The organism is Nonomuraea sp. SYSU D8015 (genome assembly GCF_008065375.1).
Lineage (GTDB): Bacteria > Actinomycetota > Actinomycetes > Streptosporangiales > Streptosporangiaceae > Nonomuraea.
Genome location: NZ_MU084032.1, coordinates 3,156 through 118,137, shown reverse-complemented (window position 1 = coordinate 118,137; position 114,982 = coordinate 3,156). Strand labels below are relative to the sequence as shown.

Below are 114,982 nucleotides of genomic sequence, written 5' to 3'. Positions count from 1 at the left end.
GCCGGGCTGCTGAGCCGCGCCGCGGACGGCGTCACCAGCCCCGTCGTCCTCACGCCTCTGAAGGAGGACGGCAAGGTGGCGCTCACGGTGGAGCCCGCCGGCGGCTCCGAGAAACCCACCACCCAGCCGATCATGCTCGCCGAGCTCCCTGCCGCCTGACCGGGGCGGGGGAGGGGGAGGGCGCCCGCCGTGGCCGGCACGCTGCACGAGGGCGGAGCTGCGGCCGCCACCGCCGCGTCCGCTGCGCGGGCGCCCTCCGCAACACCGGGTGTTGATCGCGGACCCCGGGCGTTGATCGCCGGACCGGAGGAGGTGATCGCGGGTCCCTGGCGTTGATCGCCCGACCTGGGCACTGATCGCGCACCCCAGGCGACGATCGCCGACCCCGGGCAATGATCGCGGCCTGCGAGATAGTGCGGGCATGCGTACCCTCGCGGTCCTGGTGCTGGCCGCCACCGTGTCCTTCGCGCCCTCCGCGTTATCCACGCCCCCGGCGCACGCCGCCGCCGAGCCGGGGGCGGCCACCGTCGTGCCCGTGCAGGTCACCGGCGCCCCGGCCAAGCGGTTCAACCTGATCCTCATGGGCGACGGCTACACCGGGGCCGAGCAGGCCAGATTCCGGGCCGACGCCGACCGTCACCTCAACGTCATGTGGTCGATCGAGCCGTTCAAGTCGTACCGGAACTACATCAACGTCTACCGGGTCGACATCGTCTCCGGGGAGTCCGGCATCAGCTGCGACCCGGGCCTGGACTCGCCCAGGAGGACGACACCGCTCGGCATGGGCTTCTGGGGCCGCTGCAACCCCGCCAGCGTGCAGCGCCTCATCACCATGGACAACGCCGCCGCCACCCGCTACGCCAACCTGGTGGCCGGCACCACGCCGGGCAACCGGCAGATCCTCGCGCTCGCCAACAGCGGCACGTACGGCGGCGCCGGCGGCACGTACGCCACCGCCTCCGGCAGCAACAGCATGTCCGCCCTGATCAGCCCGCACGAGCTGGGCCACTCGCTGGGCGGCCTGCAGGACGAGTACGACTACTACCAGCGCGGCGTCCCCGGCGGCGCCTACACCGGGCCCGAGCCGTCGAGCGCCCACCACACGCTGCTGACCGAGCAGCAGATGCGCGACCAGCGGCGCAAGTGGTGGCGCTGGCTCGGCGAGCCGAGCGAGTCCGGCGGGCCGATCGGCCGCTACGAGGGCGGCCTCTACTTCACGACCGGCGTGTGGCGGCCGAGCGCGCACTCGATGATGAAGACCCTCGGCTACTACTTCGATCAGGTCGGCCGCGAGGTGATGACCCAGCGCATCACCGCCAAGACCATGGTGATCCAGGACGCGGCGCCGGCGGACGCGCCGGTCGGCGCCGACCGCGTCCTGTGGGTGGAGCCGATGCGCCCGGTCAGCCACTCGCTGACGACCACCTGGACCGTGGACGGCCGCGAACTGCCCGGCGACCGGGACGCCCTCGACCTGCGCACGCTCGACCTCTCGCCCGGCACGCACACGGTCACGGCCACCGTCTCGGACCCGACCGGGTTCGTCAGGGACCCGGCGATCAGGCAGGCCATGACGGGGTCCCGCACCTGGACGGTGGACACCTCACTGACCACCCCGCCGGACGGCGTCGAGCCCGCCATCGTCTCCTCCACCCCGGCCGACCGGCCGCTCGGCCGTGACGACGTGGTGTATGTCGAGACCAACCACCCGGCCGCCGCCGTCCCCGAGGTCACGTGGACGCTCGACGGCGAGCGGGTGAAGGGCGCCGCCGCCGACCTCGATCTGGGCGGGCTCGACCTCGGCCCGGGCGCGCACACGCTCACCGCGGCGCTCGGCGGCCGGACCGTCACCTGGTCGATCGACGCCGAGCCGCCCGCCACCGCGTACGAGCTGTCCGAGCCGCTGGCCGGGTCCGGCCACACCTACGTCTACAACGGCCCGTTCACCATGCGGCTCACCGGCGCCGACGACCGCGGCGGACACGTGGTCTCGGAGTCCAGAATGGACGGCGACGGCTGGTTCAACTACTTCGGCTGGCCCACGTCGTCGGAGCTGCCGTGGACGTTCTCGGAGCAGGGCACGGTGATCGACTCGCTCGTGTACGGCAAGCTGCCGCGCGGCCGCCACACGATCGAATACCGCTCCATCGACGCCGCCGGCAACTACGGCAAGCCGGGGAGCTTCACCGTCACCACGATCGCGCCGCCCCCCGCCTGCACCCGTACGATCACCCGCGACCACCGGGGCGCCCTCGTCGTCGCCGACGGCGTCACCTGCCTCGACCGCGCCCAGGTGACCGGCCCCGTCACGGTGCGGCCCGGCGCCTCGCTGGTGGTCACCGGCGGCCGGATCACCGGCGCGCTGGCGGCCTCCAAGCCGGCCGCCGTCCACCTGCTCGGCGCCCGCGTCCAGGGCGTGCTGACCGTCGACGGCGCCGCGGAACTGATCATCGTGGGCGCGGACCTGCGGGGCGCCGCGCTGCTGACCCGCAACACCGCGCCGATCCTGTCCGGCAGCACCGTCAAGGGCGCCCTGGCCTGCACGGGCAACACGCCCAAGCCGGCCGACCTGGGCGTGCCGAACACGACGGCCGGGGCCGGCGCCGGTCAGTGCGCCAAGCTAGCCAAGGGCGCCGAGGGAGGCGCGTACGAGGCGGTCCAGCACCTCGGTCAGTGACTTCCACGCCCGATCGCGGAGCCCGGCGTACTCCTCCTCGGGGTATTGCCGGGGTCCGTTCTCCACCAGCAGGATCAGCGAGAGGTAGGCCCGGTAGAGGTCGAGCCGCGTGAGCGCCGCGGGGGTGAGCTCCAGCGGCGTCACCGCGCGGTAGCCCGCGAGCAGCGGATCGTCCTCGCGCAGCTCCCCGAAGATCGTCGGCGTGACGAACTCGGCGAGCGGATCGCCCCAGAACGCCCGCTCGTGATCGATGATGGCCTGGATCCGCGGCGTGCCGCGCAGGTCCAAGAAGACGTTGCCGACCCACACGTCGAAGTGCACCAGGTGCGGCGTCGTCACCTCGTCGAGCACGGGCGCGGCGCCCTCGAACACGGCCAGGATCTCCTCGACCGGCCGGGGCAGCGGCGTCGGATAGCGCTCGGTGTCGCCGAGCAGCGCCCCCACCATGGCCAGGAACGCCTCCCGCCAGGTCGTGGCCACGATCCCGGCGTGGGGATAGCCGAACACCTCGCCGGTCACCGTGTTGAACCTGGCCAGGTGGCCGCCCAGCTCCCGGCGCAGCACGTCGCCGTCGATCGTATGGGGGCCGCCGGGCTTGACGTCGTTCCACGACACCCCGTCCAGGGCGGCCAGCATGAGAAAGTCGCCGCCCAGCACCGGGTCGTCGAAGCAGGCGTGCACCAGCGGGGCCACCGGGACGCCCGCCCCGGCCGCCAGCTCGATGGCGGCCGCCTCCATGCGCAGCAGGTTGCGCTCGTAGCTGAGCTGGTCGAGCTCGGGCGGCGGGGACAGCTTCAGCACCACCTGGCGCCCGTCCTCGAGCGCGAGCCGCCAGACGGCGTTGGCGTAGCCGTCGGTCAGCTCGGTCGAGGCCGTCACGCCCGTGCCCAGCGCCCGCCGGGCCAGAGCGTCGAGCTCGGCGGGGGCTAAGCGGCGTTTGGTCCTGCTGTCCACAGGGCTCCTCTCAGGCGGACTGCCTGCGTACGAGATGGGTGTCGAGGATCACGACAGGCTGGCGCAGCTCCTCGCCGTTGATGCGGGCCACCAGCAGCTGCGCCATCTGCCGGCCCATCGCCTCGGTCGGCTGGTGGACCGTCGTCAGCGGCGGGTCGGCGCTCTGCGCGGCCTTGGAGTCGTCGAACCCGATCACGGCTACGTCCTCCGGGATCGCCCGGCCCGCGGCCTTGAGCACGCGCATCGCGCCCAGCGCCATCGGGTCGGACGCGGCGAACACCGCGTCGAGATCGGGATGCCGCTCCAGCAGCTCGGCCATCGCCGTCGCGCCGCTCTGCTCGGAGAAGTCGCCGTACGCCACCAGCTCCGGCAGCCCCGAGGGCAGAAGCGCGTCACGGTAGCCGGCGAGCCGGTCGACGCCCACGCCCATGTCCTGGGCGCCGGCGATCGCCGCGATCCTGCGGCGGCCGAGGCCCAGCAGGTATTTGACCGCCTGCCGGGCCCCTGCCCTGTTGTCCATGTCGACGTAGCTGTAGGGGTTGAGGCCGACGGGGAGGCCGCCCAGGACGGTCGGCACGCCCATCGCCTCCAGCCGCCCCGGCAGCGGGTCGGCGCCGTGCAGCGACAGCAGCAGCACGCCGTCGACGTGCTGCCCCGTCAAATAGTGCTCCAGCCGCGCATGCTCCTCCGGAGTGCGCGCCATCGCCAGGATGAGCTGCAGCCCGGTCTCGGCCAGCGCCGAGCCGATGCCCCGGATGGTGCCGGCGAAGTAGGGCTCGTCGAAGACCCGGAACTGCGACTCGGACACCACCAGCGCCACCGTGTCCGTGCGGCGGGTCACCAGGGCGCGCGCCGCACGGTTGGGGACGTAGCCCAGCTCGCGGATGGCCAGCTCGACGGCCTCGCGGGCCTTGGCGCTGACGTTCGGCGAGCCGTTGATGACTCTCGACACCGTGCCCCGGCCCACACCTGCCCGGGCCGCGACAGCCTCAAGAGTCGGTCGGTTCATGACGCCTATTCTGCCGGATGATCTCCGAGTACCAGAGCGCGCTGTCCTTGAGCCTCCGCTCCTGGGTCTCGAAGTCCACGTGGACCAGTCCGAACCGCTTGCCGTAGCCCCACGCCCACTCGAAGTTGTCCATCAGCGACCAGGCGAAATAGCCCTCGAGGGGCACGCCTTGGTCGATGGCCTCCTTGCACGCGCCGAGGTGCGCCTCCACGTACGCCTGCCGCTCCCGGTCGTGGATCCGGCCGTCCACGAGCACGTCGTCGAAGGCGGCGCCGTTCTCGGAGACCACCATCGGGATCGGCGGGTACTCCCGCGCCACCCTCGTCAGGATCTCGACCAGCCCGCCCTCGTCGATCTCCCAGCCCATCGCCGTCACCGGACGCCCGCCGTTGACGAACGACACGTGCTCACTGCCGACCCACGGCGAACCCGTCTCCGTGGGGGCCGCAGCCGCCGACTGCCTGCCGCCTGGTGCTCCCGAGACCGTGAAGCGGCTGTAGTAGTTGACGAGCAGCACGTCGATGGGCGCGTTGATGATCTTCAGGTCGCCCGGCTCGATGAAGTCCTTCTCGCCGGGCAGGTCGTTCAGCACGTCCTCCGGGTAGCGGCCGAGCAGCAGCGCGTCCAGGAAGAACCGGTTCTGCAGGCCGTCGATGCGCCGGGCCGCGTCCAGGTCGGCCACGCTGTCGGTGGCGGGGGTGATCGCGTACAGGTTGACGCAGCCGCCGACCCGGCGGGCGTTCATCGCCTGGACGGCCAGCCCGTGGGCCAGGTTGAGGTGGTGCGCGCCCCTGATCGCGTTCTCCGGCTCCCGCCGGCCCGGGGCGTGCTCGCCCGAGGCGTAGCCGAGGAACGCTGCGCACCATGGCTCGTTGACGGTGCTGAAGGTGTGCACGTGGTCCTTCAGGGCCTCGTGCACGGCGGCCGCGTACTCGGCGAAGCGGTAGGCCGTGTCGCGGTTGGGCCAGCCGCCCTGGTCCTCCAGCGCCTGGGGGAGGTCCCAGTGGTAGAGGGTCAGCCAGGGATCGATGCCGCGCTCACGCAGCTCGTCGGTGAGGCGCCGGTAGAAGTCCAGCCCCTTCTGGTTGATCGGGCCGGAGCCGGCCGGCTGCACGCGGGGCCAGGAGACCGAGAAGCGGTAGGCCGACAGGCCCAGCTCCGCCATGATGGCGACGTCGTCCCTGAACCGATGGTAGTGGTCGATGGCCACGTCCGCGTGATGCCCGTTGAGCACCCGGCCCGGGGTCTTGGCGAACGTGTCCCAGATGGAGGTGCCCCGCCCGTCCTCGGTGACGGCGCCTTCGATCTGGTACGCCGAGGTCGCCGCGCCCCACGCGAAGCCCGCAGGGAAGCGCAGCCCGGCACGCGTCTGTTCCTCTTGTGTCGTCACGCCTTGACCGCACCTTCCATGAGTCCGCCGACGATCTGGCGGCCGAATGCGACGAATACCGCGATGAGCGGGATGATGGACAACGCCGTCCCCGCGAAGATCAACGAGTACTCCGTGGAGTACCGCTGATTGAGCGAGGTGATCGCGATCTGCACGGTGGGGTTGTCCGGGGTCAGCACGATCAGCGGCCACATGAAGTCGTTCCACATGAGCATGAACGTGTTGATGCCGAGCACCGCCATGCCCGGGCGGACGGCGGGGAGCACGACATTCCACCAGATCCGCAGCGTGGCGGCGCCGTCCACCCTGGCCGCCTCGACCAGCTCCATCGGCACGGCCTGCCGGGTGTACTGCGTCATGAGGAACACGCCGAACCCGTTGAGCAGGTACGGCAGGATGACCGCCTTGAGCGTGCCCGTCCACTCCAGGGTCACCATCAGCCGGTAGAGCGGCACCACGCCCATCTGCTGCAGCGGCACCGCCATGGTCAGCAGCACGAGCACCAGCAGCAGGTTCCTGCCCTTGAAGGTCAGGTTGGCGAAGGAGAAGCCGGCCAGCGTCGAGATGATGACGACGGAGACGGTGACCGTGGCCGCCACGATGAACGAGTTCGTCAGGCCCAGCAGGAACTTGGCGTCCTCGTGGGTGAGCACGGCCATGATGTTCTGACCCAGGTTCCCGCCCGGCAGGAGCGGCGGCGGCACCGCCACGGCGTCGGAGTTGGTGCGCGAGGCGATCACCAGCATCCAGTACAGCGGGAACGCCGACAGGAAGACGGCCAGGCCCAGCATGACCCTGGTGAGGATGGTCGGAGACCAGTTGGTCATTTCGTGCCTCCGATCCTGCGCACGAACAGGAAGTTGATGGCCGCACCGATGAGGATGAGCAGGAACAGCAGCCAGGCGGCCGCGGCGGCGTAGCCGTAGTCGAACTCGCGGAAGCCCTGCTTGACGATGAACATGGCGACCGTCTGGAACTGGCCCTGCGAGCCGCCGTCGACGTTGCCGTTGTAGAACGTGGTCGGCTCTGAGAACAGCGTCAGCCCGCCGATCGTGGAGTTGAGCACCACGAAGATCAGGGTGGGGCGCAGCATCGGCAGCGTGATCTGCCAGAACTGCCTGCGCCGCGAGGCTCCGTCGATCGCGGCGGCCTCGTACAGGTCGCGTGGGATCGTCTGCATGCCGGCCAGGAAGATGATCGCGTTGTAGCCCGTCCAGCGCCAGTCGACCATGGTGGCGATGGCGATCCAGGACGGGATGCGCTCGGCCCGCCAGTTCAGCGCGTCCACGCCGAACCAGCTCAGGATCCAGTTGACCAGGCCCCAGTCGCGGGCGAACAGCTGCGTGAACACCACGGCGACCGCGACCACCGAGGTCACCAGCGGCATCAGCACGCTCATGCGGATCGCCAGGCGGAACCTGAAGCGTTTGTTGAGCGCGTTGGCCAGGAACAGCGCCAGGATCATCTGCGGGACGGTGGCGAGGACGAACATGCCGATCGTGTTGACCACGGCCCGCCAGAAGTCCTCGTCGCCGAGCAGCGCGGTGTAGTTGTCCAGCCCGGCCCACTCGATGGTCCCGGCCAGGTCGTAGTCGTAGAGCGAGTAGTACAGCGTGAAGGCCAACGGGAAGAGCCCGAAGGCGGCGAACAGGATGAAGTACGGGGACACCAGGGCGTACGGCATCGCCTTGACGTCCAGTCGGGAGCGCCAGCGGCGGCCGGGCGGGCGGTCACGGCGGTGGGCGCTGCGCGTCGCCCGCGGAAGGGTGTCGAGGCTCATAGCAGACCTTTCGGCGGCAACATGCCCGGCCCGCTTCTGGCGGGCCGGGCGGGGAGATCAGCCCGCGGCCTTGACCGCGTCGTCGACCAGCTGCTGCCAGGCCTTGTCGTGCGGAACGGAGCCGTCGTCCATGCCCTGGATGACCGACTCGATGGCGTTCTTCACCTGGGCGTGCTTCACGCCGAGGAAGACCGGCTGGAGGCTGGAGGCGGACTTGGCGAAGATCTCACCGATGGGGGCGTCGTTGAAGAACTCGTTCTTGGCGCCCTGCACCGCCGGGTCCTGCTGAGCCTTGGTGTTGCTCGGCATGTTGCCGAAGTCGGTGAAGATGCTCGCCTGGGTCGTCGCCTGCGTCAGGTAGTCGGCCACCATGGCCGCTTCCTTCGGGTGCTTCGTCTGCTTGGGCACGGCCAGCCACGAGCCGCCCCAGTTGCCGCCGCCGCCCGGCACCGCGGCCACGTCCCACTTGCCCGCGCCGCCCTCGCCGGCGTTGCCGCTGACCACGCCGAGCATCCAGGACGGGCAGCCGAGCGTGGCGAACGCGCCCTTCTGGGTGCCCGCCGCCCACTCGTCGGTGAAGTTGCGCAGCTTGGCGGTCAGGCCCTGCTGGGTCATCTTCTGGGCGAAGTCGAAGGCCGTCTTCACCGCCGGGTTCGAGTCGACGATCAGCTTGTTGCTCTGGTCGAAGTAGGAGACGTTGCCGTTCTTGGCCGCCTCCTGGTACAGGACCACCTGGTAGAGGGTGTTGGTGCCGTCAGCCCACTTGGTGTCCTTGACCTTCGACTGGAACTGCTGGCCGACCTTCATGAAGTCGTCCCACGTCGGCCACAGGGCGCTGACCTTGTCCCGCTCGGTCGGCAGGCCGGCCTTCTTGAACAGGTCCGAGCGGTAACAGATGCTCATGCCGCCGATGTCGGTGCCCAGGCCGAAGACCTTGCCGTCGGTGGCGACGCCGTTCTCCCACTTCCAGGCGGGGAAGTCGGCCTTGCGGGACTCCAGGCCGTGCTCCTTCAGGTCGACCCACCAGTTGGGGTTGGCCTTGGCCAGGCCCATGCCTCCCTCATCGATGCCGACCACGTCGCCCGCGCCGTTGCCGGCCTGCAGCCACTGGATCATCTGCGGCCAGTACTGCTGCTCGAACTGGTCGGTGAGGTTCTCGTGCTTGATCTGGATGTCCTTGTGCTCGGCGTTCCACTTGGCGACGGCCTTCTCGTAGCCGAAGTTGGAGCCGCCGCCGAAGGTCTGCACGCGGATCGTGACCGGCTGGGCCGCCGCGGAAGAGGCCGGAGCACCGCTGGACTGGGGCGTGCTGCCGGAGCTGCAGGACGCGACGGTCAGCGCCGCCGCGGCGAGCACAGAGGCCGCGGCCAGACCGCCGCGACGCTTGCTGATCATCATGGTGGACCCCTTCTCGGGTGAATGTTGGGGGAGTGCACCGCGGCACGCGCTCCGCCGCGGTGGGAGTCTTTGGGAGCGCTCCCACAAAGGGTGCACTTACGGGGTCTGCACGTCAATGCGCCGAAACGCAACCGTTACCAATGGTGCGTTTTGTAAGAGTGGAACCGCATTTACAGGGACAAACGACGCAAAGAGCTGTTTGGGAGCGCTCCCACCACAAGAGACATCTTTCGTGTCGCTTCAGGGCATGTCACTCGTACGGGCAGGGCTTGCTCATGGTCAGCGACCCAGTCACAACCAGGGGCGCGAAGCGTTCCGGGCGTACGGGCGAGGCCGGGGCTTGGTGGTACGACCCCGGTAGGACGTGGATGTCTGACCGTGGGCGGATGCCGGGCGATCTGGTGGGGCGATAACGTCCCGTCATGGAGTGGGCTGGGCGGCGGCTCGATGGGCGGGGCGTCGCCGACGCGGCGACGGCGGTCATCGTGGCGCTGATCATCAGATACGCCATCGTCGATCCGCCGGGGCCGTCCTCGTGGTGGCCCGCCTGGTCGGCCTGGCCGGCCGCCATCCGCGTCGTCGCCGCCGGCGAAGCACTGCTCGCGCCCACCGTCACCCGCCGGCTCATCGCCGAGTTCCTGCGACGTCCCCACCCCGCTCCGGCCGTGCGAGACCTCGGCGACATCACCCAGCGCGGGCGCGAGGTGCTCTGATCGGGCGACCGGCCGACGGGATCTGACCTCGGCCCGCATCGCGTGGATTTGCTCGGCGCATTCCTGGATGCCTAATATCCAGGATTATGCGCATGAGCGAGGGCGTCGAGTGGGTGCTGCACACGTGCGTGAACCTCTCCTGGATCGGGCGGCCGGTGCGCTCGGCCCGGCTGGCGGCCTTCTACGACCTGCCTCCCGCCTACTTGAACAAGCAGCTCCAGGCCCTCGTCCGGGCCGGGATCCTGACCTCCGTCTCCGGCCCGAAGGGAGGGTTCGCACTGGCGCGCGAGCCGGCCTCGATCACCCTGCTGGAGGTGGTCACCGCGATCGAGGGCGCCGATCCCGCCTTCCGCTGCGCCGGGATCCTGGGCGACAGCCCATGGGGCGACACGAGCACCGACTACGTGGCCACCTGCGTCATCTCCACGGCCATGCGCAAGGCTGAGCTCGCCTGGCGCGAGGAGCTGGCGGGGCAGACCGTCGCCGACGTCTGCGCCTCCGTGGAGAGGCGGGCCCCCGGGGAGCCCGAGCGCACCCGCCGCTGGTTCGGCTGAGACCTGATTGCCGATGAAGGCCCCTTCGGGGGCCTGTTTTCGAAGGAGAACCTGGACGTTGAGTATCCAGAATTTAGAGGTACGTCGGCCCGCGCTCCGGGGCTGGCTCGCCGTCTCCGCCGTCACGCTGGGCATCTTCGCGCTGATGACCTCTGAACTGCTCCCTGTCGGCCTGCTGACACCCGTCAGCACCGACCTGGAGGTCTCCGAGGGAGACGCCGGACTGATGGTGACCGCGCCCGGTTTGGTGGCCGCCCTGGCCGCTCCCACGCTGGCCGTGGCAGCGGGGCGGCTGGACCGCAGGGTCATGCTGGCAGGGCTGATCGGCCTGATGGCGCTGGCCAATCTCATCAGCGCCGTGGCCCCGGTCTTCGCCGTCGTGCTCGCGGCCCGACTGGCGGTCGGCGCGAGCGTCGGCGGCTTCTGGGCCATCGCCGGCGGGCTCGCCCTGCGCCTGGTGCCCGAGCAGCACGTCGGCCGGGCCACGGCCGTGATCTTCGGCGGCGTGTCCACCGCATCGGTCATCGGCGTGCCCGCCGGCACCTTCGCCGGACAGCTCGGCGGCTGGCGGCTCGGGTTCGCTCTCGTCGGGCTTCTGGGGCTGGTGGCCCTGGCATGCCTGCTCGTGTTCGTGCCCGCCCTGCCCGCCACGCGTACGATCTCGTTCCCCGAGCTGCCCGGCCTGTGGCGGATGTCCTCCGTACGGGCGGGCATCGTGCTCACGCTGCTGCTGATCACCGGGCATTTCGCCGCGTACACCTTCGTCCGCCCGATCCTCCAGGAGGTTTCGGGCATCCCAGCAGACTTCATCAGCCTGCTGCTGCTCGCCTACGGCCTGGCCGGCGTCGCCGGCAATTTCGTCGCCGGCGGTCTGGTCACGCGCCACCTGCGGGGCACGCTGCTCGGCATCACCCTGGCACTCACCGCCGTCACCGCCCTGCCGGCCGCGTACGGAGCGGGCGCCGCCACCGGAGCCGCCGCCCTGATCGCGTGGGGGCTGGCCTACGGAGGCGTCTCGGTCAGCCTTCAAACGTGGATGCTCAAGGCCGCGCCCCAGGCCACCGAGGCCGCCTCCGCACTCTTCGTCGCCGCCTTCAATCTGTCCATCGCGCTCGGCGCGCTGCTCGGCGGCCTCGTCGTGGACGGGCTCGCCACGATCGCCGCGCTCTGGCTCGCCGCCGCCCTCCTCCTGCTGTCCACCCTCGTCGTCGTCACCACCCGCACGAAGTGAAGGAGCTCACGACCATGTCGCTCACCATCACCAACGCGCCCGCCCTCCACGACCCGGTCCCGTTCGGCTACAGCCACGTCGCCACGGTGACCTCCGGCCGTCTGGTGCTCATCGCCGGGCAATACGCCTCCGACGGCCACGGCCACGTGGTCTCGCCGGACTTCGCCGAGCAGGTCGAGCGATCGCTGGCCAACCTGCGCACGGCCCTGCGGACCGCCGGGCTGGACTACCCGGACGTCGCCCAGATCCGGACCTTCGTCGTGGATCACGGACCGGACAGGCTGACGGTGATCGCCGAGGCGATCGGCCGCATCTGGGGCGACAAGCCACCCACGCAAACTTTGATCGGCGTGGCCGCCCTCGCCCTGCCCGGCATGCTCTTCGAGATCGATGCCGTCGCCGTCTCGAAGCACTAGGAAGGGGAGCGGTACGGGTCGAGGACGCGGTCGAGGCGCTCGGCCAGCCACTCCGGCAGCGGCCCGGTGCCGTCGATCGCCCACGTGACCAGGGCGCCGCAATAGGTGGCGTAGAGCGTGTCGGCGAGGATCTCCGGCTGGGCGGAGGTCAGGTCGCCGCCTTCTGCCGCTTCGGCGAGCAGGGCGGCGACCTCGGCGCGCAGCGCCCGGCTCTGGGCCACGGAATGGGCGCGCAGTTCGGGGTCCGTGAGATCCATCTGGAGGAACGCGAGGTTGTTGGCCAGGCCTTCGGGGGTCTTGATCGGTCCGGCCAGGCTCACCAGCGCGTCGCGTACCGCTCGGACCGGGTCCGGTGCGGCCCGGCGTGCGGCCTGGAACACGGCGGCGACGCCGCCGGCCTCGTTGGTCGCGAAGGCCACGAGCAGGGCGCGCTTGGAGCCGAAGCGTTGGGCCAGGGCCGGCGCGGACAGGCCGACGCGCCGGGCCACCGCGGCGAGGGTCAGGCCGGCCGGTCCGCTCTCGGTCACCACGTCGGCCACGGCGTCGAAGATCGCCTCGTCGGTCACCGATCGCGGACGTCCCGTCATGCGGCCAACTCTAGCGGTGCTGACCATTGCTTAATTAATGCTCATTAAGTAACGTCGCGAGCATGACCGCAGAGTCGCCTTCCCTGGGGATCCCCGCCCGTACGCCGCCGCTCCAGCGCGTCCCGACACTCGTGCTTCTGTGCGCGGCGCAGGCCATGCTCATCGTCGACGTCGTCATCGTCAACGTCGCCCTGCCCTCGATCCGCGCCGGCCTCGGCGTCCCCGACGCCCGCGTCCAGCTCGTCTCGGTCGCGTACACGCTCCCTTCGGCAGCCTGCTGATCGTCTTCGGGCGAGCCGGAGACCTGATCGGGCGGCGTCGGCTCTTCCTGATCGGCCTCGGGTCGTTCACCGCCGCCTCGCTGGCCACCGGCCTGGCATACCAGGAGTGGCAACTGATCGCCGCCCGCGCGGCGCAAGGCGTCGGCGCCGCGATGATCGCGCCCACCGCCTTGGCGCTCCTGACGACGACCTTCGCCGAAGGGGCCGCCCGCAACCGCGCCCTCGGCTACTGGGCAGCGGTCGGCTCCGCCGGCGCCATCGGCGGACAGCTGCTCGGCGGGCTGGTCACCGACACCCTCGGGTGGCGGTGGGTCTTCCTCATCAACGTCCCCGTCGGTGTGATCGTCATTCTCGCGGCCCTGCGCCATCTCGGTGATGACCGTGCGAACCGGGACAAGACTCCCGCCGAACGTCCCCCGGCACCGGGCATCCCCGCCGCAATCCTGCTGTCCACCGGGCTGGCCTGCGCCATCATGGCTCTCACGTGGCTCGCCGACGGCGGGAACGCCGGTTACGGCGGGCTGCTCGCCGTCGCCGCCGTGCTCGCGCTGGGGGCGTTCGCCGGCGTCGAGCGGCGCCATCCGGCCCCGATGCTCGACAGGCGGCTGCTCAGGATCGGCACGGTGGCGCGGGCCAACGCGCTGCTCGCCCTCAACGCCGGAACGCTGTCGGCGACGCTGCTGTTCACCACGCTCTACCTGCAGGTGGTCCTCGGCTATTCGCCGCTCTTCGTCGGGCTCGCGTTCGCCCCCGTCACACTGCTCATCCTGCTGATCTCGCCCAGGGCGGGGGCGCTCACCACGCGGTACGGCGTCCGGGCGCCGCTGCTGGCCGGGTTCACCCTGCTCGCCGTGGGCATGGCGCTTTTGGCCCGCATCCCGGTCGACGGCACGTACCTGCGGGACGTGCTGCCCGCCCTCCTCCTGCTCGCCGCCGGCAGCGGCCTGGCCTATGCCCCCACGTTCGTCGCCGGGACCACCGGCGTGGCCGACCGCGACCAGGGCCTGGCGTCCGGGCTGCTCAACTCCGCGCAGGAACTCGGCACCGCCGTCGGCGTCGCCTGCCTCGGCGCACTCGCCGCGACGGCCACCAAGGGGCCCGGCTCCGCCGCCCTGGCCGCCGGGTATCGCGTCGGCCTTCTCGCCGCGGCCGTCGCCGTCGGCGTCGGCCTCCTCCTCGTCATACGCCTCCCAGGCAAGCAGGACGACGCCACGACCACCTGAACCTCACAGTCCCGGAAGCTCGGTGCCGTCCATCGCGGGCCCGGCGCCGTACGGCTCCAGCCACCGGTACCTGCGACGACCGTCGCCGATCCGCCAGTCGCGCGGGCTGTTGGTATACAGCCAGTCCAGAGGCTCCACACCGTCCGGCTCGCCGCCGTCCAGCGCGATCCGCACGGCGGCCCGCAGGGCGGCGTCCACGTCGCCGGTGCGGGAGCGCGGGTCCACCGACACGAACAACGCGGTCCCCGACCGGGCCACCAGGTCCAGGAACTCCCGGTTGCGCTTCCACGGGGTGGCCGGGGTGCAGGGCACGCAGTCGGCGTCCACGGCGAAGAAGGTCCGGTGCTGGGCCAGCCGGAAGGCCAGGGTGTTGACCCCCATGCGACGGGTCCGCTCCCAGAACCGGCCGGAGGTGTCGTCGCCGGTCCGCTGAACGTGCACCAGGCCGGCGGCCAGGTGGCCGACCGTGTTGCAGCCCAGCACCAGAGCGTCGCCGGCCGCCTCCCGGATGGTCCGGTACAGGCCCACCAGCACCTCGGCGTTGGTGAGGGTGCGGTCGGCCGGTGCCCAGCCGGGCTCGGTGAGCTCCCGGCCCATCTGGAAGCCCCACCGGGCGAAGTGGTCGTACGTCGAGAAGTCGTGTTTGATCAGCTCGAACCCCCAGCCGACCAGACGGCGGACGTCGTCGCCGATGGCGTTCAGGTTGTCCGGGCGGCTCAGGTCCAGCGGCTGCTCGGGCACCGGTCGCCGGCCCGGCCGCAGCCGGGCCGGGTCGTCGACGACGGACAGGGCGGCCGGCCGGAGCCAGATGCCGGGCCGGGCGCCCAGGGCGGCGATGTCGCCGGCGAGGCCGGGCATGTCGTCGAAGAGGCCGGGGATTCCGGCCGTCCACGGCCCGCCGGGGGCCTCTCCGCCCGGGCTCCACCCGGCGTCCACCACGCAGAAGGGGCGGACGGGGTGGCCGTCGGCCAGCTCGACGACGGTCTGCGCGTCCCGCAGGACCTCGGCCGGGCCGAAGTCGCGGCCATAGGCGTAGTACCAGTTGTTGCAGCCGACGACCGGCTCGGCGGGGAGCACCGGGTCGTCGCACATGGCCCGGCACAGCTCGGTGAGCGCCGCGAACGGCGAGACGTCCGCCCGCGGTCCGAGCCGGACCACCGTGGCCGCGTGCAGCCGGCGCGGGCCCGGCTCGACCGGTGCGCCGCCGCTGCGCACGTCCAGCCAGAGCGTGACGCCGTCCTCGTCGAGGCTCCAGGAGCAGAAGGCGGCGGGCCGGACCCGCACGCCCATGCCCTCGGTGCGGCCGGTGGCGGGGTCGTGACCCAGCCAGTACCAGGGCATGACCCTGTCCGGCTGCCGGTGGCGCCATTGCAGGTCGCCGTAGGACCGTTCCCAGGCGTCGCCGAGGATCAGGGCCCGGTCCGGCTGCGGATCGCGCCACCGCAGGGCCACCCGGGACAGGCCGCGCCGCGGGGAGCTCAGGTGAATCGCGAGTCCTGCGCCCGCGGGGCTCAGATCGACCGCGGCGTCGGCGGTGGCGAAGCCGGCGCTGCCACGAGGGGCCGGGATCGGCCCGTCGCCGTCGTGGTGCAGGACGAACACCTCATCGGGCACACGCACCTCGGTCATGGCGCTCCAAGAGGAAGGGGGGTGGGGGATCACGGGGTCGCGGAGGAGTGTGTGGGATCCGCGTAACGGACTCGTAACGGGGGATTGACATGCGGTTCAGGCGGAGGCACCTTAAAGGCCAGCTTACCAACTAAAAGCAATTAGTAAATCGAAATGGTCCTGTCGGCCATGGCCTCCCTCCTCTTGATTGCCATGGGAGGTCAGCATGCCTAAATCGATTTACTAAGTATTTAGCCATCTTGAGCGGGAGGTGCCGCAGTGCCGGAAGAGACCAGCACGCGAGCCGGGGAGGCTGCGACGCCGCACGGTGCCGCAGCGAGCCGGCCGGAGCCGATCCACCTACGGGCGGGAGGCGTCAGCCTGGTCCTGGACGTGGGCGGGCCACGACTGCCGAGCGTGCTGCACTGGGGCTGCGACCTCGGAGAGCTCCCGCCTGAGCAGCTGCGCGAGCTGGCGCTCGCCACCGTTCCCGCTGTCGTCTCCGGCGGCACCGACGCCCCCGGAACCCTCTCGGTGCTCGCCGAGCACGGGACCGGCTGGCCCGGGCTGCCGGGACTGCGCGGGCATCGCGCCGGCACGGCCTGGTCGCCGCTGTTCACGATGACGTCCGCGCGCGCCGACGGCGAACAGGTCCGCGTCGAGGCCGTGGACGAGGCCGCGGGCCTGGAGCTGACGCTGTGGATCGCGCTCGACGTCACCGGCCTGGTCACGATGCGGGCAGCGGTACGCAACCGGCATCCGGCCGAGCCGTACGTGCTGGACGGCCTCGTGCTCAACCTGCCGGTGCCCGCCGAGGCCGCCGAGCTGCTCGACCTGACCGGGCGGCACCTGCGCGAGCGGTCACCGCAGCGGCAGCCGTTCACCCAGGGCTCCCGGGTCAGGGAGAACCGCCGCGGCCGCACCGGGTCGGACGCGTCGCTGCTGCTGGCGGCGGGCGCTCCCGGCTTCGGATTCCGCTCGGGCGAGGTGTGGGCCGTCCACGTGGGCTGGAGCGGCAACCACGTCACCTATGCCGAGCGCCTGCCGGACGGCCGGGCCGTCATCGGCGGCGGCGAGCTGCTCCTGCCCGGCGAGGTGCGCCTGGAACCGGGGACGGAGTACACGACCCCGTGGCTGTACGCGGCGTACGGCCAAGGGCTGGACACCATCTCCGAACGTTTCCACCGGCACCTGCGCGCCCGCCCCGGCCACCCGGCGGCCCCGCGTCCCGTGGTCATGAACACCTGGGAGGCCGTCTACTTCGACCACGACCTGCCCAAGCTGTGCGCACTGGCCGACCGGGCGGCCAAGGTGGGGGCCGAGCGGTTCGTCCTGGACGACGGCTGGTTCCGCCACCGCCGCGACGACCACGCCGGCCTCGGCGACTGGTACGTCGACGAGGCCGTCTGGCCGCAGGGCCTGCACCCCTTGGTCGACCACGTGCGGGCGCTCGGGATGCAGTTCGGCCTCTGGGTCGAGCCCGAGATGATCAACCCCGACTCCGACCTGGCCAGGGCCCACCCAGAGTGGATCATGTCGACCGGCGGGCGGATGCCGCCGGAGCAGCGGTACCAGCAGGTGCTGGACCTGGTCCACCCCGAGGCGTACGCCTACGTGCTGGAGCGCCTGGACCGGCTGATCGGCGAGTACGGCATCGACTACCTGAAGTGGGACCACAACCGCGACCTGGTGGACGCCGGCCACAGCCCGCACGGCGAGGCGGCGGTCCACCGCCAGACGCTCGCCGTCTACCGGATGCTGGACGAGCTGCGCCGGCGCCATCCCGGCCTGGAGATCGAGTCGTGCTCCTCGGGCGGAGCGCGGGTGGATCTCGGCATCCTCCAGCGGACCGACCGGGTGTGGGGCAGCGACTGCATCGACGCCCTGGAGCGCCAGTCGATCCAGCGCTGGACCCAGCTGCTCCTCCCGCCCGAGCTGATCGGCTCGCACGTCGGAGCCGCGCACGCGCACACCACCGGACGCCGGCACGATCTGGCCTTCCGCGCGGGAACGGCGCTGTTCGGCCACTTCGGCATCGAGTGGGACCTCATCTCGGCCTCGGCGGCCGAGCAGGAGGAGCTCGCGCGCTGGATCACGCTCTACAAGGACGTCCGCGGCCTGCTGCACACCGGGCGGATCGTCCGCGCCGACCACCCCGACCCCGCGCTGTGGCTGCACGGCGTGGTGGCGGAGGACGGCTCGGAAGCCGTCTTCGCCCTGGTCGCGGTCGCGACCTCGGCCACCGCGCCGCCTGGCCGGGTGCGCCTGCCCGGGCTGGACCCCGACGCGGTGTACCGGGTCCGGCCGCTGCCGCCGGGCGACGTGGCCGCGGGGGTCAACCACGTGCCGCCGGCCTGGCTGCTCGGCGGCGAGCTCGTGCTTCCCGGCTCGGTGCTGGACCGGGTCGGCATCCAGGTTCCGGATCTTTTCCCCGAACACCTACTGCTGCTCCGGCTGACCAGGGAGTGATCGATGGCCGACACCGTCTCCGTTCCCACACCAAGACCTGGGGCGCCTGCTGGGCGCCGCAGATCGCCGCAGGCCCGGCCGCACGTGAGGCGGGACCATCGGGCGGCGCTGTTCTTCATCCTGCCCGCGCTGCTGGGGTTCGGGGTCTTCTACCTGTGGCCCACGATCCGCGGCGTGTACCTGAGCTTCACCGACTACAGCCTGCTGACCCCGCCCGCGTGGTCCGGGGTGGCGAACTACACCAAGCTCATCGGCGACGCCTCCTTCTGGCGCTCCCTCGCGGTGACGCTGGAGTACGTCGTCATCAACATCGGGGTGCAGACGATCGTCGCGATCGCCCTGGCGGTCCTGATGCACCGGCTGACCAGGTCGAGCTTCCTGCGGGGAGTGCTGCTGCTGCCGTACCTGGTCGCGAACGTGGTCGTCGCCCTCGTGTGGTACTGGATGGCCGACTACACCCTCGGTGTGGTCAACCAGTTCCTCGGCTGGATCGGGTTCGGTCCTCTCGGGTTCTTCGGTGAAGAGCACCTGGTGATCCCGACGATCGCGCTGGTGAACGTCTGGCGGCACATGGGATACACCGCGCTGCTGATCTTCGCCGGCCTGCAGGCGATCCCGAGGTCGCTCTACGAGGCCGCGGCGGTGGACGGATCGACGGAGTGGCGCTCGTTCTGGCGGATCACCCTGCCCCTGCTGCGGCCGGTGCTGGCGATGGTGCTGGTCATCACGGTCATCGGGTCGTTCCAGATCTTCGACACCGTGGCCGTCACCACCCAGGGCGGCCCGGCGGACGCCTCCAAGGTCGTCTACTACTACATCTTCGAGAAGGCCTTCAGCCAGTTCGACTTCGGCTACGCCTCCGCGATGGGCGTCGCCCTGATCGTCATCCTCGCCGGTGTCTCGCTGTTCCAGCTGCGCTTGCTGCGCGCGGGCGAGTCGGACCTGTCCTAGAGGAGTGCTGCCATGACCGCTGTCAGTATGCCCGCGACCAAGACCAGGGCGGCCGCGCCGGCCGAGCGCCGTGGACGTCGTGTCCGCATCGGACGGATCGCCGCCTGGGCAGTGCTCTGGCTCTTCGTCCTGATCACGCTGTTCCCGTTCTACTGGATGCTGCGAACCTCGCTGTCCAACAACCGGATGCTGTTCTCCGACCCCTCCTCCTGGCTGCCGGTGGCCCCGACCCTCGGCGGGTACGAGCGGGTGTTCGGGCTGGCCACTCTTCAGGAGGCCCAAGCGCAGGGCGGCTCCGGCGCCTCCATCAGGTTCTGGCTGTATCTGCGCAACTCGGTCATCGTCGCCGCGGTCATCACGGTCGGCCAGGTGTTCTTCAGCGCCATGGCGGCCTACGCGTTCGCGCGGCTGCGCTGGCCCGGCCGGGACAAGGTGTTCTTCCTGTTCCTCACCGCGCTGATGGTCCCGCCGATCTTCATTCACCTGCCCAACTTCGAGCTGATGAAGAACCTGGGGCTGCTCAACACCTTCGCGGGGATCGTGCTGCCGTACCTGTTCATGACCCCGTTCGCGGTCTTCTTCCTGCGCCAGTTCTTCCTGAACGTGAGCCGCGAGGTGGAGGAGGCCGCGATGATCGACGGCGCCGGCTATCCGCGCATCTTCTTCCGGCTCATCCTGCCCATGAGCGCCGCGCCGATCGCCACGCTGGCCATCCTCACCTACATCAACTCCTGGAACGAGTACTTCTGGCCGCTGCTGGTCACCGATCCCACCAACGACGACGTCCGCGTGCTCACCGTGGCGCTCGGCCTGTTCAAGTCCCAGACGCCGCAGGGCAGCCCCGACTGGGCCGGGCTGATGGCCGCCACGCTCGTCGCGGCGCTGCCGGTGCTCCTGCTGTTCGCGGCGTTCGGCAAGCGCATCGTCAACTCCATCCAGTTCTCCGGTCTGAAGTGACCCCCCGATCCTCTCGCCAAGCTCCACCGGAAAGGACACATTGATGATCAAGAAGTTGCCGGCGGCCGCCGGCGTCGCCCTGCTGTCCCTGGCCCTCGCCGCGTGCGGCGGTAGCAGCGGAGGGACCGCCTCCTCCGGCGGGAAGACGACCCTCTCCTACTGGCTCTGGGACGCCAACCAGCAGCCGGCCTACCAGCAGTGCGCCACCGACTTCCAGAAGGCCAACCCGAACATCTCCGTCAAGATCACCCAGCTCGGCTGGGACGACTACTGGACCAAGCTCACCACGGGCTTCGTCTCCGGGTCCGCGCCGGACGTCTTCACCAACCACCTGGCCAAATACCCCGAGTTCGTCACCAAGCGCACCATCCTGCCGATCGACGACCTCGTCAAGCAGGACAAGGTGGACACCGGCATCTACGCGGAGGGCCTGGCCGACCTGTGGGTCGGCGCCGACGGCAAGCGGTACGGCCTGCCCAAGGACTGGGACACCATCGCCGTCTTCTACAACAAGAAGCTGACCGAGAAGGCCGGGATCACCGATGCGCAGCTGAAGGAGATGGCCTGGAACCCCACCGACGGCGGCACCTACGAGAAGATCATCGCCAAGCTGACCGTGGACAAGAACGGCAAGCGCGGTGACGAGCCCGGCTTCGACAAGAGCAAGGTCGAGACCTACGGCCTGTGGCTGGAGAGCTCCGGCAACGGCCTGGGCCAGACCCAGTGGAGCATGTACGCCGTCAGCAACGGCTGGAAGTTCACCGACAAGAACCCGTGGGGCAGCCGCTACAACTACGACGACCCCAAGTTCCAGGAGACCATCACCTGGTGGAAGAGCCTGATCGACAAGGGCTACATGCCGCCGCTGAAGGCGACCGAGGGCGTGGCCTGGAACGACATGCTCTCCGCGGGCAAGGCCGCCATGGCGACCAACGGCAGCTGGATGATCGGTTCGGTGGCCGGCGCCAAGTCCGACAAGTTCGAGCCGGCGTTCGCCCCGCTGCCCACCGGCCCGAGCGGCACGCGGATGAGCATGTTCAACGGTCTGGCCGACTCGATCTACGCCGGCACCAAGAACAAGGACGCCGCGTGGAAGTGGGTGAAGTATCTCGCCTCCCCGGCCTGCCAGAACGTCGTCGGCCAGCACGCGGTCGTCTTCCCCGCCATCCCCGCCGCGGTGGAGGTCGCCCAGAAGAAGTTCGGGGAGAAGGGCGTCGACGTCGAGGCGTTCACCGTGAACGTCAAGGACAAGACGACCTTCCTCTTCCCGATCACCGACCACGCCGCGCAGATCGAGTCCATCATGAAGCCGGCCATGGACGCCGTGATCGGCGGCACCGCCCCGGCGAGCTCGCTGAGCAAGGCCAACGAGCAGGTCAATGCCCTGTTCAAGTGAGCGGGCCCCGCTGGAAAGCGGGGGCGCGCGGCGTGCCCGGCCCGGTCGGCGGCCGGTGCCGGGCACACCGGGTGAACGGACGTCCGCCCGGCCGGAGGAGGGCCGGGCGCGCGGCCGCGTACCAACGCAAGAGTCACGATCGGGGTGCGCGACGGCCGGAGCGCCTGCGCTACGCTGATCATGCCCAGCCGAGGGGGAGGGCGCCATGCAATCGCACGAGAGGGCCGGCAGACAGGGGGCCAGGGTACGCAGGAGGCGGCCCACCATGGCCGACGTGGCCCGGCTCGCCGGCGTCTCGCCGACCACGGTCTCGTTCGTCATCAACGAGCGGCCGGGCAGCGGCATCCCGGAGGAGACCCGCCTGCGGGTGCTGGCCGCCGTCGAGGACCTCGGCTATCAGCCCAACCGGCAGGCGCGCAACCTGCGCCTGCAGCGCACCCGTCAGCTCGGCTACCACGTCTCGGGCAAGCAGCTCGACGTCTACCAGGTCTTCACGGTCTCGTTCGTGCAGCCCTTACTGCGTGAGGCCGATCGGCACGGCTACCAGCTCCTCGTCTTCACCTCCGGCGACGACGCGACCGGCCGGCTGCGCGAGCTCGTCGCCGCCCATGGCGTCGACGGATTCGTGATCAACGACTCCAGCATCGACGATCCGCGGGCGCGCTATCTCGCGGGGGTCGGGATGCCCTTCGCCTCGTTCGGGCGCACCGAGGCCGACCTGCCGCAGTCGTGGGTCGACGTCGACAACGCCGTCGGCGTCGCCTCCATGGTCGACTACCTGGTCGAGAAGGGGCACGGCGACATCGCCTACATCGGGGCCCGCCAGCCGGGCTACTGGTTCCACGAGCGGCTGGAGGGCTTCCGCACCCGGATGCGTCACCACGGGCTCTCCGTGCCCGCCTCGTGGGTGGTTCATGAGACGACGGAAGGCGTCGAGGCCGCGGTGGGCCGCCTCCTGCGCGGCCGGCGGCGTCCCACCGCGGTGGTCACCGCGGCCGACTGGCTGGCCGTGGAGGTGATCCGCGCCGTGCGGCTGGCCGGGTTGCGGGTCGGGCAGGACGTCGCCGTGACCGGGTTCGACGGCGGTCCGCTGCAATGGCTCACGGATCCGCCGCTGACGACCGTGCGGCTGCCGTTCGAACGGGCGGCGGCCGCGCTGGTGGAGCGCTGCCTGCGGGAGATCGACGAGGGCCCCACGGGCGAGCCCGGCGTCTACCTGCCGACCGACATCATCGTGGGCGGCTCGGCCTAGCGCTCAGGTCAGGTCCACCACGAGCCGGGCCGACGCCCTTGCCGTGGTCGGGTCGCCGCCCCTGATGTGCACGGAATGCCCGGTGACGCGGCTGTCCCGGCCGAGGGGTCAGCAGGCGGCGGCGCGTTCCTCCAGGAGGGCGCGTTCGCGGGCGTTGCGGGTCATGCCGGCCGCGCGCCCGAACTCCGCCCGCGCCTCCTCCCGCCGGCCCAGCTTGAACAGGAAGTCCCCGCGCACGCTGGGCAGCAGGTGGTAGTCCTTCAGCGACGGCTCGTCCATGATCTGGTCCAGCAGCTCCAGGCCCGCCGCGGGGCCGTACGCCATCGACAGCGCCACCGCGCGGTTCAGCTCGACGACGGGGGAGCGGGACAGCTTGGCCAGCTCCTCGTACAGGTCGGCGATGCGGACCCAGTCGGTGTCCTCGGGGTCGACGGCGCGGGCGTGGCAGGCGGCGATGGCGGCCTGCAGCGTGTACGGGCCGCGGGCGCCGCCGAGCTCCTCGGCACGCTGCAGGGCGGCCAGGCCGCGGCCGATGAGGAGCCGGTCCCAGCGGGCGCGGTTCTGCTCCAGCAGGAGGATCGGCTCGCCGGAGGGGCCCACGCGGGCGGCCGAACGCGACGCCTGGATCTCCATCAGCGCCACCAGCCCGTGGACCTCCGGCTCCTTCGGCATCAGGCCCGCGAGCACCCGGCCCAGGCGCAACGCGTCCTCGCACAGGGCGGGGCGCATCCAGTCGTCGCCGGCCGTGGCCGAGTAGCCCTCGTTGAAGATGAGGTAGATGACCTCCAGGACGGCGGCCAGGCGGCCGGCCAGCTCGGCGCCCTGCGGGACCTCGAAGGGGATCTGCCTGTCGGCCAGGGTGCGCTTGGCGCGGACGATGCGCTGCGCCGCCGTCGGCTCCGAGATCAGGAACGCGCGGGCGATCTCGTCGGTGGTCAGGCCGCCGAGCACGCGCAGCGTCAGCGCCACCCGGGCCTCCACCGACAGGGCGGGGTGGCAGGCCGTGAACACCAGGCGCAGCAGGTCGTCCTCGATCTCGTCGACCTCGGGCGGCTCCTCCTCACCCTGCTCCAGACGGTGGCCGAGCTCGGCCAGGTTGCGCTCCATGCGCTCGTTCCTGCGGATCAGGTCGATGGCGCGGCGTTTGGCGACCGTCATCAGCCAGGCGCCGGGGTTGCGCGGCACGCCGGACTCGGGCCACTGCTCCAGGGCGGCGACCAGCGCGTCCTGGGCCAGCTCCTCGGCGAGGCCGACGTCGCGCACCAGCCTGGCGAGCCCGGCGATGAGCCGGGCCGCCTCGATCCGCCAGACCGCCTCGATCGCCCGGTGTGTGTCGGAAGCCGTCACGGGGCCATGAGATCAGGGCTCGCAGTTCATCGCAACCCGGGTGCGCCGCGCCGCCTCGCGGGAGGGCGTGCGGATCAGACGCCGGGCTCGTCGGCGCCGAGGACCTCGCGCAGGGCCTTCTCGTGCTCGCGCTGCTCGGCCGGCATCGATTCGTCCGGCACGTCCGAGGCGTCGAACACCTGCCACACGTCGAGCGCCACCCCCTCCGCCCCGGGCGGCATCGGCAGGCGCAGCGCCCACTCGACGGCCTCCTCCTTGGACTTCACCTGGATCAGCCAGAAGCCGGCGATGAGCTCCTTGGCCTCGGTGAACGGCCCGTCGATCACGGTCGCCTTGCCGCCGGTGTAGGCGATCTGGGCGCCGCGCGAGCTCGGGTAGAGCCCCTCGGCGGCCAGCAGCACCCCGGCCTTGGCCAGCGACTCGTTGTAGGCGTGCATCTGGTCGACGTACTCCTTGCTGGGCAGCGCCCCGGCCTCGATCTCCGCGTTGCCCTTGCCCACGATCATGAACTTCATCGGATGTCCTCTCTCTGTCGCGTGTGCCCGCCAACGCGTCGAACGGCGGTGGGAGGGATCGACACTACTGCGGGCGTATTCTGTCGGCGATGCCGTCGAGCACGTAGTCGAGCCCCGTCTCGAACTGCCAGCCCGGATCGTGCTTGCGCCTGCCCTCGTAGATGTAGCCCTTGTACGCCGGATAGCGGCCGGTCCCCAGCAGGTACGTCATCTGCGGCGCGAGGCTTTGGTACATCTGCTGCTCGTCCGACCACCCCTGCCCGGCCATGAACTGCCGCATCGCGATCTCGGCGCTGACCACGCCGTGCGTGTAGGAGCTCACCGTGTTGGCCACGGCCATCATCGTGTCGGGGTCGAGGCCGAGGCCGCTCAACGAGCGCAGGGAGCATTCCGAGACGGCCAGGCGGTTCGGGGTGAGGGCGAGCAGCGCGCTCGGCGGGAGCTGGGCGAACCAGAGATGGCGGAGCATCAGCTCGCGCGTCCTGACGGCGATCGCGCGCAGCGTCTCGCGCCAGCCCTCCGTGTCGGCGGGCAGTTCGAGCTCGCCGTAGACGTGGTCGACCATGAGCTGGAGCAGGTCGTCCTTGCCCGACACGTATCGGTAGGTGGCCATCGGCGCGACCCCCAGCTCGGTGGCCAGCCGGCGCATGGTGATGGCGTCGAGCCCCTCGGCGTCCGCGACGCCGACGGCCACGGTGGCGATCCGGTGCGGCGACAGGGTCTGGCGGGGCGCCGGGGCGGGCCGTTCGAGGCGCTCCCACAGTGTGGCCCCGTCCTCGTGAGCGGCCATGAGACCGCCTCCTCTCCAGGCAGTGATTCGTGTACACCGTATCAGGAGTAGACAACATACACCGGGCTGTGTACGTTGTATTTCCGTCGATACGATGTACACACCCGAAGGAGCGCTCATGGAGAGCCCGCTGCGCGTCGCCGTCCTGATCGGCAGCACGAGGGACGGCCGCTTCGGCCCCGCCGTCGGCACCTGGATCCGCGGCCACCTCGACCGGCGCGAGGACATGACCGCCGACGTCATCGACCTGGTCGAGACGCCGCTGCCCACCGTGTTCCCCGTTCTCGGGCAGCCCCCAGCCGCCCGGGACGCCCTGGAGCAGTTGACCGCCGTGTCGCCGCGGATGGCGGCGGCCGACGCATTCGTGATCGTCACACCCGAGTACAACCGGAGCTTCCCCGCCTCGCTGAAGAACGCCATCGACTGGCACAACAAGGAATGGCATGCCAAGCCGGTCGGGTTCGTCGGCTACGGCGGCTTCTCGGCCGGGCTGCGCGCCGTCGAGCAGCTCCGCCTGGTCCTGGCCGAGCTGCACGCCGTCACCGTGCGCGACGCCGTCGGCCTGCAGGCCCCGTGGTCCCAGATCGGCCCGGACGGCACCGAGTCGAACCCCGGCGCCGACGGGGCCGCCAAGGCGATGCTCGACCAGCTCGCCTGGTGGGGCCGCGCCCTGCGCGAGGCCAGGGCCGCGACCCCGTACGGCGCGTGAGATGTATTTCGGCGTCTTCGGGCTGATGCTGGGCATGTTCCTGGCCATGCTGGACGGCCTGATCGTGGGCACCGCGCTGCCCACGATCACCGGCGAGCTGGGCGGCCTGAACGAGCTGTCGTGGGTGGTGACCGCCTACCTGCTGGCCACCGCGGCCACCACCCCGATCTGGGGCAAGCTGGGCGACCTCTACGGCCGCAAGGGCACGTTCATGACCGCGATCGGGATCTTCCTGGCCGGGTCCATGCTGGCCGGGCTGTCGCAGGACATCGGCCAGCTCATCGCCTTCCGCGCGGTGCAGGGGCTCGGCGCGGGCGGGCTGATGGTCGGCGCGTTGTCGATCATCGGCGTGCTCGTGCCGCCCCGCGACAGCGGCAAGGTCCAGTCGATGGTCGGGGCCATGCTGCCGGTCGCCTTCATCGGCGGGCCGTTGCTCGGCGGCCTGCTCACCGACCACCTGAGCTGGCGGTGGACGTTCTACGTGAACGTGCCCGTCGGGGCCGTCGCCCTGCTCGTCGTGGGCTTCGGGATCCGGCTGGCCGGGGAGGAGCGGGTCAGGGCCAGGATCGACTACCTCGGGGCGGCGCTGCTGACCGCCGGCATCCTGGCGTTGACGCTGCTGGCGAGCTGGGGCGGCGTCACGTACGCGTGGACGTCGCCGCAGATCCTGGCCCTGGGCGCGGCCGCCGTCGCGGCGCTGGCCGCCTTCGTCCGCGTCGAGCGGCGGGCCGCGGAGCCGGTCATCCCGCCCAGGCTCTTCCGCGACCGCAACTTCACCCTCGCCCAGGTGCTGAGCCTGCTGTCCGGCGCGGTCATGATGGCGGTGACCGCCTACCTGCCGCAGTACATGCAGTTCGCCCGGGGCGCCTCGCCGACGGCGAGCGGGATGTCGCTGCTGCCGCTGCTGTTCGGCATGCTCGCGGCGCAGCTCGCCACCGGCCGCCTCATCAGCAGGGACGGCCGGTATCGCGTCTACCCCATCCTCGGCGGCGGTGTACTGGTGGCGGGGACGCTGGTGCTGACCGGGCTCGGCGCGGGCACGGACACCGCGCTCGCCTCGGCGCTCACGGTGGTCGCCGGGGTCGGCATCGGGCTGCTGACGCAGTCCACCATGCTGATCACGCTGAACAGCGCCGACCCGCGCGACATGGGAGCGGCCAGCGGGACCGTCACCCTGCTGCGCACCATCGGGGGCTCGCTCGGGATCGCCCTGCTCGGGGCGGTGTTCGGCGCGCGCATGGAGGCGAGCCTGACCGCCGGGGCGGGTGCCGGGACGGCCGGCCGCCTGGCGGGGGAGGGCGGGCTCACCCCCGAGCTGATGTCCACGTTGCCGGCCGGCGTCCGTGCCGCCGTGGGGGAGGCGGTCAGCGCCGGGCTGCACGGCGTGCTGGCCGGCTCCGCCGTCCTGGCCGTTCTCGCCTTCGCCGCCGCCTGGTTCGTCCGGGAGGTGCCGCTCCGCACCGAAGCTCCCGCAACGGAGAAATCTACACTGTAAAGGCGGCCAGCTGGTCGAGGAACACCCGCACGGCGGGGGAGCAGGCTGGCAGCGAGGGGACGGCCAGGGCCAGCGAGCGGGTCGTCCTCGGCTCCAGCGGACGCGTGACGGCCGCGCCCAGGTCGGCGGGCAGCCCCAGCGTGGGCACGATGCTGACCCCGAGCCCCGCGGCCACCATCTCGAGGATCGCGGCCGGTCCGCTGGCCTCGAAGGCGATGTCGAGGCGCACCTCCGACTCCCGCGCGGCACCCATGATCAGCGGGCGGCAGCCGGCGGTGGTCAGGATGAACGGCTGTTCGGCGAAGTCGGCGACGTGCACGACCTCGCGGTCGGCCAGCGGGTGCCCGGCGGGCAGCACGGCCACCATGTCGTGGGTGCTGAGCGGGACGGTGTCCAGGCCGGGGGCGGGCAGGGTGACGACGCCGACCTCGGCGGCGCCCCGATGCAGCCAGGCGCGGATGTCGTCGTCGACCCCCTCGAACAGCCGCACGCGCACCTGCGGGTAGCGGTCGGTGAACGTGCGCAGCAGCCGGGCGATGAGCGTGCCCGTGGCGCTGGGGAGGCTGGCCAGGCGCAGCTCGCCGGTGATCTCGCCGGCGGCGGCCGCCACGTCGGCGCGGATGAGGTCGAAGTGGCGCAGCGCCTCGCGGGCCCGGTCGACCGCGCGGCGGCCGGCCTCGGTGAGGGCGATGCCGTCGCGGTGGCGGACGAACAGGGCCGCGCCGAGCTCGCGCTCCAAGGCGGCGATGGCGCGGCTGACCGCGGGCTGCGACATGCCGGTGTGGTCGGCGGCGGCGGTGAAGCCGCCGTGTTCGGCCACTGCCAGCAGTGCCCTGAGCTGCGCCAATGTCATACCGGCATACCCTAACTGGTATTTGACCCCTGGTGGATCAGAACACGATGGTTATGCCTATGTCTGAACGAATGACGATCGAGGTCGACGGGCTCCGGGCGAGCTATCTGACGGCGGGCGAGCGGGGTCCGGTGGTGTTGCTGCTGCACGGGACGTACTGGAGCCGGGTCTGGCAGCCGGTGATGGACGGGCTGGCGGCGGCGGGACTGCGGCCCGTGGCGGTGGATCTGCCCGGATTGGGGCGCTCGGAGGGGGAGCTCACGATCGAGACGGCGGCGGTTCCTGCGCTGGCCGGGTGGGTGAGGCGGTTCGCCGCCGCCGTGGGCGCCGGCGAGCCGCTGAACGTCGCCGGGCACGACATCGGTGGCGCCGTGGCGCAGCATCTGCTGGCGGGCGGCGGGGTGCGGCGGCTGGCGCTGGTGAACTCGGTGACGTACGACTCGTGGCCGGTGCCGGGTGTGGCCCGCTTCCGCGATCCGGCGGTGGTGGCCTCCGTGACGGCGGAGGAACTGCTGGGCGCCCGCCGGACGGCGATCACCACGGCGCTGGCCCGTCCGGCGACGGAGGCGGAGCTGGCCGACTACCTGGATCCCTGGAACGACGCGCGGGTGCGCCGGTCGTGGATGGCGCTGGCGGGGGCGGCCGACAGCCGCCACACGCTCGGCCTGGTGCCCGCGCTGACGGCCGATCGTACGCCGAAGCTGCTGGTGTGGGGGGAGGACGACACCTTCCAGGAGGTGCGCCACGCCGAGCGGTTCGCCGCCGAGATCCCGAACACCACCCTGGTCCGCGTACCGGGTGCCGGCCACATCCCGATGGAGAACGACGCTGCCGCGGTCACCGGCGCTCTGGCGCGATTTTTCGTGGAATGAACCCGGGCGGGCCCGGTCCTCGGCGTGAGCGTGCCGAGGACCGGGCTGCCGGTCACCTGAGCCAGAGCTGGTAGTAGCCGGGGCCGTCCGTGCACTTGTACTCGTTGTAGTTCTCGCGCACGTACATCTGCCCCGCGTCGACGCAGGCCCGGTAGCTGCCATATCGGGAGTGGGGCTCCCAGGCGGCCGCCTGGGCGGGGAGCGCGGCTCCGCAGAGGGCGAGGGCGGCGATGCCCATGCTGACCAGCGCTGCTCGTACACGCATGCCTGACTTCCTCTCGATCTTGACAATGCTTCAAAGATCGTTTCAGATCGATCATCGGGAGGCGAGTGGCGAGAGATATCAAGTGATTTGATCAATATGGGCAGGTGTTGCTCTTGTGTCGTGAAACAGCAGCCGCGATCATCGCCTCCGGCGCGGCGCGATTCTCGCCGGAGTGAACCCGGGAGGGCCGGCGATGCTACACACCTGCCGATGAAGAGGACCGATCCTGACGCCCGGGTCCTGGCCCGAATCGCCGACGGCGACACCGGCGCGCTGGCCGAGCTCTATGAGCGCTACGGCGAGCCGCTGTTCGCATTCCTGTTCCGGCTGGCCGGCGACAGGGGGACGGCCGAGGAGATCCTGCAGGACACGCTGCTGGCCGTGTGGCGGTCGGCGGGGACGTTCCAGCGCCGGTCGAGCGCGAGCACCTGGTTGTTCGGCGTGGCGCGCAGGCAGGCGCACAACCGGTTACGTGGGACGCCGCCGCCGGCCGCCGCGGAGCCGTACGAGCAGGCCGACCTGCTGCCGGGGCCCGAGGAGCTGGCCGTGGGCGGCGACTGGCTGCAGGCGGCGCTGGCCCGGTTGCCGCTCGCGCAGCGGGAGGTGGTCGTGCTGCACTTCCTGGCCGATCTCGCGCATCAGGACGTCGCGCGGAGCGCATGGTCCCGGCCGCGCCGCCGGTGGAGCGCGTCATCCCGGCGGTGCTGGCCGCCTCGGCGCTGGAGGGCGGGCTCGGTGACGTGCGGGCGCACGCCGTGTCCGCGCCGCGGCGGGCGTGGCAGCTGCTGGTGATGGAGGCGCGCCTGCTGCATCCGGGGGTTTGGGCGGCGTCGTTCCTGGTCATGGCGGTGTGCGCGGTGTTCTCGCTGGTGTGGCCGGTGCTCCCGGAGGCCACGCTGGGGCTGGGGGCGCCGCTGGTGGCGGGACTCGGGGTGGCGGGGCTCTACGGTCCGGAGCGCGATCGGGCCTTCGAGGTGGTGGCCGTCACGCCGACCTCGCCGCGCGTGGTGCTGCTCGCGCGGGTGACGCTGGTGTTCGGGTACGACCTGGCGCTGGCGTCGCTGGCCTCGGGCGTGCTGGCGGTGGCGGGCAGGTCGCCGGCGGGGATGGTGGAGCTGGTGACGGCCTGGCTGGGGCCGATGGCGCTGCTGGCCGCGGTGAGCCTGCTGCTGTCGGTGTGCTGGAATCCGGGCGGGGCGATCGGGGTGGCGCTGGCGGCGTGGAGCGTGCCGGTGCTGGCGTCCACCGATGTGCCGGTCCCGGAGGGGTATCGGGTGATCTGGAGCAGCGGGCCGTGGACGATCGCGCTGGCCGTGGCGCTGGCGGGTGCGGCCATCGCGCTCGCGGGCCGCGTCGAGCCGCTCCGGCGGGGCGCCGCGTCCGGTTGAGCCCCGCCCGCACGGGTTCCTCATCCATGAGGCGGGTGAACCCGGGCGGCGGGGTGGCGCTACTCACTGATCGTGAAACCTGTCGATCTATGGCGGCACGAGGCGCGCAGGGCGGGGCTTCCCGCCCTGCTCGGTCCTCCGGTCCTGGCCGCCCTCATCCAGCTCCTCGCCGTCTTCGGCGCTTCGCTCGGCTCGGGCGAGGAGAACACCCGCTGGTTCCCCATGAGCGCCCTGGAGATGGGCGTGCCGCTGCTGGCGGGTGTGGTCGCGGCCACGCTGCCGGGCCGCGATCCGGTGGCCGAGCTCCGGCTGGCCATCCCGCACGGTTACCGCCCGTCCCTGCTGCGCCGCCTGGCCGTGACGCTGGGTTGTGCGGCGCTGTGCGCACTGGCGGTGTCCGTCACGCTGATGGCGAGCAACTGGTGGACATTCCCCTACGGCGGCGCGGCGGGGCAGTTGGTGTGGCTGGCGCCGGCGCTGTGGCTGGCGGTGCTCGGGTTCTGCTCCGCGGCGGCGCTGCGCAGCACCGCGGCCGCCACGTCGTTGGTGGCTTTCGTGTGGACCGGGGAGCAGATCTTCGGCGGCGCGCTGGCGGACAACACGGCGTACCGGGCGCTGCACCTGTTCGCCACCACGTCATGGGGGAGCGACGGCTGGCCGCTCAACCGCCTGGTCCTGCTGTCCACCGCCCTGCTCCTGGCCGTCGTGGGCTGGCTGCTGCTCGGGAACGCCGAGCGCGTCCTGCGTGGGGAGCCCGAATGATCGCCACGCTGCGCTACGAGTTCGCCATGCAGGTCCGCCGGCCGTCGCTGTGGATCGTGTACGCGCTGGTCTTCGCCGTGCTCATCGTCGCCCTGCCGTTCGGGTCGCTGGACCTGAACGACTACGAGGGGTCGGTCGGCAGGCAGGCGATGTCGGTCGCGGCCCAGATCCTCGTGAGCCTGCTGCCGATCGTGTACGGCTGCATGCTGGCCGACCGGCCGTCGCGTGACCGGGTGCTGCGCGTGGACGGCATCCTGGACGCCACCCCGTCGGGCCGCACCGCCCGGTTGATCGGGAAGTACGCGGGGGTGTGCGCGGCCACGGCGGTGCCGTTCGCGGTCGCGTACTTCGGGCGGGCCCTGCTGTACGCGGTCGTCGAGGGGCAGCCGTCGGCGCTCGGGTGGGCGGCGTTGACCTTCCTGGCGTCGATCGTGCCGGGGCTGGTGTTCCTCGGGGCGCTGGCGTTCGCCGGGCCGCTGCTGCTGCCGCCGATGGTGTTCCGCGTCCTGTTCGTGGCGTACTGGTTCTGGGGCAATCTGATCCCCGCGGCCATGATGCCGACGCTGTCGCACACGATCTTCTCTGCCACCGGTGAGTACGTCAGATACGGCATCGTCGCCCCGCCCCCCCGGGCGGCTTCGGGCCCGGCCCGGAGGCCGTGTTCGACTTCCTGCGCCCGGAGCCGTCTCCGGTCACCGCCTGGCTGTGGATCGGCGTGATGATCGCGCTGGCCGCCGCCGTGTTGTCCCTGGTCCGTCTCCATGCCTCACGAAGCGAGTCCTGACATGCGCATCGACGTCTCCGGCCTGACCAAGACCTACAAGGGCGGCGCCCGCGCGCTCGACGGCCTGACCCTGACGGTGCCGACCGGCATGTACGGCCTGCTGGGCTCGAACGGCGCGGGCAAGACCACGTTCATGCGCATCCTGGCCGGGCTGCTGCGGCCCACGTCGGGTCGGGTGGCGATCGGCGGCCACGACATGGCGACGGCGGAGGGGCGGCTGGCGGTGCAGCGGACGCTCGGCTACCTGCCGCAGGACCTGGGGGTCTATCCGGATCTGAGCGCCCGGCGGTTCCTGGACTACATCGCGCTGCTCAAGGGCCTGCACTCGCGGTCGGCCCGGCGGCGCAGGATCGGCGAGCTGCTGGAGGTGGTGGCGCTGTCGGACGTGGCCGACCGCAGGCTGAAGGGGTTCTCCGGGGGCATGCTGCGCCGGGTGGGCATCGCGCAGGCGCTGCTGGCCGATCCGCGGCTGCTGATCGTGGACGAGCCGACGACGGGGCTGGACCCGGAGGAGCGCATCCGGTTCCGTACGTTGCTGGCGCAGCTGGCGGGGGACCGTACGGTGCTGCTGAGCACGCACATCGTGGACGACGTGGCGCAGACGTGCCGGTCGCTGGCGGTGCTGGCCAAGGGCCGTCTGGCGTTCCAGGGCACGGTGGGCGACCTCGTCTCGCACGCCTACCACCGGGTGTGGACCGTGAGCACGCCGGGGCCGGCGCCCGTCACCGGACGGGTGGTGTCGGCGCTGCCGGAGGGGACGGGCATGCGGTACCGGGTGGTGGCGGCCGCGCCGCCGGACCCGCGCGCCCGGCCGGCCGAGCCGACGCTGGAGGACGGCTATCTCGCGCTCATGGACGGGTGAGACGCGGCGGGCGCGCGCCCCGTGCGGGGCGCGCGCCCATGCCCTGTCGTGCGGGGGTCAGACGGCGTACTCGGGGTAGCCGTAGCCGACGACCTGCCACTTCGGCCGGACACGCTCCTCGACCTTGCCGTTGCCGGTGTTGCCCTCGATGGTGGAGATGGTGCCGTCTCCGTTGTCCTTGACCACCAGGCCGACGTGGTTGATGTCGTCGAGGTCCTTGCTGCCGCTCCAGGCGAAGAACACGACGGCGCCGGGCTTGGCGGAGGTGCCGAAGCGGCTGTTCGCCCGGAACCACTTGGCGTAGGTGACGGTGTAGGCGTCCCAGCCGAGCTGCGGGCGGGCGCCGGTCTTCTCGCCGATCCAGGAGATGAACATCGCGCACCAGGGGGCGTTCAGGTAGGCGGCGCGGTTGCCGCCGTCGCGGGCGATGGTCTCGGCGGCACGCTGCGAGTAGGCGTACCACTGCTGGTACGGGGTGCCGCCGCCGGCGGCGTTCTCGGCGACGCCGACCTGGGACCTCGCCAGGGCCAGCACCTGGTCGGCGGTGACGTTGATCTTGGTCTCGTTGCTCTTGGGGGCGGTCGCGCCGATCTGGTCGGCTGCGGTGGCGACCGGCTGCCTGTCCGACGCCGCCACGGCGGTGGACGTGGCGTGGGCTGTGAAGGCGGAGGCCAGGATGGTGGCGCCGAGGGCGGCGCGGGCGATGTTGATCTTCGGGGCAGCGGTAATGCGGAACTTGGCCATCGAGGGGGTTTACTCCTTGCTTCCATGCCGCTTACCGGGTTAGCTGACGGGCTCGGGCGTGGAAGCTGCCCTACGGCACCGAAGTGCCGATTCGCCCCAAAGGACATGGGTCCCCGGTTCCGCGCAAGGCGGATTCAGCGGTCACAGGACGTCCTGTGATCTATCTAGCGATGGTCAGACATAGCCGGACAAACCGGACGTATGCCACGAGATGGCTCATAAGGTAATACATGAGGCAAGGGGATTACAAATACATAAATCCCCAGTCAGGAGAGTTGCCCGCGAGCGTCGGCCAGAAGCCCCATCATGGCAAGGGACTCGTCAAGAGGCATGATCGAACTTTCGGTCCTGCCCTCGGCCACGGCGGCGCGGACCTCGCGGAGCTCCCCGGCGTATCCGTTGTCCGCCGGATCGAGCACGTGCTCCTCCGGCTCCATGGAGAACCCGGTGAGGAGGATCCGCTGGGGGGCCCAGAACGGCGCCTGGATGTCCGCCCGCATCCGCGTACCGACAACGGTGGCGCTGTTCGGGTAATTCCCGAGCAATGAGGTCGCCACGAGAGCGTGCCGGCCGCCGGGGTAGCGCAGCATCCCGGCGGCCTCCGCGTCCACCCCGTTGGGCGCCAGCGAGCCGGTGACGTGCAGCTCGGCGGGCATGCCCAGGAGCAGCTGGGCCAGCCCGAACGGGTAGATCCCCAGGTCGAGCAGCGCGCCGCCGCCCAGCTCCGGCGCCCAGAGCCGGTGTGCGGGGTCGTAGGGGTGGGCGAAGCCGAAGGAGGCCTGCACCGAGCGGATCTCGCCGAAGCGCTCGTCGGAGGCGATCTTCTGGATGAGCGGGTTGAAGCGCATCCACATGGCCTCCATCAGGAAGACCCCGGCCTCGCGGGCCAGCCGCACCATCTTCTCGGCGTCGTCCACGGTGGCGGCGAGGGGCTTCTCGCACAGCACGGCCTTGCCGGCGGCGATGGCGGCCTCGGCGACCTGCAGGTGCTGGGCGTGCGGGGTGGCGACGTAGATCGCGTCCACGGCCGGGTCGGCACACAACCGCTCGTAGGAGTCGTAGGCCGACTCCGCGCCCAGCGTCGCGGCCAGGGCCTGGGCACGGCCCAGGCTCCTGGAGCCGACGGCGGCCACCCGCATGCCGGGCTCGGCCGCGATGGCCGCCCCCACAGTCCTCGCGATGCCGCCGGTCGCCGCTATGCCCCACGCAAAATCTCGCACAAGGCGAGATCGTAGAGGTATCAGGTCATGTTGAAGGTGTCGGGGTCGGGTCCGATGCGCTTGCCCTGGTTGAGGGCGCCGATCGCGGCCATGTCCTCGGTGTCGAGGATGAAGTCGAACACCTTGAAGTTCTCGGCGATCCGCGAGGGGGTCGCGGACTTGGGGATGACGACGTTGCCGAGCTGCAGGTGCCAGCGGAGCACGATCTGGGCGGGCGTCTTGCCGTACTTGTCGGACAGCACGCGCAGCGCCGGGTCGTCCAGCAGGCCCTTGCCCTGGCCGAGCGGGCTCCACGCCTCGGTCAGGATGCCGTTGGCCTCGTGGAAGGCCCGCATCTCGCGCTGCTGGAGGTAGGGGTGGAGCTCGATCTGGTTGATGGAGGGCGTGATGTCGGTCTCGTCCATCAGCCGGGTGAGGGTCTGCACGGTGAAGTTGGAGGTCCCGATGGCCTTGGCCCGCCCGTCACGGTAGATCTTCTCGAGGGCCTTCCAGGCCTGCACGTACTTGTCCTGCCTGGGGACCGGCCAGTGGATGAGGAACAGGTCGACGTAGTCGAGCCCGAGCCGGGCCAGGCTCTCGTCGAAGGCCTGCTCGGCGCGGCCGTGGTCGCCGTTCCACAGCTTGGTGGTGACGAACACCTTCTCGCGCGGCAGCCCGGCGGAGCGCACGGCGCGGCCCACGCCCTCCTCGTTGCCGTACGCGGCGGCGGTGTCGATGTGCCGGTAGCCGACCTCGAAGGCGGTCCGCACGGCCTGCTCGGCCTGGTCGTTCGGGATCTGCCAGACGCCGAACCCGAGCTGCGGGATCTGCACGCCGTCGGTGTTGAGCATGAGCGAGTTCATAGCCTCCATTGTTCACGTTGCGTTCCAGGCGGCTTAAGGCGGCAGGGCTAACTTAGAGCGGTCATGAACGGGCCATCACCCGGCTGGGAGGGCAACGAGTGGTCGAACAGGCGTCGGCCTGGGTGGAGTCCCCGCTCCAGATGCTGTGCGCCGTCGAGGCCCACCACGCCGGGCTCCTGGGGCCCGCGACGGCCGTAGTACCGCGAGCGGGCCTGCGGCCGCTGAAGGCCACGCGCAGGGAACTGCGCTCCCTCGGGCTGCCCGACGGCCTGGAGCTGGCCGAGCCGCGCGAGCGCATGCCCCGCCGGGTGCAGGCCGTGGGCGACGCCTTCTCCGGCAAGGTGCAGTTGCGCTGGCTGATCTCCAACCCCGGCCGCATCGTCATCGTCGACGACGGGCTGGCCACGATCCGGCTGCTCGAGCTGCTTGCGGCGGGGCCGTTCCGGCCGCTGCTGCGGGCCCGCGCGCAGCCCACCAAGCTGCGGGCCGCGCTCGGCCTGGCGGCCGCGCTGCGGCTGCGTCTGAGCAACGTCTCCGTCTTCACCGCGCTCGACGTGGACGAGAAGCTGGAGGAGGCCGTCCGCCGCGCCGGCGTCCACCTCGTCCGCCACGACTTCGCCTGGCTGCGCGCCCAGCCGCCCAGCGCCGAGGGCCCCGCCGAGCGCACCGTCGTTCTGGGCACCTCGCTGGTCAGGAACGGCCTGGTCCACCGCGACCGCTACCTGACGTGGCTGACCGACCTGGCCTCGAAGGAGCCGGTCGCCTACTACCCCCACCGCCGCGAGGACCCCGTGGACGTGGCGCTGATCCGGGAGCGCCCCGGCATCACCGTCCACGACGCCGGCGTCCCCGCCGAGCTGACGCTGCGCGGCCTGGACCCGAGCCAGCGCGTGCTCAGCCTCCCCTCGACCGCGATCACCTCGCTGCGGGTGCTGCTCAGCCCGCGCGGCGTCGCCGTCGAACCCGTGGACGTTCCTGATGACTGGTGGACCAGCAGGGCGGCTCCCGCCCTTCGCTCGCATCTGACTGGAGTGTCCGGTTGAAAGTGTTGGCGGTCGCCGACTCCGACTCGTACCTGAAGTGGGCGGCCTGCCTGCTGGCCGATCTGCCCGAGGGCTGCGTGACGGATCTGGTCGTGGTGCGCACGCCGATCGCGCCCTCGCCCGAGCAGATCGCCGCCGCAGTGAGTGGGCGCGTCGGCGGGCGTGAGGCGCCGCCGGTGCTGTCGGCCCGGTCGGTACGGCGCACGGCCGAGCGCATGCAGCCCGACGTGATCCTCGTGGCCTGCACGGGCCCGGTCGTGGACGTGCTGGTGGCCGAGGTGCTGGGCGATCTGCGGCCGCGGCCGGTGTTCGTGAGCGGGCTGCCGGGCATCTCGGTGCCCGCGACCGAGAAGGCGTGGCTGTTCCGCAGCGGCTGTGATCTGTTCGTGGTGCACAGCGAGCGCGAGGTGGAGGAGTTCTCCATGATCGCCCGCCGGCTCGGCGGGGGAGGGGCGGTGGGCCTGGCGAGGCTGCCGTTCCTGCGCTTCGAGGCCGCCTCCCGGGGCGGGAACCGGGTCGTCTTCGCCACCCAGGCCAAGGTGCCGCGCGAGCGGGAGGAGCGCGAGGCGATCCTGCGGGCGCTGGCCGAGCTCGCCGGGCGGCGGCCGGACCTCGACGTGGTGGTCAAGCTGCGGGCGCTGGAGGACGAGCGGCAGACCCACAACGAGCGCCACCACTACCAGCGGCTGTGGCGGGAGATGGGGGAGCCGGGGCGGCTGACGTTCGCGGCGGGGTCGATGCACGACCAGCTGACGCGGGCGGCCGGGTTCGTCACGGTCAGCTCGACGGCGGCGCTGGAGGCCATCGCGCTCGACGTGCCGTCGCTGGTGCTGAGCGACTTCGGCGTGAGCGCCGAGATGATCAACCTGGTGTTCGAGGGCAGCGACCTGCTCGGCACGATCGAGGAGCTGGCCGAGGGCGACTTCCGCACGGCTTCGGCGGTGTGGTGCGCGGCCAACTACTTCCACCCGGTGGAGCGGAACGACTGGGCGGGGCTGCTGACCGGGCTGGTGATCTCCCGGCCCCGGGTGCCCGCCAAGTCGCTGCTCGACGGGCCCGAGCACGCGGCCGCGCGGCGCCGGGCCCGGCTGCGGGTGGAGGTGCCGCCGACGATGCTGCAGGCCGGCTACAGGGCCAAGCGCCGCATGCGCCGCTACCTCAAAGCCCTCACCTGATCCCCGCCCACCCGCACGCCGGCGTGCGGCGGCCGGCCGCCGTGCCGCATTCCGCTCGCCCTCCGTGGAGGTCCCTCCCCGGGAGAGGGGTGAGGCGCGCCCCGGAGACCGTGCGGGACACGGACAGGGGTCGTGGGTTGGGACATCGCGCCGGGCCGGCGGGCGGCGAGGAGACTCGCCTCAGCGAGCCAGACACCGGCCCGGACGAACGAGCCGCGGGCCGGCCCGTCCGAGCGGACAGCCGCGCTGGTCGCCGCCGGGGCACAGCCGTCGGCCCAGGTTCGCGGGTGCGCGTCCGCAGGGTGGGCGGGCCGGCCGCGTGGCTCGTCCGAGCGGCGGGACGTCGTCCGGGTCGAGCGGATGGTCTGACGGCTCACACAGCGGGCGGTGGCGACGCCCATGTGCCCCGCACGCCGATCGGGGCCCTCGGGAGAAGCCGAGAGCCCCGATCGGCGGGTGCGGCTAGATGGCCGACCTGATCTTGCGGCGCAGCCGGGTCAGCGCGGTGGGCTTGGGCACCAGGCCCAGGGTCTCCAGGCGCTTGCGCTTGAAGTAGCGCGCGTCGAACTCGATGCTCGCCGGCCGCAGGTCGGGATAGGTCTCGGCCTGCATGCAGTAGCCGACCGCGCGCACCAGCGCCTGCAGGTCCACGGCCGGCGGCGGGTCGATGCGCCCGTCCGCCGACAACCGGGGCAGCAGCGCGTCCACGATCGTGACCGGGATCCGGTTGCTGTTCTCGTACGGCGCGAGCCGGTCGAGCACCAGCCGCGTGCCGTACGAGGCCACCTGGAGCCCGAAATACCGCTGGGCGGTCATCAGCCCGGTGGAGAAGCATCCGACCACCAGCTCGGGCCGCAGCGCGGCGAAGCACACCTCGGCCGGCACGTTCTCCCCGGCCACCGACAGCCGCACCCCCAGGGGCTCGGCCGCGGCCCGCATGAGCTGGGCGTGACGGCGCCCGGCGGCCGGGTGCGGCTTGAACACGACGTTGGTGTAGCCGCGCGCGACCAGCGCCTTGAGCATGGTCTCGTGCAGCTCCGCCTCCTCCTCGGCCGTGACGATCTCCAACGCCGACAGGTACTGGCCGAGGATGACGGCCTGACCGGCCAGCATGTCGGGGGCGGTGGAGGTCACCTCGGCGACGATCGACAGGAAGCGCTCGCCGGGCAGGATCTCGGGCGCGACGCCGTACTCGCTGAGCAGCAGCGGCGTCAGACCGGGTACCAGGTCGAGGTGGATGAGCCGGCCGATGCGGCGGAAGATCTCGGCCGGCAGCGGGTCGCGGGTCGGGCCGTAGCTCATCAGCCCGTCGGAGTAGACCGTGATCGGGCAGTCGCGCACCAGCCCCGCGATCGTCCGCGCCGGCGCCACCGCGATCGACTCCAGCACCAGCTCCTCGACGCCGTCCAGCCCCCAATGGGAGCGCAGCAGCCGCTCCATCATCGGCACCTCGATGACGCGTGCCTTCCAGTCCGACGGGTGGAGCGGCGCGATGAGGTCGTTCCACGAGTGGATCTCGTCGAAGCGCGAGCGCAGCACCGCGAAGCCGGGCGCCTTGTCGAGCGGCATCGACACCTCGGGGACGGCCGCGTTGTTCGACACGATCAGGACGCGGCGCCCGTCGCCGAAGCGGCCGTCGTCGATCGCGGCGGCCAGCGACATCGCCCCGAACAAGGTCGAGGCGTAGAAGACCTTCATCGAACCTCCTTGAGCGTGCGGGCCCCGCGTCGCGACTCCGGGGACGGAACGAGGCCCGGCTCAGCGCCGCCGACCGGGGAGGTCATGACTCCTCCTTGTCGCGGCGGACCCGGATGTGCGAGCTGGGCGGCAGGTCGGGCACGAGGCCGCGCAGCGTGGTCTCCCGCTCGACGGACATCCGCGCCACCGCCTCCGACACCACCTCCAGCGGCAGCGAGCGCACCATCTGTGCGCCGCGCTCCTCGAAGCGGGCGCGCAGCGCGGGCGTGAACCGGTCGGCGATCTCCAGGTGGTGGGCCAGCAGCGCGCAGAAGTTGCGCACCGCCTTCGGCATGAACTTCGGCTCCAGGTCCTTGAACACCAGCTCGAAGGCGTCGAAGAAGTGCAGCTGGCGCTCGTCGCCGACCTGGGTGAGCGACCCCGACACCTGGCGCCGGTAGAACACCCCGGCCAGCGACACGGCGGCGAACGTGGCGGCCTCGCGGTGCAGCCGCCAGATCCACGGTCGGTCCTCGGCGGTGTGCAGCGAGCCGGGGAAGTGCAGCAGATCCCCCAGCGAGCGCCGGTAGACCCCGGCCCACGCGTACGGGTAGTCCACCATCGTCCGGACGTTGGCCGGCAGGATCGCGTCACGGGGGTCGAGCACCGCGCCCCTCCGCGCCAGAGGGGCTCGGTGCACGACGCGCTTGCGGCCCTCGACCTGTACGTGGTCGACGCGGACGAAGTCGCAGCCGAGCCCGTCGATGGCCGCGACGAGCCGGGCCAGGTAGCCGGGGGCGAGCCAGTCGTCGCCGTCCATGAACGTCACGTACTTGCCGGACGCCGCCGCCAGGCCCGTGTTGCGCGCGTCGGCCAGCCCCACGGGGCTGGCGTTGCGCAACACGGTCAGCCCGGGGAGATCGGCGCGGAAGTCGTCGATGATGTCCCCGGTGGCGTCCACGGACCCGTCGTTGACGACGATGAACTCGAAGTCGTGCCGCGCGTTACGGCAGAGCGAGGTGAGCGCGTCGGCGATGAAGCGCTCGCCGTCCCGAATCGGCACGACGACCGAGAGCGTGATCAATGGTTCGTTCTCCTGGTGGTGACGGTCAGACGGTCACCCGGCGCAGGCGCGCCTTCGGCGCCTCCTCACCGGGGAAGACGCGCTTGACGCCGTCGCCCATGGCCTGCTCGATGATCCGGATGTCGCGCACCAGGTGCTCGAGCCCGGACGGCTCCAGCGAGGCGGCGTGGTCGGAGCCCCACATGGTCCGGTCGAGCGTGATGTGCCGCTCCACGCACACGGCGCCGAGCGTGACGGCGGCCAGCGAGATCTGCAGGCCGCGCTCGTGGCCGGAGTAGCCGACCGGAACGCCGTAGCGCTCCTTGAGCGTGGTGATCGTGCGCAGGTTGGCCTCTTCCGGAGGCAGCGGGTACGTGGACGTCGCGTGCATCATGATCAGCCTATCGGTGCCGAGGATGTCCACGGCCGCGTCGATCTCCGACAGCGTCGACATGCCGGTCGACAGGATGATCGGCTTGCCGGTGGCGGCCAGGGCCCGCAGCAGCTCGTGGTCGGCGACGCTCGCCGAGGCCACCTTGTGCACCAGGACGTCCATCTCCTCCAGGAACTCGATGGAGGGCACGTCCCACGGCGAGGCGAACCAGTGGATGCCGCGCTCGTCGCAGTATTTCGCGATCTGGCGGTACTCGTCGCGGCCGAACTCGGTCCGCTCCTTGTACTCCAGGTACGTCATCTCGCCCCATGGCGTCTGCCGGATCTGGCCCTTCTGCTCCTCGGGCACGCAGATCGCCGGGGTGCGCTTCTGGAACTTGACCGCCTGGCAGCCGGCGTCGGCGGCCACGTCGATGAGCTTGCGGGCGATGTCGAGGTCGCCGTTGTGGTTGATGCCGATCTCGCCGATCACGTAGACGGGCTCGCCGTCGCCGACCAGCACGTCGCCGATCGCCACCGGCCCCAGCCTGGGGCGTACCTTGGCCTCGGTGACCGGCGGCTCGGGCCGGGCGGCCACGACGCGGTCGCACAGCTCGCGCACGGCCCCGGACCCGCCGGGCCGGGTCAGCACCACCCGGGCGGCGGCGCGCGCGCGGGGGTGGGCGTCGGGCGTGGCGATGGGCCAGCCGACCTCCGACATCGGGCCCAGGTCGTTGACGTCGTTGCCGATGTAGGCCACGCGGGCCGGGTCCAGGCCCTCGATGCGCAGCCAGTCGCGCAGCACGGTCCGCTTGTCGGCCAGCCCCTGCAGCACCGGCACGCCCAGCTTGCGGGCGCGGGCGGCGACGACCGGGTTGTGCTCGGTGGACATGATGAGGACCTTGACGCCGGAGCGGCGCAGCAGCGACACGCCCATCCCGTCCGAGCGGCTGACCAGCACCATCTCGCGGCCCTCGGAGTCGACGTAGGCGCGGTCGTCGGTGTGCACGCCGTCGAAGTCGGTGATGACGCAGTCGACGTCGATCGGCTCCGGCCGGTCGATGAAGGGCGCCAGCGCCCGCACCAGCTCCAGGTCCTCGGGGTTGTCGACCTCGATGGCGTGCTGCGGCGGCACCGGCTGCACGGCGGTCTTGCCGAAGAAGCGGTGGCCGTGCTCGCGCAGCCCGGAGGTGCGCATGACGTAGAAGGCGCCGTTCTCGCGGAACTGGGCCTCGCGGTCCTGGCGGCGCTGGCGGACGGCGGGGTCGTGGTTGACGCCGGCGCCGGCGGCCGTCCACAGGAACTCGTGGGTGGGCAGGCCGGAGACCACCGAGTCGGCCTCGCCGTCGAGCACCTTGCGCACGGCGGCCGACAGGTCCTCGGGGTCGATGAACGCGCTGGTGCACTGCACGAGCACGACGACCTCGGGGTCCTCGCCGAGCGTGTCGAGCGCGTGCAGAACCGCCGACTCGCTGGAGGCGGTGGCGCCGCTCAGCTCCTCGGGCCGGTCGACCACGAGCGCGCCGGCCTGCCGGGCGGTCTCGGCGATGTCGGCGTGGTCGGTGCTGACCACGACCTGGTCCACGAGCTCGGCCCGCAGGCAGGCCCGCACCGCGCGGGTGACCAGCGGGACGCCCCCGACCAGGGCGAGGTTCTTCAGGGGTACGCCCGCCGAACCTCCGCGGGCGGGAACAACGGCCAAGACTCGCAAGATGTCTCCTCAAAGCTTCGGAATGCACCCAGAAGCTAGAGGGCTCGATTGAACGGCCAGCGTCACCGTCATTAACTTTCCATGGGGATCCGGTAGAGCAACTCTGGCCGGCCCACTCCGCCGTACTGGGGGATGCGGGCCGCCACACCCAGCTCTACCAGGTGTTCCAGGTAGCGGCGGGCCGTCACACGTGACACTCCGATCGCATCCGCCACGGCCTGTGCCGCCATGCCCTCGGGCCGCTCGCGCAGCTTGGCCGCAACGGCGTCCAGGGTGTCCTGGGACATGCCTTTCGGCAGCTCCGAGCTGCCCCGGAGAGTGCCGAGCACCCGGTCCACGTCGCCCTGGCCGACGGCGACCCCGGCTTCCTCTTTGAACCGGGCGTAACGGGTGAGCTTTTCGAGCAATGTCGCATACGTGAACGGCTTGAGAAGGTACTGGGAGATGCCGAGCGACACCGACGACCGGACCATGGCCAGGTCGCGGGCGGAGGTGACGGCGATGATGTCGCACATCAGGCCGCCGGCGCGGACGGCCCGGCACACCTCCAGGCCGTGCATGTCTGGCAGGTACAGGTCGAGCAGGATGAGGTCCACGGGCCGTTTGCGCAGGAAGCGCAGCGCCTCGCCGCCGGAGCGGACCACGCCGGCCACCTCGAAGCCGGGCACCCGCTCGACGTAGATGCGGTTGGCCTCGGCGGTGATCTCCTCGTCCTCGACGACCAGTACCGAGATCATCGCCCCGCCCCCGTTCCGGAGCCCGGCTCCCCGTCCGCCCCCGGCGCCGGCCGGGCCCCCGCGTCCGGCCCGCGTCCATTCCGGGGCCAGGGGGCGGGGCGGGGGAGCTCCTCCGCGCCCGCTTCCGCGCCTGTCCAGGGCCCCGGCTGCGGCTCCTGGCGGGGTTGGGGGCGGTGGCGCGGGCCGGGTGAGGGCTGCGGGCCTGCGGCGGGCCGCGGGGCCGGCGGGATCGGGAGCCGGACGGTGAACACCGAGTCCGTCACGTCGATGGTGCCGCCCAGCCGCCGCACCGACTGCCCGACCAGCGCCAGCCCCAGGCCGTGCCCGTCGCCCTTCGTCGTCCAGCCCTTGTCGAAGGCCGCCGGGTCGGTCAGGCCGGGACCGTTGTCGGCGACCCTGATCAGGACCTCCTCGTCGTCCGCGCTGAGGTGCACGTCCACGCGGGTGGCCGCGTCGATGGCGTTGTCGATGAGGTTGCCCACGATCGTGACCAGCTCCCGCGGGTCGAGGCCCAGGTCGTCGAGCTCGCTGTCCTGGCTGATCACCAGCTCGCTCCCGCGCTCGGCGGCCTCGGCGCTCTTGCCGAGCAGCAGCGCCGCGAGCACCGGTTCGCGGACCGCGCCCACCACCCGGTCGGTCAGCTCCTGCGCGGCGCGCAGCTCGGCGGTGCCGAGTGCGACGGCCTGCTCGGTGCGGCCCAGCTCCACCAGCGTGATCACGGTGTGCAGCCGGTTGGCGGCCTCGTGCGCGGCCGCGCGCAGCGTGTCGGCGAAGCCGCGCTCGGCGTCGAGCTGGCCGGTCAGCGCCTGCAGCTCGGTGTGGTCGCGCACGGTCACGACCGTGCCGAGCCTGCTGGTGGCGCTGTTGACCGCCAGGACGCGGTCGCCGACCAGGTGCACCCGCTCCTCGCCGCCGGCCAGCACCTCGCTGAGCCCGAGCTCGCCCACGTGCCTCCCCTCGGCGTCGGCGGGAAGGGCGAGCAGCTGGCTGGCGGCGTCGTTACACAGCGTCAGCGTTCCGTCCTTGCCGACCAGCAGCAGCCCCTCCCTGACGGCGTGCAGGACGGCGTCGTGGTGGTCGTGGATGCGGCCCAGCTCCTCCGGACCGAGCCCGTGGGTCTGGCGGCGCAGCCGTGCGGTGACCAGCCACGTGCCGGCCGCGCCCAGGCCGAGGGCGAGCGCCACGATCAGGCCGCCCCACCCCAGCTGGTTGCGTAGCTGGTCGCTGATCCTGTCGACGGTGATGCCCGCGCTGACCAGCGCCACCACCCGGCCGCCCGAGACCACGGGGGTGACAGCCCGCATGGAGGCGCCGAGCGTGCCGGTGTAGGTCTCGGTGAACGTCTCGCCCCGTAGCGCCCGCGCGGTGTTGCCCAGGAACTTCTTGCCGATCTCGGCCGGGTTCCGGTGGGTGTAGCGGGTGCCGTCCGGCTTCATGATCGTGACGAAGTCGACGCCCGTGGCCACCCGGACGCCCTCCGCGTACGGCTGCAGCCGCGCGGTAGGGTTCGGATCGTCCAGGGCCTCCAGGACGTCGGGCGACTTGGCCACCGTCACCGCCACGCCCGTGGCCGTGCTCGCGGCCTCGTGAATGAGCAGGCCGCGCGCCTGCACCAGGGCCAGCACGGCGCCGCCGACGGCCGTCACCGCCACCACGAGCAACTGCAGGACCAACATCTGTCCCGCCAGGCTCAAGCGCCGCATAGCTATCTACTCCGTGAACGTAACTTACTCAATGGTGACCTGTGTCACGTGTGCAGCGCATAGTCGCACAACCGGACGTTCACTCCAACATGGCTGGAGAACCCCCCTATGCGTGATCGCACTCGCTATCTCTACCTCGCCGTCATCGCCGCGGTCCTGCTCGGGATCCTCGTCGGGTTCATCTGGCCGGACGTGGGCAAGGAGCTCAAACCGCTCGGCACCGGATTCGTCGCGCTCATCAAGATGGTGATCGGCCCGATCATCTTCTGCACCATCGTGCTCGGCGTCGGCTCGGTCCGGCAGGCGGCCAAGGTCGGCAAGGTCGGCGGCCTGGCGCTCGGCTACTTCATCGCGATGTCCACGGTCGCGCTGCTCATCGGCCTGGTGGTGGGCAACGTCATCCACCCGGGCGAGGGGCTCCAGCTCACCGACGCCGCCAGGCAGGCGGCCGAGGTGGAGGCGGCCAAGAGCGCCGAGAGCGGCAGCACGGTCGACTTCCTGCTCGGCGTCATCCCCGACACGCTGGTGTCGTCGCTGACGTCGGGATCGGTGCTGCAGGCTCTGCTGGTGGCACTTCTGACCGGGTTCGCGCTGCAGGCCATGGGCGCCAAGGGCGCGCCGATCCTGCGTGGCGTGGAGCACCTGCAGCGGCTCGTGTTCCGGATTCTCGCCATGATCATGTGGGTGACGCCGGTGGGCGCGTTCGGCGCGATCGCCGCCGTCGTGGGATCCACCGGCATCGAGGCGCTCAAGAGCCTGGCGATCATCATGGCCGCCTTCTACATCACCTGCCTGCTCTTCGTCGGCCTGGTGCTCGGCCCGATGCTGTGGCTGGTCGCCCGGATCAACCTGTGGTCGCTGCTGCGCTACCTGGGCCGCGAGTTCCTGCTGATCCTGTCCACCTCGTCGTCGGAGACGGCGCTGCCCCGGCTCATCGCCAAGATGGAGCACCTGGGCGTGAGCCGGACCGTGGCCGGCATCACGGTGCCGACCGGCTACTCCTTCAACCTCGACGGCACCGCGATCTACCTCACCATGGCCACGCTGTTCATCGCCACGGCGACCGGCTCGCCGCTGGAGTTCGGTGAGCAGGTGGCGCTGCTGCTGTTCATGATGGTCGCCTCCAAGGGCGCGGCGGGCGTGACCGGCGCGGGGCTGGCCACGCTGGCCGGCGGCCTGCAGGCGCACCGGCCCGAGCTGGTCGAGGGCGTGGGCTTCATCGTCGGCATCGACCGGTTCATGTCGGAGGCGAGGGCGCTGACGAACTTCGCCGGCAACGCCGTGGCCACCGTGCTCGTCGGCACCTGGACGGGCGAGTTCGACAAGGAGCGCGCCGGTCAGGTGCTGGCCGGGCACACCCCGTTCGACGAGGCCACGCTGCTCGACGAGGACGAGCGCGAGGAGCGCCCCGAGGCCGGGGAGCGGGAGATGGCGCGCGCCTAGGGCTTGCGGCCGACGCCCGCGTACGCCATGCGGGCGAAGTCCTCGTCGATGGGCAACGGGTGGTCGGGATCGAACGGCCACCCGTGCGGCCCCGGACCGTTGACCAGGCCCGGCGGGATGAGCTCGAAGTCGCCGAAGAAGGCGCCGATCTCCCCGCCGGACCTCGGCGTGAACGCCGCGTTGGCCTTGCGGTAGAAGTCGCTGACCTGCATCACGCGCTCGGTGGCCACGTCGTTGGTCACGTGCGAGATCGCCAGGTAGCTGCCGGGCGCGAGCGCGTCGCGATAGGCGGCCACGAACCGCTGCGGATCGTCCTCCTCGGGGACGAGGTGCAGGACGAACATCATGAGGACGGCCACCGGCCGGTCGAAGTCCAGCAGCCCGCGCACCTCCGGATCCGACAGGACCTCCTCCGGACGGCGCATGTCGGCCAGCACCATCGCCACTCGGTCGGGGTCGGCCAGCAGCGCCCGGCCGTGCACGGCCACCACCGGGTCGTTGTCGACGTAGACCACGCGAGCCTCGGGGGCGTGGCGGAGCGCCACCTCGTGCACGTTCTCCTGTGCCGGCAGACCGGAGCCGAGATCGAGGAACTGCGTGATGCCCTGCTCGCACAGGTACCGCACCAGGCGGCCGATCATCGCCCGGTTCTCCCTCGTGCCGTCGCGCACCTCGGGCAGCACACTCAGCACCATGTCGCCCAGGTCCCGGTCGGCCTTGAAGTTGTCCTTGCCGCCGAGGAAGTAGTCGTACATTCGCGCCGCGTTCGGAATGTGGGGATCTACGCCCTGCGGCGCCTCTTCTGTCATGCATCCATGATCCACTATGTAGCGATAAAACGGGACTAAACGGCGGGAAGCCGGAGGACGAATCTCGCGCCGCCCGGGCAGTCCTCCACCGTGATCTGGCCGCGGTGCGCCATCGCCACGTCCCGCGCGATGGCCAGGCCCAGGCCCGTGCCGCCGGCGTCGCGGCTGCGCGAGGCGTCCAGACGGGTGAAGCGCTCGAAGATGCGCTCGCGGTCCTCCGGGGCGATCTCGACCCCGTCGTTCTCGACCGACAGCACGGCGGTGCCGTCCTCCTTGCCCACCGTGACGTCGACGTAGGTCTCGGCGTGACGCTGGGCGTTGTCCAGCAGGTTCGTCAGCACCCTGGCCAGTTGCAGCCGTACGCCGTCGACCACCACGCCCTCGGCCAGTTCGGACCGCACGGGCACCTTGTCACTGCGGACGGACAGCTCCTGGCGCACCAGTTCGGCCAGGTCCACCCGCTCCTTGGCCGCGTCCACCCGGGAGCCGATCCTGGCCAGCAGGAGCAGGTCCGTGATGATGGCCTCCAGCCGGTCGGTGTCGCGCAGGGCGCTGCGCACCAGCGTCTCGACGTCGGTGTCGTCCGGGTAGAGCTGGGCGCTCTCCAGCTGGGCGCGCAGCCCGGCGATCGGCGTGCGCAGCTCGTGGGAGGCGTCGGAGGCGAATTGGCGCTGCTGCTGGGCCGAGCGCTCCAGCCGGGCCAGCGTGCCGTTGATGGACCTGGCCAGCTCCGCGACCTCGTCCTCGCCGGGCGGCTCGGTGACGCGGCTGCTCAGATCGCCGGCATGGACCGCGTCCAGCTCCGTGCGCATGGTCGCCACCGGCCGCAGCGCCTTCCCCGTGACCAGCCACGTCGCCCATGCCGTCAGCCCGATCAGCACGGCGATCTCGGCGAACACGATCACCTCGACGGTGCGCCCTTCCAGCACCTCCGGAGTGCGGCGGCCGGCGTAGACGACGGGAGAGTCGGCGAACATCGTCACCCGGACCGCCGTCAGGTGCACGCACTCGGTGGGCAGGCAGTTCGTGGTGCTGATGACCCGATGCTCCGGAGTGGGGAGCACGTCGCTGAGCGGCGGCAGGTTCCTGGCGGCGTCACTGCTGGCGAGAACCTGCCCGTTGGGGCCGACGACCTGGATCAGATCCACCGAGGGGTTGGGCACGGGGATGGCGGCGCCCATGGGCAGGGCGCCGCCGCGCATCTCGTACGCGATCCGCTCGGCGGTGTCACGGGTGCTCTGGTACACGCTGCCCTCGACCAGCGCCCGCCCCACGATGACGCCGACGATGCCAATGGGGATCAGCACGAGGGCGGCTACGGCCGTCGCGATGAGGGTGACGCGCCCCCGTAGGGACCTCGCCCACAGGGCTGACACCCCCCGACACTACCGAGAGTGACTACAGCCATATGTCGCGTAAAAGGAAAGATTCCCCCAATGTCAGCGTTGGACCCAGACCGCGGTGTCCGGCGGGATCGACCCGTCGGCCGCCAGCGGGCCGCTGGACAGCAGCACCCGGCCCGCGGTGCGCAGGTCGGCGTCCAGGCGCACCGGCTCCTCGCCCGTGTTGAGCACCACCACCAGGCCGGGGTCGCGCTCGATGGCCAGCACGTCCTTGGGGGAGTCGAGCCACGTGAGCGTGCCGCCGCCGAGCGCCGGGTGCTCCCTGCGGATCTTCAGTGCGGCCCGGTAGAGGTTCAGCGTGGAGTCCGGGTCGTCCTCCTGGGCCTCGGCCGACAGCCCCGTCCACTCCGGCGGGATCGGCAGCCACGGATCCCGCCAGCCGCAGCCGGGGGCGGTGGTCCAGGGGAGCGGCACCCGGCAGCCGTCGCGGCTCTCGCCGCGGCGCTTGAAGGCCGGGTCCTGGCGCAGCTCGTCGGGCAGGTCGAGGACCTCGGGCAGTCCCAGCTCCTCGCCGTTGTAGAGGTAGGCCGAGCCGGGGAGGGCCAGCATGAGCAGCGTGGCCGCCCGGGCGCGGGCGAGGCCGCCGTGGCGGGTGACGTGCCGGGGCTTGTCGTGGTTGGACAGCACCCACGTGGTGGGCGCGCCGACCAGCTCGGCCTCCTTCAGCGACTTCTCGATGACCGCGCGGAACGACTTGGCGTGGAAGTCGGCCATCATGAACTCGAAGTTGAACGCCTGGTGCAGCTCGTCCGGCCCCACGTAGCGGGCCAGCCGCTGGGGCGAGGACACCCACGCCTCGGCCACGGCCATCCGCCCGCCGGGGTAGGAGTCGAGGATCGGCCGCCACTCGCGGTAGATGTCGTGCACGCCGTCCTGGTCGAAGTACGGCAGCTGCTCGTCGCCCAGCATCTCGGCCTGCGGGCCCTCCTTCGGCCCCACGTCGGGCAGGCCCGCGGCCTTGATCATGCCGTGCGCCACGTCCACCCGGAAGCCGTCCACGCCCCGGTCCAGCCAGAAGCGCAGGATGTCGCGGAACTCGGCGCGCACCTCCGGGTTCTCCCAGTTGAGGTCCGGCTGCTCCGGCGCGAACAGGTGGAGGTACCACTGCCCGTCCTCGACCTGCGTCCACGCCGGCCCGCCGAAGATCGACTCCCAGTCGTTGGGCCGGTCGCGGAAGATGTAGCGGTCGCGCAGCCCGGCCTTGAACCACGGGTGCTGGTCGGAGGAGTGGTTCGGCACCAGGTCCACGATGACCCTGATGCCCTTGTCGTGGGCCTCGGCGACGAGCGCGTCGAAGTCGGCGAGCGTGCCGAACATGGGGTCCACGTCGCGGTAGTCGGCCACGTCGTAGCCGCCGTCGGCCATCGGGGAGGTGTAGAAGGGGCTCAGCCAGATGGCGTCGACGCCCAGGTCGGCGAGGTAGCCCAGACGGGCGCGCACGCCTTCGAGGTCGCCCATGCCATCGCCGTCGGCGTCGGCGAAGCTCCGCGGGTACACCTGATACACGACGGCGTCGCGCCACCAGTCGTCATTGGCGAGCATGACTGTCCTTCCCCCGGATGGCCCGAGATGTCGGGTGATGTTCCGGTGAAGGATGTCGTGGTCGTCCTTGGCCGGTCAAGTGCAACTTGCGGAAAGTTGCAGATCTCACGTCCCCGTCTTGTCGTCCTGTTTCGCAAGTTCTTCCATTGCTTGCCATGAGCGGTAAAAGGAGTGTGGCGCTACAGCGAGTGAGCAGCTACGGTACCTCTGCTGGTTCCGCTTTCAACTAGATAGTGGTGTGCTCGATGAGGTTGCTGTCCGTAGCCGTCATGGCCTCGCTCCTGCCCGCCGTCCCCGCCACGGCGGCCTCGGCCCAGGCCGGTACGACGTACTACGTCGACTCGAAGGCGGGTGACGACGCAGCGGCCGGCACCAGCGCGAGCGCGGCGTGGAAGTCGCTCGACAAGGTCAACGCCGCCGACCTCAAGCCGGGCGACACCATCGCCGTCAAGCGCGGCAGCGCCTTCACCGGCACCCTCACCCTGGCCGCCAAGGGCACCGCCGCCCGGCCCATCTCCGTCAAGGCGTACGGCACCGGCCCGCTCGCCAGGATCAGCGGCGGCACCGACGCCGACTGCGTGATGATCGCGGGCAACCACTGGCGGGTCAGCGGCCTGCGGGCCTCCGGCTGCCGCTGGGCGGGCTTCCAGATCGACGGCGACGACAACCAGCTGTCGGGCGTGCAGGCCGACCGCAACATCGCCGGTGTCTTCGTCACGGCGTCCGGCTCGCGCAACATCATCCGCGACAGCGTCCTGACCGACAACAACCGGATGAGCGTCAACGACAAGGGCGGCGACGACGACTCCGGCGCCTTCGGCGTGCTGCTCAACGGCGACGACAACGTGGTGACCGGCAACACCATCACCGGCAGCTTCGCCAAGAGCGAGGACTACGGCACCGACGGCGCCGCCGTCGAGATCTTCAACGGCGACCGCAACGTGGTCACCCGCAACGTCTCCAGGGACAACGAGACGTTCACCGAGCTCGGCGCCCAGAAGGGCAAGACCGCCACCGGCAACGTCTTCGCCTTCAACGTCGTGACCTCCTCCCGCAGCCGCGGCTCCTTCCTCATCACCCGCGGCTCCGGCCACATCGTCGGCCCGGTCAAGGGCACGGTGGCCGTGCACAACTCGGTCTACCTGCCCGCCAAGGACACCGTCGGCTGGTCCTGCCACGACGGCTGCGCCCCCTCGATCCTCAAGCTCCGCAACAACGTCATCGCCGTCGGCGGCGAGGCCGGCTGGGAGGACGGGTCGGGCGCCGACGAGGCCGGCAGCGTCTACCAGGGCCGCACGAGCAAGTTCAAGCTCGGGCCGAAGTCGATCATGGCGGACCCGAGGTTCGTCTCCCGCACGGACCTGCGCCTGCGGCCCGGCTCCCCGGCGCTGGGGCGCGGCCTGTCCCTCACCCACAAGTGGTACGGCGGCAAGACCTACGCCAGGGACGCCGCCGGCAAGCTCGTGGCCGGCGCGCCCGACGCGGGCGCGTACCAGCAGTGACGCTCTGAAGCACCGCCCCACGATGCCTCCCGGCGGGCGGACGCGGCGTTCTGACGGTGGCGGTGTCTAAAGTGGGCCCGTGCTTGAACCAGATCTTCGCGGGCCGCTCGTCAGGCAGCTCGCCGAGTCCGACGCCCCCCGCCGCTACTGGCACATGGCCGACGAGGACGGCCGCGCCTGGCTGTTCGAGAGCGTCGAGGGCGACGGCGAGCACTGGGCGATCAGGCAGGTCGAGGTGGGCGCCGATCGCGCCGCCCGGCGCTACTGGTGGCGGCGGCTGCAGGACGAGCAGGGGTTCCTCACCGACCAGCCGCTGGAGATCTGGGAGCTGACCGAGATCACCGAGGCCGCCTTCGAGGCCGTCTGGCAGGCGTCGGCCTGACCCGTTGTCCCGGCTGAGCGTGGCTCCCGCCGCACACCTGCTGGTCCGCCGCGTTCCGGCTGACCGGACTCTGGCGGGGCCGCTCGGCGGTGACGCCGTGCAGCTGCTGCGGCGGCCCGTCGATCCCGGGGTCGCTCGTTCGACGACCTGACGAGAGGCCGCGAGCGAGAGGAGCCTGCGGTGGGGGACATCGACGGCATCGACCACCACCCGCCCGACCAGGACCATGACCCGTCGGAAGACCATGACCTGCCGGAAGACCGGGACCTGCCGGAGGGTCGCGATCCGGGCGAAGGGGAGGTCGGTCGCGGGAACGCGTTCGTCTTCTTCAACGATCTCGACGGCAACGGATGGATCCTGCGGGAGGCGGACGACTAGCCGAGCCCTCCCACACCGTGGATGATCAGGTCGATCGCCGCGTCGAAAGTGCGGTCGACCTCTTCGGGATCGTCCGGGATGTGCCCCTGGACCTCGAACATGATGAGACCGGAGACGAAGGCGTGCAGCACGTCGCTCGTCCTGCGCACGTCCGCCTCCTGCACCCCGGCCAGCCGCAGGATCCGGGCGAGCACCTCCCACAGCTCCATCCCCCGGTCGGCGATGATCTGCGGGTGGTTGTGGACGTAGGTCCACATGGCCGGGTGCGCCCGCGCGTGCCGGTGGTAGGCCAGCCCCAGCGCCCTGAGCTGGTCCTGCCACGGCGTGCCGTCGTCCGGCGGCAGGTCCATCCGCGCCGCCGCCGTGGCGCAGATCAGCTCCAGCAGCCTCTCCTTGCTCTTCACGTGGTGGTAGAGGGACATGGGGTTGACGTCCAGCTCCGCCGCCAGTTTGCGCATGGACAGGCCCTCCACGCCGCCCTCGTCCATCAGCCGCAGGGCGGTGGAGGTGATCTCTTCGAGAGTCAGAGGGGCACCTCTGCGCGCGCTCACTGCCATACACCGTATGGTAGCGTCAGCCATACGGTGTATGGCTGACGTCTAGGGAGCATTCATGTCGCGCATCCCCGCCCCACAGGGCCTGCCCATCCTGGGCAACACGCTGCAGATTCCCTCGCACTCGCCGATCGAGTACTTCGTCCAGGTGGCCTCCGACTACCAGCAGGAGGGCATCTTCCGGATCGAGGTCGCCGGCCGTACGATCGTGCTGGTCTTCGACCCCGACCTGGTGGCCGAGGTGTGCGACGAGAGCAGGTTCGTCAAGCGCATCAAGCCGCCGCTGTCGATCGTGCGCGACTTCGCCGGCGACGGGCTGTTCACCGCGCAGCACGACGAGCCGGTGTGGGGACACGCGCACCGCATCCTCATGCCGGCCTTCAGCCAGCGCTCGATGAAGGCGTACTACCCGCAGTTCCTGGAGGTCGCCGAGCAGCTCGTCGAGTCGTGGGCAGGCCGCCAGGGGGAGGACCTGCCCGTCGCCGACGACATGACCAGGCTCACGCTCGACACGATCTCGCTGACCGGGTTCGGCTACCGGTTCAACTCGTTCGACTCGCCCGAGCTGCACCCGTTCCTGCAGGCCATGGGCGGCGCGCTGACCGAGGCCATGCTCCGCAACCAGCAGCTGCCGCTCGTCAACCGGCTCAGGCGCCGGCAGGAGGCGGCTTACCGGCGCGACATCGCCACCATGCAGGAGCTCGTCGACGACGTGATCAGGCGGCGCCGGGCCGAGGGCGGCGACGGCGCCAAGGACCTGCTCGGCCTCATGCTGGAGGCGTCCGACCCGCAGACCGGCGCCCGCCTGTCGGACGAGAACATCCGCAACCAGGTCCTCACCTTCCTCATCGCCGGCCACGAGACCACCAGCGGCCTGCTCTCCTTCGCTCTGTACAACCTGCTGCGCGAGCCCCACACGCTGGCCCGCGCCTACGACGAGGTCGACCGGCTGCTGCCGGGCGACGAGCCGCCGGCGTACGAGACCGTGATGAAGCTCGACGTGATCCCGCGCATCCTGGAGGAGACGCTGCGGGTCTGGTCGCCGATCCCGGCGTTCAACGTCAGCGCCGTCGAGGACACCACGCTCGCCGGTTACCGCATCCCCGAGGACCAAGCCGTCGTCGTGCTGCTTCCGGCGCTGCACCGCCACCCGAAGGCGTGGGAGCGGCCCGACGAGTTCGACATCGACCGCTGGCTGCCGGAGAACAAGAAGGCCCACCACCCGGCCGCGTACAAGCCGTTCGGCAACGGCGAGCGGGCCTGCATCGGCCGCCAGTTCGCGCTCACCGAGGCCAGACTGGCGCTGGCGATGATCCTGCGCCGCTTCGCGCTGTCCGACCCCGACGCCTACCGCATGAAGATCAAGCAGACGCTCACGCTCAAGCCCGACGGGTTCACGCTCCGGGCGCGCGAGCGCCGCGCCCACGAGCGCACCGTCGCCGTCACCGAGCAGGCCCGGGAGGTCGAGGAGCAGGAGATCGCCGTCACCGGCGTGCCGCTCACCGTCGCGTACGGCTCCAACCTCGGCACCAGCGCCGACATCGCCGAACGGCTGGCCGAGCGGGCCGGGCGGGCCGGGTTCGGCGTCACGCTCACCACCCTCGACGAGCTCCGGCCGCCGGGCGAGGGCCTGCTGATCGTGGTCGCCTCCTCCTACAACGGCAAGGCTCCGGACAACGCCCAGCGCTTCGACGCCCTCGAGGCGCTTCCCGACCTGTCCGGGGTGCGCCTGGCGGTGCTGGGCTGCGGGAACACGCAGTGGCCGACGTACCAGGAGTTCCCGCGGCGGGCGTACGAGAAGCTGACGGCCGCCGGCGCGGCGCCGCTGATCGAGCGGGGCGAGGCCGACACCGACGGCGACTTCGACGGCGACGTGTCGGCCTGGACGGCGCGGTTGTGGGCGGCGCTGGCCGAGGAGTACAGCGCCTCCCCCGACACCGCCGGGCCGCGCTACGAGATGGAGGTGCTCACCGAGGCCGAGGTCAGGCCGGCCGTCGTCTCCGAGCGCGCCTTCCCTCTCACCGTCGTCTCCAACGAGGAGCTGACCGGCGACCCCGCCGGGCTCTGGGATTTCTCGATCGAGGCGCCCCGGCCCGGCGTGCGCTCCATCGTGGCCCGGCTGCCCGAGGGCGTGACGTACGAGGCCGGCGACCACGTGGCCGTCTTCGCCAAGAACGACCCCGAGCTGGTCGAATGGGCGCTGCGCTGCCTGCGCGTCCCCCGGGAGCAGGTGGTGCGGCTGCGCGCCGCCGGGGTCACCCACCTGCCCGTGGACACGCCGGTGACGGCCGGCCTGCTGCTGACCGAGTTCGCCGAGCTGCAGGAGGTCGCCACCCGCGCCGACCTGGAGGCGCTGGCCGCCCACACGGCCTGCCCATGGACCCGCGGCCAGCTGGCCGAGCTGACCGCCGCCTACGCAGACGAGATCCTCGCCAAGCGCGTCTCCCCGCTGACCCTGCTGGAGCGCTTCCCCGCGATCGAGCTGCCTCTGCCGGTGTTCCTGGAGATGGCCGGGCCGATCAAGCCACGCTACTACTCGGTGTCCTCCTCGCCTCTGGCCGACCCGTCGCTGGTGCGGCTCACGGTCGGCCTCGTCGAGGGGCCCGCCTGGTCCGGAGCCGGCACCTACCAGGGCATGTGCTCGGCCTACCTGGCCGGGCTAAAAGAGGGCGAGGTGTTCTACGGCTACGTCCGCGTCCCCGCCCCGCCGTTCCGGCTCCCGGACGACCCCGCCACGCCGGTGATCCTGGTCGGCCCCGGCACCGGGTTCGCGCCGCTGCGCGGCTTCCTCGAAGAGCGCGTCCTCACCGGCGCCGCCGGGCCGGCCGCGGTGTTCACGGGCTGCCGCCACCCCGGGCACGACCTGCTGTACGCGGACGACCTGGCCGCCTGGGGCGTCACCGCGCACACCGCGTTCTCGGCCGTGCCGGGTCACCCGTACCGGTTCGTCCAGGACGCCGTCGCCGCGCACGCCGACGAGGTGTGGGAGCTGCTCGAACAGGGCGCCCATGTGTACGTCTGCGGCGACGGCCTGCGGATGGCGCCCGCCGTGCGTCAGACGCTCCTCGACATCCACCGGGACCGGACCGGCGAGGACGGCGCCGCCTGGCTGGCCGGTCTGGAGGCCGACGGCCGCTACCAGCAGGACGTGTTCGCCTGATCCCGGGGCCCTGGTCAGCAGAAGACGGTGGCCAGGGCCTTCGGCAGGGCGTCGGCCGGGACCTGCCCGGTGTACGGGTTCGCGGAGATCACGACGGTCCGGCCGTCGTCCGAGCGCAGCGCGTACGTGAGGTAGCCGAAGATGCCGCCGCTGTGCCCGTACACGCTCTTGCCGCAGGTCAGCTCGAACTCCTGGAGGCCGAGGCCGTACCCCATGCCCTCGCCCGCCTGGCGCATGGTCCGCATCTGCTTGAGGGCGGACGCGCTGGTCAGCTCGCCGCTCATGAGGGCCTGGAAGAAGCGGGTCAGGTCCGCCGTGGTCGAGATCATCTCGCCCGCCCCGTACTCCAGCGACGGGTTGATCCTGGTGGCGTCCACGATCTTGCCGTTGTGCATGGCGTAGCCGCGGGCGTGCGGCCTCGGCATGGATGTGTTGTGGCCCGGCATACGTGTGGGTCAGGCCGAGCGGGCGCAGGATCCTGGCCTTGATCGCGTCGGCGTACGGGGCGCCCGTCAGCTTCTCGATCAGCATGGCGGCCACCACGTAGTTGGTGTTGGAGTACCGCCACCCCGTGCCCGGCGTCTTGAAGTAGGGCGGCCTGGACCGGCCGACGGCCAGCAGCTCCTGGGGCGTCTGGTCGTACAGGGTCTCGACCGGCCGGTAGTCCCGCGCCGACCAGCCGGGGATGCCGGCGCCCGCGTAGTCGAACAGGCCGCTGGTGTGGTCGAGCACCTGCCGCACGGTGATCGCGCTGCCCTCGGGCAGCGCGCCGGGCAGATGCCGGGCGATCGGGTCGTCGAGGGAGAGCTTGCCCTCGTCGGCGAGCTGGAGCACGACGACGGCCACGAAGGTCTTGGTGACGCTGCCGATCCGGAAATGCCCCGCGGCGTCGGCGGGCTTGCGCGAGATCACGTCGCGGTAGCCGGCCGCGGCCGTCCAGTCCTCGCCGTTCCCGCTCACCCGGACCAGCGCGGCCGAGACGGCCTTGCTCTTCACCAGGGCGTCAAGCTGTTGTTCCAGGGAGTCCTGGGCGGTGGGGGAGAGCGTGGTCACGGTGAGGGCGAGTGAGGCGATGCTGTTGAGAATCATGGGGACGACGTTAGGGATCATGGGGCAGGCCGGACCATGCGGCTGACCGTACGATGACCTGTGGAAAACCGGAGCCGCCGTTTATCGACAATCCGGACTTAAGCCTTCATCTTGGGATATAACCGCAGCATGTACGACATATCCGTGGAACATGCTCGAAACCTTTCCACGGCACTGTGAGAGCTCTGGAAAGGGGGGGCGATGCTGCTGCGACTGAGGGTGTCGCTGCCGGACCGGCCGGGTGGGCTGGGACAGGTGGCCAAGGCGCTGGGCGCGCTGGGAGCCGACATCCTGCAGGTCACCGTGCTCGAACGCGAGGCCGGGCGGGCCGTCGACGATTTCACCGTCTCCTGGCCGGGCCCCGTGACCCCGGCGGAGGCCCGCCAGCGGCTGTCCGCCGTGCCGGGCGTGCGGGTGGAAGGGGTCTGGGCGACCAAGGAGGTGCCGGGCTCGGCGCTGGACTACGACCTGCTCATGCACGTCGTGTCCGAGCCGGCGCGGGGTTTCGCCACGCTCGTCGACGCGTTGCCCGGGTTGTGCGGGGCGGAGTGGTCGCTGGCCGTCGCCGACGGCGCCGTACGGCATGCCTCGCTGGCCGCGCCTACCAGCTTCGACCTGCCCGAGCCGCCGCCCCGCGCCGTCGCGCTGGACGCCCGCGACCTGCGGCTCATGCTGCTGCCCGTGGTGACGCAGGGCATGCACGTGGTCGTGGCCCGCGCCGAGGGTCCGGTGTTCCACCGCGCGGAGCTGGAACGCGCCGCCCGGATCGTGGACGTGGTGGCCAAGCTGGCCGCGCGTGTGTAGAGGTGAGCGGACGATTGACCGGGTAAGTGCCGAGTTATTAACGTGAGCTGCCTGATCAGTCGGCGGACCAGGGATCGAGGCAGATGGATTTCGAGCTGACCGGCGAGCAGAAGGCCTTCCGCGAGACCCTGCGCGCCTTCGTGGAGAAAGAGATCCTCCCGGTCGCCACCGAATGGGAGCACTCCGGCAGATACCCGGCCGAGATCATCGACAAGATGAAGCAGATGGGGCTGTTCGGCCTGTCCGTGCCGGAGGAGTACGGCGGCATGGGGGCCGACATGGTCTCGTTCGCGCTGGTCTTCGAGGAGATCGCGCGGGGCTGGATGGGCGTGGCCGGCACCATCGGGTCCCATTCGCTCGCCTGCTGGATGATCGCCCGCCACGGCACCGAGGAACAGCGGCGGCTCCACCTCGAAGACCTCGCCAGCGGCGCCCGGCGCACCGCGATCGCGCTCACCGAGCCCGGTGCGGGCACCGACCTGCAGGGCATCCGGACGCGGGCGGTACGCGACGGCGACCACTACGTCGTGACCGGCACCAAGACCTGGATCACCAACGCCCGCCACGCCGACCCGCTGCCCGTCCTCGTCAAGACCTCGATCGCCGAGCCCGCGCACAAGGGCATGTCCGTGCTGCTCGTCGACCCGTCCTCGCCGGGCTTCAGCGTCAGCCGCGACCTGCCCAAGCTGGGCTACAAGGGCACGGAGACCTGCGAGGTGGTGCTCGACGAGGTGCGCGTGCCGGTGTCCTGCCTGCTCGGCGGCGTCGAGGGGCGCGGCATGCAACAGGTGCTCGGCGGTTTGGAGCTCGGGCGCATCAACATCGCCGCCCGCGCCGTCGGGGTCGCCCAGGCCGCGTACGACGCCGCCCTCGCCTACGCCAAGGAGCGGACCGCCTTCGGGCAGCCGATCGCCGAGTTCCAGGCCATCCAGCTCAAACTGGCCGACCTGGCCACCGAGATCCAGGCGGCGCGGCTGCTCACGTACTGGGCGGCGTCCCGGGCCGACGGCGGCGAACGGGTGGACATGGAGGCGGGCATGGCCAAATACTTCACCTCCGAAGTGGCGCTCAAGGCGTCACTGGAGTCCATGCGGATCCACGGCGGGTACGGCTATTCGCAGGAGTTCGTGGTCGAGCGGCTCTACCGGGACGCGCCGCTGATGGCGATCGGTGAGGGCACCAACGACATCCAGCGGCTGGTGATCGCCCGGGCGCTCGTCTCCGGCAAGGGGAGGATCGGCTGGTGAGCGTCACCTCTTCCGCCCCGGCCCGCTCGACGCCGCTTATGCCCCCCGCCTGGTGGCCGGCGCCCGGCGGGCGGACCTGTGACTAGTCGTGTCTGGGCAGGCCGGAGACCTCGTGGTCGGCGTGGAACATGGCCTCCGCGATGAGCGCCCTCACGTGTGAGTCCCTGGCCCGGTAGAGCACGCGGCGGCCCTCTCTGCGCGTGTCCACCAGTCCTGCCAGGCGGAGCTTGGCGAGGTGCTGCGACACCGAGGGGCGGGGAACGCCGATGGCCTGGGCCAGCGAGTTCACATCCGATTCGCCGGACGACAACAGCCACATCAACCGGAGCCTGGTGGCGTCGCTGAGCATGCGGAACGCGTCGACGGCCGCGTTGACCTGGGCGGGAGTGGGTTGCTCCTGCGACGCATTGGCACCTGAGGTGTTGTCGCGTGCGTACATGACTACATATCCTGGTCAAAAGGGATGAATAGCGCAAGCGAGGGATGCCATGGCGGACCAGCGGGATTCCGGTACGACACCGCACCATGCCCATCCCGACGGGGCCCATCCCGACGGGGCCCATCCCGATGCCGGCCGTCCCGATGGGGCCCATCGGGATGGGACCCGTCCCGATGGACAAGGACATGGTCACGGACATGGTCACGGCCACGGTCATGGGCACGATCATGGACCTGGTCACGGTGACGGACATGGAGCGCACGGGCACGGCCACGGGCATGGTCACGGGCATTCCGGGCGCGAGGGCGGGCGCGGGGCGCGGCGAGGGCTGAAGGCGGCGCTCGGGCGGGTCGCCCACGCCGTCGCGCCGCACAGTCACGACACCGCCGACAAGACCGACGCCGCCCTGGAGTCCAGCAGTCGCGGGATGCGCGTGCTGGCCATCTCGTTCGCCGTCCTCATGGCCACCGCCGCCGTCCAGGCCGTGATCGTGCTGGCGTCCGGCTCGGTCGCGCTGCTCGGTGACACCTTGCACAACCTCGCCGACGCGCTCACCGCCGTCCCGCTGGCCATCGCGTTCTCGGTCGGCCGCCGCGCCGCCACCCGCCGCTTCACGTACGGGTACGGCCGCGCGGAGGACCTCGCGGGCATCGTCATCGTGCTGCTCATCGCCGGCTCGGCGGCCCTGGCCGGGTACGAGGCCGTCGAGCGGCTGATCGATCCCCAGGACATCCGGGCCGTCTGGTGGGTGGCGGCCGCGGGCGTGGTCGGGTTCCTGGGCAACGAGTGGGTGGCGCGATACCGGATCAAGGTCGGCAGGGAGATCGGGTCGGCCGCGCTGGTCGCCGACGGCCTGCACGCCAGGACCGACGGCTTCACCTCGCTGGCCGTCCTGCTGGGCGCGGGCGGCGCCGGGCTCGGCTTCCCCATCGCCGACCCGATCGTCGGCCTGCTGATCACCGGTGCCATCTGCTTCGTCCTGCGCGACGCGGCCCGCGAGATCTACCACCGGCTCATGGACGCCGTGGACCCCGAGCTCGTCGACGCCGCCGAGCGCATCATCGCCACCGTGGACGGGGTTCAGCGGGTCGGGTCCGTACGGCTGCGATGGATCGGGCATGCGCTCCACGCCGAGGTGGAGATTTTCGTCGATCACGACATGTCGGTCGTGGATGCGCACGCGGTGGCCGTCGAGGCCGAGCACCGGCTCATCCACGAGTTGCCGCGCCTGAGGGCGGCGACCGTTCACACCGACCCCCACGGCCCCGACGGCGCCGACCACCACGCCACCTTGTCCACCCACCGCACCACCTGACCCCGGCGCGGCCGCACGGGCTCCACGCGGCAGGCACCCGTCCGCGATGCGAGCCGACCGTCTCCGGGAGGGCGGCCTTTCACCGAGAGAAGCCCTCTGAGCCTGCTGCCGCCCCGCCGCCGGGGCGCTTCGGCCCGTGGGCGAGCATGCGCCCTGGATACGCCCGTGAGCGGGTTCGCCGCCGCGCCCCGGCGGCGTGAGTGCCGAGTGCTGTGAGCGGCGCGAACGCCGAGGCTGGGCTGGCGTGCGTCTTCGTGGGGCGAGGGCTTCGACCTGCGGCCCGAGCCGCGTATGCCCGGAGAGGGCCGCATCACCCCGTCCCGTACGGGTATGTTGATGCGGGTGTCCGCCGCCGCCCCAGCCCTGCCCGCCGCCTCCACATCTTCACCCACCGTCACCAGGCTGGCCTGGCTCGACGCGTTGCGCGGCATCGGCGCGCTGGCCGTCGTGGCCGAGCACCTGCTCCCCTGGTTCCTGCCCGCGCTCCGGCCGTACTGGTTCAGTCTGGGCGTCTACGGCATCCTGGTGTTCTTCCTGGTCAGCGGCTACATCATCCCCACGTCGCTGGAGCGGCACGGCGACGTGCGGGCGTTCTGGATCAGCCGGATCTTCCGCCTCTACCCGCTCTACCTGAGCGTGATCGCCCTTGTCCTGGCCCTCGCATGGTGGGTGCCGGTGCGCGGGGAGGTGCCGCGGGACGGCAGCGCGGTGGCGGCGCACGCGACCATGCTGCTCGACGTCGTGAGCGTGGGCGGCGTGGCCGACACGATGTGGACGCTGTCGTACGAGATGGTGTTCTACCTCATGGTCACGGCGTTGTTCCTGGTCGGGGCGCAAGGCCGCAGCGGGCTGATGTCGATGCTGTTCGCCGCCGGTGCGGTGGTGGTGGGGCTGGTCGCGTCGGGCGCGGTGCTGGTGGGCGCGTGGCCGGCGTACGTCACGGGCGCGCTGTTCGCGGCCGGGCTGGTGTGCGTGATGTGGGGCCGGGGGCGTACGGCGGCGGCCTGCCTGCTCGGCCTGATGGCGCTCGCGTCGCTGCTGCTGAGCAGCCGGGTGCCGTGGCTGGGGACGGCGGTGCTGGCGGTCATGTTCGCGGGCACGGCCATCCGCCGGTGGGAATGCGGCACGGGCGGCCTCTGGCCGGTGGCGGTCACGACGGGCCTGGTGGCGATCGCGCCCCTGTGGGCCGTCGAGGGCGGCTGGTGGTGGGTGCAGGCGAATGTGTGGTTCACCACGATCGCGCTGGCCGGGGCCACGTTCGCGGGCGCGATGGCGTTGCGCGGACGGCGGCTGCCCCGGGCGATGGTCTGGCTCGGCCTGGTCAGCTACTCGCTCTACCTGGTGCATCATCCGCTGCTGAAGTACTTCGTGGAGATCACCGGTGATCTGCGGCGGGCGGAGCTGCCGTACCAGCTGGGCATGGCCGCGCTGGCCCTGGCGGCGGTGCTGGGCGTGAGCGCGCTGGCCTACCGCTACATCGAGCGGCCCGGCCAGGCGCTGGGCCGCCGGATCTCAGGCCGGAGCGCCCGCGGGCTCCAGGGCGGGACCGATCAGGGGGTGGCGGGACAGTGCCCGCGCCACGACGGGGTCCTCGGCCATGAGGAAGGCCAGGTGCCTGACGGCGTGGGCGACCACGTTGGCCAGGGCGACCCGCTCAGGTGACGGCGTCGCCGGGGCCTCGCCGCGGGCGATCTCCAGCACCGGCGCCTCGATCGCGGGCAGCGAGGGCGACGGATCGGGGCAGACCGCGTACGTCAGCACGATCCCGCCGTCCGGTTCGTAGCGCCAGCTGGTGGAATGCACGACGGTGTCCGGATCGGCGGCCGCCACCCCGCTGAGCCGCCGCGCGGCCTCATCAGGGCTTTCCCCAGGCCATGGCCGGGTCATGGCATGCCGGTATGACCACCGATTGTCGGTGCCCACCCGTAGCATGAGCGTCTCAACCGATACCACGTGTCTTCCCGTCACCGCCAAGAGCTTACTGCCAATCATATGCAACTGCGTGCCGGCCGCATATGTCGCCCGCTCTTGAACCCCGCGGCGAGCCCGGCTGTAGTCGATGGCGTGCGAGAGAGAGGCCGACAGTGATGCCCGGTTTGCTGGTGCTGATGGGGTCGGGCGAGACGAGCCCGACCATGGTCGAGGTCCACCGCGCCGCGACGCGGACGCTGCGCGCGGGTGCGCGGGCCGTGTTGCTCGACACCCCCTACGCCTTTCAGGAAAACCGCGCCGACATCTCGGCCCGCGCCCGCCGATACTTCGCCCACAGCGTCGGCCTGGATGTCGAGGTGGCCACCGGGATCGCCGGCGCCGACTGGGTCTTCTCGGGGCCGGGGAGCCCGACCTACGCGCTCGACCGGTGGTGCGACTCCGGCGTGGCCGGCGACCTGCGGGCCCGGGTCCGCGCCCGGCAGGGGGTGACCGTGCTGGCCTCGGCGGCGGCCTGCACGGCCGGGCTCGCCACGGTGCCCGTCTACGAGATCTACAAGGTGGGCGCGGAGCCGCACTGGCGTGAGGGCCTCGACCTGCTGGAGCCGCTCGGCCTGCAGGCCGTGCTGATCCCGCACTTCGACAACGCCGAGGGCGGCACCCACGACACCCGCTACTGCTACCTGGGCGAGCGCCGGCTGTCCCGCATGGAGCGCGAGCTGCCGCCCGGCACCGCGGTCCTCGGGATCGACGAGCACACCGCCGTCGTCATCGACCTGGAGAGCCAGGCCGTGCAGGTGGCCGGACGGGGCGGGCTGACCGTCCGGCGGCCCGGCTCGGCGACGGTGCTGCCCGCGGGCACCCGCACCGACCTCGCCGAGCTCCGCCGCCTGGCCGAGGGCGTCGCGGGCACGTCCGTGCCGCCGCCCCCGGTGGCGGAGGCCGCGCCCGCCGAGGTGACGCTGGAGGAGACCATCCGCTCGTGCGAGGAGCGGTTCGCGGCCGCGGCGGGCGAGCCGGACCTGGTGGCGGCGGCGCAGATCGTGCTCGACCTCGAAGCGGAGATCGTCAAGTGGGCGGCCGACACCGAGGAGGACGCCGGCGGGGTCGACCAGGCGCGGGAGCTGATGCGGCTGCTGATCGCCCGCCTCGGCGAGCTCGCCTCCACCGGCGGCCTCCGCTCCCTGGTCGAGCCGCTGCTCGCGCTCCGGGCGGAGCTGCGGGAAGAGGGACGGTACGACGTGGCGGACGCGTTGCGCGCGGCGATGCACGCGGGTGGCGTCGTGGTCGAGGACACCCCGGACGGGCCTCGCTGGGCCCCTGCGCCGTGATCGGGGGCGCTAACGGCGCGGGGGGTCGATGCGGGCGCCGTCCAGAGTGAAGATCATGATGCGGGAGAGGTCGACGGCGACCTTGGCGGCGTCGCCGGTGCGCCAGACGGGCCGGTTGCCCAGGCGGACGATCAGGTCGGAGCGGCGGTGGATGCCGCTGTTCGGGTGCTGGCCCACCCGCTCCTGCTCCTGATGCTCCTCCTTCGGCGATGAGAACAGCCGCCGCACCAGCCCCGACAGCTTGCCCGAGCCGTTCTTGTCGCCGTTGACGCGCCCGCGCGGGTCCGGCGGTTCGGGCACCGGCACGGCCGGCATGCCGCACTCGAGATACGCCAGCCATTCGTGCCCGTGATACTCCAGCGCCCGCACCCGCCCGAAGAACGACGGCCCGTCGTACGACTCCGGCACCGGCGCCAGCCCGTCGGGCCGCAGCCCCACCAACACCTGCCCGCCCGTGTGCTGCGAGATGGCGTACGCCCTGGGATCGCTCCACGGGAGCGTGAGCCGGTGCGGGCCGAAATCGAGCAGCACATATTGGTTCTGCGGCGTCCTGACACCCGCCGCCAACAGGTTCAACTGCTGGGAGTTGAGAAAAGCCGCCACGAACGCCGTCGCTGGATCGTTGTAAATCTGCGCCGGAGTTCCCACGTCCTGCAGGACGCCGCGATTCAGAATGGCGATCCTGTCCGCCAGCGTCAGCGCCTCCACCTGGTCGTGCGTCACGTAGATCGTCGTGACCCCGAGCGACCTGACCAGCGCCGAGATCTCCATGCGCAGCTCGGTGCGCATGCCGGCGTCCAGGTTCGACAGCGGCTCGTCCATCAGGAACAGCTTGGGCTGCCGGACGATCGCCCGGCCCATCGCCACGCGCTGGCGCTGGCCGCCGGAGAGCGTGCCCGGCCGGCGGTCGAGCGTCTCGTCGATATGCAACGCCTTCGACAGCTCCGTGACGCGCTCACGCACCATGTTCGGGTCCGACTTGGCGATCTCCAGGGGGAAGGAGATGTTCCCGCGCACGGTCCGGTGCGGGTAGAGCGCGCCGTTCTGGAAGACCATGGCGACGTCGCGGTCGCGCGGCGCCAGGTGGTTGGCGATCTGCCCGTCGAGCCAGAGCTCCCCTTCGGTGATCTCCTCCAAGCCTGCGATCATGCGGAGCAGCGTGGACTTTCCGCAGCCCGAAGGGCCGAGGAGGACGAGGAATTCGCCGGCCTCAGCTCGCAGGCTCAGCCGGTCGACAGCGAGATGGCCGCCCGGATACACCTTGGTCACTTTGTCGAGAACGACGGAGCTCATTGGCCCACACCTTGCACGCGTGTCACCTGTGACAGGGCTGATTGAAGAGGTAGTACATCGCGCCTTAACCGGCCATGTCCACCCTTGACATAAAGAATCTCCTTCTAGGGGGTTTCGGTCGAGAGTTTTGGGTGTCCGTACGCCTAGATTTCCGGATCGAAGGCTCGTGGAAAGAGTTGCGTAAAGTTGCAGAAACCGCTTTCATGGTCGCAACGCCCGGGGGGAGACCATGACCATGTGGTGGCGGAACGCCGCGATTTACCAGGTGTACGTGCGCAGCTTCGCCGACGGTGACCGTGACGGCGTCGGCGACCTGATCGGGGTTCGCGATCGCCTGCCGTACCTGGCCGACCTGGGCGTGGACGCCGTCTGGCTGACGCCCTTCTACACCTCCCCGATGGCCGACTTCGGCTACGACGTGGCCGACCACCGCGACGTCGACCCGCTGTTCGGCACCCTCGCCGACGCCAAGGCGCTCATCGACGAGGCGCATGGGCTGGGGCTGCGGGTCGTCATCGACCTCGTCCCCAACCACACCTCCTCCGCCCACCCCTGGTTCCAGCAGGCGCTGCGCGGCGAGAAACGTGAACGTTACATCTTCAGGGACCAGCCGAACGACTGGGAGTCGATCTTCGGCGGCCCCGCGTGGACGCAGGTGGAGGACGGGCAGTGGTATCTGCACCTGTTCGACTCCTCTCAGCCGGACCTCAACTGGGACAACGAGGAGGTGCGCGGCGAGTTCGAGTCGATCCTGCGGTTCTGGCTCGACCTCGGCGTGGACGGCTTCCGGGTGGACGTGGCGCACGGCATGGTCAAGCCGGCCGGCCTGCCCGACGTCGGCACGGGCAATCAGGCCAGGATGGTCGGCAGGGAGCCGGTGCCGTTCTTCGACGACGACGGCGTCCACGAGATCCACCGCGCCTGGCGGCGCGTGCTCGACTCCTACCCGGGCGAGCGGATCGGCGTGGCCGAGGCGTGGGCGCCCACGCCCGAGCGGCTGGCGATGTACGTGCGGCCCGACGAGCTGCACCAGGCGTTCAACTTCCATTACCTGTTCGCGCCGTGGGACGCCGCCGAGCTCCGCGCGGTGATCGACTCCTCGCTGGCCACGGCCGCCTCCGCGGGCGCGCCGACCACCTGGGTGCTGTCGAACCACGACGTCAAGCGGCACGTCACCCGCTACGGCAGCCTGGCCAGGGCCCGCGCGGCCGCGCTGCTGACGCTCGCGCTGCCCGGCTCGGCGTACGTCTACCAGGGCGAGGAGCTGGGCCTGCCCGAGGTGCTCGACCTGCCCGCCGAGCTGTGCCGGGACCCGCAGCGGCTGCGCGACCCCGACAGCGGCCGCGACGGCTGCCGGGTGCCGCTGCCCTGGACCCGCGACTCCGGCTGGGCGAACCCGTGGCTGCCGATCCCGGCGGACTGGGCCGGGCTCAGCGTGGAGGCCCAGGACGGCGTGCCCGGCTCGACGCTGGAGCTGTACCGGGCGGCGCTGCGCCTGCGGCGTTCCTTCGACGGCGAGCTGACGTGGCACCACTCCCCGGAGGGCACGCTGATGTTCTCCCGGGGCGATCTGCTGTGCGCCGTCAACCTCACGGAAAAGCCCGTGGACTTCGGCGTCGAAGGGGCGCTCCTGCTCGCCTCGGATGTCCCTGGAGCAGGGGATTCGGCGGCCTGGTGGAAAGTAAAGTGTCTGCCATGAACGGTCACGCTCGCCTAGCCGACATCGCCGCCCAGGCCGGGGTGAGTGAGGCCACGGTCAGCCGGGTGCTCAACGGCAAGCCCGGGGTCTCCGCCGCCACCCGCCAGGCGGTGATGGCCGCGCTCGACCTCATGGGCTACGAGCGGCCGCCCCGGCTGCGGCAGCGCAGCAACGGGCTGGTCGGCCTGGTGACGCCCGAGCTGGACAACCCGATCTTCCCGGCGTTCGCGCAGGCCATCGAGAAGGCGCTGACCCAGCACGGCTACACGCCCGTGCTGTGCACCCAGCTGCCCGGCGGCGCGCCGGAGGACGAGTTCACCGAATTGCTGGTCGACCGCGGGGTGAGCGGCATCGTGTTCGTGTCGGGCCTGCACGCCGACACCACCGCGCGGATGGACCGCTACACCCGCCTGATCGACCGCGGGTTGCCGATCGTGCTGGTCGACGGCTACAGCGAGCACATCGACGCGCCGTTCATCTCGCCCGACGACCGCATGGCGGCGCGGCTGTCCGTGCAGCACCTGGTCGACCTCGGCCACGAGCGCATCGGGCTGGCGCTGGGGCCGCGCAGGTTCGTGCCGGTGATCAGGAAGATCGAGGGATACCGGCAGGCGATGGCCCATCTGCTGGGCGCCGCCGACGTGGACGACCTGATCGCGCACTCGCTCTTCTCCGTCGAGGGCGGGCAGGCGGCCGCCGCGCAGCTCCTGTCGCGCGGCTGCACCGGCATCGTGTGCGCGAGCGACCTCATGGCGCTGGGCGCGATCCGGGCCTGCAGGGAGAAAGGGCTGGCGGTGCCGGGGGAGGTGTCCGTGGTCGGGTTCGACGACTCGCCGCTGATCGCGTTCACCGACCCGCCGCTGACCACCGTGCGCAAGCCGATCGGGGCCATGGCCTCGGCGGCCGTGCAGACGTTGCTGGAGGAGGTCAACGGCGCGCCCTCCAAGCACGTCGAGCTGGTCTTCCAGCCGGAGCTGGTCGTCCGCGGCTCCACCGGCTCCGGCCCCCTGGTCAACCGATGACGCGGTCCGCCGGCCGGACCGGGACGCGCGACGTCCTCGTCCTGGGCGGCGCCGGGGTCGACACGACGGTCTACGTGCCGGAGCTGCCGCTGCCGTACCAGGACACCTACCTGGTGCCGCCGGTCGCCGACCGGATCGGGAGCACCGGCGCCGGGGTGGCGCTCGGCTGTCACGCGCTCGGGCTCGACGTCGCGTTCGCCGACCTGATCGGCGACGACGCGCAGGGCGCGCTGGTCCGGCACGCACTGCGCGATCTCGACTGCTCCTGGGGGCGTGCGGAGGCGGGCACGCGCAGGAGCGTGCTGCTCGTGTGCCCCGACGGCCGCCGCACCTCCCTCCACGACACCAAGGCCACGCCCGGCGAGCGCCTGCCCAGAGAGCTGTACGCCGGCGTCCGGGCCAGACACGTCCACGTGACCATCATGGATTTCTGCCGCCACGTCTATCCCGACCTGGACGGCGTGCCGATCTCCACCGACCTGCAGGACTGGGACGGCGCCGACGACTACCACGAGGACTTCGCCTACCGCTCCGACCTGGTGTTCCTGTCGGCGGCCGCGCTGAAGGACCCGGCCGCCACGATGCGCGGCATCCTCGAGCGGGGCCACGCCCACACGGTCGTCTGCACCCGCGGCGCCGACGGCTGCCTCACGCTGACCCGCGCCTCCGGCCTGCGCGCCTTCCCGGCCGCGCCGCTGCCCGGGCCGGTGGCCGACAGCAACGGCGCGGGCGACGCGTTCGTCTCCGGCTTCCTGTACGGCACGCTGCGCGGCCGGCCGCTGGAGGAACGCGTCCGGCTGGGGGCGATCGCCGGGGCGCACGCGTGCACGGTCGCCGGCACCCACGAGTCCCCGATCAGCGAGTCCCTTCTGCTGAGCCGGTTCGCCGGGTAGCGGCGGGGTCGTCCAGCTCCCGCCAGGCCCGGCAGAGGAACGGCGGCAGCGAAGCGAGCAGGTAGACGCAGGTGAACGCGTACAGCGTCGGGGTGAGCCCGGCCAGCTCCGTGAGCGAGCCGGCCACGAGCCCGCCGACCGGCATGCCGGCGTAGGCGGCGGCCGTCATGGCGCCGATCACGCGGGCGCGGAGGCGGGCGGGGATCCGGTCGTACTGGAGCACGCCGAGAATGGGGTTGATCGCGCCCGCGGCGAAGCCGGACAACACGGTGACGCCGAGGGCGACGGGCAGGGGCGCGCCGAGGGCCAGCACCAGCACGCGCGGCACCCCTGCGAGGAGGAAGCACCATCCGTAGGTCAGCCGCGGGGGTAATCGCTCGCCGGCGGCGCCGTACACGACGGTCCCGGCCAGAGCGCCGGCTCCGACCCCGCCCGCGAGCAGGCCGAACGCGCGCGGATCGTGCGCGACGTCCCGGGCGTACAGCGCCAGCAGGACCTGCGTGACACCGGTGTCGAGCATGTTGACGACCACGATCATCGCGGTGGCGCTCATCTGCAGCCGGTCGCGCCAGAGGAACGCCAGCCCGTCACGCAGCCGGCGGCCCGACTCGGGCGCGCTGCCCCCGACGCGCGGGACACCGCCGCCGATCAGGAGCGCCGACAGCAGGAACGTGACCCCGTCCACGACGAGCAACGCGCCCGCTCCGAGCCAGACGATGAGCACGCCGGCCAGCGGCGCGCCCACCATCGCGGCCCCTCGGTAGACGCCGTCGTACGCGGCCGCCGCCCGCTCGATCCGGACGCGCCCGAGCGCCGACAGCTCGGGGAGCATGGCCTTGCGCGCGGTCTCCCCGGGGGTGGCCACCAGCCAGCGCAGGAAGAGCAGTGCCAGCAGCGCCGGATAGGACAACCCGGTCGTCCAGAACAGCACCGGCATGGTCAGCACGACGACCCCGCTGGTCAGGTCGGACAGGACGCTCGCGCCGCGGAGGCCCAGCCGGTCGACCAGCGTCGCGCCGAAGGCGGCGGACACGACGATGGGGAACGTGGTGGCGAACGCCGCCAGCCCCGTGAGCGCGGCGCTCCCCGTGGTCTCCAGCACGAACCACGGCACGGCCAGCATGGAGAGCATGGTGCCGGTGACGGAGAGTGCGTTGGCGGCCAGCAGGGTGATGAATGGACGCCTCACGCGTGATGCCCCCGGCGATGTCTCCCGCTCCAGAGTTGCTCACGGTCGCCGTGTGGTCAAGGGAGCCCCATGAGGTCCCGCCCAGATCGGACAAACGTGATGTGATACTACCATTGGGACGCATGATCCACTCGTTGCCGGGGGAAGGCGTGCGCACCTCGGGAACGCGTCGCTGGAGGGGGAGCCGTGTACCGCTGGGAGATCGTCCAGGCCGTCACCGAGCAGCGCGTGTTCGGGATCGTCAGGACCGCGGGGCCCGACGAGGCGGTGGCCGCCGCGGAGGCCGTGCTGGAGGCCGGGCTGCGGGCCGTGGAGGTGGCGCTCACCACGCCGCGTGCGCTCAGCGCCGTGGCGCGGCTCACCGAGCGGCGGCCGGAGGCGCTCGTGGGCGCCGGGACCGTGCTCGACGCCGCCGCGGCCCGCGCGGCCGTGGAGGCCGGCGCGCGTTTCCTGGTCTCGCCCGGCCTGCATCCCGAGGTGATCCGCGCCGGGCACCGCCACGGCGTGCCCGTCTTCCCCGGCGCGGCCACCCCGACCGAGATCGTGCGCGCCCTGGAGGAGGGCGCGGACGCGGTGAAGATCTTCCCGGCGTCCGCCGTGTCGCCGTCCTGGCTGCGCGACGTACGGGCCGCGCTGCCCCAGCTCCCCGCCATCCCCACGGGAGGTGTCACCCTTGACGACGCGCCGGAGTGGATCGCGGCCGGCGCCGTGGCCTGCGGCATGGGCTCGGCGCTGACCTCCGGCGGGGCCGAGGCCGCCGGGCGGCGCGTCACGGCGCTGCTCGCCAAGCTCGCCGGAGCCCGCTGACCAGCATCCTGCACGACCAGGAGGTATCACGATGACCGCAGCCGTCCACGTCGGACCCGCGCCCGTGCCCGTCCTCATCGACGCGGTACGCCGCGCCGGCGGCGACGTCGTGCCGCTGGAGCAGGCCGAGGCGATCGTCTACTACGGCAGCGACGACCCCGCCGAGCTGCGCTCCATGATCCACGGCCGGATCCGCTGGGTGCAGTTGCCGCACGCGGGCATCGAGCGGTGGGCCGACGCCGGGGTCATCACCGACGACCCGGTCTTCACCGCGGCCGCCGGCTCCTACGGCCCGGCCGTGGCCGAGCACGCGCTCGCCCTGATGCTGGCGGCCGCCCGCAACCTGCACCGGCACGCCAGCGCCACGCAGTGGGGGGTCAACGACTCCAGAGAGCTCGCCGGCTCCACGGTGGCGATCGTGGGCTGCGGCGGCATCGGCCGGGCGCTGATCCGCCTGCTGGAGCCGTTCGGCTGCCCGATCGTCGCCGTCACGGACCGGGGCGAGGCGCCGGGCGCCGCCAGGATCGTCCCGCGCGCCCGTTACCGCGAGGCGCTGCCCGAGGCCGCCTACGTGGTCGTGGCGGCGCCCGCCACGCCGGGCACCCGGGGCATGTTCGGGGCAGGCGAGTTCGACCTCATGCGGTCCGACGCGTGGCTGGTGAACGTCTCCCGCGGCGGCCTCGTCGTGACCGACGACCTGGTGGCCGCGCTGCGCGAGGGCCGCATCGGCGGCGCGGCGCTCGACGTGACCGACCCCGAGCCGCTGCCCGCAGGGCATCCGCTGTGGGAGCTGGAGAACGTGCTGATCACGCCGCACTCCGCGAACCCGCGCCCGGCCTACTGGCGCGGGCTGGCCGAGCGCGTCACCGCCAACGTGCGGCGCTTCGGCGAGGGCGCCCCGCTGGAAGGCCGGGTCTCCCCGGAGCAGGGCTTCTGAGCGGCCGGTACGGCCTCCTCGCTACTCCAGGTTGATCCTGGCGCCCGCGCTCAGCCCGGAGTCGTGCACCTCGAGGCCGATCGGTTCCAGCTCCTTGGGCAGCTCGAACACCAGCGCGCCGGTGAACGCGCCACCCGACTCGATGCGGATCGGCGTGATCTCCTTGCCGCCCTTGTCCAGCAGTTTGGCACCGCCGTGCAGCTCGTCGTCCGCGTCGATCAGCTTCTGCTGGCCGGGGTAGAGGACCCGGGCGTCCGGGCCGACGTTGTCGACCTTCACCCCGATCTGGCAGGTGCGTTTCGTGGCGGCCTTCGAGGGTTTGGGGCACTTCGTGCTCGTCACGGTGAAGATGAGCTTCCCGTCCTGCACGGGGCCGTCGGCGCCGGACGCGGGCGACGACCGGAACACCCAGGTCAGCACGGCCAGCAGCAGCACCAGCAGCACGGCCGCCACCACCAAGGCGGTGACGCAACCCGTGACCAGGCCCCGCTTCTGCCGGGCGGGCGGGAAGCCCGGCAGACGCCCCTGACCGGTGGTCGAGTGGGGTGGGAGCGGCCCTTGGCCCGTCTGGTGGTGGGGGAGCGGCGCCCGGCCGCTCGGCAGCGGGCCGGTCCGCTCCGCATGCGGCGCCTGACCCCGCCCAGGGCCCTGCGGCCCCCGTCCGGCTGCTCCTGGCAGGGGGCCGGGGCCGGTGCGCTCGGCAAGCGGCACCTGCGGACCCGGCCCGGCAGCGCCCGGCGTCGGGCCCGTGCGCTCGGCGTGCGGCACGCCGGGAGCAGGCCCTGTCCGTTCGGCGTGCGGGACCTGCGGCCCCCGGCCGGCACCGGGAGTCGGGCCGGTCCGCTCGGCGGGCGACGGCTGCGGCGCCCGGCCGGCCCCCGGCAGAGGTCCTGGGCCGGTGCGCTCGGCCGGTGGCACGTGGGGGTCGCCATGCGGTGGTTGCGGGCCTCGGCCGGGCACGGGCAGAGGTCCTGGGCCGGTGCGCTCGGCAGGTGACGGGTGCGGCGGCGCCTGGCCTGCACGGGCGTCCGGGTGCGGCGGCGCCTGGCCTGCACGGGCATCGGGATGTGGCGGCGCCTGGCCCGCGCGGGTGTCCGGGTGGGGTGGCAGCTGAGGGCCGTGGCCGCCCGGAGGCTCCTGGTGTGCGGGGCGGGCGTTCGGGTGATGCGGGTGGCCGGTGCGGTCCGGGGGCGGCGCCACGTGCGGGCCCTGGGCCAGCGGTGCGAACTCCGAGGCGTTCCACGCGTTGGTGAGGTGCTTGGTCGCGGCCAGCTGCGCCGCCGGCTCGTCGGCGGCCTCCACCAGCTCCAGCAGCAGCTGCCTGGCCGTGGGCCGGCGCGCGGGGTCGGGGTGGATGGCCGCCGCCACCAGCCGGTCGAGCGGCGTGGGCAGCCCCCGCAGGTCCGGCGGCGCCTGACGGGCCCGGGCAGCCATCACGTACGCGTCCCCTTCGCCGAACGGATGCCCGCCCAGCCCCGCGTACGCGATCAGCGACCCCCACGCGAACACGTCGCCCGCCGGGCTGGTCTTCCCCTCGAAGACCTGCTCGGGAGCGATCCAGCCTGGTGTGCCCATCACCATGCCGGCGTTCGTGTGCCGTGAGTCGACGTGCGTCGAGCGCGCCAGCCCGAAGTCGATCACCCGCGGCCCGGCCAGCGTCAGCATGACGTTCGCCGGCTTGAGGTCGCGGTGCACCAGCCCGGCCGCGTGGATCGCGGTCAGCGCGGCGGCCACGCCGACGGCGGCGGCGTGCAGCACCGACGGCGACAGCGCCCCGTGCTCGATCAGGTGGTCTTCCAGCGAGATGCCGTCGATGTACTCGGTGACGAGGTAGAGGACGCCCCGGTCCTCGCCGTGGTCGAGCACCCGCGCCGTGCAGAACGAGGCCACCTTGCGCGCGTTGGAGACCTCTTCGTGGAAGCGTGCCCGGTAGACCGGGTCGGCGGTGAAGTCCCGGCGGATGGCCTTGAGCGCCACCCTCGACCCGTCGGCGCCCTTGGCGAGGTAGACGACCCCCATGCCGCCGGAGCCGAGACGGCTGAGCAGCTCGTAGGGGCCGATCGCCGGCGGGTCTTCCGGCTTCAGGGGAGAGCCTGCGGAGCGCCCCAATGTCGCCGTCCTCTCGCCGTCGTCATCCCGTCTCAACCCGAACCGTTCCTCCGCCCGGCATGCCGTTTTGTACCCCAGACTCTAACGGAGTAAGGGGTTCAGCGTAGGACACTGGCTCTGAGCCCGCATCGCTCAAGGCCGGGCGGGCTTGAGGCGGACCGGCCGCATCGTCACCCGCAGGCGCGAGACGTTGAGCGTGTGGGGGAGCGGGCGGTGCGGCGAGAGCACCCGGCTCGCCGGCTTCGGGCGGGCGGCCCGCAGGATGCCGCCCAGGAACGCCGTGCCGACCACGAGCGTAAGGTGCACGCCGTCGCAGCCCGGCATGGCCCACCATTCGTGCGCCGCGGTGCCGTCGAGCCAGATCTCGGGGGTGAACGTGTTCGCGTACGGCAGGCGGGTGCCGCGCTGGTGCGCCGCGAGCGGCACGAGCACGGTCGCCCCGGCGGGCAGGACGGCGCCGTACCACTCGGTGTCCCTGGCGGTGACGCGGGACAGCGCAGGCACCGGCGGCCACAGGCGCAGCGCCTCGCGCAGGCAGGCCCGCAGGTAGTCGGGGTCGGCGCGGGCCGCCTTGCGGTGGGTCGGGTGGGCGGCGAGCAGCGCGAGCGTCTGCATCAGCCCCGCCGCGGTGACGCCGAGCCCCATCAGCCAGAACGCGGCCTGCATGAGCTCGCGTGACGTGGCCCTCTCCGAGGTCTCGGCGATCAGCCCGGCCACGCTGCCCGGTTCGGCGCGGCGCAGGTGATCCAACATACGCGTGTCGTAACGTCCGGAGAGGATCTCGTGGCGGCGCCCGGCCCGCCGCCGGCCCGCCCGGGTGATGTCCGCCAGCAGCCGGGTGAGCTCCTCGTCGCCGGCGGCGCCGTCGCCGTAGACGCAGCGTCTGGCCACCCGCTGCCAGCGGGCGTCGAGCCGCCGGTAGTCGACCACGCCGCCGGTCAGCTCCCCGGCCTCCTCGCGGGCGATCTCGATGAACGACGGGCGCAGGACGTCGACCGGCGGGCCGAGCGGGCGCTCCTGGACGGCCGGGGCGTAGTCCTCCCGCTCCTCGCACAGCACGCGCAGGGCGTCGCGCTTGGACAGCACCAGCAGCGCCGGGCCGCGCAGGCCGCGTACCAGCACGGGTCGGCCGCCGTACCGGGATTCGAGCTCGGCCAGCAGGGAGCGGGCGCGCAGCAGGTCGCGGCCGGGGGGCACGTGCGGCGCCCCCCGCGGGTTCAGGGCGGCCGCCAGGCGCAGGCCCTCCAGGGCGGTGGCCCTCGGCAGTCCCCTAGGCACGCCCGGCCTCCCTCGCGGGTCCGGGCCGCTCGACCGGCGCCCGCGAGTCCGGGGCTTTCCGAGCCCGTGCCCAGCGGACCGCGGGCGCCTCCTGGGTGGCCACAGCGGCAAGCAAGTCCATAGCCACGATGTGATCGCCGCCGCCGCGGGCGCTGCAAGAGAGGTTTCGGTCAATGGAACGTTTCCGGTCTCAGAATCGCGCGGCGTTCCAGTGACCGGAACGTCTACACGCCGAGGATGGCCGCGGAGATGGCCTGGGCGGCGCCGCGTACGGAGATGCCCAGCCTGCCCAGCGGCGCCGCGTAGGCGGGCGCGGCCACGCCCAGTGACATGCAGATCCGGCCGCCCGGGCCGAACACCGGGGCCGCCACGCAGGCCACGCCCTCGGTGAACTCCTCCTGCGCGTACGCCACGCCGTGCCGGCGCACCTGGGCCAGCTCGCGTTCGAGCCCGGCCAGGCTGGTGATCGTCCGGCGGGTCATCCGCTCGAACGAGCCGCGGGCCAGCAGCTCCTCGCGCAGGTGCGGATCGAAGGCCAGCAGCGCCTTGCCGGTCGCCGTGCAGTGGAGTGGCGCCCGGTCCAGGCGGTCGGAGCGCGAGTCGACCCGGTTGTGGCCGTACAGCCGCTCGACGTAGCGGGCCTCCAGGCCGGACGGCACCGCCAGGTTCACCGTCTGCCTGGTGGTCTCGTACAGGTAGAGCAGGTAGGGGAGCACCACCCGGCGGGTGCCGGGCACCCGGGCGCGGGTGATGCCCGCCATCGACTCCAGCAGCTCGCCCGGCACGTAGCCGTTGCCCACCCGGCGGGCCAGCTCGCGGGAGCACAGCACGCCCAGGATTCGGTGCGCGGTCGACTTGGGCAGACCCGTGCTGCGGCACAGCTGCGCCAGACTGACCGGTCTGGAGGCCGCACTGAGCGCGAGGAGGATGTCGATCCCCCTCTCCAGGCTCCCCGGCTGCGACACGGGGCGGTCGTCGGTGAGGGTTGGCGCTTGGCCGGCCGTTCGCGTGAGCATCGATGTCCCTTCGCTCTCCGAGAGCAAGAGGGGGGCCTCCCGGGGCTGCGGCTTTACTTTTCCCTTGACAATGCTTGGCGTACCCGGCCGCGGCGCCTTCGAATACCTCTCATCCGCGCAGGCTGGCGAGCTCCGCGTACACTGACACGGCAACCTCACCAGGCGTTCTGGCCCCTATGTCCAGACCCGCCGGAACGTGCACACGTTCACCTCCCTCCACGCGCGCCAGCACCGCCGCGCCGCGCTTGCGGCTGGCGATCAGCCCGATGTACGGCACGCCCTTGGCCAGCGCCTCCCGCAGCACCGGCTCTTCGCTCACCCCGTGGGAGGCGACCAGCACGGCCGCCGTGTCGCCGGCGATCGGCGCCAAGGGGTCCGTGCCCGCCTCCACCTGGTACCCCATCGCCTTGCCCACGGCGGCGAAGGCACGGGCGATGGGGCTGTCGCCGTGCACGTGGACGAGCACGGGCGGCAGCACGGCCTCCAGGAAGATCTCGAGCGTGCCGCCGGACAGGCACGGCTGGCCCACCGCGACCAGGCCCTCCTCCTCGTGCGGCTCATCCGCCGCCGGCGTGATCCGCAGCAGCGTGGCACGCCCGGTGCGCAGCAGTCGCATGCTCTGGGCCCGCACGGTGTCGGTCGCGCACACGCCGCCGACGAACCCCTCGATCGTGCCGTCGGACAGCACCAGCGCCCGGTCGCCCGCCTTCGCGCTGGTCGGCCGCTGCGCCCGCACGACTGTGGCCAGCACGTACGGCTTCCGCCCCGACCGCAGCTCGGCCACCCGCGCCTGGAGGTCGGCGGCGGCCGGCGCCCGCCGCCTGGGCGCCGGCATGCCGATGAACTCACTCACGGAACCCTCTCCTGCCTCATTTCCGGGATTGGGGCCATCCGGCCGGTTCCGCTTTCCGACGTCGCCAGGACCGCCCGCGTCCGAGCCGCAACCCGGCGCCGTGCGGAGGAGACCAGGCAGGCGGCGATGAGAAGCGGTCCGCCGGATCGACGCGGTCGGGAAGGGCGTCGCAGGCCCGCCGGCCAGGAAAGAGCAGCCGGGCCGGCGGGGCGGGAAAGGCGGGCGGGGTCATGGGATGGCCAGGTCCGTGCGGAACGGGTCGCCGTTGATCACGCGCCACACGTTCGCCGGGGTCAGCGGCATGTCCGCGTGCCGCACCCCGTACGGCCTCAGCGCGTCCACCACGGCGTTGACCACGGCGGCCGGGGAGCCGACGGTGGCCGACTCGCCCACGCCCTTCGCCCCGATCGGGTGCGTCGGCGACGGCGTCACGGTCTCGCCCAGCTCCCACGCCGGGCACTCGATCGCGGTCGGCAGCAGGTAGTCCATGAACGACGCCCCCAGGTGGTTGCCGTCCTCGTCGAACGCCATCACCTGCATGAGCGCCATCCCCACCCCGTCGGCCAGCCCGCCGTGGATCTGGCCCTCGACGATCATGGGGTTGATCCGCACCCCGCAGTCGTCCACCGCCACGAACCTGCGCACCTTGACCTGCCCGGTCCCGGGATCGACGTCCACGACGCAGATGTACGCCCCGAACGGGTACGTCAGGTTCGGCGGGTTGTAGACCGTCACCGCGTCCAGGTGCCCCTCGACGCCCTCGGGCAGCTCCAGGTTCGAGTGCGCGGCCAGCGCGATCTCCGCCATGGACTTGCCGGTGGACGGGTCGCCCACGACCGACCACTTGCCGTCGGCCCACTCCAGGTCGTCCGGCGAGGCCTCCAGCATGGCCGCCGCCACGATCTTGGCCCGGTCGCGCACCTTCCTGGCCACGATCGCGGTGGCGGCGCCGGAGACGGGGGTGGAGCGGGAGCCGTACGTGCCCAGGCCGAACGGCGTCTGGTCGGTGTCGCCGTGCACGACCTCCACGTCGTCGGCCGGGATGCCCAGCTCCTGCCCGACGATCTGGGCGAACGTCGTCTCGTGCCCCTGGCCCTGCGTCTGGCACGACACCCGCAGCACCGCCTTGCCCGTCGGGTGCACGCGCAGCTCGGCGCCGTCGGCCATGCCGAGGCCCAGGATGTCCATGTGCTTGCGCGGGCCGGCGCCCACGGCCTCGGTGAAGAAGCTGATGCCGATGCCCATCAGCTCGCCCCTGGCCCGCTTGTCCGCCTGCTCGGCGCGGAGCTTGTCGTAGCCGGCCATGTCCATGGCCAGGCGCAGCGCCTTCGGGTAGTCGCCGGAGTCGTACTCCCAGCCGGTGGGGGAGAGGTACGGGAACTGCTCGGGCTTGAGCAGATTGCGCATCCGCACCTCGGCGGGGTCGATGTTCAGCTCCGCCGCCAGCACGTCGACCATGCGCTCGACCAGGTAGACGGCCTCGGTGACGCGGAAGGAGCAGGCGTAGGCCACGCCGCCGGGGGCCTTGTTGGTGTAGACGCCGGTGACCTCGCAGTGGGCGGCCTCGAGGTCGTACGAGCCGGAGAAGACGTGGAAGAAGCCGGCCGGGAACTTGGTCGGCTGCGCGGTGCCGTTGAAGGCGCCGTGGTCGGCCAGCACCTTCACCCGGATGGCCTGGATCTTGCCGTCGCGGGTGGCGGCGATCTCGCCGCGCATGTGGTAGTCGCGGGCGAAGGCGGTGCTCATCAGGTTCTCGGAGCGGTCCTCCATCCACTTGACCGGGCGGCCGGTGACGATGGAGCCGACGATCGCACAGACATAGCCCGGATAAATCCCGACTTTTCCGCCGAAGCCCCCGCCGATGTCCGGCGAGATCACCCGAATCTTGTGCTCCGGCAGCCCGGCCACCATCGCGTACAGCGTCCGGTGCGCGTGCGGCGCCTGCGTCGGGCACCAGACGGTGAGCTTGCCGGTGACCTTGTCGAAGTCCGCGACCGCGCCGCAGGTCTCCAGCGGCGCCGGGTGCACGCGGGGGTAGAGCATGTCCTGCGCGACCGTCACCTCGGCCTGTTCGAAGATCGCGTCGGTACGCGCCCGATCCCCCGCCTCCCAGTCGAAGATGTGGTTGCCGGCACGGCCCTCCAGATCGTCCCTGATCACCGGCGCGCCCGGGTCCATGGCCTTCCTGGCGTCGATGACCGCGTCGAGGGGGTCGTACTCGACGTCGATCAGCTCCAGCGCGTCCCGGGCCGAGTAGGGGTCCTCGGCCACCGCGAAGGCGACCTCCTGGCCCTGGAAGCGCACCTTGTCCGTGGCCAGCACCGCCTGCGTGTCCTGCGACAGCGTGGGCATCCAGGCCAGGCCGAGCCCGGCCAGGGTCTGGCCGGTGATGACGGCCTTGACCTTCGGGTGCGCCTCGGCGGCGCTCGTGTCGATGGAGACGATCCTGGCGTGGGCGTGCGGGCTGCGCAGGATGGCGCCGTACAGCATGCCGGGCAGCCGCACGTCGTCGGTGTAGTTGCCGCGCCCCCGGATGAAGCGGGCGTCCTCCTTGCGATGCATGCGTCCGTAGCTCATTGCCTGGCCTCCTGAGAATGAGACGCATCCGCAGCCCACCTGATGGATCGGACGATGTTCTCGTAGCCGGTGCACCGGCACAGTTGCCCCGAGATGGCCTCGCGGATCTGGCCCTCGTCGGGGTCGGGGTTGCGGTCGAGCAGCCAGCGCGCGGTCAGCAGCATGCCCGGCGTGCAGAACCCGCACTGCAGCCCGTGGCACTCCACGAAGCCCTTCTGCACCGCGTCCAGCTCGCCGTCCCGCTCCAGGCCCTCCACCGTGGTCACCTCGCGGCCGTCGGCCATGACCGCCAGCACCGTGCACGACTTGACCGGCACGCCGTCCAGCTGGACCGTGCAGACGCCGCAGTTGGAGGTGTCGCAGCCCCAATGAGTGCCGGTCAGGCCCAGCTCGTCGCGCAGGAAGTGCACGAGCAGCAGCCGGGGCTCGACCTCCCGGGTGTACGGCTGCCCGTTCACGGTCACCGTGATCCTCATGTCAGACTTTCCCTTCCATCGCGGACCCGGCGATATTCAGACCGTCGCGGACCCGGGGACATTTCGATTCGCCCTGGCCAGCGCGCGCCGGGTGAGCTCGGCGGCCAGATGGCGTTTGTAGTCGGCGGGCCCGCGCTGGTCGGAGTGCGGTTCGCAGTGCTCGGCCGCGATCCTGCCCGCCTCCGCGAACACCTCCTCGCCGGGCGCCCTGCCGATCAGGTGCTGCTCGGCCTCGGGGGCGCAGAAGTGCTCGGCGCCGACCGCGGTCAGCCCGATGCCCGCCTGGGCGATCACCCCGTCACTGACGGTGATCACCGCTCCGGCCGCGGCCACCGGCCAGTCGCCGACGCGGCGCTCGACCTTCTCGTACGCGCTGCCGGTCCCGGGGGTGATCGGCACGCGGAGCTGGATCAGCAACTCGTTGGGCTCGACGGCGGTCTCGTAAGGACCCTGGTGGAATTGCCTGACGGGGACGGTGCGGGTGCCACCGGGGCCCTGGATGACCGCGGTCGCCCGCAATGCCGCGAACACCGCCGACAAATCCTCCGAAGGGTCGCCTTGGCAGAGCGAACCTCCAACGGTCCCCCGATGTCGCACTATTGGGTCGGCGATAACGCGCTCCGCGTCCCGAAATATCGGGAAAAGGTCGGTTGCGGTCACGTCGTCGAGCAACTCCGCGTGCCGGACCAGCGCCCCGATGGCCAGCTCATCGCCCTCGACCGCGATCCGCCCCAGCTCAGAGGCCAGACCGTTGATGTCGATCAGGGCCTCGGGCTGGGCCAGCCGGAGCTTCATCATGGGGATGAGGCTGTGTCCACCTGCGACGATTCTGGCCTCGGGGCCGTACCGCTCCAGGAGTTGGAGCGCGTGCGGCACGCTGTCGGCTCTCTCGTATTCGAACTTCGCGGGAACCTGCATGAGTGCACATTGCTGTCACCGATTTGTCGCGACAATCCGCAAATAAGGGATTCCTTAATACGGTCCGAGGCTCTATGAAGAGGGGGTGACCCTCAGCCAGCTCGGCGCGTTCGTTTTCGTCGCCCGCCTCGGCTCCGTCAAGGCGGCGGCACGCGCTCTCGGCGTGAGCGAGCCCGCGGTCTCCCAGTCGCTCGCCCAGCTCCGCAAACACCTCGGTGACCCGCTGCTGACCCGGTCGGGAGACCGCATGGTGCTCACGGAGGGTGGCCGCCGCTTCCTCGGCATCGCCTCCCAGATGGTCGCGCTCGGCGCGGAGGCCGTCGCCGCCGTCCAGCCCGGCCGCCCCGCCCCGCTGCACGTGGTCATGGACGCCGGCCTCGCCGAGTACGTCGCCGGGCCGCTGATCTGCCTCTTCACGCAGCGCAAGCCGGTGGACGCCTCGACGGGCGTGGCCGCCACGGCCGAGGTGCCGCTGCTGCTGTCCAGCCGCCTGGCCGACGTGGCCCTCGGCGCCCAGGTGAGCGGCGAGGGAATGGTGACCCGGCCCGTGCTCCGCTGCCGCCTCGTCGTGGTGGGCGCGCCGCGCGGCCGCCGGGACCACTGGCTCGTCGGCCCTTCGGGCACCGACCCGGCCAGCGACACCAGCCGCCTCCTGCGGGCCCTCCGGGTGCCGGAGTCCCAGGTGCGCGTCTTCGCCAACCAGACGGCCGCCTGGAAGGCGGCCGCCGAGGGCGCGGGCGTCGCACCCGCCACCGCCCACCTGGTGACCTCAGAACTGCGCCGCGGAGACCTCGTCATCGTCGAGACGCCCGCCACCCCGCTGCCCGCGTACTGGTACGCCACGACCCTGGACCCGGCCGGCCGCTCGGCCGCCGCCGGCACGTTCCTGGACTTCCTGACGACCCCGGCCGCCACCCAGGTGATGCGCACCCCGGAGGACGGCATCCCCCGCAACCGCTTCCGTCCGCCGATCCATGTTTCCATCTGGAGCTGACGACAATTGGGACAGACCCCTCCATGGGCGAGGCCGGCCTTGGACGGGTTCGAAGGCCGGTGGCGGCCCGCCCGCATGCACGGTGCGGGGCTGCGGCACGTCTTGTGTCAAGTCTTCAGTACGCCCGAGGAAACGGCTGTCCTTGATCGGGAGAGCCGCGGTGTTGACGATGCGCGCCACCGTCCGAGTGGCCTCGACGATCGGCCAGCGCGCCGGCTACCTGAGGCTTGCGGCGTCGGCCGCCAGCTTCTCAACGCGCGCCCAGTCGCCCGAGACGAGGGCGTCGGCGGGGGTTAGCCAGGTGCCGCCGACGCAGCCCACGTTCGGCAGCGCCAGGTAGTCGGGCGCGGTGTTCACGCGGATGCCGCCTGTCGGGCAGAAGCGCACGTCGGGCAGCGGCCCAGCCAGTGCCTTCAGGTACGGGACGCCGCCCGCCGCCTCCGCCGGGAAGAACTTCAGCTCCTTGATCCCCCGCTCGACCAGCGCCATGACCTCGGACACGGTCGCGGCGCCCGGCAGGTACGGCACCCCGCTCGAGTCCATCGCCTCGACCAGCGACAGCGTCGTCCCCGGCGAGACTAGGAACTTCGCCCCCGCCGACACGGACGCCGCGATGTCATCCGTGGTGCGGATCGTCCCCGCGCCCACCGTCGCCTCGGGCACCTCGTCGGCGATCCTGGCGATGGCCTCGCGTGCGGCCGGCGTGCGCAGCGTCACCTCGATGACCGGCAGCCCTCCGGCGACCAGCGCCCGGGCCAGCGGTACGGCGGTCTCCGCGTCCTCGATCACCACGACGGGGATCACTGGGGCGAGATCGAGCAAGCTCATCGGTTTCTTTCTCCTCATCGGCCCCGTCCGGGGCCGTCTAGTGCCGGACACCGCATCCGGTGCCGTTCTCAGCCCACCAGCTCCCTGCGGGCACGCTGGCTCAGCCAGGCGGCCGCGCCCGTCAGCGCCGGCTGGGGCGCGACGATCAGGGCGGTCCCGATGGCCGCCAGGTATGCGGCCATGTCGGGATTGGCGGCGAACCGCGTGCGGAAGCTACTGGTGCGCACGCGTTCCACGATACGTGGCAGGACTCCGCCGCCCAGGTACACCCCACCCCGCGCGCCGAGGGTGAGGGCCACGTTCGCGGCGAAGGTGCCCAGCATGCCGCAGAACACCTCGATGGTCTCCGCGCACAGCGAGTCGTCGAGCCTCGCCACGATGTCGGAGGCGGTCAGTTCGGGCGCGCTGACGCCGTTGACCTGGGCCAGCGCCCGGTGCAGCCGGACCAGCCCGGGCCCGGACAGCACGTGCTCGGCCACCACATGCGGCAGCCCCTGGGACTGCAGCACCTTGACGATCTCCAGCTCCCGCCGGTCCACGACCGGCACCGTGACGTGCCCGCCCTCGCCCGGGATCGGCGTCCAGCCGTGCTCGGACGGCACCAGCCCGCCCACGCCGAGCCCCGTCCCCGGGCCCAGCACGGCCTTGACCCCGTGGCCGGGCTCCGGCCCGCCCAGGGACACCAGGTCGTCACCGTCCAGGTGCGGCAGCGACACGGCCAGCGCCTCGAAGTCGTTGAGCAGCACCGCGTACGGCACGTCGAGATCGCGTACCGACCCGGCCCACGTCGAGTTCGTGAGCCGGTAGTGGTCGCCGTCGATCGGCCCGGCCACGGCCAGGCAGGCCGCCCCCGGCCGCGCTCCGCCCGCGTGTTCGGCGAGATAGGCGGCCACGGCCTCGGGGAGGCTGCCGTAGTCGGCCCCGGGCAGGACCGCGACGTTCGCCGGCCGCTCCCCGAGCGAGGTGACCAGCCCGAAGCGGGCGTTGGTCCCCCCGATGTCGGCCACGAGCCACGGAAGATCAAAGGCACTCACCGCGCACACCTCCGGAAGTCAGGGCGACCCCAAGATCGCTCGCCATGCACGGAAGAATGCCACGGGCGGTCACCGCGCCCGGGACGGGGGTGCGAACGGGCGCGGCGGCGTTCGGCAACGCGCGGGCGAGAGCCGCGAGGATCACCGCGCGAGCCCGGCGGGGCGGGCCCCGACCGGGGTGCCGGTCTCCAGGTGGGAGGCGCCGGCCTCGGCGGGGAAGCCCAGCCCGGGCCCGTGGTGGGGCGACTCGGCGCCGCTCACGCCGAAGATCCCGGCGCCCTGCTCGGCGTGCCCCGCCATCCGGCGGAACGCCGCGAACAGCTCGCGCCCCGTGCCGACCCACTCGGCGTCGCTCAGCGGCCGGCCCTCGGGCGCGCGCCGGGCCAGCTCCTCGGCCGGCACCAGCAGCTCCAGCGTCCCCGCCGCCGAGTCGAGCCTGATCACGTCGCCCTCGCGCACCAGCGCGATCGGCCCGCCGTCGGCCGCCTCGGGCGACAGGTGGATGGCCGCCGGCACCTTGCCGGAGGCGCCGGACATGCGGCCGTCGGTGACGATGGCCACCCGCTGTCCCCGGTCGAGCAGCACGGCCAGCGGCGGCGTGAGCTTGTGCAGCTCCGGCATGCCGTTGGCGCTCGGCCCCTGGTAGCGGATGACGGCCACGAAGTCCTGCCCGTCCAGCTCGCCCGCCTCGAACGCCTTCAGCAGGTCCAGCTGGTCGTCGAAGACCTTGGCCGGCGCCTCGATCACCAGGTGCTCGGGCTTGACGGCCGACACCTTGCTGACCGCGCGGCCGAGGTTGCCCTCGACCATGTGGATGCCGCCGTCGGAGGAGAAGGGGTCCGACACGGGGCGCAGCACGTCCAGGTCGGTGCTGCCGCCGGTGACCGGCGCCCAGACCAGCTCCCCGTCCACCAGCGAGGGCGCCTCGCGGTAGCGGTCGAGGCCCGGCCCGGCCACGGTCATCACGTCGGCGTGCAGCAGCCCTTCGTCGAGCAGGTCGCCGATGAGGACCTGCATGCCGCCGGCGTCGCGGAAGTGGTTCACGTCCGCCTGGCCGTTGGGGTAGATCTTGGTGAGCGACGGGACGACGCGCGACAGGCAGGCGAAGTCATCCCAGGTCAGGACGATCCCGGCGGCCGCCGCCATGGCCACCAGGTGCAGCGTGTGGTTCGTGGAGCCGCCGGTGGCCAGCAGTGCGACGCAGGCGTTGACGAGGGACTTCTCGTCGACCAGCTCGCCGATCGGCGTGTACTCCGCACCGTGCGCCGTGATCTCCACCGCCCGCCGCCCGGCCGCCTCGGTGAGCGCGTGCCGCAGCTCGGTGTGCGGGTTGACGAACGTCGAGCCCGGCAGGTGCAGGCCCATGACCTCCATGAGCGCCTGGTTGGAGTTCGCGGTGCCGTAGAAGGTGCAGGTGCCGGGGGAGTGGTACGACTTCGCCTCGGCGTCGAGCAGCTCGTCCCGGCCCACCTTGCCCTCGGCGAACAGCTGCCGGGTGCGGGCCTTGACCTTGTTCGGCAGCCCGGAGGTCATCGGCCCGGCCGGCACGAAGATCGCCGGCAGGTGCCCGAAGTGCAGCGCCCCGATGAAGAGCCCCGGCACGATCTTGTCGCAGACGCCCAGCAGCAGCGACGCGTCGAACATGTCGTGCGACAGCGCGATCGCGGTCGCCATGGCGATCACGTCGCGGCTGTAGAGGGACAGCTCCATGCCGGGTCGCCCCTGGGTGATGCCGTCGCACATCGCGGGCACGCCGCCCGCCACCTGCGCCACCCCGCCGGCCCGCCGCACGGCCGCCTTCAGCTCCGGCGGGTAGGTCTCGTACGGCGCGTGGGCGGAGAGCATGTCGTTGTAGCTCGTCACGATCGCCACGCCCGGCTTGGCTGCGTTGCCGACGCCCCGCAGGATCAGCTTGTCCTCGGCGTTCGCGGCGGCGAAGCCGTGGGCGAGGTTCGCGCACCCGAGGTGGGCGCGGGCCGGGCCCTTGGCCTTGGCGGCCTCGCCGTCGCGCCGGACGCGCGCCAGGTACGCGGCGCGGCTCGTGGCGCTCCGCTCGGCGATCCGGTCGGTGACGTCCTGGATGACGGGGTTCACATTTCCTCCTCGTGCCACGCGCGACCGCTGCGGCCGAGCAGTTCGTGGGCTCCGGCGGGGCCGGTGGTTCCGGCGGGGTAGGGCTCGGGCAGGGCGGGGTCGGCCTTCCAGGCGTCCAGGATCGGGTCGATCCAGCGCCAGGCCGCCTCGACCTCGTCGCGGCGCATGAACAGCGTCGGGTTCCCGGCCAGCACGTCGGTCAGCAGCCGCTCGTACGCCTCCGGCACCCGCGTCGTGAACGTCTCGCCGAAGCTCAGCGACATCGGCACCGGCTTCAGCGTCACCTCGCCCGCGCCCGGCTCCTTGGCCATGATGTGCAGCTCGATGCCCTCCTCCGGCTGCAGCCGCAGCACCAGGCGGTTCGGCGTGCCGCCGGGGAAGATGGAGTGCGGCACGTCCTTGAACTGCACCACGATCTCCGAGCGCCGGTACGGCATCCGCTTGCCGGTCCGCAGGTAGAACGGCACCCCGGCCCACCGCCAGTTCTTGACCTCGGCCCGGATCGCGGTGAACGTCTCCACCCGCCGCGAGGCCTCGGTCGGCGGCGTGGAGCCGGGCTCGTCGAGGTAGCCGGGCATGTCGCCGGCGCCGACGTACTGGCCGCGCACGGTGAAACGGTCGACCTCGGTGCCCGCGATCGGCCGCAGCGCCTGCAGCACCTTGACCTTCTCGTCGCGGATGGCCTCGCGGTCGTTGCGGGCCGGCGGCTCCATCGCGGTGAGCGTGAGGAGCTGGAGCAGGTGGTTCTGCACCATGTCGCGCAGCGCGCCCGCGTGGTCGTAGTAGCCGCGCCGGCCCGGCGTGCCGACGGTCTCGGCGGCGGTGATCTGGACGTGGTCGATCCAGAGCGAGTTCCAGATCGGCTCCAGGAACGCGTTGGCGAAGCGCAGGACCAGCAGGTTCTGGACGGTCTCCTTGCCCAGGTAGTGGTCGATGCGGAAGATCTGGCGCTCCTCGAAGATGGCGCCGACCTCGTCGTTGATCGCCTGCGCGCTCGGCAGGTCGTGGCCGAGGGGCTTCTCCAGCACGACGCGCGAGCGCGGCGTCACCAGTCCGGCCTCGGCCAGCTCCCGGCAGAAGGGGCCGAACGTGCGCGGCGGGCTAGCCAGGTAGAACACCCGGTCACGTGCCTCGAAACCGCCCAGTATCGCCGACAGGGCATCCCAGCCGGACCGGTCGGCGCCCCCGACGTCGACCGACACGTGGTGCAGACGGCCCAGGAAGCGCTGCCACACGGCGGGGTCGTCCACCGGGACGCGGTCGCGTACCTCGGAGTCCACCTTGCCGCGGAAGTCGGCGTCGGTCAGCCCGCCCCTGGACATGGCGATGATCCGGGTCTCCGGGGAGAGCCGGCCCTCCCTGTCGCTGTGGTACAGCGCCGGGAGCAGCTTGCGCATGGACAGGTCGCCGGTCCCGCCGAAGACCACGAGGTCGGCGGTGTGGGCGGAGGTGGTTGCCGGATGGGTGGACACGGTGAAGGGCTCCGAGTGATCTGCCAAGGAAGGACAGAACGGACACTAACGAGAGTTTGGGTGGTACACAAGCGGAGTTTTGCCATTCGAGATGAAAAAGTACTGACTTTTCATTACCTAACCCCATGTGATTCACTTAGCCGATGCCACGACGTACCGCCGCGACCCTCGCCACGAGCGGCGAGGTGCTCCGCCTGATCCGCACCGGTGAGGCCGTGACGCGGGCCGACCTGGGCCGGGTGACCGGCCTGTCGCGCCCCGCCGTCCAGCTGCGCGTCGCCGAGCTGCTGGAACGCGGCCTGGTCGTGGAGCGCACCGACGCCCCCTCGACGGGCGGGCGGCCGCCGGTCCGGCTCGAGTTCAACGCCGGGGGCGGCGTGGTGCTGGTGGCCGCGCTCGGCGCCAGCCGCACCCGGGTCGCGATCTGCGACCTGTCCGGGGCCGAGCTGGACGGCCGCGAGTTCGCGATGGACGTCGAGCAGGGGCCCGACGTCGTGCTGCCGCTGCTCATGGACACCTGGGACGAGCTGCTCGGCGACCGGCCGCGATCGATGATCAGAGGCGTCGGGATGGGCGTGCCGGCCACCGTCGAGTTCGCGCAGGGCCGCACCGAGAGCGCCCGCGTGATGGCGTCGTGGACCGGCGTGGTGATCCCGCCGATCATCCGCGAGCGCTTCCCCGTCCCCGTGCTCGTGGACAACGACGTGAACGTGCTGGCCATCGGCGAGCACCGCGGCGCCTACCCCGACCTGGACGACCTGATGTTCGTGAAGGTCTCCACGCGCATCGGCGCGGGCGTGATCGCCGGCGGCGGGATCCTGCGCGGCGCGCTGGGCGCGGCCGGCGAGATCGGGCACATCCCTGTGATCGACGGCGGCGGCGTGCTGTGCCGCTGCGGCAACACCGACTGCGTCGACTCGCTGGCCAGCGGCACCGCGTTGCTGCGTGACCTGCGCGCGGCCGGCAAGGACGTCAAGACGATCGCCGACGTGACCGCGCTGGTGCGGGCCGGCGACGCCGAGACCATGGCCATGGTGCGCACCGCCGGACGCCGGATCGGCGAGGTGCTGGCCGGGGCGGTCAACATCCTCAACCCGTCGGTGGTGGTGCTGGGCGGCGACGTGGCGGAGGCGTTCGGACCGCTGGTGTCGAGCATCCGCGAGGTCGTCTACCGCCGCTCCACGGCCCTGGCCACCCGCCGGCTGCGCATCGAGCAGAGCCGGCTGGGCGCGGGCGCGGGCATCAGCGGGTGCGCGGTGATGGTGCTCGACCACGTGCTGTCGCCGGAGGCGGTCGACGAGACCATGACGGTCTCGACCCTGCGCCGGGTCTCCAGCTAGAGACGGCGGCGCTGCCGGGCGTTCCTACTTCACTGCTGTCTGCCTACGCCCTCACTGCCGGTGATCGCCGCGGCCGGGGCGGTCAGCGGCCGGGGTCGGGTGCGGTGACGAGGCCGGTGAGCCGGGCGAAGTCCTCCTGGCCGATCTTGCCGATGACCTCGCGGTTCAGGGCGTCGGCGAGGATGCCGGCGGCTTGCCGGGCGGCCTCCAGGCCTTCCGGGGTGAGGGTGGCGCGGACGACGCGGCGGTCGACCTGGCAGGGGCTGCGCACGATGAGTCCGGCGTGGGTGAGCCGGTCGGTGACCTTGGTGATGCCGGCGGTCGAGAACTCCAGATGACGGGCGAGCTCGGTCATCGTGCGGAGTGGTAGGGCGGGCTGTGCAGGAGGAGCAGCAAGATCTGCACGGAGGAGGCGGGCAGGCCGGTGCGCCGGGTGACCTCCTCGGCCAGCCGGATGGTCAGCCGTCGAGCGCATCGCCGGCACCGGAGGAGTCCTGCTCTACCTACCGCCGCCGCCCAGATGCTCGCCGCGCCCTCGGCATCGACACCCTCGACCTGCTGACCAACAACCCCGACAAGGCCCGCCAGCTGCGCACCCTCGGCCTCACCGTCCGGGCCACCCGCCCCACCGGCGTGCACGTCACCCCCGGCAACCTCCGCTACCTCCACGCCAAGGCCGGCCGCACCCACCACACCATCGCCCTGCCCCAGCTCGCCGACCTCGCCGACCTCGCCGGCTGAGCCCGGGCCCCGCCCGTGTCATGGACGGGCCGACCCTCACCCCCGGCCAGACCATCCGCCCCTCCCGGACAGCAACGGCATAAGGCCGGGTGGATGGTGAAACCAGCGCCGACTTCGTGAAACCAGGGCGAGGGCATCATGAAACCGCCGCCGCCGACTGTGAATGCCATGAGCATCACAGAACATGTCAGCACCGGAGATCGGCTCGCCCTCTCCGGGGGAAGCGACCTCGCCGTCCGTGCCGAGGCGTTGGTGAAGACGTTCGGTGACCAGCGTGCCGTCGACGGGATCGACCTGGCTGTGCGCCCTGGTGAGATTTTCGGCGTCCTCGGGCCGAACGGTGCCGGCAAGACCACCACGCTACGCATGCTGGCGACCCTGCTGAAGATCGACGCCGGCCGTGCCGAGATCTTCGGTGTCGACGTGGCCGGCAACCCGCACGTGATCCGGCAGCTGGTCGGCGTCACCGGACAGTACGCGTCGGTCGACGAGAACCTCACCGCGCGCGAGAACCTCTGGCTCTTCGCCCGGCTGCAAGGGATCGCCTCCGCGCGCGCCCGGCGGATCTCCGCCGAGCTGCTCGGCCGGTTCGGCCTGGAAGAGGCCGCGAACAAGCCGATCGCGCAGTTCTCCGGCGGCATGCGGCGACGCCTCGACCTGGCAGCCAGCTTGATCAGCAAACCACCGCTGATCTTTCTGGACGAGCCGACCACAGGTCTCGATCCGCGTACCCGCGGCCAGATGTGGGAGACCATCCGCGGCCTGGTCGCCGACGGCTGCACGGTGCTGCTGACCACGCAGTACCTCGACGAGGCCGACCAGCTCGCCGATCGGATCGCCGTCATCGACCACGGCCGCAAGGTGGCCGAAGGAACCCCTGACCAGCTGAAGACCGCGGTCGGCGACTCCACCCTTCAACTGCTGCTCGCCGACCCGGGCGAGGTGCCCGCCGCGGTGGAGGTCGTCCGGCGTGTCCTCGGCTGCGAACCGGTGCTCAGCCCGGAGCAGGGCCGGCTCAACGTCGCCCTCGACCAGGCCGACCTGGCAGCAGACGTGCTGATCGCGCTGCGGACCGCCGGGGTCGCGATCACCTCGGTGAGCGTGGCCAAGCCCAGCCTGGACGAGGTGTTCCTCGCCCTCACCGGCCAGGAGACCGGCGGTGACGACGAGACCGGCGGTGACGACGAGACCGAAGCTAAGGAGAACCGATGAGCACCACGATCGCACCTGCCCGCGAAACCGTGCGCGCGGCGGACCGCGTGGCGGCCGCCCGGCGGCATGTCTCCATGGGCGAGACGCTCAGCCAGACCCTGACGATGGCGTGGCGGGCTCTCAAGAAGATGCGCCGCAACCCGGAGCAGTTCTTCGACGTGGCGCTGCAGCCCCTCCTGTTCACCGCGATGTTCGCCTACATCTTCGGCGGCGCCATCGCCGGTGACGTGGAGAGCTACCTGCCGCTGATGATTCCGGGCATCCTCGCCCAGACCGTGCTGACCACGTGCATGGCCACGGGGACGCAACTACGCGAGGACATGGAGAAGGGGGTTTTCGACCGGTTCAAGTCGCTGCCGATCGCCCGGATCGCGCCGCTGGCCGGTCCGATGGTGGCCGACCTGCTGCGGTACGCGATCGCGGCGACCCTGACCTTCGGCATGGGCCTGCTGATGGGCTACCGGCCCGGCGGGGGAGCGGCCGGCGTGCTCGCCGCGATCCTGCTGGCGATCTTCACCGGCTGGTCGCTGGCGTGGGTCTTCACCTGGGTCGGCACGATCGCCCGGAGCGCCCAGGCCGTGCAGGGCATCTCCATGATGATCCTGTTCCCGCTGACGTTCCTGTCCAACGCGTTCGTCCCGGTCGAGACCCTGCCCAACTGGCTTGCCAGTTTTGTCCAGATCAACCCGGTCTCACACCTGGTCACGGCCGCTCGCGACCTGGCCAACAGCGGTCTCGTCAGCGGAGCGGCGGTCTGGACGCTCGTGGCCTGCCTGGTCGTCATCGCGATCTTCGCGCCGCTGTCGGTGCGCAGCTACAAGCGGCACATGTGACACCTTCTCGACGAGCCCGCGGGCCTCGTCGAGAAGGTCCGCGCCCCGCCGATCGCCGTACTCGGCGCGCACGGCGGCGATCATCCCGGGCGCGGCCCTTTCGGCGTACGGTTCGATCCGCTCGAAGGACATGCTGGGCATGTGGTTGTAGGAGAAACGCTCGGCCAGCACCAGCAACCTGACCGCGTCGCCGGGCTCCAGGGCACCGCGCAGCAGCCCCCAGACGCCGAGCGCGAAAAGCATCGATCCCCACACCGGGTAGTCGCGGAAAGGGCTTCCCTCGGACAGCATGTCCTTGGCGCACGAGTGGAACAACGCCTCACCGTACGGGAGGTCCGCCGGCCCGGCGTGGTAGGCGTACGCCGTCAGGGCGAGTGCCTCCGCGGTGACCACCCACGGCTCGAATCCTGTGTACGGCAACCCGGGCAGGCGCAGGTCACGCGCCCGCTCGACGGCCACGCGGTATTCCGCCAGGGCGTCTGCCGTCCGGCCGCGGGCGAGGGCGAGTTCGGCGGCGCACAGGGGCACGATCGCCAGCCCGCCGAGGACCGCATCGCCGTCGTTGATCCGAGAGATCTCCATGAGCTCGGCCTCCGCGGTGGCATGGTCGCCTTCGGCGAGCGCGGCGAACACCAGCACCGACCGCAGCTGAATCGCGTCGTCCGTGGCGCCGAGCCGGCTCAGAGCCGGAAGGGCGGTCCGTGCGTGGCCGACCGCCCGCCGGCGGTCGTCGAGCTGCATGATCAGGTGAGCCAGCACGGCATGCAGGATCGCCGCGAGCCACGGTCCGTCGTCCTCGCGTACCAGTGTCAGACCCCGCTCGGCCGCCGCGACCGCCCCTGCCAGGTCTCCCGCGTTCTCCAGGATGTGGGAGCTCATCTGCGCCGCCATCAGCGCCACTTCACGGTCGGCGCTCCTGGACAGTTCCGAGAGCCGGTGGTGGGAATCGCCGCCTCGCGATGGGTCGGATGCGAGCAACACCATGGCCATCGCCGCGATGCGGGGGTCCGTCGTGTCACGGACGGGCAGCTTGCTGAGCAGGGCGCGCAGTCCCTCATCGCGGCTGTCCGTGATGATCATGATGTTCATGAGAGCGACCAGCAGGGTCAGCCGGGTCACGTCCTCGAGCTCCGGCGGCGGATACCAGTCGGTGACCGCCTGCGTGATCGCGTCCCTGAGGACGATGATCCGGAGGTGGTCGCCGCGGATGGTCCACAGCGCACCGATCCCGGCCAGCAGCTGGACCACCGTGGCCGGGTCGGGCTCACCGAGCGCCTGGCGGAGCAGCTCGGCCAGGTTGCCCTCCTCGGCCCGCAGCGCGTCGGCGGCCGCGAACTGGGAAGGGCCGAACATCACCGCGCCGTTCTCCAGGGCGTAATCCGTTGCCCAAGCCCGTTGCGCCGCCCGTGCCGTCTCTTCCTCGCCGGCCTCCACCAGCCGCATCCGGCCGAACTCCCTGACGGTCTCCAGCATCCGGTAGCGAAGGCCGTACCGGGTCTCCCGGACGCTCATCAGGGACTGCTCGGTCAGCGCCTGCACGGCATGCAGAGCGTGGGCCCCCAGCACGTGCTCGGCGGCGGCCAGCGTGAAGCCGTCACCGAAGAGCGAGAGCCGGCGCAGGGCCCGCCGTTCCGGCTCGTTCAACAGGTTCCACGACCAGTCGATGACCGCGAGGAGCGTCTGGTGCCGGTCGGGAGCGCTGCGATTCCCGCCGCGCAGCAGGGCGAACCGGTCCGCCAAGCGCCGCGCGATCTCCTCCACGGACATCACTCGCACCTTGGCCGCGGCCAGCTCGATCGCGAGCGGCAGCCCGTCGAGCCGGGTGACGATCTCGGCGGCCGCCTCTTCATCGATCCGCACGTCCGGGCGTGTGGCCACGGCGCGCTGCCGGAACAGCTCCACAGCGTCGCCCGGCCTCAGCTCGCCGAGAAGGTAGACCCGCTCGGCGGGGATCGACAAGGGCGCGCGGGAGGTCGTGAGCACCCGCAGGTCACGGGTGGTCGCGGTCAGGAAGGAGACCAGGTCGGCGACGGCCTCGATCACGTGCTCACAGTTGTCCAGGATGAGCAGCGCCGGCGCCTGGTTGAGGTGCTGGGCGATCCGGGCGCGGACGTCGGCGCGTTGTTCGGGGGTGAGGACGCGCCGCCCGCTGACCGAGTCGCGAACCCCGAGCGCCGAGCCGACCTCGCCGACCACGCCCTCGGGCGAGGAGACGCCGACGAGCTCGACGAAGTGGGCGATGGGTTGCGCGGCGTTCCGGCCGGCGACGTGCGCCAGCCGCGTCTTGCCCAGTCCACCCGGACCGACGATGGAGAGCACCCGGTTGTCCTGTAACAAGGCCTGGATCGCGCGGACGTCGTCGTCGCGGCCGAGCAGTGAGGAGCCGTCGAACAGGATGCCCGCGCGCACCGGCCGATCTGCGGCCAGCAGTTCGGCGTGTACGCGGGCGAGCGCGGGCCCGGGATCTGTGCCGAGGCGCTCGGCCAGGCCGGCGCGGTATCGCTCGTAGCGTTCCAGCGCCGCGCCCGCGCCGCGCACCGCGGCCTCGCTGCGCAGCAGGCAGGCGAGCAGTTCTTCGTCGTACGGCCGTGCGGCGGCGGCCTCCTCCAGCAGGGGCAGCGCGCCCGTGTGGTCGCCGCTTCGGCTTCGCGCGAGTGCCATGACGTGGCGCGCCTCGGCCAGGTGCCCGGCGGCGACGGCCACCAGGTCGGCCATCGGGCCGGTGGACGTCGCCGGCCCGTTCGCTGCCAGGCCCATCGCCTCTTCGGCGAGACGCTGGGCGACGGCGGCTTCGCCCTCGCCCAGCGCTCCACGCGCCCGCCGCACCAGATCGCCGAGCAGGAGTGCGTCCACCTGCTCGTCCGCAAGCCCGAGCCGGTAGCCGCGTGCCGTCCGCACCACGGCGTCGGCGCAGGTCGCGGCCCGGGTCCGGGAGACCACCACCTGCAACGCCTTCGTGGGGTTGGCCGGCGGCTCGTCACGCCACAGCTCCTCGATCAACTGCCGGTCACCGGCGCCTGCTCGTCCGTGCAGCGCGAGGACCGCCAGCAGGGTCTGCGCCCGGTCGCCGATCACGCGCGCGCCTCGCCAGCGGACGCCGTCGAGCAGGGTCAGCACTGGAGCCACACACTCCAGCTTACGGGGCGCCTCCCGAAGCCCGATCTTCGGCAGGCGACGCATGCGGACAATCCGTCGAGCGGTGTCGTCGAGCTCACTCTTCGCCGGGACGGACCGCTGGGCGCCGCTGCCGGAGATACGCGAGCAGAGCGTCGATCAGCAGGAACGCGGCCAGCGAGATGCCCATCAGCGGCAGGAAGACCCCCACGGCGATGGCGAGCAGTCCGAGCGGCGCCAGCAGGGCCCAGTGCACCTGCCGCCACCGGCCAGGCGGGTACGGCTTGCCGAAGCCGCGGGTGGGCCGGCGGCGCCACCACATGCGGTAACCGAGCACGATCAAGGTGATCAGACCGACGGCCAGCGCGGCCAGCAGGACCTGGTTGGCCAGGCCGAACAGCAGGCCCATGTGCCCGTCGATGCCCCAGCGGGTCAGCTTGGCGGCAAGCGGGTAGTCGGCGAAGCGCAGCTCGGCGGTCACCTGTCCGGTGGCGGCGTCCACGGCGACCTGGTCCAACCGGGTGGGCGCGGTCTTGTCGATCTCCTTGACCAGGTAGGGCTCGCCGGGCTCGCCGGGCCACACGATCTCCAGCGGACCGGACAGGCCCTTGCCGGCGGCGGCCTGGGCGACGCGGTCCACGCCGACGTCGGCCGTGGCGGCATGGTGCCCTCCCGCGCCCGTGTGCGCGGCGTGGTCGCCGCCCGAAGTAGTGATCGACGGGGTCGTCCAGGCGAGCGCCGAGCGGAGCTCGTCGACGTTCTCACCGGCGTACTTCGACCAGGTCAGGCCGGTCGCGGACAGGAACAGCAGGCCCAGCACCGCCCACAGGCCGACCGAGCCGTGCCAGGACAGCGTGCGGCGGGGCCCGCGGGCGGCGCGGTCGGGCATGACGAGGTGGCGCCGGTTGCGGCGGCGACGGGTGATCCACAGAGCCAGGCCGCCGAGCGCCACGACCCACAGCCAGCTGGCGGCCAGCTCACTGTAGACGCGTCCCGGCTCGCCCAGGTGCAGATGGCGGTGGAGGTGGGAGATCCAGGCTCGGACGGGCAGCGCGCCGGAGCTGCCGTAGCTCTCCAGCGTGCCGCGTACCTGGCCGGTGTGGGGGTCGACGAAGACGGCCAGCTGCGTGCTTTCGGGCAGTCCCGGCTGGTCCATGAGCACGCGCGTGGTCTGGCCCGGCTCGGCGGCGGGCCGTACCGCCATGACCGTGCCCGCGGGCTGTGCCGCGCGGGCCGCCTCGATCTGCCGGCTCAGGGGGAGGGCGGTCCGGCCGGCGGGCGCGGTGAGCTCGTGCTGGTAGATGACCTGCTCGATCTGGAACGAGGCGGCGTACAGCAGGCCGGTGGTGGCGGCGACGAGCAGGAAGGGGGCGATGAGGACGCCTGCGTAGAAGTGCAGTCGCAACACCAGCGGGCGCAGCGCCGCCCAGGAGGCCGGGCGCTCAGGAGACGGTGGGCGGGTTTGCTCGGTGACGTCGACGGTAGAGGTCATGGGGCGTTTCTCCACTCACAAGGGGACTCGGGTCCCGCCGCAGGGCACGGCGGCGGAAGAGGCGGCGGCACGGCAGGCCGCGGCCGGGGAACCAGATCAGATGAGGGAGAAACGCGAGGGTGGGCCCCGCCGGGAGATCACCGCCGCGACCAGGGCTTGCGGGAAGGGCACGCGACCGTCCCACGACGGTCGGCGGCCGTGGAGGTCCACCTCCACCAACCCACCCGCCAGGATCAGCAGGGCGCTCCACCAGCGGCCGATGGAGGCGACGGCCAGATGCAGCAGGGTGGCCAGAGCCGACTCGCCCCGCTCCAGCCACCAGGCCGACAGGAGCGCCGTCATGGCGTGCACCAGCAGCATGCCCAGGCCGGTTCCGTGCTCATGCGCAGGAACCGGGGCCCCCACGCTGAACAGGTGGTGCATGCCGTACTGCGTGGCGAAACACGCCCCGAGCAGCGCGTCCATGCCTCGCTGGCGGCCGCCGAGCAGGAACGCGCCCGTCCAGGCCAGCGCCAGCGCGCCGAGCGACGTGCCCGGGCGGACCGGCTCGCCTCCGGCGAACGCGTGCAATGCAGCCGAGACCAGCACGCACACTGCCGCGAACACCGCGGAACGCATCGCCCGCAACAGGGGCCGACCAGCATGCACGCGGCCATGGTGCCACGTGGTGGGCGCGGTGCCTAGCGGAAGCGGTGAGCTGAACCGAGCACGCGCAGGCTGCGTATCTCCCTCACAAGCGATCTCCAGGCCTCGGCCGTGGTGTGGGAGGATCTTTTCGGTATGGGTCCGTTCTCGGTGGTGCGGTGGGTGCGCGCGGCGAGCTTCGCCGCCACGTGCGCCGCCCTGGCCGTGCTCGGACACCTCGCCGGTGGGGGCTCCTTCGATCCGGCGCAGGCCCTGAAGGGATTTCTGCTTCTCCTGCCGCCCGCGCTGGCGTTGACCGGACGCGAACGCAGCCTGGGCTCCATCCTGCCCGCGACGGCCTTGTCGCAGGTCATCCTGCACGTCCTGCTCACTCCGAACGCCGACCGGCCGACGATGGCGCACCATGTGCACACGCCGGGCATGGACATGAGCCAGCTGGACCAGGCGGGCTCCACGAGCTCGGGGATGCTGCTCATGCACGCGGCGGCCGTGCTGCTGACCTCCGTGTGGTTGCGGTGGGTCGAGGCGGGTCTGTGCACACTGGTGCGGCAGCTGGCCGGCCGGGTGCTGCGCCCGCTGCTGGTCCTGCTGTTCATGGCGGCCGGATGGACCTCCCCCGGGCCGCGGGCGATCGCGCACGTGGGCGAGGACGAGACCGCGTGCATCCGGCTCTTTCTGAGACATGCCCTCGTACGGCGCGGACCTCCTCGCGGGCAGGCCGGAACCGCACTGGCCGTCTGATCCGCTGATCGTGCGCCGGCCGTCCGAGCCGGCCCCCGCGCCACGGCCGCCGGCCGCGCCGCCGGGCCTTTGCCGCATGCCCACGGCCTCGCCGCGCCCTGAGACGCGCTCCCTGGACCGGGCGCCCTCGCGGCATGCGCTGAACACGATCACCGTCGCCCGCTGCGGTTCCACTGACGACAAGCCGGTCGTCGCCGCGCCGGCCATCACCGTGGTCGGCGCAGGCGCGCCTTCAGACTTCGAACCCGTGGAGAACACATTCCGATGAGACCTAGTCGTTTGCGTCGCCCTCTGGCCGCCGCGCTGTCCGCGCTCGCGGCCTTGACCGCCGCCGGTTGCGGTGACGCCGCCGGCTCGTCCCGTGAGCCGTCCGCCACCGCCGCCGCGCCCGCCGGCCGGACCAGCTACCCCCTGACCTTCGACAACTGCGGCACGAACGTCACCTTCCAGCGGCCGCCGCAGCGCGTGCTGATCCTCAACGGCACCAGCGTCGGGGAGGTGGAGAGCTTCGTCCTCCTCGGCCTGGAGAAGCACGTCCTGGCCAACGCCCAGAGCTACGGCGTCTCCGACGACCCATCCATGATCGCCAAGATCAAGGCGCTGCCCACCGGCGGGCTGACCATGAACAAGAACTTCGACGTCCCCGCCGAGCAGGTGCTCAAGCTCAAGCCCGACCTGGTGGTGTCCACGTGGTCGGGCGGGTTCGACGCCAAGAAGGGCTTCGCCACCCGCGAGCAGCTCGCCGCGGCGGGCATCACGTCGCTGGTCAACCCGGTCAACTGCGCCATGGGCAAGCCCGAGGCCACGCCGGAGGAGCAACGCGCCTACCAGAACCAGTCGATCAACTCCTCCCTGGAGTTCCTCCTTCTGCTGGGGCGGATCTTCGACGTCCAGCACCGCGCGGTGGATCTCGTGGGCAAGCTGCGCGCCCGCATCGAGGCCGTGCGGATGCGGGTCGCGGGCCGGCCGGCCAAGAAGGTGCTCATCGCTTATCCCGGCATGGCCATGATGAACGCCAACGGCCTGCCCGCCGTGATGACCGGCGGCATCTACGACGACGTCATCAAGGCCGCGGGCGGCGTCAACGCCTTCGCCGGCCAGACCGCCGACGCCACTCGCACCCTCAACCGGGAGCAACTGGCAACCGCCCAGGTGGACGTGCTGGCGGTCGGCCTGTTCACGCCCGGCGAGAAGGGCGAGGAGGAGGCGGCCAAGCTGTTCGCCGCGTATCCGCACTGGGCCGCCTCGAAGACGAAGACGTACACGGTGGTCTCCGACGGCGTCTATCTCGGCCCGCTCAACGCCTGGGCCGTGGAGAAGATGTCCAAGGTGGTGCACCCCGGTGACTGACACCCTCACCGCGCCACCGCGGACCAGACCAGCGCCGTCCCGGCGCCCTCATCTGATCTCCGGACCGGCGACGGGGGTGCTGCTGGCGGCCCTGGCCGCCGGGCTGGTCGCAGCCCTGGTGGTGGGCATTTCCGTCGGCTCCGTCAACCTGCCTCTCGGCCAGGTCTGGGGTGTGGTCTGGGCGCATCTGTCCGGGCGTGGCGCGCAGGCGGATCCGCTGCTCGGCCAGGTCGTCTGGGAGATCCGCACCCCGCGGGCGCTGCTGGCCGCGCTCGCCGGAGCAGGTCTGTCGGTGGCCGGGGTCGCCCTGCAGGCCCTGGTACGCAACCCGCTCGCCGACCCCTACGTCCTCGGGGTGTCCTCGGCCGCGTCACTCGGGGCCGTGCTGGTTCCCGCCATCGGCAGCACCATGCTGGCAGGGACGCTCGGCGTCACCGGCGCCGCGTTCGCCGCCGCCATGGTGTCGGCGCTGCTGGTCTACCTCCTGGCTCAGCGGGCGGGCCGACTGCTGGACTCCTGGCTGGTGCTGACCGGGGTCGCCGTCGGCTACCTGTGCACGGCGGCCACCACGTTCGTCCAGCTCCAGCTCAACCCGAACGAGTTGCAGGGCATGATGTTCTGGCTGATGGGCAGCGTGGCCGGCGCCTCCTGGCAGGACCTGGGCGTGCCCGCCGTGCTCATCGTCGTCTGCATGCTCTGGCTGGCGCTGCAGGCCCGTGCGCTCAACGCGCTCCTGGCCGGCGAGGAGGCGGCCATCGCCATCGGGGTGCCGGTGGCGACGCTGCGGGTCGGGCTGCTGGTGGCCGGGTCGCTTCTCACGGCCACAGTGGTCAGCGTCGTCGGCGGCATCGGGTTCATCGGGCTGATGATCCCGCACATGGCCAGGTTCGTCGTCGGCGCCGACCATCGTCGGGTGCTGCCGGTGTCCCTGCTGGCCGGGGCGCTGTTCCTCGTGCTGGTGGACCTGGCCGCCCGGATCGCCGACCGGCCCAACGAGCTGCCGGTGGGCATCTTCACCACCGGGCTCGGCGTGCCGTTCTTCCTGTGGCTGCTGCGCCGCCGCGCTCGGGGAGGCGCCGATGCGGCTTGACCTCGCCGGAGTCAGCGCCGTCATCGACGCGCGACCCATCATCGACGACGTCGACGTAACCGCCGGGCCCGGCGAGTTCGTCGCGCTCGTCGGCCCCAACGGCAGCGGCAAGTCCACGCTGCTGCGTACCGTCTACCGATCGCTGCGCCCATCGGGCGGCGTGGTCCGGCTGGACGGGCAGGACCTGTGGAGAATGCGGCCCCGCCAGGCCGCCCGCCACCGCGCCGTGCTCCCGCAGCACAACCAGGTCGCCGACGGACTGTCCGTGGCCGAGGTCGTCGCGACCGGCCGCCACAGCCACAAACGGCCGCTCGACCGGGAAAACGAGACCGACCGCGCGATGGTCGCCACGTCTCTCGAAAGGGTCGGCATGGGGTGGGCCGCCGACCGGCTGATGACCACCCTGTCGGGCGGCGAACGGCAACGCGTCCTGCTCGCCCGCGCGCTGACACAGCAGGCGCCGCTGCTGGTGCTCGACGAACCCACCAATCACCTGGACGTGGGATCGCAGCTGCTGTTGCTGGAGCTGATCCGTTCCCTCGGACTGACCTTGCTGGCTGCCCTGCACGACCTCGACCAGGCCGCCGCGTACGCCGACCGGGTCGTCGTCCTGCGCGACGGCCGGGTCGCCGGGCAGGGTCCGCCCCTGGAGGTGCTGACGCCCGCCTTCATCGAGGAGATCTTCGGCGTACGCGCCCACGTGGGCCCCCACCCCATCACGGGACGCCCGCACATCGCCGTGGCCCCAGCCCGCTGATCCTCGTGTCCGACCCCGGGCCGGCAAGCCGAGCGGCCCGGGGTCGGGTTGCGCACCCCAGGACGACGCCGGTCACAGCAGCAGGCGCACGGCCCACGAGGGCTCTCTCACGCGTGCCACCGGGGCGCTTACGGCTTGCGTGCGGGCAGCAGAGTCAGCCCGATCGGCAGGTTGACCGGCTCGCCGGGGATCAGCCCGGCCTTGGCGAGCAACTCGGCGTACTCGTCCTCGGTCCGCTCGCGGCCGTTGGTCATGACGAACATGTGGAGGTCGAAGGCGAGAGCGAGAGTGGGGTCGCGGTGGGCGGGGATCATCCGCTCGATGACGAACAACCGCGCGCCGGACGGCATGGCGGCGGCGCAGTTGCCGAGGATGGTCTGGCACTGGGCGTCGTCCCAATTGTGAAGGGTGCGGGACAGCGTGTAGAGGTCGCCGCCCGATGGGACGCCGGCGAAGAAATCCCCGGCCACCGCCTCATATCTCCCGGTCAGGCCCAGGGCGGAGAGGCGGGTGGAGCCGGCGGCGGCGACGTCCGGCAGGTCGAGCAGGACGCCGCGGGCGTCGGGCGCGGCCTGGAGCAGGACCGCGAGCAGCGCGCCGTTGCCGCCCCCGACGTCGACGAAGGTGCGCACGCCTGACAGGTCGCACACCTTCGGGATCGCCCGCATGAAGTCCGCGGTGGCGGCCATGCCCTCGTTGTAGATCGCGGCGGCGGCGGGGTGGGCGGCCAGGTGGTCGAAGACGGAGGTGCCGAAGGCCAGCTCGAAGGCTGGGGCGCCGGTGCGCAGGGCCTCGTCGAGGTGCTCCCAGGCGCGGGCGAAGTAGTCCTCGCCGTACAGGACGGCCAGGCCGCGCAGCGAGCCCTCGACGCCGGTGCGCAGCAGCTCGCCGGAGGGGGACAGGCTGTACGCCGCGCCGGCCCGCCGTTCCAGCAGGCCCAGGGCGGCGAGCAGGCGCAGCAGCCGGGCCAGCGGCTCGGTCTGGAGGCCCAGCGTGCGGGCGAGCTCGTCGCTCGACCGGGGTCCGTCGGCCAGCGCGTCGAACACGCCGAGCCGGGTGGCCGTGCAGATCGCGCGGGTCGTCCACGGGGAGATCAAGGTCGTGAGGAGACGCGTGGCCTCGTCGTTCATGGGGTTCCTAACGGGGGATCGGCGCCGATGGCGTGCTGCATGGCCTCGAACTTCAGCCGGGTCTCGGCCAGTTCGGCGGCGGGATCGGATCCGGCGACGATGCCGCATCCGGCGTACAGGCGCGCCTGGTGACCGCTCACCTCGGCGCACCGCAGGGCTATGCCGAGCTCGCCGTTGCCCGCGCCGTCGAGCCACCCCACCGGGCCGGCGTACCGTGCCCGCCCGGTGGGCTCCAGCTCGCGGATGAGGTCCATCGCGGTTTCCGCGGGGCTGCCGCACACGGCGGGGGTGGGGTGGAGGGCCGCGGTGACGTCCAGGATGCTGTGGTGGGCCCGCAGCCTGCCCGCGATGGAGGTCGCCAGGTGCTGGACGTTGGCGAGGGGGAGCACGTGCGGCTCGGGGTCGGCGCGCAGGCCGATGCACAGGTCCTGGAGCGCGGCGCGCACGGAGTCGACGGCGTAGGCGTGCTCCGACCGGTCCTTGGCCGATGAGCTGAGCGCCGCGGCGAGGCCGACGTCCTCCTCCTCGTCGCGGCCGCGTCGCGTGGTGCCTGCCAGGACGAGGGATTCCACCCGGTCGTGGGTGCGGCGGAGCAGCAGCTCGGGGGTGGCGCCCACCAGCCCGTCGACGGCGAAGGCGTAGCAGCCCGGGAAGCGGCCGGCGAGCCGGAGCAGCAGAGCCCGGGCGTCGATGGGCTCGGCGGCGAAGGCCCCGATCGACCGGGCGAGCACGACCTTGCCGAGCCGGCCGCTGCCGAGCACGGACAAAGCCTTCTCGACGCAGCGCATCCAGTCCACGGCGCCGGCGTAGTCGTCCTCGTAGGTGACCCCGGACGGCGGCCGGACGGGGGTGACGGGTGACGGCGGGGGAACGCCGACCGTCGTCGTCCACGCCCGTCCGTTCCGGCGGGCCAGGATCGTCGAGGGCACGATCAGGACCGATCCCGCCGCGTGGGGGTCGAAGGTGAACGTGCAGAAGGCCACCGGCCCGGAGCCGGGCTCTCCGACGTGGTCCTCCACGTCCATCCGGCCGAAGAGGTCCGCGACGCGCTCGCGGGCCCACACGAAGCGGTCCGCTCCCGGCGGTACGGGCAGGCGCGCGGCCTCGCCCCAGCCGACGAGCCCTTCGCCGCGCCGTACCCAGGCCAGACCTGAGGAATGGGGGATCCGGGAGATGAGGTCGCCCGGGTCAGGAACCTCCACCGTTCGCACTACCAGCGAAACCGACACAGAAGCAAACGATAACCGTTTTCATACTTTATGCAAGCCCTTGACGATGCGTCCTGACCGTCCTTAGTGTCCCAAAGGGAATGATTATCACAATCCTTTCCATTCGGTCGGAGGAAGGCGGTCCATGACCACCCCCACCCAGCTCATCGCCCAGTTACACGGCCTCGGCGTACGCCTCTGGCACGAAGGTGATCAACTGAGGTACCGGGCCCCGGCAGGCGTCATGACCGCGGAGCGGCTGGCCGACCTGCGGGCGCACAAGGCCGGCATCCTCCAGCACCTGCGGCGGGAGTCCGGGCTGCCGGAGGTGCGCCCCGACCCGGCCGCGCGGTACGAGCCGTTCCCGCTGACCGACGTCCAGGCCGCGTACCTGCTGGGCAGGAACGACGCCTTCGACTACGGCGAGGTCGCCTGCCACGGATACATGGAGCTGGCCGTCACCGGGCTGGACGTGACCCGGCTGGAGAACGCCTGGAACCGGCTGATCCAGCGGCACGACATGCTCCGCGCCGTCATCCACCCCGACGGATACCAGCAGGTCCTGCCCGAGGTCCCGCGTCAGCGCGTCCCGGTCGCCGGCGACCCCGAGGAGGTGAGGGCCGAGCTGTCGCAGCGGGTGTACCGCACCGACCAGTGGCCGCTGTTCGACCTGCGGGTGACCCGCGCCGGCGATGACCGCCACCTGCTGCACGTCTCCATCGACCTGCTGATCGCCGACTACCTCAGCATCCAGCGGCTCCTCACCGAGCTCGACGAGCTCTACCGCGACCCGGCCCGCGAGCTGCCCGAACCGGACCTGACCTTCCGCGACTACGTGATGGCCGAGCGGTCGGCCCGGCAGGCGGGTGCGGACCGGTACGAGCGCGACCGCGATTACTGGTGGCAGCGCATCGACGAGCTGCCTCCCGCCCCCGACCTGCCCCGCGCCGGTCAGGAGGCCGGTCAGGAGGCGGGTGCGGGCTTCGAACGCCACCACGTCACGATCGACCCGGAGCGCTGGGCGGCCCTGCGCGAGCGGGCCGTACGGGAGAACCTCACCCCGTCGGCGGCAGTGCTGGCCGCCTACGCCGAGGTCGTCGGCAGATGGAGCCGGAGCCCCGCCTTCACGCTCAACCTCACGCTGCTCAACCGGCTGCCGCTGCACCCGCAGGTCGACGCGCTGGTGGGCGACTTCACCTCACTCAGCCTGCTGGCCGTGGAGCCCGCGCCGCGCGCGGCCGGGTTCGCCGAGCGGGCGCGGGAGCTGCAGGGCAGGCTCATGACGGACCTGGACCACCGCTCCTGCTCGGGCGTGGAGGTGCTGCGCGAGCTGGCCAGGCGGAAAGGCCGGGCGGCGGCCCTCATGCCTGTCGTCTACACCAGCACGATCGGGCTGGACCAGGACGCGGGGGCCCCGCCGGCCGGCAGCCTGCTGGCCGCGCCCCCGGTCGCCGGGCTCAGCCAGACCCCGCAGGTCTGGCTCGACTGCCAGGCCATCGAGCAGCGCGGCATGCTCGTGATCAACTGGGACGTCCGGTCCGGCGTCTTCCCCGACGGCATGATCGAGGACGCCTTCGCCGCGTTCACCACGCTGCTCGACCGGCTCGCCGCGGGCCAGGCCTGGGACGAGCACGTGCCCGTGCCGCTGCCCGACTCGCACCTGCGGCGCAGGGCGGCGGCCAACGACACCGCCGCGCCGCTGCCGGACGGCCTGCTGCATGAGGCCGTGGTGGCCCAGGCGCTGGCCGCTCCCACCCGCTCCGCCGTCATCACCCCGGAGCGGACCCTCACCTTCGGCGGGCTGCTGGCCGAGGCGACCGCCGTGGCGCGGGCGCTCCAGGCGGACGGGGACGCGACAGGCCAGATCGTCGCGGTGGCGCTGCCCAAATCGGCCTCCCAGGTCAGCGCGGTGCTCGGCACGCTGCTCGCAGGCGCCGCGTATCTGCCGCTGGACGACGACCTGCCCGCCCGCAGGCGGGAGGCCATACTCGAGGACGCCGGAGTACGGCAGGTGCTCACCCGACCGGGCGCCTCCTGGCCCGAGGACGTGAAGGTCATCGAGGTCGACGCCCTCGAGCCCGTCCAGGACCCGCCCCCCGTCTCCCGGGCCCAACCGGACGACCTGGCGTACGTGATCTACACCTCCGGCTCCACCGGGGCGCCCAAGGGCGTGATGATCAGCCACCGGGCCGCGCTCAACACGATCCAGGACATCAACCGGCGCTTCGACGTCGGGTTCGGCGACCGCGTGCTCGGCCTCGCCAACCTGGGCTTCGACCTGTCGGTCTACGACCTCTTCGGACCGCCGGCGGTCGGTGGCGCGCTCGTGCTGCCCGACCCGGCCCGCCGCGCCGACCCGTCGCACTGGGCCGAGCTGATCGCCCAGCACGCCGTCAGCCTGTGGAACTCGGTGCCCGCCCAACTCCAGATGCTGGAGCACTATCTGGACACCGCGCCCGCGGTCGAGCTGTTCACCCTGCGCCTCGGGCTGCTGTCCGGCGACTGGATCCCGGTCGGGCTGCCGGCGGCGATCCGCGCCCGGCTGCCGCTGATGGAGCTGGTGAGCCTCGGCGGCGCGACGGAGGCGTCGATCTGGTCGATCGCCTACCCGATCGACGAGGTCCCCGCGGGGTGGCGGAGCATCCCGTACGGCAGGCCGCTGGCCAATCAGAGCTTCCACGTCCTGGACGCCGAGCTGCGCCACTGCCCGGAATGGGTGGCGGGCGAGCTGTACATCGGCGGGGCCGGCCTGGCCCAGGGGTACCTGGGCGACGCCGAGCGGACGGCGGAGCGTTTCATCGTCCATCCCGAGCTCGGCCGTCTCTACCGCACCGGGGACTTCGGCCGCTACCTACCGTCGGGCGACATCGAGTTCCTCGGCCGCATCGACACCCAGGTCAAGGTCCGCGGCCACCGCATCGAGCTCGGTGACGTGGAGGCAGCGCTGGCCGAGCACCCGGCGGTCGCCGCCGCCGTCGCGCTGGTCGACGGCGACGACGCGCTGCGACGCAGGCTGGTGGCCTTCGCCCAGGTGGCGGCGGGTGCGCAAGCGGACGAGACCGAGCGCGCCGCGGTGGCGGAGGCCGGCCTCGCCGCCGCGGAGCACGGCAGGGCCGCCGTGGACGCGGCCGCGCTGACCGCCTTCGTGGACCTCGCCGACCGCGCCGCGCTGGCCGCCATGGCCGTCACCCTGCGGGGCGCCGGGCTGTTCGCAGGCGAGCAGGACGCGCACGACCTGGCCGAGATCGTCACCGCGCTGAAGGCCGCGCCCCGGCACCGGCGGCTCCTGCGCCGCTGGCTCACCGCGCTGACCGGCGACGGCCTGCTCCAGAGTGACGGGGAAGGGCGCTACCACGGCCTGGCCGCCGTCACACCGGAGACGCTCGAGGCCCGGCTGGCCGAGCTGGACGAGCGCGCCGCGGCCGTCGACTTCGGCGGCGACCTGGTCGGCTACCTGCGGGCCAGCGCCGCCGTACTGCCGGAGCTGCTGCGCGGCGAGGGCAATCCGCTGGAGCTCATGTTCCCCGGCGCCTCCACCGACACCGCGCAGGCCGCGTTCCGCGACAACCCCGTCAACCGGTACCTGAACGAGGTGCTCGTGGCCGCGGTCACCGCGATCGGCCGGCCGCTGAGGGTCCTGGAGGTGGGCGCCGGGGTCGGCGGCACCAGCGCCGCCCTCATCCCCGCCCTGGCCGGAGCCGGCGTCGAGGTGGACTACCTGTTCACCGACGTGTCGCCGTTCTTCCTCAACGACGCCCGCGAGGCCTTCGCCGCCTACCCACAGGTGCGTTACGGCCTGTACGACCTCAACCTGGACCCGCGGGCGCAGGACCTGCTGCCCAACTCGTTCGACCTGATCGTCGCGGGCAACGCCCTGCACCTGGCCAAGGACGCGGCGGCCGCCCTGGCCGCGCTGCGCGAACTGCTCGCCCCGGGCGGGTGGCTGGCCTTCATCGAGGGCACGGCGGAGAACCTGCCGCTGATGGTGTCCATGGAGTTCACCGACCAGCTGTCGGGCTTCACCGACGTGCGGCAGGCCGCCGACCAGACGCTGCTCACCCGCGAGCAGTGGGCGCGGCTGGTCGAGGAGGCCGGAGGCGAGCTCGCCCTGGCCGCGGCCCTCACCGGCGCGGGCCGCTCCCTCCTCGGCCAGCACGTCTTCCTCGCCAGGTTCAAGGGCGACCGGACACCGGTGACCCTGCCGCAGCTGACCGAGCACCTGCGGGCACGGCTGCCGGAGTACATGGTGCCCGCGCACCTGCAGCTGGTGGACGCGCTCCCGCTGACCGCCAACGGCAAGGTGGACCGCGCCCGGCTGCTGGGCTGGGCGGTGCGGCCGGACGAGGACGACGTCCCGGCCCCGGCCGCCGAGCCGCTGGACGAGCTGGAGGCGCGCCTGCTCAAGCTGTGGAGCGAGGTGCTCGGCCACCAGCGGCTCGGCCGCAACGACGACTTCTTCGTCTCGGGCGGCGACTCACTGCTGCTGGCCCGGCTGGTCGGGCAGATGATCGAACGCGAGCCGCTGGCCGCCGGGCACGACTTCGGCGACGTGCTGGGGCAGGTGCTGCGCCGCCCCACGGTGGCGGCCATGGCGGCGTTCCTGCGCGCCCGGCCGGGCGACGCGGCGGCCGAGTACTCCCCGCTCATCACCCTGAACGAGGGCGAGGGCGTCCCGGTGGTGCTGGTGCACGAGGGGACCGGCTCGCTGGCCCCGTACCGGGGGCTGGTCACCGCGCTCACCGCCGCCACGCCCGGCCTGCGGCTGCTCGGCCTGGAGCCGGGGCACGCCGGCGGCTACGCCGGGCTCGACGCCGACGGGCTCATCGAGCGCCTGGCCGGCGAGCACGCGCAACGGCTGATCGACGCGGGGATCGACCGGGTGCGGCTGGTCGGCTACTGCATGGGCGGCCTGATCGCCACCGAGACGGCCAGGATCCTCACCGAGGCGGGCGTCACGGTGGACGACCTCACCGTGATCAGCTCCTACCGGGTGCCGTACGAGGTCGACGACGACCTCGTCATCGAGTACGCCTTCGCCCGGGTGCTCGGCGCGGACCTGGCGGCGCTCGGCTACCCGGCGGACGACCAGGTCATGGCCGCGGCCATGGAAACGGCCATCGCCGGCACCGGACGGCTGCCCGAGGGCGGCATCGCCGCGCTGAACGACCGGTTCACCGACCTCGCCGCGGCCTTCCGCCGCATGGGGGAGCGGCCGCAGGCCGAGCGGCTGGCGGCCATCGTCGCCGCCATGCCGTCCGGCCGGTTCCCCGTGGACCAGGGCTACCTGGACACGATGTACCAGGTGTTCCGCCACAACCTGCGCGCCATCGCCCGCTTCCGCCCCGACCCGTACGCGGGCGACATCACCCTCCTCAGGGACGGCGGGCTGGTGCAGCTCCTGCCGCCGATGTCGGAGGAGATGACCGCGTACTGGCGGGACGTCTGCGTGGGCGAGCTGCGGATCGCGGACATCCCGGGCGACCACTTCACCTGCATGTCGCCCCCGCACGTGGAAACCGTCGGCCGCATCCTCGGCCGGGAGTGGAGCCCAGGAGTGAGCCCAGGAGTGAGCACTGATGAGTGAGCCGCTGGTCGGAGTGATCGGCGCGACGGGGACCGCCGGACGGGCGGCCGTCGCCGCGCTGACCGACACGACGCTGCTGGAAGGGCCGCCGCTGCGGCTGCGCCTGGGCAGCCGCAAGCGGGAGGCGGTGCTCCGGCTGGCCGAGGAGACCGCCCACGGCGCGGAGGCGGCGCAGGTCGACGTCGCCGACGAGGCGAGCATGGACGTCTTCTGCCGGGGCTGCGACGTCGTGCTCAACTGCGCGGGACCGTCGTTCGTGTTCGGCGACCGCGTCGCCAGGGCCGCCCTGTCCGCCGGGGCCGACTTCGCCGACGTGTCCGGCTACGACCCGGTCCACGCCCAGCTCAGCGCGCTTGACCCGCCCGCGTTCGGGCGGACGGCGGTGCTGTCCGCCGGGATCTACCCGGGACTGTCCACACTGCTGCCGCGCTGGCTGGCCCGGCAGGGCTTCGACAAACCGACCGGGCTCACCGTCCACCTGGGCGGGCTGGAGGCCGCGCCCGAAGGATCGGCCGCCGATCTTGTGCTCAGCCTGCGCGACGGAGCGGTCTGGGGGTCGTCCGGGTCCGGGATGGCGGCCTGGCGGGACGGTCGCAGGGCCGACCACGTGCTGCGCGCCGTCCAGGACACCGAGTTGCCCTTCTACCCCGACCGGGTCTCGCTCCAGCCCTTCCTGAGCCGGGAGGCCGAACGGCTCGCCGAGGACCTGGGCCTGGTCACGCTGGACTGGTACAACGTGTTCGCCGGCAGCCAGACCCGTATGGCCTTCACCCGGCTGCGCACCGGGCAGCCCGCCGGCGAGGCCGAGCTGGCCGAGGCCGCCCACGCCGTCATGCGGGCCTCCCTGCTCGACCTGAGCGGGCGCGAGCCGTACTACCTCATGGTCTACCGCATGGACGGCATCGCCGAGGGCCGGCCGGTCAGCCGCACCGCCGTCCTGCGCACCGGCGACACCTACCGGGTGACCGGCCTGGTGGGGGCGCTTGCCGTGCGGACCCTGCTGGCCGGGGCGCTGCCGCCCGGCGCGCACTATGCCGGCGACGTGCTCGACCCGGACGCCGCCGTGGCCGCGGCCCGCCGGCTGCCCGAGGTCGGAACCCTGGAGGTCGTGGAGGCGGGCGCCGACTTCGAGGCCGGAGCGCTATGAGCCGGACGCTGCGGGTGGTGGTCTGCGGCACCGGCTTCGGCCAGGTGTACCTCAAAGGGGTGCGGGCCGCTCCCGGGTTCGAGCCCGCCGGGATCCTGGCCCGGGGCAGCGACCGCTCCCGTGCCCTGGCCCGGCGGTGGGGCGTGCCGCTGCACACCTCGATCCCCGTGGACGTGGACGTGGCCTGCGTCGTGGTACGCGCCGGGTCGCTCGGCGGCGCGGGCACCGAGCTGGCGTTGGAGTTCCTGCGCCGCGGCGTCCACGTACTGCAGGAGCAGCCGGTCACCGGCGACGAGCTCGCCCGTTGCCTGCGGGAGGCCCGGCGGACCGGCGCGGCGTACCTGCTCAACTCGTTCTACGTGCACCTGGAGCCGATCAGGGCCTTCGTGTCCGCGGCGCGGGCACTGCTGGCCAGGCGGCAGGTGCTCTTCGCCGATGCCGCCTGCGCCGTCCAGGTGGCCTACCCCATGATCGACATCCTCGGCCAGGCGCTGGGACGGCTCCGGCCGTGGTCGCTCGCCGACCCGGCGCCGCTCCCCGCCTCCGGCGCCCCCTTCCGCAGCCTCCACGGCACGCTCGCGGGAGTGCCGCTCACCCTGCGCGTGCAGAACCAGCTGCACCACAAGGACCCCGACAACCACGCCCACTTCCTGCACCGGGTGGCGATCGGCACCGACGCCGGAGTCCTCACGCTGGCCGACACGCACGGCCCCGTACTGTGGAGCCCGCGCCTGCACGCGCCCCGCGACGAACGGGGCGATCTCGTGCTGGACGGCTCGGCGGCCCCACCGCTGACCGCCACCGTCCCCCTCGGCCCGCCCGCGGCGGGCTCCTTCGCGCACCTCATGGACGAGGTCTGGCCCGGCGGCGTGGCCCACGCCCTGGCGCGGCTGCGCGAGGCCGTCGAGGGAAGCGCCGACACGATGCGCACCGGCCAGTACCACCTGGCCACCTGCCGGCTCTGGGAGGACCTGACCCGCAGGCTCGGCCCGCCGGACCTGGTCGACCTGCCCGAGCCCAGGCCGCTGCCGATCGAGGAGCTGACGTGAGCCGGGCGCTGCGCCGGTTCGCGCCGCGGCCGCACGCCTCGGCCCGGCTCTTCTGCTTCCCGCACGCGGGCGGCGCCGCCAGCGGCTACCGCGCCTGGACCGTGCTGCTGCCCCAGGACGTCGAGCTGGTCGCGATCCAGTATCCGGGGCGGGAGGACCGGCTGTCCGACCCGTTCGAAAGCACCATGACGGGCCTGGTCGCGCAGCTCGCCGACGCCGTCGGGCCGCTGCTCGACCGCCCGTACGCGCTCTTCGGGCACAGCATGGGCGCCGCCGTCGCCTACGAAGTGGCGCTGGAGCTGCGACGCAGGCACGCATCCCCGCCCCTGCGCCTGTTCGTGTCCGGCCACGAGGGGCCCGGCCGCGTCCGGGGCGGCACAGTCCACCTCAGCGACGACGGCGCGCTCAGCGCCGAGCTCGCCAGGCTCGGCGGGTCCGGCGCCCACCTGCTCGACGACCCCGAGCTGCGGGCGCTCATGCTGCCGATCATCCGCAACGACTACCGGCTGATCGAGACCTACCGCCCGGCCGGCGAGCCGCCGCTCGACTGCCCGATCACCGCCGTCCGCGGCCGGAGCGACCACGACGTCACCGACGCCGACGCCCGCGCCTGGGCCGACGCCACGACCGCCGGCTGCGAGGTCCTGTCGTACCCCGGGGGCCACTTCTACCTGCTGCCCGAACGCGAGCGGCTGGTCCGGGCCGTCGTGGCGCGCCTGCACCCCGACCACCAGAGGAGTCCCATGACCACGACCGAGGCCAACCCCTTCACCGAGGACTTCCGCGACGACTACATGTACGTCGCCGAGATCTACGACCTGCTGTCCAACTCCCACTGGGAGCAGATCCGCCACCACCTCGTCGGCGCCCTGGAGAACGTCGACCCCTCCTACGGCCCCGTGGTGGACCTCGGCGCCGGCACCGGCCAGGCCACCCACGTGGTCGGCGCGACGCTGCCCGACGCGCAGATCATCGCCACCGAGCCGTCCTCCGCCATGCGCATCGCCCTCATCAACAAACTGGCGAACAACCCGGACCTCAAGCGCCGCGTCACCGTGCTGCCCTCCCTGGCCCAGCACGCCGAGCTGCCCGACCGCATCTGCGCCGTGACCGCCTTCGGCATGATGGGCTACCTGACCGAGGCCGACCGCAAGGAGCTGTTCAGGAAGCTCGCCGACCGCATGCCGCCCGGGGCGCCCATCGTCATGGAGCTGATGGCGCTGTCCTCGCCCCAGGAGATGGTGCCGGCCCGGATCGCCCGCGAGCAGCTCGGCGAGCACACCTACGAGGTGTGGATGCGCGGCGAGCCCGGCGGCCCCGGAACCATGCGCTACGCCTCCAGCTTCACCGTCACCCGCCGCGGCAAGGTCGTGAAGCGGATGTACGTGGAGCAGGAGTGGTTCACCTTCGGCATCGAGGAGCTGGAGGCCGAGTCGGGGATGCGCGGCCACAAGCTCACCAACGAGATCATCGTCCTGACCCGCTGAGGAGACCACGGCCGTGCCCCTGACGCTGGAGACCATCCGTAGCACCGTGGCCGAGCTGCTGCGGCGCGACCCGGGCGAGATAGGTGACCACGACAACCTGATCCGCTGCGGGATGGACTCGATCACGGCGATGCGCCTGGTCGGCCGGTGGCGGCGCGCGGGGGTGCGCGTCGACGTCGCCGAGCTGGCCGAGACGCCCACCATCGCCCACTGGTGGTCGCTGCTCTCCGCCCGCCAGGAGCAGCCCACGCCCGCCGCGGCCGTCGAGGTGAAGGTGGTGGAGGGCGAGCCGTTCCCGCTCACCCCGGTGCAACACGCGTACTGGATCGGGCGGCGCGAGGGCCAGGTGCTGGGCAACGTCGGCTGCCACGCGTACATCGAGTTCGACGGCCGGGGCGTCGCGCCCGAGCGGCTCGAACGCGCGGTGCGCGCCCTGGTCCGCCGCCATGCCCAGCTGCGCACCCGCTTCCTCGACGACGGCACCCAGCAGGCCCTCCCGCCCGGCGACCCCGCCGTCTGGTCACGGCTCACCGTGCACGACCTGACCTCGCTGGGGCCGGCGGAGGCCGAAGGCGCGCTGCTGGAGCTGCGGGAAACCCTCTCCCACCGGCTGCTCGACGCCGAGCGCGGCGAGGTGTTCGACGTACGGTTGTCGCTGCTGCCCGGTGGCGCCACCCGCCTCCACTTCGAACTGGACCTGCTGGTCGCCGACGTGCTCAGCCTGCGCATGGTGCTCGCCGAGCTGGCCGCGCTCTACGCCGACGCGGACGCCGCGCTGCCGCCCATCGACTACAGCTTCCAGCGCTACCTCGCCGAGCAGGACGTCCTGGGGGCGGAGGCGCGTACACGGGATCGCGCGTACTGGCAGGAACGGCTGGCCGACCTGCCCGGCGGGCCGCAGCTGCCGCTCGCCGTGCCGCCCGAGTCGGTGACCAGGCCGCGCTTCGTACGTCGCAGCCACTGGCTGCCCGCCGACGACTGGGAGCGGCTCGAAGGCCGGGCGCGAGAGCACGGTCTCACGCCGTCCACCGTGTTGGCCGCCGCCTACGCCGAGGTGCTCGCCGCCTGGAGCGCCACGCCCCGTTTCCTGCTGAACCTCCCGCTGTTCGACCGGCACGACCTCCACCCCTCGGTCGGGCGCCTGGTGGCCGACTTCACCAGCCTCATCCTGCTGGAGGTGGATGCGTCCGAGCGGCTGCCGTTCGCCGAGCTGGCCCGGCGGATCCAGTCGCGGCTGCACGCCGACCTGGCACACACCGGCTACTCAGGGGTCGAGGTGCTGCGCGACCTGGCCCGCGCCCACCCCGGCGAGCAGCGCACCGCGCCTGTCGTCTTCGCCAGCAATCTCGACGGTGATCTGGTCGACCCGGCGTTCCGGAGCGAGCTGGGCGAACTCGGCTGGATGATCTCCCAGACGCCGCAGGTGTGGCTGGACTACCAGATGGTGCTGCACGACGGGCGCCTGATGATC

The 114,982-nt window shown here is 71.9% G+C and carries 96 protein-coding genes, 3 pseudogenes and 1 riboswitch (1 of these 100 running past the window's edge); of the genes and pseudogenes, 52 read left to right on the top strand and 47 right to left on the bottom strand.

What is annotated here, in order from left to right:
- Together ID574_RS62335 and ID574_RS00475 are read left to right on the top strand one after the other, a co-directional pair.
- A protein-coding gene (locus ID574_RS62335; protein WP_336245480.1) for an anti-sigma factor crosses the window boundary here: on the top strand, positions 1-159 show its 3' end. It extends 501 nt beyond the left edge of the window; 159 of the gene's 660 nt are visible here — the last part of the coding sequence; the start codon falls outside the window, past its left edge; the stop codon is at positions 157-159.
- 262 nt (positions 160-421) lie between these two features.
- On the top strand, positions 422-2,677 hold the full coding sequence (locus tag ID574_RS00475; protein ID WP_188186737.1) for a M64 family metallopeptidase: 2,256 nt from the start codon (positions 422-424) through the stop codon (positions 2,675-2,677).
- Here ID574_RS00475 and ID574_RS00470 read toward each other — a convergent pair.
- From ID574_RS00470 to ID574_RS00445, 6 genes are read right to left on the bottom strand one after another with little or no spacing between them, the layout of a single operon-like run.
- Positions 2,621-3,631 carry a phosphotransferase family protein gene (locus ID574_RS00470; protein ID WP_188186736.1) on the bottom strand — a complete coding sequence of 337 codons (1,011 nt, stop codon included), beginning with the start codon at positions 3,629-3,631 and terminating at the stop codon, positions 2,621-2,623. The genes ID574_RS00475 and ID574_RS00470 overlap by 57 nt on opposite strands.
- A gap of 10 nt (positions 3,632-3,641) precedes the next feature.
- The gene (locus tag ID574_RS00465; protein ID WP_188186735.1) at positions 3,642-4,640 is read right to left on the bottom strand and encodes a LacI family DNA-binding transcriptional regulator; all 999 of its coding nucleotides are present in this window, start codon (positions 4,638-4,640) and stop codon (positions 3,642-3,644) included.
- Positions 4,621-6,030 (bottom strand): GH1 family beta-glucosidase, encoded by a 1,410-nt coding sequence (locus ID574_RS00460; protein WP_188186734.1) that lies wholly within the window; start codon positions 6,028-6,030, stop codon positions 4,621-4,623. Before ID574_RS00460 ends, ID574_RS00465 begins: the two co-directional genes overlap by 20 nt.
- Positions 6,027-6,857: a carbohydrate ABC transporter permease gene (locus tag ID574_RS00455; protein ID WP_188186733.1), complete on the bottom strand. Its 831-nt coding sequence runs from the start codon at positions 6,855-6,857 to the stop codon at positions 6,027-6,029. Before ID574_RS00455 ends, ID574_RS00460 begins: the two co-directional genes overlap by 4 nt.
- Positions 6,854-7,810: a carbohydrate ABC transporter permease gene (locus ID574_RS00450; RefSeq protein ID WP_188186732.1), complete on the bottom strand. Its 957-nt coding sequence runs from the start codon at positions 7,808-7,810 to the stop codon at positions 6,854-6,856. The genes ID574_RS00455 and ID574_RS00450 overlap by 4 nt, the downstream gene beginning before the upstream one ends.
- 57 nt (positions 7,811-7,867) lie before the next feature.
- Complete coding sequence (locus ID574_RS00445) at positions 7,868-9,208, bottom strand: ABC transporter substrate-binding protein (protein ID WP_188186731.1); 1,341 nt, start codon at positions 9,206-9,208, stop codon at positions 7,868-7,870.
- Between the two features lie 566 nt (positions 9,209-9,774).
- On the opposite strand from ID574_RS00445, the pseudogene ID574_RS00440 reads away from it, so the two are divergent.
- The 4 genes and pseudogenes from ID574_RS00440 to ID574_RS00425 all read left to right on the top strand — a co-directional run.
- Positions 9,775-9,918 (top strand): annotated as a pseudogene (locus ID574_RS00440) (DNA-binding response regulator); the annotation flags it as partial.
- 95 nt (positions 9,919-10,013) lie between these two features.
- The gene (locus tag ID574_RS00435) at positions 10,014-10,475 is read left to right on the top strand and encodes an RrF2 family transcriptional regulator (protein WP_223166239.1); all 462 of its coding nucleotides are present in this window, start codon (positions 10,014-10,016) and stop codon (positions 10,473-10,475) included.
- Positions 10,476-10,533: 58 nt separating this feature from the next.
- Complete coding sequence (locus tag ID574_RS00430; protein WP_223166238.1) at positions 10,534-11,706, top strand: MFS transporter; 1,173 nt, start codon at positions 10,534-10,536, stop codon at positions 11,704-11,706.
- Positions 11,707-11,720: 14 nt separating this feature from the next.
- A complete protein-coding gene (locus ID574_RS00425) occupies positions 11,721-12,122 on the top strand; it encodes a RidA family protein (protein ID WP_188186728.1) in 402 nt (133 codons plus the stop codon).
- On the opposite strand, the gene ID574_RS00420 is transcribed toward ID574_RS00425, so the two are convergent.
- Positions 12,119-12,709: a TetR/AcrR family transcriptional regulator gene (locus tag ID574_RS00420; protein WP_188186727.1), complete on the bottom strand. Its 591-nt coding sequence runs from the start codon at positions 12,707-12,709 to the stop codon at positions 12,119-12,121. The two genes, ID574_RS00425 and ID574_RS00420, sit on opposite strands and share 4 nt — an antisense overlap.
- A 62-nt stretch (positions 12,710-12,771) precedes the next feature.
- Between ID574_RS00420 and ID574_RS59300 the strand changes: the two genes are divergently transcribed.
- Positions 12,772-12,990, top strand: coding sequence for a hypothetical protein (locus ID574_RS59300; protein ID WP_223166253.1), 219 nt, complete (start codon positions 12,772-12,774; stop codon positions 12,988-12,990).
- Entirely contained in the window at positions 12,984-14,213 is a 1,230-nt protein-coding gene (locus ID574_RS00415) for an MFS transporter (RefSeq protein WP_223166249.1), read from the top strand. Before ID574_RS59300 ends, ID574_RS00415 begins: the two co-directional genes overlap by 7 nt.
- A gap of 3 nt (positions 14,214-14,216) precedes the next feature.
- Here ID574_RS00415 and ID574_RS00410 read toward each other — a convergent pair whose 3' ends face one another.
- Positions 14,217-15,842, bottom strand: a complete 1,626-nt coding sequence (locus ID574_RS00410; RefSeq protein WP_223166237.1) for an alpha-amylase family protein — start codon at positions 15,840-15,842, stop codon at positions 14,217-14,219.
- 333 nt (positions 15,843-16,175) lie between these two features.
- Here ID574_RS00410 and ID574_RS00405 point away from each other — a divergent pair, with 333 nt between their 5' ends.
- The 5 genes from ID574_RS00405 to ID574_RS00385 all read left to right on the top strand — a co-directional run bounded on the left by ID574_RS00405 (position 16,176) and on the right by ID574_RS00385 (position 22,846).
- On the top strand, positions 16,176-18,290 hold the full coding sequence (locus ID574_RS00405; RefSeq protein ID WP_188186842.1) for an alpha-galactosidase: 2,115 nt from the start codon (positions 16,176-16,178) through the stop codon (positions 18,288-18,290).
- Positions 18,291-18,293: 3 nt separating this feature from the next.
- Positions 18,294-19,241, top strand: coding sequence for a carbohydrate ABC transporter permease (locus tag ID574_RS00400; protein WP_188186725.1), 948 nt, complete (start codon positions 18,294-18,296; stop codon positions 19,239-19,241).
- Between the two features lie 12 nt (positions 19,242-19,253).
- On the top strand, positions 19,254-20,198 hold the full coding sequence (locus ID574_RS00395) for a carbohydrate ABC transporter permease (RefSeq protein ID WP_223166236.1): 945 nt from the start codon (positions 19,254-19,256) through the stop codon (positions 20,196-20,198).
- A 43-nt stretch (positions 20,199-20,241) separates the two neighbouring features.
- A complete protein-coding gene (locus ID574_RS00390; RefSeq protein WP_188186724.1) occupies positions 20,242-21,594 on the top strand; it encodes an ABC transporter substrate-binding protein in 1,353 nt (450 codons plus the stop codon).
- Positions 21,595-21,799: 205 nt separating this feature from the next.
- Positions 21,800-22,846 carry a LacI family DNA-binding transcriptional regulator gene (locus ID574_RS00385; RefSeq protein WP_188186723.1) on the top strand — a complete coding sequence of 349 codons (1,047 nt, stop codon included), beginning with the start codon at positions 21,800-21,802 and terminating at the stop codon, positions 22,844-22,846.
- Between the two features lie 108 nt (positions 22,847-22,954).
- On the opposite strand, the gene ID574_RS00380 is transcribed toward ID574_RS00385, so the two are convergent.
- The 3 genes from ID574_RS00380 to ID574_RS00370 form a co-directional block, all read right to left on the bottom strand.
- Complete coding sequence (locus tag ID574_RS00380) at positions 22,955-24,193, bottom strand: RNA polymerase sigma factor (protein ID WP_188186722.1); 1,239 nt, start codon at positions 24,191-24,193, stop codon at positions 22,955-22,957.
- A 74-nt stretch (positions 24,194-24,267) separates the two neighbouring features.
- Positions 24,268-24,708 (bottom strand): YciI family protein, encoded by a 441-nt coding sequence (locus tag ID574_RS00375; RefSeq protein ID WP_188186721.1) that lies wholly within the window; start codon positions 24,706-24,708, stop codon positions 24,268-24,270.
- 64 nt (positions 24,709-24,772) lie between these two features.
- On the bottom strand, positions 24,773-25,498 hold the full coding sequence (locus tag ID574_RS00370; RefSeq protein WP_188186720.1) for a TetR/AcrR family transcriptional regulator: 726 nt from the start codon (positions 25,496-25,498) through the stop codon (positions 24,773-24,775).
- 118 nt (positions 25,499-25,616) lie between these two features.
- On the opposite strand from ID574_RS00370, the gene ID574_RS00365 reads away from it, so the two are divergent.
- Complete coding sequence (locus tag ID574_RS00365) at positions 25,617-26,207, top strand: NADPH-dependent FMN reductase (RefSeq protein ID WP_188186719.1); 591 nt, start codon at positions 25,617-25,619, stop codon at positions 26,205-26,207.
- Between the two features lies 1 nt (position 26,208).
- Positions 26,209-27,702 carry an MDR family MFS transporter gene (locus ID574_RS00360; RefSeq protein WP_223166235.1) on the top strand — a complete coding sequence of 498 codons (1,494 nt, stop codon included), beginning with the start codon at positions 26,209-26,211 and terminating at the stop codon, positions 27,700-27,702.
- Here the strand turns inward: ID574_RS00360 and ID574_RS00355 are convergent.
- A complete protein-coding gene (locus ID574_RS00355) occupies positions 27,692-28,555 on the bottom strand; it encodes a LysR family transcriptional regulator (protein WP_188186718.1) in 864 nt (287 codons plus the stop codon). The genes ID574_RS00360 and ID574_RS00355 overlap by 11 nt on opposite strands.
- A 59-nt stretch (positions 28,556-28,614) precedes the next feature.
- Between ID574_RS00355 and ID574_RS00350 the strand changes: the two genes are divergently transcribed.
- On the top strand, positions 28,615-29,427 hold the full coding sequence (locus ID574_RS00350) for an alpha/beta fold hydrolase (protein ID WP_188186717.1): 813 nt from the start codon (positions 28,615-28,617) through the stop codon (positions 29,425-29,427).
- A gap of 52 nt (positions 29,428-29,479) precedes the next feature.
- Here ID574_RS00350 and ID574_RS00345 read toward each other — a convergent pair whose 3' ends face one another.
- Positions 29,480-29,692 carry a hypothetical protein gene (locus tag ID574_RS00345; protein WP_188186716.1) on the bottom strand — a complete coding sequence of 71 codons (213 nt, stop codon included), beginning with the start codon at positions 29,690-29,692 and terminating at the stop codon, positions 29,480-29,482.
- 210 nt (positions 29,693-29,902) lie between these two features.
- Between ID574_RS00345 and ID574_RS00340 the strand changes: the two genes are divergently transcribed.
- The 4 genes from ID574_RS00340 to ID574_RS00325 all read left to right on the top strand — a co-directional run bounded on the left by ID574_RS00340 (position 29,903) and on the right by ID574_RS00325 (position 33,488).
- Positions 29,903-30,484 (top strand): RNA polymerase sigma factor, encoded by a 582-nt coding sequence (locus ID574_RS00340; protein ID WP_188186715.1) that lies wholly within the window; start codon positions 29,903-29,905, stop codon positions 30,482-30,484.
- Between the two features lie 668 nt (positions 30,485-31,152).
- Positions 31,153-31,842: a hypothetical protein gene (locus ID574_RS00335; RefSeq protein WP_188186714.1), complete on the top strand. Its 690-nt coding sequence runs from the start codon at positions 31,153-31,155 to the stop codon at positions 31,840-31,842.
- Positions 31,839-32,561: a hypothetical protein gene (locus ID574_RS00330; RefSeq protein ID WP_188186713.1), complete on the top strand. Its 723-nt coding sequence runs from the start codon at positions 31,839-31,841 to the stop codon at positions 32,559-32,561. Before ID574_RS00335 ends, ID574_RS00330 begins: the two co-directional genes overlap by 4 nt.
- A 66-nt stretch (positions 32,562-32,627) precedes the next feature.
- On the top strand, positions 32,628-33,488 hold the full coding sequence (locus tag ID574_RS00325; RefSeq protein ID WP_188186712.1) for an ABC transporter ATP-binding protein: 861 nt from the start codon (positions 32,628-32,630) through the stop codon (positions 33,486-33,488).
- Positions 33,489-33,545: 57 nt separating this feature from the next.
- On the opposite strand, the gene ID574_RS00320 is transcribed toward ID574_RS00325, so the two are convergent.
- From ID574_RS00320 to ID574_RS00310, 3 genes are all read right to left on the bottom strand, one after another.
- Positions 33,546-34,232, bottom strand: a complete 687-nt coding sequence (locus ID574_RS00320) for a CHAP domain-containing protein (protein ID WP_188186711.1) — start codon at positions 34,230-34,232, stop codon at positions 33,546-33,548.
- Positions 34,233-34,245: 13 nt separating this feature from the next.
- A riboswitch (cyclic di-AMP (ydaO/yuaA leader) is annotated at positions 34,246-34,382 on the bottom strand.
- 116 nt (positions 34,383-34,498) lie between these two features.
- Entirely contained in the window at positions 34,499-35,452 is a 954-nt protein-coding gene (locus ID574_RS00315; protein ID WP_223166234.1) for a Gfo/Idh/MocA family protein, read from the bottom strand.
- A gap of 20 nt (positions 35,453-35,472) precedes the next feature.
- On the bottom strand, positions 35,473-36,294 hold the full coding sequence (locus ID574_RS00310) for an aldo/keto reductase (RefSeq protein ID WP_223166233.1): 822 nt from the start codon (positions 36,292-36,294) through the stop codon (positions 35,473-35,475).
- A gap of 98 nt (positions 36,295-36,392) precedes the next feature.
- Here ID574_RS00310 and ID574_RS00305 point away from each other — a divergent pair, with 98 nt between their 5' ends.
- Together ID574_RS00305 and ID574_RS00300 are read left to right on the top strand one after the other, a co-directional pair.
- On the top strand, positions 36,393-37,337 hold the full coding sequence (locus ID574_RS00305; protein ID WP_188186709.1) for a hypothetical protein: 945 nt from the start codon (positions 36,393-36,395) through the stop codon (positions 37,335-37,337).
- A gap of 2 nt (positions 37,338-37,339) precedes the next feature.
- A complete protein-coding gene (locus ID574_RS00300; protein WP_223166248.1) occupies positions 37,340-38,512 on the top strand; it encodes a DUF6716 putative glycosyltransferase in 1,173 nt (390 codons plus the stop codon).
- Between the two features lie 462 nt (positions 38,513-38,974).
- On the opposite strand, the gene ID574_RS00295 is transcribed toward ID574_RS00300, so the two are convergent.
- The 5 genes from ID574_RS00295 to ID574_RS00275 all read right to left on the bottom strand — a co-directional run bounded on the left by ID574_RS00295 (position 38,975) and on the right by ID574_RS00275 (position 45,775).
- Positions 38,975-40,210 (bottom strand): polysialyltransferase family glycosyltransferase, encoded by a 1,236-nt coding sequence (locus ID574_RS00295; protein ID WP_188186707.1) that lies wholly within the window; start codon positions 40,208-40,210, stop codon positions 38,975-38,977.
- 82 nt (positions 40,211-40,292) lie between these two features.
- On the bottom strand, positions 40,293-41,273 hold the full coding sequence (locus ID574_RS00290; RefSeq protein ID WP_188186706.1) for a glycosyltransferase family 2 protein: 981 nt from the start codon (positions 41,271-41,273) through the stop codon (positions 40,293-40,295).
- A gap of 25 nt (positions 41,274-41,298) precedes the next feature.
- Positions 41,299-43,335: an N-acetylneuraminate synthase family protein gene (locus ID574_RS00285; RefSeq protein WP_188186705.1), complete on the bottom strand. Its 2,037-nt coding sequence runs from the start codon at positions 43,333-43,335 to the stop codon at positions 41,299-41,301.
- A gap of 71 nt (positions 43,336-43,406) precedes the next feature.
- Positions 43,407-44,072, bottom strand: a complete 666-nt coding sequence (locus tag ID574_RS00280; protein ID WP_188186704.1) for a response regulator — start codon at positions 44,070-44,072, stop codon at positions 43,407-43,409.
- On the bottom strand, positions 44,069-45,775 hold the full coding sequence (locus ID574_RS00275; RefSeq protein ID WP_223166232.1) for an ATP-binding protein: 1,707 nt from the start codon (positions 45,773-45,775) through the stop codon (positions 44,069-44,071). The genes ID574_RS00280 and ID574_RS00275 overlap by 4 nt, the downstream gene beginning before the upstream one ends.
- 108 nt (positions 45,776-45,883) lie before the next feature.
- Between ID574_RS00275 and ID574_RS00270 the strand changes: the two genes are divergently transcribed.
- Complete coding sequence (locus ID574_RS00270; protein ID WP_188186703.1) at positions 45,884-47,218, top strand: cation:dicarboxylate symporter family transporter; 1,335 nt, start codon at positions 45,884-45,886, stop codon at positions 47,216-47,218.
- Here the strand turns inward: ID574_RS00270 and ID574_RS00265 are convergent.
- The 3 genes from ID574_RS00265 to ID574_RS00255 all read right to left on the bottom strand — a co-directional run bounded on the left by ID574_RS00265 (position 47,215) and on the right by ID574_RS00255 (position 50,972).
- Positions 47,215-48,027: an SAM-dependent methyltransferase gene (locus ID574_RS00265; protein ID WP_188186702.1), complete on the bottom strand. Its 813-nt coding sequence runs from the start codon at positions 48,025-48,027 to the stop codon at positions 47,215-47,217. The genes ID574_RS00270 and ID574_RS00265 overlap by 4 nt on opposite strands.
- A 35-nt stretch (positions 48,028-48,062) precedes the next feature.
- Complete coding sequence (locus ID574_RS00260; protein WP_223166231.1) at positions 48,063-49,403, bottom strand: sensor histidine kinase; 1,341 nt, start codon at positions 49,401-49,403, stop codon at positions 48,063-48,065.
- A gap of 63 nt (positions 49,404-49,466) precedes the next feature.
- Entirely contained in the window at positions 49,467-50,972 is a 1,506-nt protein-coding gene (locus ID574_RS00255; protein WP_188186701.1) for a glycoside hydrolase family 13 protein, read from the bottom strand.
- 245 nt (positions 50,973-51,217) lie between these two features.
- On the opposite strand from ID574_RS00255, the gene ID574_RS00250 reads away from it, so the two are divergent.
- From ID574_RS00250 to ID574_RS00240, 3 genes are all read left to right on the top strand, one after another.
- Complete coding sequence (locus ID574_RS00250) at positions 51,218-52,474, top strand: NosD domain-containing protein (protein ID WP_223166230.1); 1,257 nt, start codon at positions 51,218-51,220, stop codon at positions 52,472-52,474.
- Between the two features lie 79 nt (positions 52,475-52,553).
- Positions 52,554-52,856, top strand: coding sequence for a hypothetical protein (locus tag ID574_RS00245; protein ID WP_188186700.1), 303 nt, complete (start codon positions 52,554-52,556; stop codon positions 52,854-52,856).
- Positions 52,857-53,036: 180 nt separating this feature from the next.
- Positions 53,037-53,234: a hypothetical protein gene (locus ID574_RS00240; protein WP_188186699.1), complete on the top strand. Its 198-nt coding sequence runs from the start codon at positions 53,037-53,039 to the stop codon at positions 53,232-53,234.
- Here ID574_RS00240 and ID574_RS00235 read toward each other — a convergent pair.
- Positions 53,231-53,791, bottom strand: a complete 561-nt coding sequence (locus ID574_RS00235; RefSeq protein ID WP_188186698.1) for a TetR/AcrR family transcriptional regulator — start codon at positions 53,789-53,791, stop codon at positions 53,231-53,233. The genes ID574_RS00240 and ID574_RS00235 overlap by 4 nt on opposite strands.
- Positions 53,792-53,846: 55 nt before the next feature.
- Between ID574_RS00235 and ID574_RS00230 the strand changes: the two genes are divergently transcribed.
- Entirely contained in the window at positions 53,847-56,948 is a 3,102-nt protein-coding gene (locus tag ID574_RS00230) for a bifunctional cytochrome P450/NADPH--P450 reductase (RefSeq protein WP_188186697.1), read from the top strand.
- A 14-nt stretch (positions 56,949-56,962) separates the two neighbouring features.
- On the opposite strand, the gene ID574_RS59295 is transcribed toward ID574_RS00230, so the two are convergent.
- Together ID574_RS59295 and ID574_RS62645 are read right to left on the bottom strand one after the other, a co-directional pair.
- On the bottom strand, positions 56,963-57,373 hold the full coding sequence (locus ID574_RS59295; protein WP_262495923.1) for a serine hydrolase: 411 nt from the start codon (positions 57,371-57,373) through the stop codon (positions 56,963-56,965).
- A 94-nt stretch (positions 57,374-57,467) separates the two neighbouring features.
- Positions 57,468-58,037 (bottom strand): annotated as a pseudogene (locus ID574_RS62645) (serine hydrolase domain-containing protein); the annotation flags it as partial.
- Positions 58,038-58,238: 201 nt separating this feature from the next.
- On the opposite strand from ID574_RS62645, the gene ID574_RS00220 reads away from it, so the two are divergent.
- Both ID574_RS00220 and ID574_RS00215 read left to right on the top strand, forming a co-directional pair.
- Positions 58,239-58,841, top strand: a complete 603-nt coding sequence (locus tag ID574_RS00220; RefSeq protein WP_188186696.1) for an ACT domain-containing protein — start codon at positions 58,239-58,241, stop codon at positions 58,839-58,841.
- Positions 58,842-58,924: 83 nt separating this feature from the next.
- Positions 58,925-60,088, top strand: coding sequence for an acyl-CoA dehydrogenase family protein (locus ID574_RS00215; protein WP_188186695.1), 1,164 nt, complete (start codon positions 58,925-58,927; stop codon positions 60,086-60,088).
- A gap of 82 nt (positions 60,089-60,170) precedes the next feature.
- Here ID574_RS00215 and ID574_RS00210 read toward each other — a convergent pair whose 3' ends face one another.
- Complete coding sequence (locus ID574_RS00210; protein ID WP_188186694.1) at positions 60,171-60,527, bottom strand: ArsR/SmtB family transcription factor; 357 nt, start codon at positions 60,525-60,527, stop codon at positions 60,171-60,173.
- Between the two features lie 86 nt (positions 60,528-60,613).
- Here ID574_RS00210 and ID574_RS59290 point away from each other — a divergent pair, with 86 nt between their 5' ends.
- From ID574_RS59290 to ID574_RS00195, 4 genes are all read left to right on the top strand, one after another.
- A complete protein-coding gene (locus ID574_RS59290; RefSeq protein WP_223166229.1) occupies positions 60,614-60,859 on the top strand; it encodes a hypothetical protein in 246 nt (81 codons plus the stop codon).
- Positions 60,860-60,954: 95 nt separating this feature from the next.
- A complete protein-coding gene (locus tag ID574_RS00205; RefSeq protein ID WP_223166228.1) occupies positions 60,955-61,842 on the top strand; it encodes a cation diffusion facilitator family transporter in 888 nt (295 codons plus the stop codon).
- 330 nt (positions 61,843-62,172) lie between these two features.
- Positions 62,173-63,504: an acyltransferase family protein gene (locus ID574_RS00200; RefSeq protein WP_223166227.1), complete on the top strand. Its 1,332-nt coding sequence runs from the start codon at positions 62,173-62,175 to the stop codon at positions 63,502-63,504.
- 425 nt (positions 63,505-63,929) lie between these two features.
- The gene (locus tag ID574_RS00195) at positions 63,930-65,102 is read left to right on the top strand and encodes a CysS/YqeB C-terminal domain-containing protein (protein ID WP_188186692.1); all 1,173 of its coding nucleotides are present in this window, start codon (positions 63,930-63,932) and stop codon (positions 65,100-65,102) included.
- A 9-nt stretch (positions 65,103-65,111) separates the two neighbouring features.
- Here the strand turns inward: ID574_RS00195 and ID574_RS00190 are convergent, their stop codons facing one another.
- Complete coding sequence (locus ID574_RS00190; protein ID WP_188186691.1) at positions 65,112-66,395, bottom strand: ABC transporter ATP-binding protein; 1,284 nt, start codon at positions 66,393-66,395, stop codon at positions 65,112-65,114.
- A gap of 229 nt (positions 66,396-66,624) precedes the next feature.
- Here ID574_RS00190 and ID574_RS00185 point away from each other — a divergent pair, with 229 nt between their 5' ends.
- From ID574_RS00185 to ID574_RS00175, 3 genes are read left to right on the top strand one after another with little or no spacing between them, the layout of a single operon-like run.
- A complete protein-coding gene (locus ID574_RS00185) occupies positions 66,625-68,094 on the top strand; it encodes a glycoside hydrolase family 13 protein (protein WP_188186690.1) in 1,470 nt (489 codons plus the stop codon).
- Positions 68,091-69,116, top strand: coding sequence for a LacI family DNA-binding transcriptional regulator (locus ID574_RS00180; RefSeq protein WP_188186689.1), 1,026 nt, complete (start codon positions 68,091-68,093; stop codon positions 69,114-69,116). The genes ID574_RS00185 and ID574_RS00180 overlap by 4 nt, the downstream gene beginning before the upstream one ends.
- Positions 69,113-70,009, top strand: a complete 897-nt coding sequence (locus ID574_RS00175) for a carbohydrate kinase family protein (RefSeq protein ID WP_188186688.1) — start codon at positions 69,113-69,115, stop codon at positions 70,007-70,009. Before ID574_RS00180 ends, ID574_RS00175 begins: the two co-directional genes overlap by 4 nt.
- Here ID574_RS00175 and ID574_RS00170 read toward each other — a convergent pair.
- Positions 69,972-71,198, bottom strand: coding sequence for an MFS transporter (locus tag ID574_RS00170; RefSeq protein ID WP_188186687.1), 1,227 nt, complete (start codon positions 71,196-71,198; stop codon positions 69,972-69,974). The two genes, ID574_RS00175 and ID574_RS00170, sit on opposite strands and share 38 nt — an antisense overlap.
- A gap of 186 nt (positions 71,199-71,384) precedes the next feature.
- On the opposite strand from ID574_RS00170, the gene ID574_RS00165 reads away from it, so the two are divergent.
- Together ID574_RS00165 and ID574_RS00160 are read left to right on the top strand one after the other, a co-directional pair.
- The gene (locus ID574_RS00165) at positions 71,385-72,005 is read left to right on the top strand and encodes a bifunctional 4-hydroxy-2-oxoglutarate aldolase/2-dehydro-3-deoxy-phosphogluconate aldolase (RefSeq protein ID WP_188186686.1); all 621 of its coding nucleotides are present in this window, start codon (positions 71,385-71,387) and stop codon (positions 72,003-72,005) included.
- 31 nt (positions 72,006-72,036) lie between these two features.
- Positions 72,037-72,942, top strand: coding sequence for an NAD(P)-dependent oxidoreductase (locus tag ID574_RS00160; protein ID WP_188186685.1), 906 nt, complete (start codon positions 72,037-72,039; stop codon positions 72,940-72,942).
- 21 nt (positions 72,943-72,963) lie between these two features.
- Here the strand turns inward: ID574_RS00160 and ID574_RS00155 are convergent, their stop codons facing one another.
- The 7 genes from ID574_RS00155 to ID574_RS00125 all read right to left on the bottom strand — a co-directional run bounded on the left by ID574_RS00155 (position 72,964) and on the right by ID574_RS00125 (position 82,169).
- The gene (locus tag ID574_RS00155; RefSeq protein ID WP_188186684.1) at positions 72,964-75,087 is read right to left on the bottom strand and encodes a serine/threonine-protein kinase; all 2,124 of its coding nucleotides are present in this window, start codon (positions 75,085-75,087) and stop codon (positions 72,964-72,966) included.
- A gap of 96 nt (positions 75,088-75,183) precedes the next feature.
- Positions 75,184-76,329 carry a cytochrome P450 gene (locus ID574_RS00150; RefSeq protein WP_188186683.1) on the bottom strand — a complete coding sequence of 382 codons (1,146 nt, stop codon included), beginning with the start codon at positions 76,327-76,329 and terminating at the stop codon, positions 75,184-75,186.
- A 224-nt stretch (positions 76,330-76,553) separates the two neighbouring features.
- On the bottom strand, positions 76,554-77,345 hold the full coding sequence (locus ID574_RS00145; RefSeq protein ID WP_188186682.1) for an IclR family transcriptional regulator: 792 nt from the start codon (positions 77,343-77,345) through the stop codon (positions 76,554-76,556).
- A 109-nt stretch (positions 77,346-77,454) separates the two neighbouring features.
- Positions 77,455-78,198, bottom strand: a complete 744-nt coding sequence (locus ID574_RS00140) for an XdhC family protein (protein WP_223166226.1) — start codon at positions 78,196-78,198, stop codon at positions 77,455-77,457.
- A gap of 228 nt (positions 78,199-78,426) precedes the next feature.
- Positions 78,427-80,775, bottom strand: coding sequence for an aerobic carbon-monoxide dehydrogenase large subunit (locus tag ID574_RS00135; RefSeq protein ID WP_188186681.1), 2,349 nt, complete (start codon positions 80,773-80,775; stop codon positions 78,427-78,429).
- On the bottom strand, positions 80,772-81,251 hold the full coding sequence (locus tag ID574_RS00130; RefSeq protein ID WP_188186680.1) for a (2Fe-2S)-binding protein: 480 nt from the start codon (positions 81,249-81,251) through the stop codon (positions 80,772-80,774). The genes ID574_RS00135 and ID574_RS00130 overlap by 4 nt, the downstream gene beginning before the upstream one ends.
- A 36-nt stretch (positions 81,252-81,287) precedes the next feature.
- Positions 81,288-82,169, bottom strand: coding sequence for an FAD binding domain-containing protein (locus ID574_RS00125; RefSeq protein WP_188186679.1), 882 nt, complete (start codon positions 82,167-82,169; stop codon positions 81,288-81,290).
- A gap of 85 nt (positions 82,170-82,254) precedes the next feature.
- Here ID574_RS00125 and ID574_RS00120 point away from each other — a divergent pair, with 85 nt between their 5' ends.
- On the top strand, positions 82,255-83,163 hold the full coding sequence (locus ID574_RS00120; RefSeq protein WP_188186678.1) for a LysR family transcriptional regulator: 909 nt from the start codon (positions 82,255-82,257) through the stop codon (positions 83,161-83,163).
- A gap of 216 nt (positions 83,164-83,379) precedes the next feature.
- Here the strand turns inward: ID574_RS00120 and eda are convergent, their stop codons facing one another.
- The 4 genes from eda to zwf all read right to left on the bottom strand — a co-directional run bounded on the left by eda (position 83,380) and on the right by zwf (position 88,516).
- Complete coding sequence (eda, locus tag ID574_RS00115) at positions 83,380-83,991, bottom strand: bifunctional 4-hydroxy-2-oxoglutarate aldolase/2-dehydro-3-deoxy-phosphogluconate aldolase (RefSeq protein ID WP_188186677.1); 612 nt, start codon at positions 83,989-83,991, stop codon at positions 83,380-83,382.
- 68 nt (positions 83,992-84,059) lie between these two features.
- Positions 84,060-85,025: a glucokinase gene (glk, locus tag ID574_RS00110; RefSeq protein WP_188186676.1), complete on the bottom strand. Its 966-nt coding sequence runs from the start codon at positions 85,023-85,025 to the stop codon at positions 84,060-84,062.
- A gap of 141 nt (positions 85,026-85,166) precedes the next feature.
- Positions 85,167-87,119 carry a phosphogluconate dehydratase gene (edd, locus tag ID574_RS00105; protein WP_223166225.1) on the bottom strand — a complete coding sequence of 651 codons (1,953 nt, stop codon included), beginning with the start codon at positions 87,117-87,119 and terminating at the stop codon, positions 85,167-85,169.
- A complete protein-coding gene (gene zwf, locus ID574_RS00100; protein WP_442939194.1) occupies positions 87,116-88,516 on the bottom strand; it encodes a glucose-6-phosphate dehydrogenase in 1,401 nt (466 codons plus the stop codon). The genes edd and zwf overlap by 4 nt, the downstream gene beginning before the upstream one ends.
- Positions 88,517-88,734: 218 nt before the next feature.
- On the opposite strand from zwf, the gene ID574_RS00095 reads away from it, so the two are divergent.
- Positions 88,735-89,931, top strand: coding sequence for an ROK family transcriptional regulator (locus tag ID574_RS00095; RefSeq protein ID WP_188186674.1), 1,197 nt, complete (start codon positions 88,735-88,737; stop codon positions 89,929-89,931).
- Between the two features lie 82 nt (positions 89,932-90,013).
- Here the strand turns inward: ID574_RS00095 and ID574_RS00090 are convergent, their stop codons facing one another.
- Positions 90,014-90,286, bottom strand: a complete 273-nt coding sequence (locus ID574_RS00090) for a MarR family winged helix-turn-helix transcriptional regulator (protein ID WP_188186673.1) — start codon at positions 90,284-90,286, stop codon at positions 90,014-90,016.
- A gap of 23 nt (positions 90,287-90,309) precedes the next feature.
- Between ID574_RS00090 and ID574_RS00085 the strand changes: the two genes are divergently transcribed.
- From ID574_RS00085 to ID574_RS00075, 3 genes are all read left to right on the top strand, one after another.
- On the top strand, positions 90,310-90,672 hold the full coding sequence (locus tag ID574_RS00085) for a GTP cyclohydrolase II (RefSeq protein WP_188186672.1): 363 nt from the start codon (positions 90,310-90,312) through the stop codon (positions 90,670-90,672).
- Between the two features lie 168 nt (positions 90,673-90,840).
- A complete protein-coding gene (locus tag ID574_RS00080) occupies positions 90,841-91,884 on the top strand; it encodes an ATP-binding cassette domain-containing protein (protein WP_188186671.1) in 1,044 nt (347 codons plus the stop codon).
- A complete protein-coding gene (locus tag ID574_RS00075) occupies positions 91,881-92,717 on the top strand; it encodes an ABC transporter permease (RefSeq protein ID WP_188186670.1) in 837 nt (278 codons plus the stop codon). Before ID574_RS00080 ends, ID574_RS00075 begins: the two co-directional genes overlap by 4 nt.
- A gap of 1,662 nt (positions 92,718-94,379) precedes the next feature.
- On the opposite strand, the pseudogene ID574_RS59285 reads toward ID574_RS00075, so the two are convergent.
- From ID574_RS59285 to ID574_RS00060, 3 genes and pseudogenes are all read right to left on the bottom strand, one after another.
- Positions 94,380-95,897, bottom strand: a pseudogene (locus ID574_RS59285) (ATP-binding protein); the annotation flags it as partial.
- 31 nt (positions 95,898-95,928) lie between these two features.
- Positions 95,929-97,323, bottom strand: a complete 1,395-nt coding sequence (locus ID574_RS00065; RefSeq protein WP_188186669.1) for a PepSY-associated TM helix domain-containing protein — start codon at positions 97,321-97,323, stop codon at positions 95,929-95,931.
- Between the two features lie 96 nt (positions 97,324-97,419).
- Positions 97,420-97,971: a hypothetical protein gene (locus tag ID574_RS00060; protein ID WP_188186668.1), complete on the bottom strand. Its 552-nt coding sequence runs from the start codon at positions 97,969-97,971 to the stop codon at positions 97,420-97,422.
- A gap of 132 nt (positions 97,972-98,103) precedes the next feature.
- On the opposite strand from ID574_RS00060, the gene ID574_RS00055 reads away from it, so the two are divergent.
- The 4 genes from ID574_RS00055 to ID574_RS00040 all read left to right on the top strand — a co-directional run bounded on the left by ID574_RS00055 (position 98,104) and on the right by ID574_RS00040 (position 101,906).
- A complete protein-coding gene (locus ID574_RS00055; RefSeq protein WP_188186667.1) occupies positions 98,104-98,709 on the top strand; it encodes a hypothetical protein in 606 nt (201 codons plus the stop codon).
- A 279-nt stretch (positions 98,710-98,988) separates the two neighbouring features.
- Positions 98,989-100,059, top strand: a complete 1,071-nt coding sequence (locus ID574_RS00050; RefSeq protein ID WP_223166224.1) for an ABC transporter substrate-binding protein — start codon at positions 98,989-98,991, stop codon at positions 100,057-100,059.
- Complete coding sequence (locus ID574_RS00045; protein ID WP_188186665.1) at positions 100,052-101,149, top strand: FecCD family ABC transporter permease; 1,098 nt, start codon at positions 100,052-100,054, stop codon at positions 101,147-101,149. The genes ID574_RS00050 and ID574_RS00045 overlap by 8 nt, the downstream gene beginning before the upstream one ends.
- On the top strand, positions 101,139-101,906 hold the full coding sequence (locus ID574_RS00040; RefSeq protein WP_188186664.1) for an ABC transporter ATP-binding protein: 768 nt from the start codon (positions 101,139-101,141) through the stop codon (positions 101,904-101,906). Before ID574_RS00045 ends, ID574_RS00040 begins: the two co-directional genes overlap by 11 nt.
- Positions 101,907-102,034: 128 nt before the next feature.
- Here the strand turns inward: ID574_RS00040 and ID574_RS00035 are convergent, their stop codons facing one another.
- Together ID574_RS00035 and ID574_RS00030 are read right to left on the bottom strand one after the other, a co-directional pair.
- Entirely contained in the window at positions 102,035-103,036 is a 1,002-nt protein-coding gene (locus tag ID574_RS00035; RefSeq protein ID WP_188186663.1) for a methyltransferase, read from the bottom strand.
- Positions 103,033-104,238, bottom strand: a complete 1,206-nt coding sequence (locus tag ID574_RS00030; RefSeq protein ID WP_336245478.1) for an isochorismate synthase — start codon at positions 104,236-104,238, stop codon at positions 103,033-103,035. Before ID574_RS00030 ends, ID574_RS00035 begins: the two co-directional genes overlap by 4 nt.
- Before the next feature lie 151 nt (positions 104,239-104,389).
- Here ID574_RS00030 and ID574_RS00025 point away from each other — a divergent pair, with 151 nt between their 5' ends.
- The 5 genes from ID574_RS00025 to ID574_RS00010 all read left to right on the top strand — a co-directional run.
- Positions 104,390-109,828: a non-ribosomal peptide synthetase gene (locus ID574_RS00025; RefSeq protein ID WP_188186662.1), complete on the top strand. Its 5,439-nt coding sequence runs from the start codon at positions 104,390-104,392 to the stop codon at positions 109,826-109,828.
- The gene (locus tag ID574_RS00020; RefSeq protein ID WP_188186661.1) at positions 109,821-110,975 is read left to right on the top strand and encodes a saccharopine dehydrogenase NADP-binding domain-containing protein; all 1,155 of its coding nucleotides are present in this window, start codon (positions 109,821-109,823) and stop codon (positions 110,973-110,975) included. Before ID574_RS00025 ends, ID574_RS00020 begins: the two co-directional genes overlap by 8 nt.
- Positions 110,972-112,024: a Gfo/Idh/MocA family oxidoreductase gene (locus ID574_RS59280; RefSeq protein ID WP_223166223.1), complete on the top strand. Its 1,053-nt coding sequence runs from the start codon at positions 110,972-110,974 to the stop codon at positions 112,022-112,024. Before ID574_RS00020 ends, ID574_RS59280 begins: the two co-directional genes overlap by 4 nt.
- A complete protein-coding gene (locus tag ID574_RS59275) occupies positions 112,021-113,511 on the top strand; it encodes an alpha/beta fold hydrolase (RefSeq protein WP_223166222.1) in 1,491 nt (496 codons plus the stop codon). Before ID574_RS59280 ends, ID574_RS59275 begins: the two co-directional genes overlap by 4 nt.
- Positions 113,512-113,524: 13 nt before the next feature.
- A partial coding sequence (locus ID574_RS00010) for a condensation domain-containing protein (RefSeq protein ID WP_223166221.1) occupies positions 113,525-114,982 on the top strand: 1,458 nt, incomplete at its 3' end.

Bases quoted from the DNA above. Each gene is read 5' to 3' on its own strand.
- ID574_RS00190 (WP_188186691.1), bottom strand. From the start codon at position 66,395: ATGAGCTCCGTCGTTCTCGACAAAGTGACCAAGGTGTATCCGGGCGGC.
- ID574_RS00445 (WP_188186731.1), bottom strand. From the start codon at position 9,208: ATGATGATCAGCAAGCGTCGCGGCGGTCTGGCCGCGGCCTCTGTGCTC.
- ID574_RS00200 (WP_223166227.1), top strand. From the start codon at position 62,173: ATGTTGATGCGGGTGTCCGCCGCCGCCCCAGCCCTGCCCGCCGCCTCC.
- ID574_RS00220 (WP_188186696.1), top strand. From the start codon at position 58,239: ATGCTGCTGCGACTGAGGGTGTCGCTGCCGGACCGGCCGGGTGGGCTG.
- ID574_RS00400 (WP_188186725.1), top strand. From the start codon at position 18,294: ATGGCCGACACCGTCTCCGTTCCCACACCAAGACCTGGGGCGCCTGCT.
- ID574_RS00215 (WP_188186695.1), top strand. From the start codon at position 58,925: ATGGATTTCGAGCTGACCGGCGAGCAGAAGGCCTTCCGCGAGACCCTG.
- ID574_RS00185 (WP_188186690.1), top strand. From the start codon at position 66,625: ATGACCATGTGGTGGCGGAACGCCGCGATTTACCAGGTGTACGTGCGC.
- ID574_RS00160 (WP_188186685.1), top strand. From the start codon at position 72,037: ATGACCGCAGCCGTCCACGTCGGACCCGCGCCCGTGCCCGTCCTCATC.
- ID574_RS00330 (WP_188186713.1), top strand. From the start codon at position 31,839: ATGATCGCCACGCTGCGCTACGAGTTCGCCATGCAGGTCCGCCGGCCG.
- ID574_RS00125 (WP_188186679.1), bottom strand. From the start codon at position 82,169: ATGCAGGTTCCCGCGAAGTTCGAATACGAGAGAGCCGACAGCGTGCCG.
- ID574_RS00255 (WP_188186701.1), bottom strand. From the start codon at position 50,972: ATGCTCGCCAATGACGACTGGTGGCGCGACGCCGTCGTGTATCAGGTG.
- ID574_RS00395 (WP_223166236.1), top strand. From the start codon at position 19,254: ATGACCGCTGTCAGTATGCCCGCGACCAAGACCAGGGCGGCCGCGCCG.
- ID574_RS00310 (WP_223166233.1), bottom strand. From the start codon at position 36,294: ATGAACTCGCTCATGCTCAACACCGACGGCGTGCAGATCCCGCAGCTC.
- ID574_RS00195 (WP_188186692.1), top strand. From the start codon at position 63,930: ATGCCCGGTTTGCTGGTGCTGATGGGGTCGGGCGAGACGAGCCCGACC.
- ID574_RS00360 (WP_223166235.1), top strand. From the start codon at position 26,209: ATGTATTTCGGCGTCTTCGGGCTGATGCTGGGCATGTTCCTGGCCATG.
- ID574_RS00390 (WP_188186724.1), top strand. From the start codon at position 20,242: ATGATCAAGAAGTTGCCGGCGGCCGCCGGCGTCGCCCTGCTGTCCCTG.
- ID574_RS00350 (WP_188186717.1), top strand. From the start codon at position 28,615: ATGTCTGAACGAATGACGATCGAGGTCGACGGGCTCCGGGCGAGCTAT.
- ID574_RS00295 (WP_188186707.1), bottom strand. From the start codon at position 40,210: ATGAAGGTCTTCTACGCCTCGACCTTGTTCGGGGCGATGTCGCTGGCC.
- ID574_RS00475 (WP_188186737.1), top strand. From the start codon at position 422: ATGCGTACCCTCGCGGTCCTGGTGCTGGCCGCCACCGTGTCCTTCGCG.
- ID574_RS00205 (WP_223166228.1), top strand. From the start codon at position 60,955: ATGCGCGTGCTGGCCATCTCGTTCGCCGTCCTCATGGCCACCGCCGCC.
- ID574_RS00455 (WP_188186733.1), bottom strand. From the start codon at position 6,857: ATGACCAACTGGTCTCCGACCATCCTCACCAGGGTCATGCTGGGCCTG.
- ID574_RS00375 (WP_188186721.1), bottom strand. From the start codon at position 24,708: ATGAAGTTCATGATCGTGGGCAAGGGCAACGCGGAGATCGAGGCCGGG.
- ID574_RS00020 (WP_188186661.1), top strand. From the start codon at position 109,821: ATGAGTGAGCCGCTGGTCGGAGTGATCGGCGCGACGGGGACCGCCGGA.
- ID574_RS00230 (WP_188186697.1), top strand. From the start codon at position 53,847: ATGTCGCGCATCCCCGCCCCACAGGGCCTGCCCATCCTGGGCAACACG.
- ID574_RS00075 (WP_188186670.1), top strand. From the start codon at position 91,881: ATGAGCACCACGATCGCACCTGCCCGCGAAACCGTGCGCGCGGCGGAC.
- ID574_RS00040 (WP_188186664.1), top strand. From the start codon at position 101,139: ATGCGGCTTGACCTCGCCGGAGTCAGCGCCGTCATCGACGCGCGACCC.
- ID574_RS00065 (WP_188186669.1), bottom strand. From the start codon at position 97,323: ATGACCTCTACCGTCGACGTCACCGAGCAAACCCGCCCACCGTCTCCT.
- ID574_RS00080 (WP_188186671.1), top strand. From the start codon at position 90,841: ATGAGCATCACAGAACATGTCAGCACCGGAGATCGGCTCGCCCTCTCC.
- ID574_RS00235 (WP_188186698.1), bottom strand. From the start codon at position 53,791: ATGGCAGTGAGCGCGCGCAGAGGTGCCCCTCTGACTCTCGAAGAGATC.
- ID574_RS00250 (WP_223166230.1), top strand. From the start codon at position 51,218: ATGAGGTTGCTGTCCGTAGCCGTCATGGCCTCGCTCCTGCCCGCCGTC.
- ID574_RS00130 (WP_188186680.1), bottom strand. From the start codon at position 81,251: ATGAGGATCACGGTGACCGTGAACGGGCAGCCGTACACCCGGGAGGTC.
- ID574_RS00325 (WP_188186712.1), top strand. From the start codon at position 32,628: ATGCGCATCGACGTCTCCGGCCTGACCAAGACCTACAAGGGCGGCGCC.
- ID574_RS00135 (WP_188186681.1), bottom strand. From the start codon at position 80,775: ATGAGCTACGGACGCATGCATCGCAAGGAGGACGCCCGCTTCATCCGG.
- ID574_RS59300 (WP_223166253.1), top strand. From the start codon at position 12,772: ATGACCGCAGAGTCGCCTTCCCTGGGGATCCCCGCCCGTACGCCGCCG.
- ID574_RS00465 (WP_188186735.1), bottom strand. From the start codon at position 4,640: ATGAACCGACCGACTCTTGAGGCTGTCGCGGCCCGGGCAGGTGTGGGC.
- ID574_RS00450 (WP_188186732.1), bottom strand. From the start codon at position 7,810: ATGAGCCTCGACACCCTTCCGCGGGCGACGCGCAGCGCCCACCGCCGT.
- ID574_RS00145 (WP_188186682.1), bottom strand. From the start codon at position 77,345: ATGCTCACGCGAACGGCCGGCCAAGCGCCAACCCTCACCGACGACCGC.
- ID574_RS00180 (WP_188186689.1), top strand. From the start codon at position 68,091: ATGAACGGTCACGCTCGCCTAGCCGACATCGCCGCCCAGGCCGGGGTG.
- ID574_RS00270 (WP_188186703.1), top strand. From the start codon at position 45,884: ATGCGTGATCGCACTCGCTATCTCTACCTCGCCGTCATCGCCGCGGTC.
- ID574_RS59290 (WP_223166229.1), top strand. From the start codon at position 60,614: ATGCCCATCCCGACGGGGCCCATCCCGACGGGGCCCATCCCGATGCCG.
- ID574_RS00055 (WP_188186667.1), top strand. From the start codon at position 98,104: ATGGGTCCGTTCTCGGTGGTGCGGTGGGTGCGCGCGGCGAGCTTCGCC.
- ID574_RS00355 (WP_188186718.1), bottom strand. From the start codon at position 28,555: ATGACATTGGCGCAGCTCAGGGCACTGCTGGCAGTGGCCGAACACGGC.
- ID574_RS00365 (WP_188186719.1), top strand. From the start codon at position 25,617: ATGGAGAGCCCGCTGCGCGTCGCCGTCCTGATCGGCAGCACGAGGGAC.
- ID574_RS00435 (WP_223166239.1), top strand. From the start codon at position 10,014: ATGAGCGAGGGCGTCGAGTGGGTGCTGCACACGTGCGTGAACCTCTCC.
- ID574_RS00025 (WP_188186662.1), top strand. From the start codon at position 104,390: ATGACCACCCCCACCCAGCTCATCGCCCAGTTACACGGCCTCGGCGTA.
- eda (WP_188186677.1), bottom strand. From the start codon at position 83,991: ATGAGCTTGCTCGATCTCGCCCCAGTGATCCCCGTCGTGGTGATCGAG.
- ID574_RS00345 (WP_188186716.1), bottom strand. From the start codon at position 29,692: ATGCGTGTACGAGCAGCGCTGGTCAGCATGGGCATCGCCGCCCTCGCC.
- ID574_RS00035 (WP_188186663.1), bottom strand. From the start codon at position 103,036: ATGAACGACGAGGCCACGCGTCTCCTCACGACCTTGATCTCCCCGTGG.
- ID574_RS59280 (WP_223166223.1), top strand. From the start codon at position 110,972: ATGAGCCGGACGCTGCGGGTGGTGGTCTGCGGCACCGGCTTCGGCCAG.
- ID574_RS00320 (WP_188186711.1), bottom strand. From the start codon at position 34,232: ATGGCCAAGTTCCGCATTACCGCTGCCCCGAAGATCAACATCGCCCGC.
- ID574_RS00370 (WP_188186720.1), bottom strand. From the start codon at position 25,498: ATGGCCGCTCACGAGGACGGGGCCACACTGTGGGAGCGCCTCGAACGG.
- ID574_RS00275 (WP_223166232.1), bottom strand. From the start codon at position 45,775: ATGCGGCGCTTGAGCCTGGCGGGACAGATGTTGGTCCTGCAGTTGCTC.
- ID574_RS00265 (WP_188186702.1), bottom strand. From the start codon at position 48,027: ATGACAGAAGAGGCGCCGCAGGGCGTAGATCCCCACATTCCGAACGCG.
- zwf (WP_442939194.1), bottom strand. From the start codon at position 88,516: ATGCGCAAGCTGCTCCCGGCGCTGTACCACAGCGACAGGGAGGGCCGG.
- ID574_RS00175 (WP_188186688.1), top strand. From the start codon at position 69,113: ATGACGCGGTCCGCCGGCCGGACCGGGACGCGCGACGTCCTCGTCCTG.
- ID574_RS00420 (WP_188186727.1), bottom strand. From the start codon at position 12,709: ATGACGGGACGTCCGCGATCGGTGACCGACGAGGCGATCTTCGACGCC.
- ID574_RS00090 (WP_188186673.1), bottom strand. From the start codon at position 90,286: ATGACCGAGCTCGCCCGTCATCTGGAGTTCTCGACCGCCGGCATCACC.
- ID574_RS00425 (WP_188186728.1), top strand. From the start codon at position 11,721: ATGTCGCTCACCATCACCAACGCGCCCGCCCTCCACGACCCGGTCCCG.
- ID574_RS59295 (WP_262495923.1), bottom strand. From the start codon at position 57,373: ATGCCGAGGCCGCACGCCCGCGGCTACGCCATGCACAACGGCAAGATC.
- ID574_RS00385 (WP_188186723.1), top strand. From the start codon at position 21,800: ATGCAATCGCACGAGAGGGCCGGCAGACAGGGGGCCAGGGTACGCAGG.
- ID574_RS00410 (WP_223166237.1), bottom strand. From the start codon at position 15,842: ATGACCGAGGTGCGTGTGCCCGATGAGGTGTTCGTCCTGCACCACGAC.
- ID574_RS00340 (WP_188186715.1), top strand. From the start codon at position 29,903: ATGAAGAGGACCGATCCTGACGCCCGGGTCCTGGCCCGAATCGCCGAC.
- ID574_RS00095 (WP_188186674.1), top strand. From the start codon at position 88,735: ATGCCACGACGTACCGCCGCGACCCTCGCCACGAGCGGCGAGGTGCTC.
- ID574_RS00210 (WP_188186694.1), bottom strand. From the start codon at position 60,527: ATGTACGCACGCGACAACACCTCAGGTGCCAATGCGTCGCAGGAGCAA.
- ID574_RS00280 (WP_188186704.1), bottom strand. From the start codon at position 44,072: ATGATCTCGGTACTGGTCGTCGAGGACGAGGAGATCACCGCCGAGGCC.